This is a genomic window from Spirosoma montaniterrae (genome assembly GCF_001988955.1).
Classification (GTDB): Bacteria; Bacteroidota; Bacteroidia; order Cytophagales; family Spirosomataceae; genus Spirosoma; species Spirosoma montaniterrae.
On record NZ_CP014263.1, the window covers coordinates 1266086 to 1381428 of the forward strand.

Consider the following 115343-nt stretch of genomic DNA (forward strand, 5'->3'; position numbering starts at 1 on the left):
GGAACAGGCTGCCCATATCATGCCTATTCTGCGCGGCCTCTGCTCCAGCGAATCGGTGCGCCGAAGCGGCCCGATGGTGGGCCATTTCACCGACGACGAGCGGGTGCTGGAGTTCATCAACTCCAGGGACTTAGACCGGCTGGCTCCATTAGGAACGAGTTGCCCGGATCACTTTCTGCGGACCAAAATCAGTCCGCTGGTTCTCAATATTCCATCAGACCTTGATGTTAATCATCCTGAAAATCGGGAAATTCTGGCGTCATTGAACCCGCAGTTTGAAGAGTACCGAACCATGTATCAGGCGTATTACAATGCCTGTAAACACCCCAACAGCCCCGCCATGCGCGACCCCAATCCGGTGGTGATTCTGTGGCCGGGAGTGGGCATGTTTACCTTCGCCAAAGACAAAACCACAGCCCGGCTGGCATCGGAATATTACATCAATGCCGTAAACGTGATGAAGGGGGCCGAAGCCGTCTCGGAATATACGGCACTACCGCGTCAGGAAGCGTTTAATATCGAATACTGGCTGCTCGAAGAAGCCAAATTGCAGCGGATGCCGAAACCCAAAGCGTTGTCGGGCCGGGTAGCGTTGATAACGGGCAGCGCGGGCGGCATCGGCAAGGCTATCGCCAGAAAGTTTGCCGAAGAAGGAGCCGTTGTCGTACTCAACGACATCAACGAAGAGCGGCTGGCCGACGCGAAAGACGAATTCGTGAAAAAATTTGGCCGCGATGCCGTTGCCACCACTTCGCTCAATGTAACTGATGCCGAGAGTATTAAGCAGGCGTTTGATGCAGCGTGTCTGGCTTTTGGCGGAGTCGATATCGTGGTCAACAATGCCGGTATCAGCATCTCCAAACCCATTGAAGAACACACGCTGGCCGACTGGGATAAGCTGTACGATATTCTGGTAAAAGGCCAGTTCGTGGTCACGCAGGCGGCTGTTTCGGTGATGCGTAAGCAGGGCTTCGGGGGCGACGTTATCAACATCGTCAGTAAGAACGCGCTGGTGTCGGGGCCGAACAATGCGGGCTACGGCTCAGCCAAAGCCGCGCAGTTGCATCTGAGCCGCCTGAATGCCGCCGAACTCGGTGCCGACAAAATTCGCGTCAACGTAGTCAATCCCGACGCCGTCATTGCCGACTCCAACATCTGGGCTGGTGGCTGGGCCGAAGGGCGCGCCAAAGCCTACGGTATCACGGTCGAAGAGCTACCCGCTTATTACGCCAAACGGACGCTGCTGGGCGAGTCGATCCTGCCCGACGATATTGCCAACGCCTGTTTCGCCTTCGTGGGTGGTCTGCTCAAAAAATCTACCGGCAACGTCCTCAACGTTGATGGTGGCGTAGCAATGGCCTTTGTACGGTGATGTTGAGTGATTGAATGATTGAGTGATTGAATGGTTGACTGATTGAATGGAAGAGTCAGGTAGTGGCTCCATTCAACCACTCAACCATTCAATCACTCAACCATTCAATCACTCAATCATTCAATCATTCAACCACTCAACCACGTATGCCGACACCGGTAATTGCCATTTTCGATATTGGGAAGACCAATAAAAAACTGTTTCTGTTCGATCAGCACTATCGGATTGTGTGGGAGCGGAGTGTGCAATTGCCTGAGACTGTTGATGAAGATGGCGATCCCTGCGAAGACATACAGGGGTTGACAAACTGGGTGCTTGAAACCACTGAAATTGCGCTGGCGTTGCCCCAGTTTACGGTACTGGCCCTGAATTTCACGACCTACGGGGCCAGTTTTGTGTACGTAGATGCCAGGGGACAACAGGTTGGGCCGTTGTACAACTACCTGAAACCATTCCCGGACGCCATTCGGGAACGGTTTCTTCAGCAGTACGGCCCCGCCAATGCGCTGTCGTTGCAAACGGCGTCGCCCTGGTTAGATAGCCTGAACTCGGGGCTGATGCTCTACCGAATCAAGTACGACAAACCGGAGCTTTTCCAGCGCATCCGCTACGCCCTCCACCTGCCTCAGTATGTGAGTTATCTCATTACCGGGCAGATTGCATCTGACCTGACCAGCATCGGTTGTCATACCATGTTGTGGGATTTCGGGGCCGGTCGGTATCACGATTGGGTAGTTTCTGAAGGGTTGGATCGACTGCTGGGGCCGCTGTTTCCTGCCGATGAAGGCATGGATGCAACGCAACCCAAACCGGAGGATGCAGAACCGAATACAGCCCGTTCGTTGCGTGTGGGTGTCGGGCTACACGATTCATCGGCGGCTTTGATTCCCTACCTGGCGTCTTTCCATGAACCGTTTATCCTGATCTCGACCGGCACCTGGTGCATCAGCATGAACCCGTTTATCGAGACGGAGGGAACTGGCCCGGCCCTCACCGCCGACGAACTGCAGCACGATTGTCTGTGTTACATGCACTACCGGGGGAAATCCGTAAAAGCCAGCCGACTGTTTTCGGGCTACGAACACGAGCAGCAAACCAAACGACTGGCCGCCCATTTCGGCGTTGACGTTGACCACTACAAGCAAGTGCGCTACAACGCCAGCATCATAAATCAACTACAGGAGGCCGCTCAGCCGGTTCATAGTGAATCGGGCAGTATAACCGGGCCGGCGAAAATGATGTCGTTGAAAGAGTCGCCGTTTGGGCAGCGCGACCTGAGCCGGTTTGCCAACTACGAAACAGCCTACCACCAGTTAATGCTCGACCTAATGGCCGGTCAGGTACTTTCGACTGCGCTGGTGCTGCCCCATAACGAAGTCGAACAGCCCGCCGTAACGCGTATTTTCGTGGATGGTGGCTTTAGTCAGAATCCACTGTATATGAATTTGTTAGCGAAGGCGTTTCCACAGGTGGAAGTCTGGGCTGCATCGGTAGCACAGGCCACGGCGTTGGGTGCCGCGCTGGCCTTTCACGACCAGTGGAACCCCCAACCCGTGCCGCCCAATCTGATTACGCTGACGCATTACCAACGGCTACACCGTTAAGGTACCCTCGATAGAATCGTCTAAGGTCTTACCCAGCATGGCCCCAACAGCCATTTTGGCGAAGGCCACCGCGTTGCCGTTTTTGTTGTCCCAGTAGTAGCCCTGTTCGGTTTTTACGTGGATGACCGTAATGCGGGGGTCGTCTACACCTTCCGTGAACCACGTCCGCAACAGCGGTTCCCAAAGCTCCTCAATCAGTTGTTTGTTTTTCGAGATGGTAGCCACGCCGTAGACGCTCAGGAAGTCGGAGTGTTCTGATCCCTGGAACAAAAGCTGAACATATTTATCGTCCTGAATTTCAGCGTTTTTGTGGCTGTCGTCGGCACTCAGGAACCAGAAATTGCCCAGCGTGTCTACTTTCTGTACCGACATTGGGCGCGTTCTGAGTGGTTCGCCGGTTGTTAGTTTTGTGCAGAAGTAGCACGTAGTGTTCTTGTCGACTAATTCTTTGATTTTCTTTCCGGCTTCACTGCCAATGAGGTCTTTGTGGTTTTCCTCGATCTGCTGCTCATTGATGCTATCCATAACGTTTCGTTGATTGATGGTTGTTTTACCTATCAACGAAAAACGCGGTCAACCTTCTTTTGAAATTATTGACAGGCGGCTTTTATATGGCACCTGATGAGGATTCTCAAGAGTATGAAGGGGGCTATTTCAGCTTCTCCATCGCTTGCTTCATACCCGCAAACTGCCGTTTCTTTTGCAGTACCACGGGTGCGGCTACGCGTTCGCGGCAGTCGAAAATGCCGCAGCGTTCGCAGGCTTCGTTGACTACCCGAAACGGAACGTCGTTGGTCGGGTTGTTCAGAAACGCCATCTTACTACGCAGGGCATCGTTCACGGCAAAGCACATCGACACGCTCATATTCTGTTGATTGGCACTCTGAAACGGATGCGCCACCGACACAATCAGATACTGTTGTTTGCTGTCGACGTATTCCGATAGCTGCGCCCGGCACAGCGCACCATCGAAATTTTTGTGCTGCTGCAAAAAAGAAAGCTCCTGCAAAATCGTCAGCGCAATCCACCGGCGGCAGTAGTGTTCGTCGACCATGCCGCGCGGCCCCTGCTGTCGCGACAGGTGCATTTCTTTCGTGAGCTGGTAGGTCGTTTGCCCAGCCGTGTGGTTGAAGCGGTAGAAAAATAGCTGGTCGATGCCAAACGCGCTCGGCAGCACGTTGCTGAGCCGGTAAAAAAACCGCTCGGGCGTAGCACCAAAATCGTGTATCAGTTGCAGGAAATCATCGTTGCTCCACGTTTCACGGGCAAACAACGTAGTTAATCGGGCCACCAGCGCGTCGCGCCGGATCAGAATAGCCCCCGCAAAATACGACGCTTTATAATTATTCAGAATCTGCTCGAACGATTCGGCCTCAACCCACGAGTAGGTATAAGGCCGCGCTTTCAGACCCAGAAACTGAAAACCCACTTCACGCGCCATAATAAACGCCCGCTGCTCGTCCGACAGCCCCGCGTTGAGGTGCAGTGTCCGTTTCTCGGGCCGATACACTGACCGTAGCGACACCAGTTCGGGGTTTGTCAGCGGATCGAACGACTCGATACGAACGTCGTAGCGGGTTTTGAGCAGGTTGGTCAGCAGCGATACCGTTACAACCTGCCCCGACGGAGCAAACTCGGCCAGAAACCGTTCGGCGTCGGCTTCGATGTCGGGGAAATAATTATCGTGCATCTCCTGATACGACCGTAACATGCTCATATACAGCCGCTCTACGCTCATGTTATAACTCAGCGCAATGTCCATAAACGTGCGGATCATGGCACTGACTTTGGCCGGAGCTTCGGCCAGCAGTTCGAGCAGGTCGGAGGGGTCGATGCCGAACAGTTCGAGCGGAATTTCGGTCAGGAATTTCGAGCGGAGCAGGTCGGAGATTGGCTCTAATTTTTTGCTCAGTTTGAGCGAAACCAGCGTGTCGTAATCGACCTGCATGGCATTGGCGAGGGCCGAAATTTTATCGGCTTTGGGGTATTTGCGGCCCTTCTCGATTTCGGTGATATACGAAACCGACAGGCCCGACTGCTGCGCCAGATCACTGGCCGACAGGTTTCTATCGAGCCGAAGCTGGCGAAGTTTCAGACCAAACAACAGGCGAATATGATCGGCAGGGAGGTTCAACAGGAGGCAGACGTGAAAGTTGAAAAACAAGGCAATCTATAAATCTTCCCGATTGATGCCAGTTTGTTTGAGTATTTTGTAAAATAATCCCTTACCTAAATCACGGTTGCCGTGAACAGGAATTGGCACCGTGCGACCTGTTTCGGAATGTTTAAAAATATGATGACTACTTTTAATGCGATCAAGCTCCCAGCCGTTTTCTTCCAATACTTTCATCAGCCGTTTGGGCGAATAATCCATAATTAAGCACTTAAACGAGTTTGGATGGGAGTAAAGTGAATTGGTAAAACAGTATGCAAAGCTGACCGCTTACTTTCCTGCACTAACTCCTCGGTGTCGTCCTCAATTATATAGCCATTGGCTTCCCGGCTCTCCAGCACACCTTCGATGGCTTCTTTCGCCATCTCCAAGGCTTCTTCCAACGTCTCTCCCCACGTAAGACAGGGTGCCAATGTCGGAACTTCGGCGATAAAGCGGCCATCGTCTGGGTCGCGGCTGATAACAATCTTGTACAGGCGTTCTGTCATAAACAACAAAATCCTGCTGAGTGGCAGGATTTTGCAGAGAGAGAGGGATTCGAACCCCCGGACCTGTTACAGTCTTCGGTTTTCAAGACCGACGCAATCGACCACTCTGCCATCTCTCTGTATGGGTGCAAAGATAAAGCAGAAAGCGGTAGTTTGTCAAATAAACTGCTTTAAAATCCGAACGGATATTTTTTTGTTATTTGTGTACGTTCCGCTTTTAGGTTCAACGCTCATGAAAGAAATAGTTGCCATAGTCAACGCTTACGATGCCCTCGACCATGCCACTACACGGGCCGCGCTGGCAACGGTGGTGCGGGTAGAAGGCTCGTCGTACCGCCGAACGGGTGCCCGAATGCTCATTGCCGACAATGGCCGGTGGGTGGGCGGCATCAGCGGGGGGTGTCTCGAAGGCGACGCGCTCAAACGCGCCCGGCTCGCCATTGCCCAGACCAAACCCACTTTAGTCACCTACGATACTACCGACGATGATGCGTATCAGATTGGGGTGGGGCTGGGTTGCAATGGCATCATCGACGTGCTGATTACCCCGCTCGACCCGAACACCACCAACCCGGTACATATCCTGAAAAGCTGCGTCGAAGACTCCCGTCAGACACACGTGCTGCTGACCGTTACAAACGCACCCGGTGTCTTGCCACAGGGCGAAATTATACGCTACGAAGGTCGCGATAGCCTGAACGGGCTGGGCGACGAGGCAGCCGCTAACCAACTCGCCCAAACCGTTGAAGAGCATCTGGCGCAGCAAAAATCGGCACCTGCGTCGGTAACGATGGCAAATGGGCAAACGCTGGAGGTGTTTGTGGAGGTGATGCTGCCCGTGCCGCAGTTAGTGCTGATGGGGCAGCAGTACGATGTGTATCCGCTGGTACGGCTCATCAACGAATTAGGCTGGCAGGCGGTGGTGGTCGCCAATCCGCAGAAAGTGTCGCAGGCCATGTTTGCCGAAGCTACGTCCATCGTGCAGCCGGATGCATTCCAGACTATTGCATTCGACGCGCAGACGGCTATCGTTTTAATGGCGCACGATTACAAAACCGATAAATATAACCTGCCGAAAGCGTTGGCAACAGTGGCCCCGTTTATCGGTATCCTCGGCCCGCGCAAACGCACCGACAAGATTTTTGCTGAGTTAACTGCCGAAGGGTTATTTACTGGAGAAACCGACCGTATCCACGCGCCGGTGGGTCTGGATATTGGAGCCGCATCGCCCGAAGAAATCGCGCTGTCGATAGTGGCCGAGGTGCGGGCCGTGCTGTCGGGGCGCGAGGGAATGTCGCTGCGGCTGCGGAACGCGCCTATCCACGATCACCCATGAACTACCCCGCCTACTTCGACTACAACGCTACCACGCCGGTCGATCCACGTGTGCTGGAAACGATGCTGCCGTATTTCAACACGCATTTCGGCAACGCGGCTTCGCGCACGCACGTCTATGGCCTGAAAGCCGAAGCCGCCGTCGATGAAGCGCGGGGGCAACTGGCGCGGCTGCTCGGTGCTGATCGCAAAGAGATTGTATTCACCAGCGGAGCCACCGAGTCGATTAATCTGGCTGTAAAGGGCGTATTTGAAGCGCGACAGCACGGCAACCACATCGTAACGGTCATGACCGAACACAAGGCCGTGCTGGACACCTGTGTCCACCTCGAAAAACTGGGGGCAGACGTTACGTATCTTCAACCCGATACCGACGGACTTATCACCCCCGAACAGTTCCGCGATGCGCTGAGGCCCAACACCCTGCTGGCATCGGTGATGTGGGCTAACAACGAAACGGGCGTTATTCAGCCCATTGCCGAACTGGCAACCATTGCCCACGAGCGGGGCGTTTTATTCCACACCGATGCCACGCAGGCCGTAGGGAAACTGTCTATAAACCTGCACGAACTGCCCGTTGATCTGCTCAGTTTATCGGGCCACAAACTGTACGCGCCAAAAGGCATTGGCGCGTTGGTGGTACGCCACAAAACCAGCCTGATTGCCCAGCAGGACGGCGGTCGGCACGAACGTGGTCGGCGGTCGGGAACCCTCAACGTACCGGGTATCGTGGCACTGGGCAAAGCGGCTGAATTAGCCCTCGTAGAGACGCAACCCTTTGCGTCTCACTCGCGTCAGCCATTGCCATCCGGAAAGGAGACGCAACCCTTTCTGCAAGAATTGTATGGTCAACCAAACCATCCGGTTCCTGAGACGCAACATCTTGCGTCTCTACAAGGGTTACGCGACCGATTGGAAACGGGTATTCTGAAGGCAGTGCCGGATGCGTTCGTGAATGGAAGCCGGGTGCATCGGTTGCCTACTACAACCAACATTGCCTTTGCAGGGGTCGATGGGGAAATGCTGCTTGGTAGCCTGAATCAGATTGCCGTCTCAAATGGTTCGGCCTGCACGGCGGCTTCAACCGACCCCTCGCACGTGCTGAAAGCAATGGGTCTTTCCGATGACCTGGCTTATGCATCGGTGCGGTTCAGTTTAGGCCGATTTACAACCGAAGCGGAGGTCGATCTGGCAATTCAGCACGTGTCGGAAGTCGTCGGACAACTGCGTCATGCGTTGGCAAACTGAATCGGTTATCGTTCGCGTCAATAAATTAGAGTATAGCATACCATAGAAAAATAAATTGTTGATACATTGAAAAAATATCATTAAATAGTGCTGCAATTATACTTTTTAATAGTACGGTCGACCACATCACGCTGACCGATTCTCGATTCCCTATGCAACTTACTGGTTCTCACGTACTCAACGCGCCGGTGGCACGGGTTTGGTCTATGTTGATGGACCCCGATACACTGGCCCAGATTGTTCCGGCGGTATCGCGACTCGAAAAAGTGGGCGAAAATGAGTTCAACGCTATCGCCGAAATTAAACTGGGGCCGGTGAACGGGGCCTTTTCGGGCGGCCTGTCGTTGTCCGACATCCGCGAAAACGAAGGCTACAATCTGCACGTCAAACAAACCAGCAAAATTGGCAACGCCGACGCACTCATCAGCATCAACCTGAAGCCGGTGAGTGATTCAGAAACCGAGCTAACATTCGACGGTAACGCCAGGCTTTCGGGTTTGCTGGCCCGCACCGGGCAGCGCGTCATATCGGGCGTTGCCAACACCCTGACCAAGCAGTTCTTTACCAATTTCGAAGAAGCTCTGGCTGCTTCGTAGCCCACTGGTCAGACCTCCACGCCGGTAGCCCGACAAATCAATAAACAACATCAACACAATAACCCCCGAACCATTATGCAGATTCAAGTAACCGTGAACGGCAAAAGCCGCAAGTCGGAGGTAGAAGACCGCACGTTGCTGGTCGATTATCTCCGCGATCATCTGCGGCTGACCGGAACGCACGTCGGCTGCGATACGTCGTCGTGCGGAGCCTGCACCGTCCATGTCGATGGTATGGCTGTGAAGTCGTGTACGCTGCTGGCGGCTCAGGCCGACGGTTGTACCGTAACGACCATCGAAGGCATGGCAAACGCCGATGGGAACGGTCCGACGTCTCGGCTGCACCCGTTGCAGGAAGGGTTCAAAGAGTGTCATGGGCTGCAATGCGGCTTCTGTACCCCCGGCATGATTATGACCGCTGCCGACCTGCTCACGAAAAATCCGAACCCATCGGAACGCGACATCCGCGAGGCTCTCGAAGGCAATATCTGCCGCTGCACAGGCTATCATAACATCGTGAAAGCCATTCAGTGGGCCGCCGAACACAATAGCAGCACCCTGCTGGCCGACCCGCACCTCTGGACAAACGACGTTGCCACCAAAGAAGTAGTAGAAACGCATTAAGCCTAATACCCCACCCCAACCCCTCCCCATTAGGGAGGGGCTAAACCATCTGGCTTGCAAAGCCCCTCCCTAACGGGGAGGGGTTGGGGTGGGGTAAAACCGATAATGACTATGAGCAATAAATTCATTGGACAATCGATAAAGCGCGTTGAAGACAAGCGGTTTATCACGGGCAAAGGCCGCTATACCGACGATATTGTGCTGCCGGGAATGCTCCACGCTCATTTTGTGCGTAGCCCCTATGCCCATGCCCGCGTACTGAACATCGACCTGACCGAGGCCAAAGCGATGGAGGGCGTAGTTGCTATTTTTACCGGCGACGACGTGAAAGCCCTGAACGGAGTGCCCTGCGGCTGGCAGGTCAACTTCCGCAACGGCGAGACCATGCGTGAACCGAAACACCCCATGCTTATCGCCACCGGCGACACGGCCAAACACGTGGGCGACCCCGTGGCCGTAATCATCGCCGAGTCGAAATCCATCGCTACCGACGCTGCCGAATCGGTGGTAGTAGAGTGGGAAGAACTGCCCGCCGTTGCCAACCCCGCCGAGGCCCTCAAATCCGACGCGCCCAAAGTGCATGAGCAGTTTCCCGACAATAAGGTGTTCGACTGGTCGCTGGGCAACCCGATTGAGGAAGTCGACGCAGCCATTGCGGCTTCGGCGCACGTTACCACGCTGGAGTTCGTCAATCAGCGCGTGGTGCCGAACGCAATGGAGCCGCGTGCCTACATCGGCCATTACGACGAGGTTTCGGACAAATACACGCTCTACACCTCTACCCAGAATCCGCACCTGATTCGGCTGCTGATGTGCGCTTTCGTACTGGGTATTCCTGAACATAAAGTGCGCGTGGTGGGGCCGGACGTCGGCGGTGGCTTTGGCTCCAAAATCTACCACTATACCGAAGAAGCTCTCGTAACCTGGGCGTCGAAACAGATTGGACAACCCGTAAAATGGACCTCTGACCGGTCGGAAGCGTTTTTGCTCGATGCCCACGGACGCGACCACGTTACGAAGGCCGAAATGGGGTTTGATGCCGACGGCAACATCACCGGTCTTCGGATTAAAACCGTTGCCAACCTCGGTGCCTATCTCTCAACATTTGCCCCCGCCGTACCGACCTATCTGCACGGAACACTGTTGCAGGGGCTATACACGACACCCAAAATCAACGTCGACATGACGTGCGTGTTCACGCATACCGTCGCTGTTGATGCCTACCGGGGAGCAGGTCGGCCCGAAGCGACCTACCTCCTCGAACGAATCATTGACCTGGCCGCGCTGGAAATGGGCCGCGACCCGGCGCAACTGCGGTTGCAAAACTTTATTCCGCCCTTCGATGGGGTCGAACAGCCTGGTTATCAGACGCAGGTAGCTCTCCAGTACGATTCGGGCAACTACGCGCCGGTGTTGCAGCGCGGGCTTGAAATACTCGGCTACGATGCTTTCCGACAGGCGCAAAAAGAAGCCGCCCAGTCGAATAAACTGCTGGGCGTAGGCATTTCGACCTACATCGAAGCCTGTGGCATTGCACCCTCGGCGGTGGTGGGCGCGTTGGGTGCCCGCGCCGGTCTGTACGAGTCGGCGCAGGTGCGGGTGCAGCCTACGGGTAAGGTGAGCGTGTTCACGGGTTCGCACTCGCATGGGCAGGGCCACGAAACGACGTTTGTGCAGGTAGTAGCCGATAAACTCGGCATCCCGATGGAAGACGTCGACCTTGTGCATGGCGACTCCGATGCGCTGGCATTCGGGATGGGCACCTACGGCTCGCGGTCGCTGGCAGTGGGTGGCTCGGCCATCATGAAAAGCATCGACAAAATTCTGGAAAAGGGAGCCAAAATAGCCGCCCATAAACTCGAATGCGCTGAGGGCGACCTCGAATATGGCGAAGGAAAATGGACCGTAAAAGGCACTGATAAATCCATCGGCTTCGGCGACGTGGCCCTGACGGCCTATGTGCCGCACGTTTATCCGGCGGGTCTCGAACCCGGCCTCGACTTTTCCAGCTTCTACGACCCAACCAACTTCACGTATCCGTTCGGGTGCCATATTGCGGTGGTAGAAGTGGATAAAGAAACCGGCAAAGTTGACCTGAAACGTATGATTGCGGTCGATGACGTGGGCAATGTAATCAACCCGATGATTGTCGATGGGCAGATTCACGGCGGGCTGGCACAGGGCATTGGTCAGGCACTGTTTGAAGGTACAGTTTACGATGAGAACGCGCAACTTACCAACGGCTCGTACATGGACTATTGCATGCCCCGCGCCGACGACCTGCCGATGTTCGAGACCGACCGCCAAACAACGCCCTGCCCACATAATCCGCTGGGCGTGAAAGGCGCGGGTGAGGCCGGGGCTATCGGCTCAACACCTGCTGTGGTCAATGCCGTGATCGACGCTCTCTGGAGTGGCGGGCACCAAGTCAAAGACATTCTGATGCCGCTAACCTCCGAACGCGTTTGGCGGGCGATGAACTAATTGATGACTCAAAATGACCTTATCATGACAACATACCCGTTTCAATATAAACGCGCTGCCAGCCTTTCTGAGGCTGTGGCGATGCTGGCGGAAGGTGGCAAAGCCCTGTCGGGTGGGCACAGCCTGATTCCGGCCATGAAACTCCGCCTGAATGCTCCCGACGTACTCGTTGACGTGGGCCGCGTACCCGAACTGAAGGGCATCCGGCTCGATGGTAACGAACTCGTCATTGGTGCCGGTGCTACTCATGGAGAAATCGCGTCGTCGGCGTTGGTGAAACAGCACCTGCCTATGTTTGCCGAAGGAGCCTCCCACATCGGCGACCCGTCGGTGCGGAACCGGGGCACCATCGGCGGCTCAATCGCCCATGCCGATCCTTCTGCCGACTGGCCCGCGATGGTGCTGGCGGCAGATGCTACTATCGTGATGGAGAGTAGCAACGGAAGCCGCTCGATCAAGGCCAGTGAGTTTTTTACGGGCCTGTTTGCTACCGCCCTGGCCGATGATGAACTGATTACCGAAATTCGGGTGCCGGTCGAAGCAGGCGCGAAGATGACGTACCAGAAGTTTTCGCAGCCAGCCTCGCGTTATGCTATTGTTGGCTGCGCCGTTGTAAAGGCAGCCGATGGCAAGATACGCGTGGCGTTTTCGGGCGTGGGCGATACGCCGTTTCGCGATACAGCCGCCGAGAGCCAGCTTAACAATGGCGCATCTGACGTGCAGGCCGCTACGGGTCAGTCGATTATGTCCGATCATTTCGCATCGGAAGAGTACCGGCGCCACGTAGCGAACGTGTATCTTAAACGCGCCTTAGCCGCCGTTGGCTGAACTTATTTTTTGACACAGAGATGCACGGAGGAGACACAGAGATACACAGAGTGAATCAGTAAACTCCGTGTATCTCTGTGCGTCTTGGTGCATCTCTGTGTCCCAACCAATTATGCCAAATCACACCCGCGAATCCATTCAGACGCTGCTCGAAAATCAGGGCTACCAGACCGACCCGCAGGTGGTGATGTCGGTATTTCTGGCAATGCAGTTGCGCAAGCCCCTGCTGATCGAAGGTCCGGCGGGCGTAGGCAAAACCGAAATCGCGAAGGTGATGGCGCAGGCCCTCGACACCGACCTGATTCGGCTGCAATGCTACGAAGGCTTAGACGCCAGTCAGGCTCTGTACGAGTGGAATTACCAGCGGCAACTGCTGCACCTGAAACTGCTCGAAGTATCGGCCCGGCAACCCGCCACCAACGGTGCCGTGAATGTGTTGCAGGCGCAGGAAGAAACACTGTTCTCGGATAAATTTCTGCTGAAACGACCACTCTTACAGGCTATTACGCATCATAAAGCACCCGTGCTGCTGATCGATGAAGTAGACCGGGCCGACGAAGAATTTGAAAGTTTCTTGCTCGAAGTGCTGTCCGACTGGCAGATTACGATTCCTGAAATAGGCACCATTCGGGCCACGCACATTCCACACGTGGTTGTGACAGGTAATCGCGTCCGTGAACTCTCCGAAGCCCTGCGTCGGCGGTGTCTCTACCTCTGGATCGACTACCCCGACTACGACAAAGAACTCGCCATTGTGCTGGGTAAAGTGCCGGACATCGACGCTCGTTTAGCCCAGCAAATCTGCACGTTTATGCAGGCACTGCGGCAACTCCGGCTCCAGAAGACGCCCGGCATTGCCGAAACCATCGACTGGGCCACTGCGCTCGCGGCCCTCCACATCGACCATTTAGACAAAACGCTGGTTGAACAAACCCTCGGCGTGATTCTCAAAGACTGGAAAGACGTGCGCCATGTACAGCTATCACTCAGCGAGTTATACGAAAAAACCGGCATGACCTCCAAGTGGGAGAGCCTGTAGACATGTCTCAAACCTGCATCCTCCAAACCGACCGCCTGACCATCCGGCAACTCACAACCGACGATACGGCTTTCATCATTGAGTTGGTGAACTCGCCCGGCTGGCTTCAGTTTATCGGCGACCGCCACATTCACACGCCCGAACAGGCCCGCTACTACCTCGAAAACGGCCCTATTGTTAGTTACGCCCAACGCGGATATGGTCTGTACGGTGTTGGGATAAAGCCCGGCAGCACGCTTATCGGCATGTGTGGCCTGATAAAACGCGACACGTTGCCGCAGCCCGACATTGGCTTTGCTTTCCTGCCCGACTACATTGGAAAAGGATTCGCCTTTGAAGCTGCCCGCGCTGTGCGAACGTATGCGCATGAACAACTCGGCTTATCGGTTTTATACGCCATTGTGTTGCCCCAAAACAAGTCATCTATCCGGCTTTTAGAAAGAATCGGCCTGGCATATATCGAGCCGTTTCAACAGGGTGACACTGAATTGCTGCTGTACGGCAGCGAGCAGAAAAACTGATCTTTAACCTGCCTTATCGAAAAACCTTGCGGGGGTAGAATCTGCTATCCCATAAAGTAGGTAACTATACTTTTTAGCTTTAAGATGTATAGACAAGCTATTTGCTGCCAGCCATATGTCTAACAAGTCGACCGTGTTTCATGAAAAAGCCTGTCATTTTTTTGTCATTGCTGTTTCTGGTCATCGGGGGCCTGCTTAGTCTCGGGCTTCGGTCGGTTCATAGCCCAACCGACGAACTGTCGCCTGTCCGCAGTCCGCAGGAGGAACTGAGTACGTTTCAGCTTGAGCCGGATCTTACCATTCAACTGGTTGCGTCGGAACCAATGGTGCAGGATCCGGTAGCTATCAGCTTTGATGCCGCCGGGCGGCTGTGGGTAGTGGAAATGCGTGGCTATATGGCAACGCTCGACGCCGACGGCGAGCAGCAGCCTTCGGGCCGCGTGTCGGTGCTGGAAGATACCAACGGCGATGGGCAGATGGACCGCAGCCATGTTTTTTTAGATAGCTTGGTGATGCCCCGCGCGATGGCCCTTGTAGCCGGAGGGATTCTGATTGCCGAGAACGGGGCCTTGTGGCTGGCCGAAGACCGTAACAACGACCTTCGGGCTGATAGCAAACTACTCATCGATAAAACATACGCTGCCGGGGGACTGCCCGAACACGCACCGAACGGTCTCTGGCGTGGTCTCGACAACTGGCTTTACAGTGCCAAAGGACGCGTCCGTTATCGGCTGGTAAACAAACGCTGGCAACGCGACAGCACCGAAATGCGGGGGCAGTGGGGCATGAGCCACGACGATGCCGGGCGGCTGGTTTATAACTACAACTGGTCGCAGCTTCACGCCGATCTGGTGCCGCCTAACTACCTTTCGCGCAACAAAAATCACACGCCCACCACCGGCATCGACCACGGCCTGACCCTTGACAGGCGCATCTATCCCATCCGCTCGAACCGGGCCGTAAACCGGGGCTACATTCCCGGCACCCTCGACAAACAGGGCCGGTTGCTGGAGTTTACGTCGGCCTGTTCGCCGTTTGTGTATCGGGGTACGCTGCTGCCCGAAGCTTACCGGGGCAATGTGTTCGTCTGCGAAAACGCGGGTAATCTCATCAAACGCAATGTTGTAACGCAGCGGGGTGTTCTGCTCACCGCCCACGACCCGCATCCGGGCCGGGAGTTTATGGCCTCGACCGACGAGCGGTTCCGGCCTGTGGCTCTGGCGAGCGGTCCCGATGGTGCCCTGTACGTGGCCGATATGTACCGGGGCATTGTGCAGCATGGGGCTTACATGACGCCCTATCTGCGCGAACAGACCCTGGCCCGTAAGCTGGAGCAACCCGCCCACTTAGGCCGTATCTGGCGCATCGTTCCGAAAGAAAAGACACAGGTAACTGCCAGAAAATTAGCCGATGCATCGGCAACGGAGTTAGTAGCGGCCCTGTCGTCGGCAGATGGCTGGCAGCGCGATATGGCACAGCGGCTGCTCATTGAGCGAAACGACAACCGCGCTGGTCTGGCGTTGGTCGAACTGGTTCGGCAGGGGCGCGAACCGCTGGGCCGGATGCACGCCCTCTGGACCCTCGACGCGTTGCCCCAGACCAGCGCATCGGCGGGGACGCGGCCTTCCGACCGGCCCGCCCTGCTATTCGACGCCCTGACCGATCCAGATCTGCTGGTGAGCAATGCGGCACTGCGGCTGCTGGAGCCACTGGCCCGGCAGGATAAAACAATTCGGGAAAAACTGGGCGACTACCTGCTGGCAACCTGGTCGAATGCTCCGATTGAGCGAGTGCTACAGATTGCCTTATCGGCCTCGGTGCTCGATGCACCCCGGAAGCTGCCCCTGCTGGCAGGTATTGTGACCCGATACGACACACTGGCCCTGATTCGTGATGCCACGCTGAGCAGCCTGCCCGGTCAGGAGTTCGATCTTCTGCAACGGCTCTGGGCTTCATCTGACTGGCAAACCCGACAGCCCGCTAAGGAAATTTTTCTGGAAATGCTGGCAACGGCTGTTATCCGAAACCGCAACCCGGCCCAGCTCAATGCACTGCTGGCTACTCTCCAGACAACCCCGGCCAATGGAAACTGGCGCGAGAAAGCCGTTCTGACGGGCCTGAGCATCGGCGGTAATCCGGCCAAACCTGTTCGGTTGGCAACCGCTCCTCCGATACTGACCAAATCAGCCTCGCCCAATACGACGTTAGCAACCGTAGCGACCCTGTTTACGTGGCCGGGCCACGAAAGGCCGGGCCGCGACAGGCTGGACCAGGCAAGCAGGGTTGCTAAACCGCTGTTGGCTGCCGACGACCAGAAGCAGTTTGCGATGGGGCGACAGTTGTATCTGAGTACGTGTTCGGGATGCCACGGCACCGACGGAGCCGGAATGCCGCGTTTTGGTCCCCCACTGGCCGGGTCCGACTGGGTAACGGGCGACGAAAAACGGCTGGCTCTGATTCTGCTGCACGGTATGGAAGGGCCGGTGAAAGTAGGGAAACGGGTTTATGATGTGCCGGAGATTCTGCCCGTTATGCCTGCCCACTCCACAATGGACGATGGATCACTGACGGCCATTCTAACCTACATTCGTAACGAGTGGGGCAATCAGGCCGGGCCGATGGGCAAACGCACAGTGGGCATGACGCGCGTAACGGCGCAGGGCCGACTGACCCCCTGGACAGCTAAGGAACTGGAAGCACTGCCTGCCACGGCTGCTTCGGCTCCTCAATCACCCAACCGATAAGCCGCCCTTTTTACCTGCTTTCGCACTATGGTGAAAACAGGATTCAACCTCATCGAACCAGTGGATTATGAACGTAATGGGAAAACAACAGGCCAATCAAACTGGATCTACAAACCGCTACGACGCCATCGTAGTGGGGTCGGGTATTAGCGGAGGCTGGGCTGCTAAAGAATTGACGCAGAAAGGCTTGCGGGTGCTGATGCTTGAGCGGGGCCGCAACCTCGAACACGTTACGGGCTACGAAACGGCCCTGAAAAACCCCTGGGATTTCCCGCACCGGGGCCGCCCGGTGCTGTCGCCCGAACAACCGGACGTCACAAAACCTCAATATCGCATTCACGCCCAGAACGAGCAGGCAGGCCGCTACTGGTTCGATGACCGCGACGCGCCCTACAAAGAGGTACACCCCTTCGACTGGCACCGGCCCGATATTCTGGGTGGCAAGTCTGTTATGTGGGGGCGACAAAGCTACCGCTGGAGTGACCTCGATTTTGAGGCCAACGCCCGCGACGGACACGGTATCGACTGGCCCATTCGCTACAAAGACCTGGCCCCCTGGTACAGCTACGTCGAAAAATTCGCCGGGATTTCGGGGCGCAAAGAAGGCTTGCCGCAACTGCCCGACAGTGAGTTTCTGCCCCCGATGGACATGAACTGCTTAGAGCAGCACATCGCCACGCAATTGAAGGCAAAGATGAACCGGGTTATGACCATCGGGCGGTCGGCCAATCTAAGTCAGGCCACGCCGGAGCAGATGGCATTGGGGCGGGCCTCGTGTCAGTACCGCAATCTGTGTGCACGGGGTTGTCCCTACGGTGCCTATTTCAGCACACTCTCGGCCACGCTGCCAGCCGCCCGCCAAACCAACCGGCTCACCGTCCGGACGGGCAGCATTGTCTCGGAAATTCTGTTCGATGAAAACAAAACCGGGCCAACGTTCGGTCGGGCTACGGGCGTGCGGGTCATCGACGCAGTGACGAAGCAAACCGTTGACTATTATGCCCGTGTAATTTTCCTGAATGCCTCGGCTATGGCAACCAACGCCATCCTGCTCAACTCGGTCTCCAGCCGTTTCCCCAACGGTTTCGGCAACGACAGTGGCACGCTGGGTAAATACATCATGGACCACCATTTCCAGATCGGAGCGAGTGGCCGGGCCGAAGGGCTGGGGTTCGACAACGAATACTACTACGGTCGCCGGGCCAACGGTATCTATATTCCGCGTTACCGCAACATCGGGGCCGACAAACGGGAGTATCTGCGCGGTTTTGGTTATCAGGGCGGAGCTTCGCGCTCGGGCTGGCAGCGGCTCGTGGCCGAGGTGAGCGGCTTCGGGGCCGACCTCAAAGAGCGGGCTACGCAGCCCGGTCCCTGGAACATGGGCTTAGTGGCGTTTGGCGAATGCCTGCCTTATGAAGACAATACCATCACTCTCGACCGCAGCCGCACCGACAAATGGGGGCTACCCATGCCCGTTTTCAACGTAACGTTCCGGGAGAACGAGAAACTGATGCGGAAGGATATGGCCAACGATGCCGCCGAAATGCTCGAAGCTGCCGGGCTGACCAACGTAACTACTTACGACAACAAATCGATACCGGGGCTGGCTATTCACGAGGTGGGGGGCGTTCGGATGGGCCGCGACCCCAAAACCAGTATGCTCAACGCTCATAGTCAGCTTTGGGCTGCCAAAAACGTGTTCGTAACAGATGGTGCGTCGTTTACGTCGGTGGCCTGCCAAAATCCGTCGCTTACGTTTATGGCACTCACGGCACGAGCTGCCGATTTTGCCGTGAGCGAATTGAAAAAGAAAAATCTGTAACGATCCATTCGCTACCGATGAAACACGCGCTTGCGTTCCTGCTGTTCTGGATGAGCAGCCCTTTGCTGGCTCAAACCCAGCCGCCCAACATTGTACTGATTGTGGCCGACGACCTCGGCTATACCGACCTGAGTTGTTACGGACACCAACGCCACCGAACGCCACACATCGATTCGCTGGCCCGGCGCGGTATCCGGTTCACGCAGGCTTACGCGGCCAGTCCGGTGTGTTCGCCGAGCCGGGCGGCCCTGATGACGGGCAAGCACCCGGCCCGGCTTCAGTTGACCAATTTTCTGGTTGGCACCCGAACCGATTCGCTCTCGCCGGTTGACCCGGCCCCCTGGCGACCCTACCTGCCCGCTTCGGAGATTACCCTGGCCGAGCGACTGCGGACGTTGGGCTACCAGACCGGAATAGTGGGCAAGTGGCACCTCGGCGGGGTCGATTCGCTGGCACCGTGGGGGCAGGGATTTGCGTTTACCCGGATGATTGGCCGCAATGGGCTGGATTATTACAACTACGGCATCTATGAGGATAGCTACAAAAAAGAGTTTCGCGATAAAGGACAGACCTATCTAACGGATAAACTGACCGACTATGCCGTAGAATTTATCGGGCAGGCCGACCAGAAAAAACCGTTTTTTCTGTATGTGCCGTATTCAGCCCCGCACATACTGATTACGCCCCGCGCCGACAAACTGAACAAATACCTGTTTAACTACAATAAGTGGGGCGAAGACTACAACCCCTACTACGCAGCCATGCTCGAAAGCCTCGACGATGGCGTAGGGCGCATTGTTGCCAGACTCAGCGAACTGGGCCTGACCGAAAATACGCTCGTTATTTTCACCTCCGACAATGGGGGTGTGGGCCTGCCCGAACTTGGCCCCACACCCACCAATTTAGCACCACTCCGCAAGTGGAAAGGACACGTCTATGAAGGCGGCATCAAAGTTCCGCTTATTATGAGCTGGCCGGGCAAAATGCCCCAAAACCAAACCTGCACCAACTACCTGATCAACACCGATTTTACGCCGACCCTGCTCGAATTGCTGGGCCAACCCACGCCGAACCTGCCCGATGCCAAAAGTTTTTGGCCCCTGCTGACCAACCCGGCCACTTCGCTCGACCGGGGAGCCATTTTCTGGCATTATCCCCATTTCAGCAATCAGATGGGCCGACCCGCCGGGGCCGTGCGGCTGGGCGACTGGAAATTGGTCGAGAATTACGAAACCGGGCAACGCGAACTATTCAACTTAGCCCGCGACATTGGCGAAACCCGTGATCTGAGCCGGAGTAACCGAACTAAAGCCAACGAGTTAAGCACCTTACTGACCAACTGGCGGCAGGAAGTTGGCGCGTCGATGCCTGTTCGGAAGAAACCCAAATCCTGAACCTTTCTCCTGACTTTCGCTCCGGCAAATGAAAAAACTACTATGGTCTGGCATCTGGCTGTTCTGGCTTCTGACAAGCCCGGTACTGGCCCAAACACCACAGCCCAATTTTGTGCTGATCGTGGGCGACGACCACGACCGCTCGGCCATTGGCTGCTACGGCAACCGGCAGGTTAAAACCCCCCACCTCGACCAACTGGCGCGCGAAGGAGTCCGGTTTACGCGGGCCTATGCCACAACTTCGTCGTGCAGTCCGAGCCGGTCTACGCTGCTGTCGGGGCGGCACAACCACAATAACGGGCAGTATGGACTGGCCCATGCCACCCACCACTTCCGTTCGCACGAAGACCTGAAAAGCCTGCCCGCTCTGCTTCACAACGCGGGCTACACTACCGCCCGCATCGGCAAATACCACCTTGAACCCGCGAGTGCCTACCCGTTCGATAAGGTACTCAGCGACAATGGTAGTAACCCGGTGCTGATGGCGAACCAATGCGCAGATTTTCTGCGGGCCGCGCTCGGCGAATCGAACCGTAGCGACGGAACGAAACAGAAACCTTTTTTCCTGTATTTCTGCCCCACCGATCCGCACCGGGCGGGCAACGGCGACAAACTGCCTTACAAGGCTAATCCGCACGGCAACAAACCCGACGGACACGAGGGCGTTCGTGAAACGATGTATGGCCCCGATTCGCTGACCGTACCGTTTTTTCTGCCCAACACGCCCGAAGCCCGCACCGAACTGGCGCAGTATTATCAGGCCGTTTCGCGCATGGATCAGGGCATTGGACGGCTGTTTGCGCTGCTGAAAGAGAAGGGTTTGTGGGATAACACCATCGTGATCTACCTCTCCGACAACGGGATGCCGGTGCCGGGAGCCAAGACAACGCACTACGAACCGGGTGTACTGCTGCCGCTGATTGTCCGAAATCCGTTCGGTCGGCGTTCCGGCGGTCGGCAAAACCCGCAGGTCTGTGACGAACTGGTTTCGTGGGTAGACGTGGCTCCGACGCTGCTCGATTTTGCGGGATTGAATCCGCCCGTTCTGGCATCGGCCAGTCGCCCAACCGGGGGTGGGTCGTTTGGCGAACGGCTGGTCACGCCATTTTTTCACGGCAAATCCTGGAAACCCCTGCTCGATGGTTCCGGGACATTTCGGGGCGATACGCTGCTGCTCTCGCACACCTTCCACGAGGTTACGATGTATTACCCCATGCGAACTATCGTAACCAAACGCTACAAACTCATCCATAATCTGGCGCATCCGCTGCCGTTTCCGTTTGCGGCTGATCTGTGGTCGTCGGCTACGTGGCAGGGTTTTGTACAATCGGGCCAATCGCAGTATGGCCCACGTACCCGGCAAGCCTATGAGCAACGGCCTGAATATGAGCTGTATGATCTGGAACGCGACCCGCAGGAACGTACCAATCTGGCTAAAACCAGGACGCACAAAGCCGTTTTCGAGACGTTGCTGGCGTCACTCAAAAACGCGCAGGAAATGACTAATGACCCCTGGCGGGTGAAATGGCGGCATGAATAAATCAATACGATGCATAGATTCTTATTCGTAGCATTTTCCGGCGTGGGTATTGGGCTGTTGCTGGTAGCCGCCCGTCTGCAACCCGCTGGCCTCGGCCTGGCAACTCAGGTGCCGGTGTCGAGACCCAATATTCTCTGGCTCTCGTGCGAAGATATGTCGCCCCACCTCGGCTGCTACGGCGACACTACGGTGCCAACGCCCAACATTGACCGGCTGGCGCGGGAAGGTATTCGGTTCAGCAACGCGTTTTGCACGGCGGGCGTATGTGCGCCCAGCCGCAACGCCATCATCACGGGCATGTACCAGACCAGCACCGGAGGACACAACATGCGCACGCTCAACAATGCCTATCCCGAAAAAACGGGTCTGCCCAAAGCGTACTCCATCGTGCCAGCTTCCGACGTGCGCGCCTTCCCCGAATATTTGCGGAGAGCAGGCTATTATACCACCAACAACAGCAAAACCGACTACCAGTTCGAGGAGCCGCCTACCGTCTGGAACGAGGTCAGTAACAAAGCCCACTGGCGAAACCGACAACCCGGCCAACCGTTTTTCGCGGTGTTTAACAATACCGTCACCCACGAGTCGCAGGTGTGGGCGCGGAAAAGCTTGCCGCTGCGCGTCGATCCGGCTCGGATCAGCGTGCCACCTTATTACCCCGATACGAAGACCGTAAGGCAGGACATGGCCCGGTTTTTCAGTAACATCCGCGACATGGACGACTGGGTGGGCCAACTGCTGAAACAACTTGACGACGACGGGCTGTTGCAGCATACGATCATCTTTTTCTGGTCGGATCACGGCGACGGACTGCCCTTTGTGAAGCGCGAAATATACGACCGGGGTATCCGGGTGCCGTTGGTTGTGCGGTTTCCCGACGGGCAGGGGGCAGGTTCGGTACGCACAGACCTGATGTCGATGATTGACCTGGCCCCAACGGTGCTGTCTCTGGCTGGTTTGCCCAGTCCGAAACACATGCAGGGGCGGGCATTGCTGGGAAAATACGCCGTGAAGAAACCCCGCCAGTATGTGTTTGCCGCCCGCGACCGGCTCGATGAACGCTACGACCGGGTGCGCTCGGTGCACGATGGCCGGTATCAGTACGTCCGTAATTTCTACCCCGACCGGCCCCTATACATGGACGTAACGTATCGCAAACAACAGCCGATGATGGCCGAGATGCTCCGGCTGCGCGATGAAGGCAAGCTAAATCCCGTGCAAATGAACTGGTTCCGAACAACCAAACCCGTTGAGGAACTTTATGACATTCAGGCAGATCCGTATCAATTGACCAACCTCGCCGACCAACCCGCTGAGGCCAATAACCTGAAACGACTCCGCAAGGAACTGGACCGCTGGTTAGTGGAGACAAAAGACCTCGGCGGCATTCCCGAAAAAGAGCTTATCCGGCAATGGTGGGAGGGAGCCGACAAACCACCCATCACGGCAACGCCAACCGGGCAACAGCAGGGCAATCGGCTAAGTATTCGTTGCGCTACGCCGGGCGCGTCTATCGCTTATAAGACCGCTGAACAAACCGGCAGCGACTGGCAGGTGTATACCCAACCCCTGCGGCTCGCCAAACCCGGCTCGGTAACGGCAGTAGCCCGTCGCATCGGATACGGGCTAAGTGCCGAAACGGTTTTTTGACCGAACGTGGTCAAGCTGCCTCCGTTTGTAGGGCGGGTTCTGTCTCGAATTTTCGATAACCATCTAAGGCGTAGAACGAGTAGACGAGGGTGTAGCGGTCGCCATGTATAATCGGGCTGACGGCGTGGTGCGAATAGGGCGAAATCTCAAACCCGACCGCGCTTTGGTTAGCAGGCAGGTAATAGCGGTTAATGCCTTCTGTTTCGTCGGGATTTTCGCGGTCGAAGAGCATGAGAATACCACCCTGCGCCGTCGACCAATGGCGATTTACCTGAATAACGAGCCGGTGCGTTTGCCCAACGGGGCCATAGTCGCTGTGTACCCGAATTACCTGCCCCACCTGCAATTTGTGTCCCATTACGTCGGTTTGCTCCGTTAGTCGGGTTCCGAAAATCGCTTCCATGTACAGCCGTAGCTGATTGGTGGTATCAGTGCTGATTAACGTAGTAAGAGACGCGGGCAGTTCGGCCCGGCGCAGGTCCAGATCATACGTATCGTAGAAGCCATCTTCAACATGGCGTCGCCAGGCGGGCGTTGTTTCGAACCAGCTCAGGAGTTCGTCAGCCGTGCCGACGGACAAAAAATGCCGAATGGCAACGTGTGGAAACGGCGCATCGAGCCGTTCGGGTGGAGTCAGGTTAAATAAAGCAGCCATTGGTTGGGAGGTTGTTCTTGATTTCGGAGGAATACTGTAAGGTTTCGGGTGGCATTTGCCTGATGCCAGCGTATTCTACGTTTTTCTGGGCTGTTGCTGCGTACTGCGGATGCGAAGCCTGCCAGGCTCTGAAATGCGCCATCAGCGTAGCGAAGGCAAGCGATTGGCTAAACAGACCGCCGGGGTCCAGCTCGTTCAGGCGTTGCTGCATGGCAGTCAGCAGGTCCCGACAGATTGGGTGCAGCAACGTTGCGGGCACCTGCGCCATCCCGATGCGTAATCGCCAATAGACCTGCTCCCGGCGTTGGTGCAGGTAGGCTCGCTCGTTGGGTAGCAGCGTAGCCGCGTCAATTTGTTCAAACCACTCATAAATCTTGAAAAAGACGTAAACGGCGTGAAACAGGCCCGTGAGCGGACGAGCGTCGGGACGCCAGGGCGAGTAATAAACGGCGTCGGGAGTACCGTAGTGAATAGGGGAGAACGCCGTAATCCGATCCAGTTCGGTATGAGCAAACTCATGAACGATGGTTTCGGCCAACAGCAGCACATTATCTGATTCCGACAGAAAAATAACGCCCGGATACGCACTTGTTGTGAACGAATGGTGCTGTCGGGCCTGCTGCGGATGCACCGGCACGTAGTAGCGGATCAGTGCCCGGATTTGCCCGGCCAGGGCTGCGTCATATTGCCTGATCAGCGTCAGGCCGGCCATCACCTGCCGGGCGCACGAATGCAACGCAGACTCATTGATTTTAGGTGCAATATCCGGGTAGAACAGTTCCGGTACGGCCAGTACGTTCCCGTAGCCACTCGCCAGCATCACCGTGCCCCGCATAAACGGGCAATCGGCCCCGTCTGCAATCAACTGCAACGATCCGGCACTACCGTGCAGTTCAGCCGGGGTGGTAAGCTTTCTCATCAACCGGCGTTTCGGCAGTATCACTACGTGGGTAGCCGCTGTTTCTATGGCGGTATCGAGCGGAATCTGTACTGAAAAGGGCGTGTCGACAACATCGGAGAACGAATCGATCAGGTGGAGCAAAAACTGTTGATCATCGGCCCACTGCGGGTCATCGTCAGTGCTAAGGAGCCGGCAAACGGTCTCCCAGAAAAAGGGCGTACCCTGAGCCACCACCGTATGCACTGGCAGCGTCATCACAGTATCCAGCAGATCGGCAGTACCAGCGTATTGGCGCAGGCGGCTCTGCATCGGCTCGTTGAGCAGCAGGTTTTTCCAGAGCAGCCCCAGATAGGCATCACCCTGCCGGGCGAGGGCTTCAAATTGTGGCCGTGGCGAGGTCGGTTTCATGCGAATAGTCGTGGTTTAGCTGGCTGCTCAGACGCTGATGCATGTGCCGGATCATTTTTTCCAGATCGCGGCAGTAAATACTCGGGTTGTTGAATCCGTTCCGGGCCGAATACCGGTTAGGCACGTAGCCGCCCCCGCAATAGTCTACGACCGGGCAGCGTCGGCATTGGTCGCAAAGTGCGTCGGCACCGATCTGACGAGCCTGTACGTTGACGTGATCCAGCACCTCATCGAACGAATGCTCGAAAATGGAGTAGCCGAGTTCGGTAGCCCCGTTGAAACTTGCTTTGAGCGAATCGACGGCTTCGATTTCGCCGTTGGTTTCAATCACAATCAGGTCGACCGGGCTTAGTCCAATCGATTCGAGCGTTGAGGTGCCGCCCAGCAACACGCGCATGTAGCTGTGAAACATCTTGATATGGCGCGGGCGGTCCAGCTCAAACCAGTAGTCGAACAGCCGGATCAGCCAGTCGCCATACACGGTGCTGTCGGCGTTTTCTTTACCCAGTGGCCGACGGTCCCAGTTGTCGTAGGGCAGCAGAAAATCCATACCGTATGGGTTAAACTGCGCCAGATAGTCGTAAGTGGCGATAGGGTCGGTATCGGGATTGATCACCGCCAGAAACCCGCTGAAAATGGCGTTGTAAGGCCGCTCGGCCAGCAAACGCAGCCGGGTTTCCAACTCGCGCGAGGTGCCTTTGCCGTTGAAATGTTTCCGAAACTGATCGTTTACCTCCGGCGGACCATCGAGACTAATGCCGAGATTGATTTGTTTTTCGAGCAGAAAATCGCCGATTTGTTCGGTAAACAGCAGGCCGTTCGACTGAATTGCCAGTTTGCAGCGAATGTCTGTTTCGGCGAATGCCTGCTCCACCACGCTCACAATCTGACGCAGGTGTTTCAGGCCACCCAGCAGCGGCTCGCCCCCATGCAGAATAAACTGCACGTCTGTTTTGCCGAACGTGGTGCAGTGTTCGATCATGCGTCGGCACAACTGCGCTACTGTCTCGTTGCTTATCAGCCTCGGCTGTCGTTGCCAGCGCGTATCGTCGTGATTGTAGATGAAACAGTAGGTGCAATTGATGTTGCACCTACTGGCCACCTTCACGATGTAGGAGTGAAAGGGGGTCTGTTCCATACACAGGACACTCACCACACGTTACTGTGCGAATTGTGATTGCGGTGCATTAATTCGCCCGTGCCAATCGGCCCTTTCTCCCGGATAATCGATTTTAACGCCGTTTTGAGCGCATCGTGGCTCAGGTTCTCTACATCGTCGAGCGCAAGCTTGGCTGGCACGGGCGGTAGTTTGGGTTCCTCTTCCATATGTTTTGCAGGGCGTGTGTTTAGTTAAACGCCGATACAAAACTATGACTGCCCTTAACCCACAGAAATAGTATTTTAGTACTAATTGTTGATAATCAGCCTATTCGATGAAGGTTCGGGCGAAAGCCCTTAGCAACACTTACTAAGCGGTTCAGCAGTTGAGTTTGCACCATGAAACTGGCCGGACGCGCGGCCCGTGTCGGCTACTACGCTGCTACAGGTGCGGTAAGAATAAGCATTGTTACTTCTCACTTAATTTGCCCCCCTTGTAATGATGATGATGCCAGACCGATTGCATATACTCAACCTGGGCTTTTAGAAACCGGTTTTCTTCGATGAGATTTCGGTTTAGTTCCATCTGATGCGCCAGCCGCTCTTCAAGGGTTTCGCTGGGTACATCGGCTTCGCTGGTGTAACGGTGGTACTGACGCAGGTCTTCGGGTGTGGTATTGAGGGCTTTGGCTATCTCAGGCAGGTAGCGGGTGCAAAGCGTCTCGCTGCTTTCAATTCGAGAATAGCTCGCCTGTGTCATGTGCAGCTCTTCGGCTATATTCTCTTGTGAAAACCGTTTATCCTGACGAAAGCGTTTAACGTTCTTGTGAAGGAGCATAGTTTATGTAGTAAGAATAGAGAATTCGATAGACTAAATATAGTGGGGCGTAAATGTTATCTCCAAATCAGAATTTTGCTGTGAATACGATCATTTCATTGTAATAAGGTCAAACGTCGACTTTCTATACACGAAATAGCAGTTTCTACATACGAACAGAAAAGATTAAATTTATGGAACGGTCGAATTGAATAATCACTGTATATTATTGCATAATATGGCATAACAATTTAAGACCAATACACACCACCTTTGACATAACAAAACCGCTGGTTATGCCACTGCTATATACTGTACCTATCGACAACCCCACGGCAACGCTGTATGCCCTGCTTCGGAGTTTGCGGGTGCGGGTAACGCAGCAAACGGTGCAGAATGCCCTCCAGAGCCACCCCGACTACCCCAGTATGCTGGCCCTGAGCGAATGCCTGACCGACTGGCAAGTCGATAACGCGGCCCTGCAACTGAACACCACCGAGCAACTGCGCGAATTGCCCCTACCGTTTGTGGCGCACCAACGTAAGCAGGGTGGAGAATACGCGTTGGTAACGGCTTTGACCGGCAATCAGATTAGTTACACTGACAGCGAACACGGGCGAGTAAGCCAATCACTGACTGAGTTTGAAAAACACTGGTCAGGCGTGGTGTTGCTCGCCGAAGCTACCGACCAATCGGGCGAAGCGGATTATGTAGAAAACCGCAAACGCGAACGGCTGAATAACCTGCGTGGTCCCGCTGTGCTTACGGGCGCGTTGCTCGTGCTTTTGTTTGTCATGCTCAGCGTAGCGAAGCAGCTTACCGCTACCGACTGGTTGCTGTTGCTGACCAAAGCCACCGGCCTGTTTGTCAGTATCTTACTAATTACCAAGCTACTCGGCGGCAAAAACGCCCTGACCGAGCGGCTTTGCCAGCTAAACGCCAAAACCAACTGCGACGATGTGTTGAACTCGCCCGGAGCCAAACTCTGGGGCTGGCTCAGTTGGGCCGACGTGGGGTTGGTTTACTTCGCCGGGGGCCTGTTAGCGGTGCTGCTGACTGGCTACCTGCCCGCACTTCGCCCGTTATTGCTGGGGTTATCTTTGCTGGCCTTGCCCTACACCATCTATTCAATTTACTATCAGGCCCGTGTGGTACGGCAGTGGTGTACGCTTTGTTTGCTGGTGCAGGTGGTGCTGTTCATAGAAGGCGGGTTGGCAATAGGCCAACAACCCGCGCCACCCGGTAACTGGCAGGCTTATGCGTTGTTGTTCATTGCCTTTGCGCTGCCTGCGCTGGGCTGGCTCGTGCTAAAACCACTACTCGACAATGCCCGTCAAACGCAGCGCGAACACAATGAACTGCTACGCCTGAAGCGTGACCCCGCACTGTTCCAGGCCCTGCTGATGCAACAGCCCCAAATGCCGCCTTTGCCTCCTGATCTGCATCCCATTGTGCTGGGCAACCCCAACGCCGAACACACCATTACAATGGTAACAAACCCGTTTTGTGGGCCGTGTGCGAAAGCGCACGAGGAGTTGGAGTGGTTGCTGGCTGCGAATGCTTCGGTTAAGCTGAATATCCTGTTTGCCTGTGGGCAGGATGACAGCCCGGCACGAAGGGTATCGAAAAGCCTGCTGGCGTTAAGCCAAAACACATCGTCTGGTACTCATGTGACAGACTGGTATCAGAATGGGCGGAAAGACGCCGGTGCGTGGCTGAAGGCAAACTCGCATCAGACCGCTAACGCCTGGCTTAGTGAACAGGCCGATCACCATTATATCTGGTGTGAACATGCCAACATTGATCAAACCCCTACCCTGTATGTGGATGGCTACCAATTGCCCGATGCATACTATATCAAAGACCTGCGGTGGCTGATTAATTGCCTGCCTGCTACTGCCCCAACGACGGATTTGGCCGAATCGCAATAAATCAATGTTTCACTCAAAACAATTTTTCAAGAATGAAAAAGGTAATTGGAAGTTTTGCAGGACAAGTTCTCTCCAAGCAGCAAATGAAGAGCGTTAAGGGAGGAGAACTCTGTCGCGTTTGTTCAGGTGGTGGTCCCAGTGAGGATAGCGGTTCGTGCGGCAGTTACTCACTTTCAGCGCAACAAGCGGCTAGTATAACCTGTGAGATGCTAGATCAATGTGATGGTTATTACTATACATATGATTGTGTGTAGTCAGTAAATGATGCTTTCCAGCACAATGTGAGCATCTACATCCTTCTGTAAACTTACGAGTTCTACTTTGCACAATTTTCGTGCAAGTTGAAATCGTAAGTTTGCTTGAACTTAAAACTGACAAATATATGAAAGCTTTGAGCGTAGTTACTAAGAACGGTCAGCAACTCCGTATCATAAAGATGAAAATTGACTCAAAGTTTTTAACGTATTTTTTTATATGGTTTAATTGCATAATCAGTGCAGCAAAAGGTGGAGAAAATACACTGATTGATAGTACAACAAGTGTACATTTTTACAAAGGCTCATGGAGAAATTTATTGGTGGATGCGAAGCGGCTTAATAAACCTATTTTTATTGATATCTACACGACTTGGTGCGGTCCCTGTAAATTAATGGATAAACAAGTATTCAACAACCGCAGTGTTAGTACTGTTCTCAATAGAGATTTTATATCATTTAAACTTGATGCTGAAAAGGGGGAAGGTATTGAATTTGTAAAGCAGTTTAAAGTTGATGCTTTTCCAACTTCCCTTTATTTTTCTTCGAATGGCAAGATAATTCACAGGGTAGAGGGATACACAAATACAGAAAACTTTCTTAAAGAAACAAAGAAGGCGTATATGCTTTATAAAGATTCATTAGGATCGTCCAATTTGGAAAAAGAGTTTGATGCAGGTAGGCGGGATACTTATTTTCTAATCAAATTCCTATCAAGCACGGGTGTAAATAAAAAACCAAATAATAACGCATTGGATATATACTTAAAATCAATCCCTCAAGATCAATGGAGCACTGAAGAGAACTTACAACTTATTCTTTCCAATATGACCTCTCTTAAAAGCACAGCATTCAATTTCATGTTGCGACAAGTTCCCTTATTGATAAAGAGCGACTCAAAGTCACTTCGTGATATAGGTATTGCCGCGAGAATGCAGCAATTTCATATAGTTAATCAGACTTTAGAAAAAGCAATCTCCTCTAAAGACGAAACGCTTTTAGGAGATTGCATTAACTATGAGTTGAGAATATACAAAACTATGTCCAATCAAAGAAGCGTAGATTCTCTACAACTCTCAAATGAAAAGCGGTTATATTTTTATGAGAAAACTAAGCAGTTTTTTAAGTATAAACCCTTGGCTTTAACAGAAGCTAACCGTCTTCTTTCATTGAAAGTCGACTCCATAAAATTAATGGACTCTCGCTTCTATAAGCAATTCTTAGCTAATATATCAGTTGTTGCTGATTCAACTAAACAGACACGAGCATTCAAGAATCGAGCTGAAAAAATGCAGCATATTGAATCCGATATAATAGCAGCAAAACTTAATGACTTAGCTAAAACTTTTTATGAGCATGTATTTGAGTCGAAAGATTTAAGCTTTGCGCTTTTATTGTCTAAGAAATCGTTGCAGTATAATAGGACTGCCAAATACTTAGAGACAGCATCTAAAATATTAAACAAACTTGGGAACAAAGAGGAAGCTACTGTATTGCTGAATGAGGCTATTTCAATTGAAAAAGAGCAAGGTCGAGATGCAAAGCATTTCGTTGAATTACTAAATGACTTAGAACTTTCTCAAAAATAGCGCTGACCACCGTGTGTGCGGAGGGCATTATCTATATTGTCCTTAATTAGAGTTTTTACCATACAATGTATATAAACATGCCCTTCCCCCACTACACCCAACTCGACCGAATGGACTGCGGGCCTACCTGCCTGCGGATGGTGGCGAAGCATTATGGCCGCTCGTTTACGGCGCAGTCGCTGCGGGAGCGGGCGCAGATTGGCAAAGAGGGTGTCTCGCTGCTGGGTATTGCCGAAGCCGCCGAGAATATTGGTTTTCGCACGGTGGGCATAAAAGTGCCGTTCTCGAAATTAGCTGCCGAGGCCCCGCTGCCCTGCATCGTGCATTGGAATCAGAATCATTTCGTGGTGGTCTACGCCATCAAAGGTGCGTCGGGTAGCTGGATGAGCCGCATCCGGGGCGGGCGCAAAACGCCGGAGCGTATAGAGCCAACCGTTCGGCCTGGCGGGCTTCCGCACGGTCTGACGCTGGAAGAGGGCCAACTCATCATTCCGCCCGCGTCGGCAGCAATTACGCCGGGCGTGGATTCGCTCGACACTGCGCCACGCGGTACGGTCTACGTGGCTGATCCGGCGCGGGGGCTGCTGACCTACACCGCCGGGGAGTTTTGCCAGTATTGGTTGTCGGCGCAGGGGCCACACGCTGCCGAGGGCGTTGCGCTGCTGCTCGAACCTACGCCTACTTTTCAGGAACAGGACGACGAATTCCAACAGGGAGCGGGGGCTTACGGCTTTGGGCGGGTGCTGGGCTATTTGTGGCAGTACAAAGCCTTGCTGGGGCAGTTGGCACTGGGGCTGGCCGTAGGTAGCGGGTTGCAATTGCTGTTTCCGTTTCTAACGCAGTCGGTGGTCGACGTGGGCATCAATACGCAGAACCTGCCATTTGTTTATTTAGTGCTGGGGGCGCAGTTGATGCTCATGGCCGGGCGGCTATCGGTCGAGTTTATTCGCTCGTGGATATTGTTGCACATCAGCACCCGCGTCAACCTGAGCATCCTGTCTGATTTTCTGATTAAGCTGATGCGATTGCCCGTGTCGTTTTTCGACAGCAAGCAATTCGGTGATCTGATGCAGCGCATCGGCGATCACCACCGCATCGAACAGTTTCTAACCGGCCAAACGCTCAATACACTGTTTTCGCTGCTCAACCTCGTGGTGCTGAGTGTGGTACTGGCTATGTTCAGCCTGCCCATTTTCGGCGTGTTCGTCGTGGCGAGTTTGCTGTATGTGGGCTGGGTGGCCCTGTTTCTGCGGCAACGGCGTAAATTAGATTACAAACGCTTCGATGTGTCGGCCAAGAATCAGAGCAGTTTAGTGCAGTTGATTCAGGGGATGCAGGAGATCAAGCTGGCCGGAGCCGAGCGACCCATGCGCTGGGCGTGGGAGCGGTTGCAGGCGCGGCTCTTTCGGCTGCAAATGAAGGGGCTGGCTCTGAGTCAGTACCAACAGGCCGGGGCGTTCAGCATCAACGAGGGCAAAAACATCTTCATTACCTTTCTGGCCGCGCAGGCGGTTATTAACGGGCAGTTGTCGCTGGGGGCGATGCTGGCGATGCAGCAGATTGTGGGGCAGTTGAATGGCCCCATCGAACAACTCATCGGGTTTGTGCAGGGGTTGCAGGACGCCACCATCAGCTTAGAGCGGCTCAACGAAATCCATACGCTGGCCGATGAAGAAGCAACGGAAACGCTTAGGCTCGATCAACTGCCCGTAAGCAAAAGCATATGCCTGAAAAACGTATCGTTCACCTACGTCGGTGCGGGCAATGAGCCGGTGTTAGATCAGGTCGATCTGCATATTCCAGCGGGTAAAACCACGGCTATTGTGGGCATGAGCGGCAGCGGCAAAACCACTATCCTCAAACTGCTGTTGCGCTTCTACAACCCAACGCGGGGCGAGATTCGGCTCGGTGAAGACCCCACCCCTAGCCCCTCCCCGTTAGGGAGGGGAGCGCGACCCGGATGGTTTTCTCCCCTCCCTAACGGGGAGGGGCTGGGGGTGGGGTTACACAACCTGAGCCACAGCGGCTGGCGGCAGCAGTGTGGCGTGGTAATGCAGGACGGGTTTATTTTCTCCGACACCATTGCCCGCAATATCGCCGTGGGCGTTGAACGCATCGACGTCTGGCGGCTCGATGAAGCCGTGCGCGTTGCCAACCTGCGCGAGTTTATCGAGTCACTGCCGTCGGGCCTGAATACCAAAATCGGGACGGAGGGCAACGGCATTAGTCAGGGGCAGCGGCAACGGATTCTGATTGCGCGGGCCGTTTACAAAGACCCGCAATACCTGTTTTTCGACGAAGCCACCAACGCGTTAGACACCACCAACGAAGCCGTTATTATGCACAATCTGACCGAGTTTTTCGCAGGCAATTCGGGAAACAGGCGTACCGTCGTGATTGTTGCTCACCGGCTCAGTACCGTTTGCGGGGCCGATCAGATTGTGGTCCTGCATCGGGGTCGGGTTGCCGAAATCGGCACACACGCCGAATTAATAGCCCAACGCGGTCAATATTGGCAACTGGTGCGTAATCAACTGGAATTAGGGGTGTGAACTGATTTGTCGGATAACGCTGATTTCTCATAACAATCCAATCATGGCAAATCTTGTTAATTCTGGTCAATCCTGGTTGAGATCGGAAGAGGTCGAAGAGATTCTGACCCGGCCCCCGGCCTGGCTGTTACAGTGGGGCATTACGGTCGTGCTGGCGGTGCTGGGGCTGGTACTGACCGGTTCGTGGCTGATTCACTACCCCGATCTGGTGCGGGCGTCGTTTCGGCTTACGTCGGCCAACGCACCCAAAGCGGTATTGGCTCGTTCGGGGGGCAAACTTGTTCGGCTGTTGGTGCGGGAGGGGCAGGTTGTGGTGGCTGGTGCACCGTTGGCGTATTTGGAAAGCACGGCCCGGCATGAGGATGTGTTGCGCCTGTCGCGGCAATTGGCGCGGGCGTGGCTGCTGGCAAGCCGGGAGAAACTCGAAGCGTTGGAAACACTACATCTGTCGAATTATAGTCAGTTGGGCGAACTGCAACCGGCTTATCAAACTTTCGAGCAGGCACGGATTCGGTTGCGGGCGTACTTAGCCAACGGTTTTGCCAGTCAGAAAAAAGCCATGCTCCGGCAGGAAATTCTTGACCTGCAAACACTGGCCGACAACCTGCGCGAACAGCAGCAGCTACAAGCCCGCGACCGAACCTTAGCCAATGAAGAATACACCGTACAACGGCACTTAGCCGAGCAAAAGGTGATTGCACCCCTCGAACTGAAACGGGAAGAAAGCAAAGCCATTGCCCGCCAGCTACCGTATCAGCAAACGGCCTCGGCCCTGATTAATAATCTGACAGCCCAACGGGCCAAACAGAAAGAAATGCTGGAACTCGACCGGCAGGTGGCCGAGGAACGCGATCAGTTTTTGCAGGCTCTGAACACGCTGCAAAGTGCGGTCGAAGCCTGGAAACAGAAATATGTGCTGTTGGCTCCGGTAAATGGGCAGGTTTATTGGCCCGGTTTGTTGCAGGAGAACCAGACCGTTTCGCTCAATCAGGAATTGTTTTACGTGGCCCCACCCAGCACCGATTACTTTGGCGAGTTGCGCGTGCCACAAACCAACGCCGGTAAGGTGCGGGTCGGGCAAGACGTGCTGATTAAGTTTGCGGGCTATCCGTATCAGGAATACGGAGCCGTGCGGGGACAGATTGCCTCAGTCGCCAATGTGTCGCTGCACGACAGCGTCTTTCTGGCAAAAGTGGTATTACCGGCAGGGCTGCGAACTACGTATAATCAGTCGCTGACGTATCGCACGGGCATGAGCGCGTCGGCAGATATTGTTACGACCGACAGCCGACTGCTGGAAAAACTGTTTTATCAACTTCGGAAGCTGACCAACGGACGCTGAGAATTCTGTATCTTTGGTACAATACAACCATGGCTATGTCAGAACTGCTGTTTCAAATTTTAGATACGCCACAGGCTCCGCTTATTTTACAACGGGCACAGGCCATTTTGCACGACGAACAGCGGAAACGGCAAACCTTTTATGAATGGCTCGACGAAGACAAAAAAGCTGAGTTCATCAACGGTGAAATCGTAGTGCATTCACCCGCCCTCGACCGGCACAACGCAGCCATGCTTTTATTAGCGCGACTGTTGAGCATTTATGTGGATGACCGTCAGTTAGGCATGGTGCGGGCCGAAAAAGCGTTGATTGAACTGACGCGCAACAGCTACGAACCCGACGTGTGTTTCTTCGGACCCTCAAAAGCTGCCCATATTACCGACGAGCAATTGTACTATCCGGCACCCGATTTTATCGCCGAAGTGCTCTCGAAGGGTACCGAGAAAAACGACCGAGAAACCAAGTTTGCCGACTATGCAGCGCATGGTGTCGCCGAATACTGGATCATTGACCCGCTCCGCCGAACCATTGAGCAATACGGCATCGACGCCGATACTGAAGAGTATGCACTGGACGGAACCTTTGGCATTAAAGATACCATTACCAGCCACGCTATTGTTGACTTCGCTATTCCGGTTCGGGCCATCTTCGACGCTGCCGCCAATATGCTGGCGTTACGGACGCTCTTGGTTAAGTAAACTTTTCTTTCGATTTTTGTGCGCTGGTTTGCCACGGCAAGTTTGTCGTTAAAAGCAGCCGTTAGCTCACGTTTACACCTATCGAACAAATGCGCTTCATCCGTCTTTTATTGGTTTTGATAATGTTTGGCTTAATGTCAAGTAGTTGCCGTGAAGTGGTTTTGACCGATCAACCTTTTCAGCGAGTGCTAATCAACGATCTTTCTCAACCAACACGAAGCCTGGCTCCGACCCGTAAAACTGACGCAGTAAGCCTAACGTTGAGTGTGAGTGGAACGATCAGCAGGCCTGTTGCGCTGGCCGTTGACCAACTTGCGGCTGACCAAAAGCGGTATCCTGTTCGGCGCGATACGCTGATGGCTGGTACGTATACCAACAAAATTTTTAGCGGTGATTATTACGGCAAAGACCCAACTGAGTTGATTGTAACGCCCACACCCGGCACAACCGGCTCACTTACAATTGAGAGGTATTGAACTTCCAACGTTATGCATCGTTATCTTTTTTTACTCGGCGGTTTGCTGCTGTCGAGTTCATTGGCTGCCCAAACGCCAATCAGGAAAGCATCGGTTCGGCTGGGCGTCGATCTAACATCTTTAGAAGCTCCTGATGCTGTTGGGCCGCGCTATGTAGGGCGGCTGGCTCTACACCTTAAACAGGACCGTTTCGTAATTGCCGCCGAAGGAGGGTATATGCACCTCATACGGGCAAACGAATTATTCAATGATGTCGATCCTGGCCCTGACCGTCGTGAACGGTACACCGCCGACCTTACGCTGCTATACGACCTGCTGCCGCAGCCGCGCCATGCGCTGCGGTTAGGTGCGGGGGTATCGGTCTGGGCGCAGCGCGACGATACATACCGGGCAGCGCGGGCCTTATTTTCGCCGACGGGTTTGCAGGGTATTGCCATCGACCGCCAGCAACGGTTGGCTCTTAATTCAGGTCTGCACGCTGCGGCTGAGTACGAATGGCTGTTTACCCCGCGCTGGGGTGCCGATTTTCGACTGCGCGTTGTTGAGCTGAACGGAGCCGGTGCGACGAGTATGATGGCAGGCGCGGGTATCAGTCACCGCTTTTGAGCGAGTCGGAAGGGGTGGGCGTCAGCGGCACAAAGTGCTTTTGGTTGAGGGGCAGATTCCCGGCAGTCCAGTCTACGTCGCGGACGAAAGCGAAGGCCCGCACTGGGCAGTCGGCTACGCGGCAGTAGTGGCAGCATTCTTTCATGCAGGGGTCGGTATGCACGAATATTTCGACTTCGTTGCTGAATCCTTCTTTCAGTGTATCTTCAAAATGATGGACCTCGTCGTGTACCTGCGTCAGTTCCCAGTAATAGGGTAGGGTCAGGTGGCAGTCGATGTGCAGATCGGCCCCGTATTTCTGAATACGGAGGTTGTGAACATCGATCCAGTTGCGGTCTTTATGCACGTTCAGCAGCGACACCACCCGGTCGAGCGTAGGGGCGTCGGTTTCGTCCATGAGCCGGGCTACCGATTGCCGAACCAGCCGAATACCGTTGTAAATAATCACCAGCGAAAGGCCCAGCGACAGAACCGAGTCGATCCAGCGTTGGCCGGTCAGGGCCACAATACCAATGCCCGCCATAACGATACCGCTGCTGAAGGTGTCGAGCAGCAGGTGGTGGCCGTCGGCGGTAAGGGCGAGTGAATCGGTTTTCTGGCCGATACGAATCAGCCGCCAGCCTACGAAAGCGTTGGCCGCAGCGGTCAGGCCAATCAGCACCACGCCCCAGTCGAGGTTGGTGAGTTCGTGAGGTTCAAAAAAGCTTAGAATAGACTGCCACAGAATGACAATGCCCGCCGACAAAATCATAGCTCCCTCGAAACCCGACGACAGAAATTCAACCTTTCCGTGGCCGTAGGGATGGTTTTGGTCGCGCGGTTGTCCGGCTAAGTAAATGCTGTAAAAAGCGAACCCGCTGGCAATGACGTTAACGATGGATTCGATGGCGTCGGTCAGAATGGCCGCCGAGCCGGTAAGGAAATAGGCTGTAAACTTGATGAGTAACAGTACTACGCTCAAGCCCAACGAAATGCCCATCCAGCGGTATTTAATGCGTTGTGTGAGCATTCGTAAAGATGGTAGCGTTGCTGTTGATGTGTTTGACAAAGATAACGATTCCTTGCCGGATAGTCTGTATTTTTGCCCGCATGAACGAAACCGAAAATCCCTGGCAGACGCTCAACTCGTCGGTCAAATATGATAATCCGTGGTTAGCTATCCGGCACGAAGAAGTGCTTACCCCCGCCGGTACGCCCGGTATTTATGGCGTGGTTAGTTTCAAAAATAAAGCTATTGGTATTGTACCTATCGATGCCGACGGTAACACCTATTTGGTTGGACAATACCGATATCCGCTCAACGAATACTCGTGGGAAATACCCGAAGGTGGCTGCCCCATCGGCACCGACCCGCTCGACTCGGCCCGGCGCGAACTGCGCGAAGAAACCGGCCTCGAAGCCAAAACGTGGACCAAAATAGCCCGCATCCACACGTCTAATTCGGCTACTGATGAAGAAGGGTTTTTGTACATAGCCGAAGATTTGGTGCAGGGCAACCACGAACCCGAAGAAACTGAAGATCTTAAAATCTGGAAGCTGCCCTTATCTGAAGCTGTTGAGATGGCAATGACCAGCCGCATCACCGATGCACTCAGCGTCAGTGGCTTATTGATGGTTGCAAGATTGCGGGGCCTCTAAACGTCATCACTGTGTTTCTACCCATACTTTATGGTTTTCTGCTTGGTACGGCCCTGTGCCTGACGTTCGGAACCGTCTTTTTTGCGCTGATTCAGAATAGTGTGGATAATGGATTTCGCTCTGGGCTGAAAATTATTTTCGGCGTTATCGTGGGCGATGCACTCTTTGTGCTGGCGGCTCTGCTCGGCACGTCGTTTATTCCGAAAGTGCAGGGTTTTGAACACCTGATGGCCGTAGTAGGCGTACTGTTCCTGACGGCAATGGGCTTAGTCAATATTTTGAGCGGAACGCCCCGGCTGGCTTATCCGCAAACCCGCTTCGGTAACTTTGTGTATTATTTCTCCACCGGCTTTTTCCTGAACGCGCTGAACCCGGTCAACTTCATCTCGTGGGTAACGATTGTGGCCTACATCCGGTCGCATCTGCACTACGCGCCGGGGCAACAATACGGCTTCATGATAGCCGCGCTGATCGGCGTTTTCGTGACCGAATCGGCATTGGCGTACTATGCTAACCGACTCAAACGGCTTTTTACGCCCCGCGTTGTTACCCTGTTCAACCGCACAACAGGCTTCGTTTTTCTGGCCGTAGCCGCCCAGATTGCCTATACGCGCTTGTATCAACCGATCACACAGATGATGAATTGGTAATTTCAGTGAACAGTTAACAACCAACAGTCAACAGTGGCCGGTACACAAACACTGTTGACTGTTGGTTGTTAACTGTTCACTGAAAGGAACGCTTCCCATTCATTAATCAATCCTTTTTTCAAGACGCGCGGAAATTTGTGCTGACCGCCCAGCTTTCCTTTCGATTCCATCCATCGGTAAAAGGTAGCTGCGGGTAATACGTTTACCGTGATTTCTTTCAACGCGTGTCGGCGTTCAACGGCGTAATCGTCGTTAAGTTCTTTCAGTTTCTGGTCGATGCGATTGCGGAGGTCGGCGGGGTCTACGGCATCGTCGGTGCCTATGTACCAGTTGTGCGCGAACAGCGTATCGTGCGTTACGCCTGCCACCGTGAACTCGCGTACTGAAATGCCCAACTCATCAGAAACCATCTCGATGGCTTTGTTCATATTGTCGACCGAGAGGTGTTCACCACACAGGCTCAGGAAATGCTTGGTGCGGCCCGTAATCACGATTTCGGCCCGGCGTTTGTTCACGAACTTAATTGTGTCGCCGATTAGATACCGCCACGCGCCCGAGCAGGTCGATAGCAGCAGTGCGTATTCTTTGCCTTCTTCCACCTCGTCAATCATCAGCGTTTCGGGATTGGCAACCAAGTCGCCATCCGACGAAAAATTCTGCTCCGTAAACGGGATAAATTCAAAAAACAGCCCGTTGTTCAGCACCAGTTCCATGCCTTCGGCGTTGGGATGAGTCTGGTAGGCAATGAAACCCTCGGAGGCCAGATACGTTTCGATATAGGTGATGGGGTGAGCCAGAAGCTTCTCGAAACCAGCCCGATATGGTTCGAACGATACACCCCCGTGGCAGAAAACCATCAGGTTCGGCCAGATGTCGTGAATGGTTTTAACCTGATAACGGGCAATGATTTTTTCCATCAGCAACTGAATCCAGGCTGGCACGCCCACCACGTAGCCAATGTCCCAATCGGCAGCCTGCTCGGTAATTTCGTCAAGCTTCAATGCCCAGTCTCGCTCCTGTGCAATTTCTTTGCCGGGCTTATAAAACCGCTCGAACCAGAACGGAATTTTGCTGGCCGTAATGCCGCTCAGGTCGCCTTCATAATGCCCTTCCCGAACGTTCAGATCAGTGCTGCCGCCCAGCATGAGGTAGCCTTTTTCATAGAGCGTAGAAGGCAGGTTCTGATACCGACCCAGGGTAAGAATTTGCCGGACGCCGGTTCGTTGAATGGCTTTTTGCATGGCCTTCGTGACCGGAATATATTTGGAAGCGGCTTCCGACGTTCCTGAACTGAGCGCGAAATACTTAACCCGGCCCGGCCATGTCACGTCGCGTTCACCGCCAAGCGCACGTTTCCACCAGCCATCGAACATCCTGTTGTAGTCGTGGATTGGAACGTGCTGCTTGAATTTTTCGTAGAATTCGCGGTCAGTGCCAAACTCAGCCGCGCCAAGGAGTTCGTCGAAGTGGTAGGTTTTGCCAAAATCCGTGTAGCGGGCTTTGCCGATGAGTTTGCGAAATGCTTTGCGCTGTTGCTTGTAAGCATTTTGTTTGCGTAGTTGAACGGCATTCGTCAGGCGAATGCCATTCTTCAACATGCTGCCGAGAAGTGTCATGTTTCATAGTGATGAGCGTTTTTTAGTGATGAGTGATAAACGATGAGTGATAAGTGGGCTGACGCACAACATTCATCACTCATCGTTCATCGTTCATCACTAAAAACTCATCGTTTACAGGTTCCAGTTTCTCAATTCGTTCATCATGCTATACGAGGTTAGGTCGTACTGACACGGCACAACTGAGGTATAATTTTGTGAGAGCGCGTATTCGTCGGTATCTTCGGCGTGCGCGTCGAAATTTACGAAATCGCCTGCCAACCAGAAGTACCGCCGACCATGCGGGTCGCGCCGTTCGTCAAATACTTCCTGCCATTTGGCATTGGCCTGCCGACAGATGCGGATGCCTTTCAACGGTTCGGCGGTGCGGCCCGGAAAGTTGACGTTCAGGGCAGTGCCAGGCTGCACACCCCGCTCCAGCACACTGCGGGCAATCGTCAGAATGTGTTCGTGCGTATGCGAAAAATCTGGCTGGCGGGTAAAATCACCGAGCGAGAAACCAATGGCCGGAATACCTTCGATAGCCGCTTCGATAGCCGCCGACATGGTGCCTGAATACAGAATGCTGATGGAGGAGTTGCCGCCGTGATTGATGCCACTCACTACCAAATCAGGAGCGCGATCTTTCAAAACGTGGTGCTTGGCTAATTTTACACAGTCGGCAGGAGTGCCCGAACACTCGTAAGCGGGTACATCACCAAAAATGTCGGACGGATACAGGCGTATGGGGTTGGCAATGGTAATAGCGTGTCCCATGCCCGACTGTGGGCTATTGGGAGCCACAACCACTACATTACCAAGTTGTTTCATTAGTTCGACCAGCGTGCGGATACCGTGTGCGGTAATGCCGTCGTCGTTAGAAATCAGAATCAGGGGCTTCTTATCGGCCATGCACGTGATTTTGTTGGGCGTATCTGTGCCGCAAAAATACGCAAATACGCCCGAACTGAGACCGAAAGTTTGGCCGTAACCGATGGGTAGGTTAGTCGGCTTCTATTGTTTCAATACTACCTAATAAACATCTTACTGGCATGGAAACAATGACCCCGACCATGACGCCCTCAATGGTGCCGAATAATGCCCACAAAGACATTCCTGGCAACCCCTCAACGGCTACCAGCAGCAAACAATCGCTGAACGACCGCTCTTCTGGCAAACCCCTGCGCGTGCTGTCGGAAGATGACTGGCAATTCTGGAAACACAACGGCTATATTGTTGTCAAACAAGCTGTTCCCCGCCAACAGGCCGAACGGCTCGCCAATTTTCTGTGGGAGTTTGAAGAAAAAGACCCCGGCAATTCCGATACCTGGTACGCGCCACCCCGCGCCGAAATGAAAATGAAAGAACTGACAAACAGCGGCATGGTCGAACTTTACAATCATCAATATGAGTGGGATAACCGACAGACGCAACGCGTGTACGACGCTTTCGTCGATATATGGGGTACCGAAAAACTCTGGGTCACAATCGACCGCGCCAACCTGAATTTTCCGATGCGGCCCGGCCATGAGTTCAACGGGTTTATTCACTGGGATTATGACCCGGAAACCCGCCCGCAAAACGTACAGGGCGTACTGGCTCTGGCCGACCAAACCGATGAAAACATGGGCGGGTTTCAGTGCATTCCCGAACTCTACCGAACGTATGACACCTGGAAGCTCACGCAACCCGCCAACCGCGACCGCTTCAAACCCGATACCACCGGTTTCGAGTTTACCAAAGTGAAGATGGAAACGGGCGACCTGCTGATTTTCAACAGCACCCAGCCGCACGGTATCCGCCCTAATTTATCCAACGATAAAGTCCGTATAGCTCAGTATATTTCAATGATGCCTGCCGAAGAAGATAATGAATCCCTGCGGCAGTGGCGCATTACCTCCTGGCGCGACCGCATCGCCCCCGAAGGCTACGCATTCCCCGGCGACCCCCGCAACTGGGAACGCAACCGCGAAAAAACCGCCGAACTCAGCCCGCTTGGCCGCAAACTGCTGGGAATTGACCGGTGGGAGGGATAAGTTAAAAATGAAAAGTGCATAATGAAAAATGGGCTGGCGCAGCGATAAGCCGCTTCTGCATTTTTCATTATGCACTTTTCATTTTTAACTACGCCAGTGCTTCTTCTACTTTCGCCTTCCCGTTGTGATATGCGCCGAGTACGGAATCGGCAACGGACGATAGGGCGTTGTTAGCTGAATTGCCCAGTGATTTGGCTTTGTACCGATACCGCATTTTATCGACCGGGCCTAAATTGTTGTAGGCTGATACCAGCGCGTAACCAGCCACGGCAGCCGCCACCACGCCTAAGCCAATAGCCCAGTTAGGTGTTTTGTCGTCGCTACGGTCTGATTCGTGCTTGGGTGTTAATAACCAGCGCATCATACCGGCCAAGGCTTCCTGGGGCGACAGGTAGGCCATAACCTCCTGCGCTTTGTTGGCTAAACCGCCCGGCACCACTTTGGCCTCGCCTTTCATCAGGGCTTTGTAGCCATCGCGGGCCACCATCGCCGGGTCGTCCAGCATACCTTCTACGTTCAGTTTGGGTGCGTCGGCTTCGCGGAAAAAGTTGGTGGCCGTAGCGTTCGGCATCAGAGCCGTAACCGTTACGTTGGTATCTTTCAACTCGTTGCGAAGTGACTGTGTCAGGCTCCAGACGTAGGCTTTTGTGGCGGCATACACGGCCATGAGCGGGAAGGGCGTAATCGACACCATCGATGCCAATTGCAGAATCCGACCTTCGTTGCGGGCTACCATGTCGTTCAGAAACAGCTTGGTCAGCAGCGTAGTTGTCAGCACGTTCAGGTGAACTACCTCTTTTTCGCGCTCCCAGTTGGTTTCGGTGGCAAACTTGCCATACGTGCTGATACCGGCGTTGTTTACTAAGATATTGACCGTGATTCCTTTGGCCTTCACTTCTTCATACAGTTCAATGGCTACGTCTTCGCGGGCCAGGTCTTTGTTAATGACCGTAACTGTTTCTGTGCCGTAATTGCTTTCAAACACTTCGGCCAGGCGGTGTAGCGGCTCTTCGTTATGGTCGACCAGCACCAGATTAAAGCCGTCCTGTGCAAAAAGTTTGGCTAATTCCTGCCCGATACCACTACCAGCTCCCGTAACGAGTGCCGTTTTCCCAGTTCCCTGTTTCATAATCATTGGGTGTTTTGTTGAGTCTATGTTTTCTTATTCAACCCCGGCCTGCTAAAGTTGTTTTGAAAACATGCCAGCGTCAATTACGTTTGCGGCTGTATGACGGGCCTGTCAGCCATCACACATACCATTAAAAATAGAATTGATTATGAAACGAGTTCTTGTAATTGCTGTACTGCTGCCTGTTTTGGTAGCTGCCTGTTCGCCGTATCGCATCACCCGCAATCAGGCTGATCGGTCGGCTGCGTGGTCGGCCTATCGGACGTTTGCTTTTGTTGATACAAGCCGGATTAGTCCGGTGCCGGGCGAAGCCTATCGAACCGCCATGGAGCAGATCAAGCAAGCGGTCAGTGCCGAACTGCGCAACCGGGGCTACCAACCTACCCGCGACAATCCGGATTTGTTAGTGAATCTGGGGGCTGTTGTAAAAGAGAAAACGCAAACCCGGCAAACCACCATTCAGGAAGCTCCACGCTATATCGGACAGCGTCGGTATTCATGGCAGAGTCAGGAGGTGCCAGTTGGCACGTATAACGAAGGAACCGTAAACCTCCACGTGGTCGACGCTCAGCGAAACGCGCTTGTGTGGGATGTAGCTGTATCGAGCGTTCTTTCTCCGAAGGGCGTTAATCAAAAACAAATCAACCAGGCCGTTGCGAAGGTATTCGAGAAATTTCCCGGAAAAAATTAGTTAAAAGTGAAAAATGTAAAGTGAAAAATGAAGCTAACACAAATCGACAGCCTCATTTTTCACTTTACATTTTTCACTTTTAACTACACCAGTGCTTTCTCCACGTTGGCTTTGCTGTTGTGGTAGGCGCTGGCTACGGTGTCAACTACCGAGTCGAGCGCATTTTGAGCTGACTTTTTGGTTCGATACGCTTTATAGCGATACCGGGCGCGGTCGTAAGGGCTGGCGTTACGGTATGTTGCGAGTACAATACCGGCAACGGCGAGGGCTGCTATACCAATGCCAAGTACCAGAGCCGATGAGCTTTTTTCCTGTTCGGCTTCAGCTTTTGTTTTCATCTGGGCACGGGCAGCGTTGCTCACCACCGAATCGGGCAACACGCGGAAAGCTGCGGCCTGAAGTTTGGTCTGGAAACCGGCAATGGCCTTGTCTTTGCCTTTCATCAGTGCGTCGTAGCCTTCTTTTGCTACGTCGGCGGGGTCCATCTGGCGGGCGGTTTCCTGCGCTACAGTGTTCATCGCTCCGGCTTTGTTGAAGAAATCTGTGTCGGTAGCAGGTGGCATCAACACCGTGATGTTCACGTCGGTGTCTTTCACCTCATTTCGCAGTGCTTCGGAAAACGAATAAATGAATGACTTGGTAGCCCCGTAAACGGCCATCATGGGGTTTGGCATAATCGATGCAATCGAACCGAGCATCAGAATTTTGCCCTCGTTGCGCGTCACCATGTCTTTCAGAAATAACTTGGTCAGATGTACCAGTGCAGTCAGGTTCACCTGAATCACGCTCAGTTCTTTCTGTAAATCGGTTTCAGTGGCAAACTTGCCGTATTCACCAAAACCGGCGTTGTTCACCAGCACATTGACCGTGATATTCTGACCCGTCACCTCGTCGTATATTTCCTGCGGGGCCGATGGGTTGGCGAGGTCTTTTTCGATGACCGTTACCTGCGAGATACCGAACTGCTGTCTGTATTTATCGGCCAATTGCTGAAGTTTGTCTTCGCTGCGGGCAACCAGCACAAGGTTATAGCCATCTTTGGCAAAAAGCGTAGCGAGTTCGCGGCCAATACCGCTCGACGCGCCTGTAATAAGCGCGGTTTTTCCTGCTTCCGTTGTCATAACAGTTGAGTAAAGTAAACAAATTTGGTTTGCTTTACTCAACCAGACAAAAGGGAAGATGTTTGAAAAAGGAAGTAACGCGGCTGGAAAGCCGCAGGTGGATCTATCATTACCTGTAGCTTTCCAGCCGCGTTACTGATTTATTTGGCAACAACCTTCATATCGATCTTACGCAGGGTTGGTTTGGCAACGCCCGACGTGTCTCTTTTGCTAACGCCGGAGCCGCGCCCGATGGCATCGATACGTACAAAATCAATGCCCGACGCCATCAGTTGCTGTTTTATTTGATTGACGCGTTTGAACGACAGGCTTTTGTTGGTTAGCGCACCCGACGCATCATTGGCATAGCCGATAAGCTGAATCTGCAAAGCTGGATTTGCTTTGAGCAAGGTTGCCAGTTCATTGATCGTTGCCTGCGAACCCGCCGTCAGGCTAAGCGAACCGGGCTGAAAGGCCACGCCCGTCAGCGGAAAAATGCGACCTTTAGGCAGTGCTGGATTGCTCACATAAGGCGTAAGTTGCTGCGTTAGACTGCCACCCGCCGAAGAAGCTGTAGCAGTTGGGGTAGCGGGCGTAACCACCGCCGAAGCCGATTTGGGAGCTGTGCGGGCCGCTGAGTCGGCTGGTACAGCCAATGACCGGGCCACCGTGTCGGACTGAACCGTATTGCTCGTCACCGGCGAAACGTCGGTAGTAGGTTCGTTGTCGTTATTGTGCTTCTGCGTATTCTGATATACGTAGTAGCCGACTGCCATCAGCGCAACGACCAGTAGACCGCCAATGCCCCATTTCGCCAGTGAACCCGCGTCGTTGTCAGAATCATCAGCCGATTCATAGCTAATGGGTTGCCGCACGGGTTCGCTATACGACCGCGAACTGTTGGCAGCCGATTCCACCACCGACCGCCGGGCCGGGGCTGCTACGCCCGCCATTACCTGCTGAAGCCCCACCTTCTCAACCAACCGGGGCATAAACTCTTCGGGAACGGCGTTCACCAGCGCGTCGCGTTCGGCAAACAGCGACGATGCCAGCGTATCGGCGTCTAACTTCTGGTCTTTTACCCGCCGACCCAGCATATGCAATACAATGGTTGTGGTTAGCCCCAGCAGCGAAATGGCCGACGAATTGCGGATACCCGCATAGGTCGAAATCATGCTGCCGATGGAGCTTTTCATAGCGGGCAACAGGTGGCTGATTACGTCGTTGCCCTGCGTAATCAGCGTATTGGTCTGTGCCGGTTCGCGTAGAACCGTGGTCAGATTATCGAGTAGTGAGCCGTCGTAACGGCCTTTCTGAATATGATTAAAGAGTTGATTGACACCAATTTCGGTAGTGGTACGTTTCATCAGCCCACCCGTAATGGTGTAAACAAGGCCATTGACAGCTTTGCGTGTTTTATCAACCGGTTCATCGATGTAATCGGCAATGCGCGTTACAACGTCCGGGTTAAGTACATCAGTTAACGAGTCAAATAAAGTCATAAATAGATAATCACAATCAGAGCAATTCCGATATAAAATTAGGCAACGATTAGCTACTGTGCATCGTGTTGTAGCTAAAATACACGTTTATCGCTTGCCCATACGCTCAATAATCTGCTGATATTCTGTTTCAACCGCCCGTAACCGCGTTTGGCAGAATGTAATCAGTTCAGTAGCCCGGCGTATTTTCTCAGGCAGTTCGTCGAGCGGCACCCGCTCGTTCTCAATGTCGTCAACAATCGTTGTCAATTGTTCGTAAGCATCCTGGTATGTCATTTTTGAGTTGCAGGGTTGTATAGTTGTATAGTAATGTTGTGGAGAACGGCAGTCAACTTTATAACGCTATAACCCTACAACTCTATAACTTTCGTAAAAATCGTTCCGTCGTGCATCTGCACCGTCAGCGTTTCGTTGGGCTGAATGTCAACGGCCTGCGTCAGAATTCGGCCATCGCGCAGCAGCAGGGCATAACCGCGCCGAAGTACGTTGGCCGGATCGAGGTGTCGAATCGTAACGGTTTTTTCAGTTAAGTCGGTGTGGCGGTCGCGGAGGTAGTTCTGCGATACAAACCGGAGCCGCTCGGTTTCAATGTCAATCTGTTGCCGGGCTATTTGCAACGACTCGCGGGCCACCTCGGCCAGCCGGTCGCGCAGGTGCAGGCAGGCTTCTTCGAACTGACGGTTATGATCGATCAGAAATGCAGCCGCTTTAGTGGGTGTTTTTACGCTTTCATGGCAGAGCAGGTCGGTAATACTGACATTCCGCTCGTGGCCGATGCCAGCCAGAATCGGCAGTGCAAATCCCGCCACGGCGTGGCCCAGCGCATACGTATCGAACGAGCCAAAATCTAATTGTGAGCCGCCCCCGCGCACCATCACCACGGCGTCGTAAGGGATTTCACTGACCCGAATGCGTTCTAACTGAGCACAGATCGCTCGCTCGGCCCCCTGACCCTGTACCTGCGTCAGGTATTCATCGACCAAGAAGTCATAACCAAAAGAATTCTGAGCCAGTTCGTGCCGGAAATCGCGCCAGCCATCGGAGTTTGGTGCTGTAATCAGCGCGATTCGTTGCATCACCGCCGGGCGTGGCAGCAATTGGTTGGCGGTGATATACTGCCCGGCTTCGAGCCACACCCGCTCCGGACAGTCGCGCAGGAGGGCATCGAGTACGGCCTGCCGTTCGCGCTCGAGGTTGCCGAGCGTGTAGGATGGATCGATGGTAAGAATCTCGACGCGCAGTCCATACACCGGATTGAAGCTGACCGCTACCTGCAACAGCAGCCGGATGTTCCGGGCAAAAGTTATCCCGGTAGCTGCTTCAAAATCGCGAATGGTGTGGTAGTTCCGACGCCAGATACAGGCTTCGAGTTTGGCGAGCGTATCGGTGCCTTCGCGCTCCACGAGCGTTAGAAAGCAGTAGTTCCGGTCGGGGTAATTCTTGATGTCGCTCGTTTCGGCAATCACCCAAAACGGTTTCTGCCCGAACGCATCATCAACAACGGCCTCAATCGTAAATGCAAGGTCAGAAAGGCGAATGGGAGTCATAGTAATTGAGTGATTGAATGATTGAGTAACTGAATGGACCGGCTGACCACTCAACCATTCAATCACTCGATCATTCAACCGGTTAAAGTCCTTCAAACTGCCGCAGAAAGCGGACATCGTTTTCGGTGTACAGGCGCAGGTCGTTGACCACGTACTTAAGTTGCGTGATGCGTTCGATACCCATGCCAAAGGCAAAGCCGGTGTATTCTTCAGGGTCGATGCCGCAATTGGCAATCACCTGCGGATCAACCATGCCCGAACCGGCAATCTCGACCCAGCCACTGTGTTTGCAGATAGTACAGCCCTTGCCGCCACAAATCTGACATGAGATGTCGATTTCTGCACTTGGCTCCGTAAACGGAAAATAGGAGGGTCGAAAACGTATACGGGTGCCCGGTTCAAACATCTCCTTGACGAAATGATACAGGGTGTCTTTCAGGTCTTTGAAGCCCACATTGCGGTCAATGTAAAGCCCTTCCACCTGATGAAACAGGCAGTGTGCCCGCGCCGAGATGGTTTCATTTCGGTACACGCGCCCCGGCATAATCGACCGAATTGGCTTGAACGCCGTACCCGGCTTTTGTCGCTCCATCAGCCGAATCTGGACATTGGACGTATGCGTCCGTAGCAGCATATCCTGCGCCGGATCGCCGTTGGGCGATTTGGCGACAAAGAACGTATCCTGCATGTCGCGGGCCGGGTGATTGTCGGGGAAGTTGAGGGCACCGAAATTATACCAGTCCGATTCTATTTCGGGGCCATCGGCGACGTTGAAGCCGATGCGTTCAAAAATCTGGATGATGCGTTGCCGAACCAGATTGAGCGGATGCCGGGTGCCCGTCAGATTAGGCAGCACGGGCAGCGTCAGATCGATGGGCGGAGCACTGTTGGCCGATGCATGCTGTTCGTCAATAAATTGACTGAACTGGTCAAAACGTTCCTGTGCGCGATTTTTCAGGCCATTGAGTTCTTGCCCCACGGCCCGGCGGTCTTCGGCAGGAACGCTCTTTAGCCCCTCAAATAATTCAGTGATTACGCCTTTTCGGCTGATAAAGCGCAGCCGAAACTGTTCTAACTGCTCTTTCGACCGAACGTCGTATTGATCGATTTCCAGATGTATGTCTCGTACTTTTTCCAGCATTTGGCAACCAGGTTTTCGCCATTCGTAGGCACAAAGGTAGGCAAAAGCAACCAGCCAATTGAGCCTCACTTGCAACGGCATTCGGCGCGATTCCACACATTGGCGGAGAAACTACCCAATGTGTAGAAACAGAACGACAGAAAAATAATTTCAAAAATGTTGAGTAAACGGTAAAATAGAATGAAATTTAGGCAGTTATACGTAGTAGAGGAACTAAATGTATCTGAAAATATGAAGTAGGTCTGATTCTTGCGCAAAGAGTAGGTAGAGGCTGCATAGGAATTGGGAATTCTACACAACGTTTTTGGAAAGTAAGTTTCTGAATGTCAACCTCAAACTTCCAACAATCAAATAACACTCAAGACAATTATGAAAGCATTCGCGAACGACTCCCTCTTTGACTCGATGTCTATGCCATTCCACAAAAATGTGGAAAATATTGCCGATTCAACCTGTCTCCAAAAACTCCTCATCCCATTCTATGACCGCAAGCGTACTGTTTCTGTCGACGAGATAGTTCGTCTGGAAGGCTCAGGTAACTACACCAACTTTTTCCTCAAAGACGGAACCAAGATGCTGGTTTCGCGTACTCTGAAAGAATACGAAACGTTGCTTGATGGGCAAGCCTTCGTTCGGGTTCACAAATCGTGCATTGTCAATCTGGGTTTCGTTCGCAAATTCTTTGTTAAGAAAGAAGGCGAGCTTGAACTGACCGATGGGCAGCAGGTGAAGATTTCAAGACGGCGTGCCCAGATGTTTATCGACCGCATCCGCGACTTTCGGCCAATTGCAGTAAGCTAAACCGTAAGTTTACCCCGCCATCATACAACCGTATATACCCATCGTCTGTTACGTAGAAATACGTAATAGCGGGGGTACATTCACTCAATTACTTACACTTGTATTTATATTAACGGTTTGATTTTCAGCGGATTATCGTATAAATTGATACCGTATGATAATCAAACCGCTTTTTTTGAGCCAACACTGTGAGGTAGCTTTGTCATATTAAAAACGGTCTAAGACCAACCTGACATAAACCTGACATGGAAGCTAACCTCTTCGCTACGCTGCAACCTCTTGCGACTCCTCAGTATCCGGCAACCTACCAGCGTGGTACACAGCGCATCGCGTTGCCTTACCTTAATCGTACCATCTTCATCGCTGTAGATGACGTACTGTGCCTACAGGGAGAGGGAAATTATACGTTTCTCTACACCCGCGACCGTAAGCGGTATTTGGTGTCAAAAACGCTCAAAGAATTTGAGAAAACGCTCAGCGGAGACATGTTCCTGCGCATTCACAAGTCATACATCGTAAATCTGGCGTATGTGCAGCGCAGCGTTTTCAATAAGGAACGCACCGTTCGTCTGGCCGACGGTCGGGAAGTGGCGATCTCACGCCGACGGATGAAAGACATTTCGCAGCAGCTTGTGCAATACTGGCAGCGGCTGCTGAACTAAACAAAACAGCTAAACGGTCAGGCAATTTGGTTTGCCTCTCTCTACGCTATTTAGTGGGTTAATTAAGCGGACAACCGTTGCTGCAAACTTCCTGCCCGGAAGCGGACAGCAACGGTTTGTTTTTAAAAAATCTTGTAAGCCAGCGTTACCTGCCACGACTTCATGCGCTGGTTAAATTTGCCACTCGCGTCGTTGATCTGGGCAATGTCGGAAAGGTTGCCTTCATAGCGCACGTCGAGACCCAGCGAGCCAATATCCAGACCGCCCCCTACCTGGTAGCCGTAGTAGGCTTGCGACCAGGCGTCGTTCAGTGTGCCGTTGGTATACTGCCGAATAGCTTCGCCCAACCGCTGATTATCGCCAACCCGAAATGATACAACCGGCCCGGCCATTACCCGAATTGGGCCACCTTTGATGCCAAGCAGCACCGGTACGTCGAAACTCGTAGTTTTGACGGTCACGGTTTCGGTTTGACCATTTCGTACAATATCAAATGAACCGGCGCGGGTAGAATACAGCACTTCGGGTTGCAGAAACAGGTTTTTTCCGAACCGGGCGTAAATCCCGAACGAGGTGCCCATACGGCTGTCGTAACTATCGCTGATGCTGTTACGGAACGTTTGTCCGTCTACGTTTACATTGGGCGAACCGTTTGGATTAGTACTCGTGGAAACGAAGTTGCCGAACGAGAGTTTCGTGAGGTTGACGCCCCCTTTGACGCCCAACTGAAATCCGCCCTGCGCGAATGAAAGGCAAGGCAGGAGGGCAAGAGCCAGTACAAAAATTGATTTTTTACGCATAACTATCAGGTTGTTATTGGTTAAACGATTCGTCGGAAACGGCGGTATCCGAGGCCAACTAATTTCGAGCAAACGGCGTTGTTAACAGTGAGCAGTCACCAGTTATCAACCAACAGTTTTGACCATTTGGTGGGTTAGAGCATACATAGTAGGGAAGGGTTTAAGCGCACTACATCTTTTGTTGTTGGTATCTGCATTGTTGGCTGTTGGTTGCTCACTGTTTATTGTAGAAGATGGCTAAACTGAAAACGTCGTATTTCTGTCAGAGTTGTGGGCAGCAAACCGCCAAATGGATGGGTCGCTGCCCAACCTGTGGCGAATGGAACACCATTGTTGAAGAACTCGTTACCAAAGATGAACCCGAAAAAGGCGGCTGGCGTAGCCCCTCTGCCGGGCCGGGCGGGCTGAAAGTAGCCGCCAAACCCAAAGCCATCCACGCCATCAACTACGAAGAGCAGCCGCGCATCAGCACAACCGATGGCGAACTGAACCGCGTACTGGGTGGCGGCATCGTACCCGGTTCGCTGGTGCTGATTGGGGGCGAACCAGGCATTGGCAAATCAACGCTGCTATTACAAATTGCGCTGAGCCTGAACGGAATGCGCGTGTTGTACGTGTCGGGTGAAGAAAGCGAACAGCAGATAAAAATGCGGGCCGAACGCTTAGACGCGCCCACGTCCGACTGCCATGTGATGACCGAAACGTCTACCCAGAACATCTTTCGCACGGTGGAACATTTCGAGCCGGAAATCCTGATTATCGACTCGATTCAAACCATGCAGTCGTCGCTGGTGGAGTCGGGGGCGGGCAGCGTCTCGCAGGTGCGCGAATGCACCACCGAGTTCATGAAATACGCCAAAGAGTCGGGCGTACCGGTGTTTATGATTGGGCATATTACCAAAGAAGGCTCACTGGCCGGGCCGAAAGTGCTCGAACACATGGTCGATACGGTACTGACTTTTGAAGGCGACCGGCACACGACCTATCGGATTCTCCGCACCACCAAAAACCGCTTCGGTAGCACCGACGAATTAGGCATTTACGAAATGCTCGGCAGCGGACTTCGGCAGGTAACGAATCCGTCTGAAATCCTGATTTCGCAGCGCGACGAGGCTCTGAGTGGCGTCACGATTGGTTCGATGCTGGAAGGCAATCGCCCGCTCATGATCGAAACGCAGGCGTTGGTAAGCGTGGCAACTTACGGCACACCGCAGCGCAGCAGCACGGGCTTCGACGCCAAGCGGTTGAATATGTTGCTGGCCGTGCTGGAGAAACGGGGCGGCTTCCGGCTGGGACAGCAGGACGTATTCCTGAACATCGCGGGCGGTTTGCGCGTTGAAGACCCGGCCATTGATCTGGCCGTGTGTGCGGCTGTGGTGTCGAGCTACGAAGACATCGCCATTTCGCCATCGGTGGCATTTGCGGCAGAGATTGGCCTGGGGGGCGAGGTGCGGGCCGTGAGCCGGATCGAATCGCGCATTGCTGAAGCCGAGAAATTAGGTTTCAAACAGATATTCATCTCGAAATACAATCTGAAAGGGTTAGATGCCAAAGATTTCAAGATCAGCATCCGGCCCGTTTCGCGCTTAGACGAAGTGTTTCAGGGCGTTTTGATGTAAAGTTTTGTAAGTTTGAGGAAAATAATGAAGACAACTATGCGATTGGTTATTGATGTTGACCGGCAGTATAAGAAGCTGTTTATGGAAGTTGCCAAGGTAGCTAAAGCGAAGGTGCAGGTTGAGGAGCACTACTTGACGGAAGACGAAGAGGACAAAGCATTGTTCCACTTGATGGAAGAAGGGAAGAAGGAAGGGAAATTGAGTGACGCTGAACAGACCAATTTAAGAAACTGGTTGTTTGTAGAGCGGCACAAAAAAAATGGAGCGTAGAATAAGGCCAGACCTATATCTAAAGTAAATCTTTCTTTGGCAAGGGGGTTGCCAAAGAAAGATTCAACAAACGCCGTAGCTTACCCACATGAAAATACAATCACATGGCTCATTCGAGCGGGATTTGAAGAAGTTACCTGATGCTGTGCTTGATGAAATTGAGAAGATATACGTAGCAATCGAAGAAGCCCAATCATTAAACGACTTGACCTATTCTGTCAGGAAGATGGAAGGAAACAAGAAGCTAAAAGCCTTTCGGCTGCGGCTGGGTGAAAATAGCGATTATCGAATTGGGTTTTATCTGGAAGGTGACACCGTCGTTCTATCACGAATATTGAATCGAAAAGATATCTACAAAAAATTTCCTCCCAAGAAGTAGCCGAAACTATTCCCACATCCAAAATAAACAATTCCCTAAATCTGCCCAAAACCATTACGCGTAGCTACAGTTAATTCATAGATTAATTAGATCAATGAATTAACCAACATTCTCGTTATGAGCTACATCAAAGCGGGCACCGATGCCCAGGGCAACGACGTTAAACTGTTTTACACCGATCACGGAACGGGCAACCCCGTTGTACTGATTCACGGATGGCCGCTGAGCCACGAAATGTGGGATTATCAATTAGCCGAACTGCCCAAACACAACATGCGCGTGGTGGCCTACGACCGCCGGGGCTTCGGCAAATCGACCCAAACCTGGGATGGTTACGATTACGATACGTTTGCCGCTGATTTGAAAGCCGTCCTGGATGAGCTTGACCTACACAATGTTACGCTCGTTGGCTTCTCGATGGGTGGGGGCGAAATAGCCCGTTACATGGCCCGTTACGGCGGTGCCCGCGTGGCCCGCGTGGCGTTTGTAGGTTCGGTGACACCCTATCTGCTCAAAACCAACGATAATCCTGATGGCGTTGACAAGGGCACGTTCGATACAATGGTCGAGAACATTAATAAAGACCGGGCCGACTTCCTGCAAACGTTCAGTAAGCAGTTCTACGGCGTTAATTTAATTAGCCACCCGGTTAGTCAGGCGCATTTAAATGGCGATTTTGCGCGGGCCTACGTGGCTTCGCACAAGGCAACCGTCGATTGTGTACGGGCGTTTTCAGAGACCGACTTCCGGCACGACCTGACGCAAATTCACGTGCCAACGCTGATTATTCATGGCGATTCGGACAAAACCGTACCCATCGAATCGTCGGGCGAACTGACAGCCAATGCCATTCCAAACGCACATTACATTGTGTACGACGGTGCGCCACACGGCTTGTTTTACACGGAAAAAGATCGGCTCAATCAGGATATCATTGCCTTCGTACAGGAAGGTATTTCAACAGGCCGAACAGTAGGAGCCACTACGTATTGATAACCTCAAACAAATTCTACATTGCCCGGTAGGTTCGCCTATAGCCCGATGGTGTTTGGCGGGTTATATGGCGAAACTGCCGGTTGAAATTCGAAAGCGTTCGGAAACCACTTTCGTAGCTCACCTGCGTCACACTCAAATCGCCTTTCATCAATAGCTTGCAGGCATGACCTATCCGCACCTCTGATACGAAATCGGAAAACGTTTTATTCGCGCGGGATTTGAAATACCGGCAAAAAGCCGACGCTGTCATTCCCGCCAGATCGGCAACGGTCTCTAAGCTGATTTCATCGGCGAAGTGTCCCAGCACATAATCGTGAACTACCTGCATTCGGTCGGTTTCGCCGGGCTTTGCGGAATTGCTATAACCGGCACTCGACAAAAAACGGTAGTCAGGAGCATGGGCCAACTCATCAAGAAGAGCCAGTAAGTGTAGTACCCGCGTAAAGCCAACAGGTTGTTCCCGGAGTTGCTGCAAGGCTGTTTCGGCCCGGTGTCGGGTCTTGCCGGTCCATTCCAGCCCCTGCCGGGCGTATGCCAATAGTTGGCGGAGCGGAGCCATTTCAGGTTTGTTCAGAAACTCACTCCCTAAAAAATCGCTCATGAAATAAACCACGATACCCTTGGTTATCAGGCCACTATTACGGTCGAAATAAGGCTGATCGCTGCGCCAGAGGTGGGGCAGGTTTGGGCCAAGAAATACCAGATCGCCGGGGCCGAACGGCTGAATCGAATCGCCGATAAAGCGCGTTCCGGTGCCTTCTTCAACCAGAAACAACTGGTAGTGCGGGTGAAAATGCCAGTTTGGATCGAAGTGCGGCTCTACCAACTCCTTCACAATGAATGAAGCCGCCACCGGCTCCAGGTCTTTACGAAGCGGTTTTTTCATTGACTAACTATTCATTTGCAGACAACAACCATTTTTTGTTAAAAACTGGTATAAATACAGTCAGTTTTTGCCAAGAAAAGCCGAGAACAGGGTGATTATACCGCCTATATTTGTTCACTTTTCGGAGAACAGATATGAATAAGCTGGGAATGAATTTGTTTGTCTGGACAATGACAATGGACGAAGACTTGTCTGATACATTGGCGTTTCTAAAAACAAGCGGATTCGACTTTGTAGAAATGCCCGTCAACAATCCCGACGATCTGGCTAAATGGCAGCGCATTGGTCAGCAATGCACTGATTTGGGCTTAGGGGTTCAGACCTGTACTATCTGCGGCCCCGAACACAGCCTGATTAGCCCCGACGAAACCGTGCGCCGGGCCGGAATTGATTACCTGAAGGGCGTAGTCGATTGCTCGGCAGCGTCTGGTTCCAGAATCCTGATGGGGCCACTCTTTGCGGGTTTCAAAACCTTTACTGGTCGCCCGGCTACGGCGCAGGAATGGGCCTGGTCGGTGGCGGGTATGCGTGAGGTGGCCGAACGCGCTCAAACGCAGGGCGTTACGCTGGCTATTGAATCGTTGAACAGGTTCGAGATTTACCTGCTCACCTGTGCCGACGACGTGCGCCGGTACGTTGAAGCCGTAGATCATCCCAATTGCCGGGCCGCGTTCGATACCTTTCATGCTAACATGGAAGAAAAGAAAATAGCCGATGCTATTCGGACACTGGCTCCGTATTTGGTTCATGTGCAGATTTCCGAGAACGACCGCTCCACACCGGGGCAGGGCCATATCAATTTCGATGAGGTATTTGCTACGCTGGATGAGGTGGGCTACACTGGCCCCATCGCCATCGAAGCTTTCGGTCCAAACCCGCCCGAACTCGCAGCCGCCACGCATATTTTCAGGCCCATGTTTTTCTCACCGGAACAGTTAGCAGTGGAGGGGTTGAGGTTTATCAAAGACAAAATAATTGAATGACAGAATGATTGACTGGTGGAATGGGTTCATCAGGCCGGTTTTAACCACTTAATCATTCTACCATTCTGTCATTCAATTATTTAATCATTCAACACATTATGATTAACATCGCTATTGTGGGTCTCGGCTTTGGGGCCGAATTTATCCCAATTTATCAGCGGCACCCGAATGCCAACATGTACGCCATTTGCCAGCGCAATGTCGATAAGCTGAACAGGATTGGTGATACGTTTGGCATCGACAAACGCTACAGCAGCTACGACGAACTGCTCGAGGACCCCGCTGTTGACGCTGTACACATCAACTCGCCCATACCGAACCACGCCGAGCAGAGCCTGAAAGCGTTGCGGGCCGGCAAGCACGTAGCCTGCACCGTGCCAATGGCGACGACCGTTGAGGAGTGCGCCGAGATTGTGCGGGCCACCCGCGAGACGGGCAAAAAGTACATGATGATGGAGACGGTGGTCTATAGCCGCGAATTTCTGTTTGTAAAGGAATTGTACGAAACCGGGCAACTTGGTAAAGTGCAGTTTCTGAAGGCCAGCCACCAACAGGACATGGACGGATGGCCCGATTACTGGCCCGGTTTGCCCCCCATGCACTACGCCACGCACTGCGTTGGGCCGGTGGCGGGGCTACTGCGCCTACAGGCTGATTACGTGTCGTGCTTCGGTTCGGGTACGATTCGCGACGAACTGGCCCGGATTCACAACTCGCCGTTTGCGGTCGAGTCGGCGCATATTAAGTTTAAAGACAGCGATTTATCGGCTTACGTGTATCGGTCGCTGTTTGATGTAGCGCGGCAATATCGCGAGAGTTTCGAGGTGTACGGCGACAAAAAATCGTTCGAGTGGCAGTTGATCGAGGAGGAGCAGCCGGTGATTCATACGGCCAAAAAACCAGAACCGGAAATCCCCGAAAAAGTGACTGTACCCGATTACGCGCATTTGCTTCCTGCCGAAATTCAACGCTTTACAACCAAAGGCGTGTATGACGCCGACGAGAGCCAACACCTATCGTTTACCCAGGGGGGCGGGCATGGTGGTTCGCACCCGCACATGGTTCACGAGTTTCTGTCGGCCATTGTGGAAGACCGCGATCCGTTCCCCAACGCGGCCCAATCAGCCAACTGGACCAGCGTCGGTATTCTGGCGCACGAATCGGCCCTGCGCGGTGGGGAGATTATGAAACTACCGGCGTTTTAAAGTTAAACGCAGAGGTAACGGAGGTTACACGGAGTACGCAAAGAAACTCTGTGGTCTCTGCTAAACCTCTGCTTCTCTGCGTTAAAAAATGAGAAAGCTCTTTTTCTACCTTACTGCATTCCTGCTCACGCAATGCGCCCGTCAGCAAACTACGCAGACGAGCCAGCAGGCTACGAGACCTGGCAACGGCCAACCGCGCCGGACAGAAATCCTGTTTCTGGGCGATAACGGCCACCACCAACCCCGCGAACGGGTGCCGCAACTGATGGCCGCGCTGGGCAATCGGGGTATCAACATCACCTATACCGACCGGCTCGAAGACCTGAACGCCGATAACTTAAATCAATATGATGGGCTGTTAATTTATGCCAACTGGGATAGTATCCCGAAGCCTCAGGAACGCGCCCTGCTCGACTATGTGGCGTCGGGGCATGGGCTGATTCCGGTGCATTGCGCGTCGTATTGTTTTCGCAACTCGGCGGAATATGTCGATAAGGTCGTGGGCGGACAGTTCTGGCGACATAAAATGGACACCATTCAAACCCGCTTTACGCAGCCAAATAGCCCGATTACAGCGGGGTTGCCGTCATTCAAAGCATATGATGAAACATATCTGCACAGCCACTTACAGCCCGACAATAACGTGCTGGCCGTGCGCGACATTAAAGCCGATCAGGCGTCTGATAAGCCCGGCGTAGCTGAAGAGCCTTATACCTGGACGCGCACGTATGGCAAAGGCCGCATTTTTTACACCGCTTACGGCCACGACGAACGTACCTGGAGTCAGCCGGGTTTTCACGCCCTGCTCGAACGGGGCATATTGTGGGCCGTTGGCGATGAAGTGAAAAAGCTGTATGATGCGCTGAACCCACAGCCGTTTGCGTATGATGAAGCTAAATTGCCGAACTATGAAAAGCGACCCGGTCCGCAGCTTCGGCAGAAGCCGCTGTCGCCCGAAGAGTCGATGAAGCACATTCAGGTGCCGGTCGGTTTTGTGCTCGATTTATTCGCGCATGAGCCGAACGTGATGCACCCTATCGCGCTGGCGTGGGACGAACGCGGGCGGTTGTTCGCGCTGATTACCAAAGACTACCCGAACGAACGCAAGCCGGAAGGCACCGGCTCCGATTACATTGTTATCTGCGAAGACACCAATGCCGATGGCAAAGCCGACAAGTTCACCAACTTCGCCGAAGGGCTGAACATTCCCACCGGCATGACCTTCGCCAATGGTGGGCTGTATGTGGCGCAGGCTCCGCACATGCTGTTTTTGCAGGATACCAACGGCGACGACAAGGCCGACGTGAAAAAGATTGTTTTTACCGGCTTCGGTACGTTCGACACCCACGCCGGGCCGAGCAACCTGCGTTACGGCTTCGACAACTGGATCTGGGGCAGCATCGGCTATTCAGGTTTTAAAGGCAAGTTCGGACCATCCAGTCCGGGAGCCGACAGCGTGAAATTCGGGCAGGGGTTTTTCCGGTTTAAGACAGACGGCTCGAAACTCGAATACATCACCAGCACCTCGAACAACACCTGGGGGCTGGCCTTCAACGAGTCGGGCGACGTGTTTGGCAGCACGGCCAACAACGCTCACGGCTGGTATGCGCCTATCCCGAACCGCTACTTTTCGGGTGGGCCACACCTGCGCGAGAATGGCAGCCGCCCCACCGACACGCATAAAGACATGAAACCGATTACGCCCCGTGTGCGGCAGGTCGATGTGTTTGGCGGGTTTACGGCGGCAGCGGGGCATAATTTTTACACCGCCCGCGCTTTCCCAAAAGAGTACTGGAACCGGGTGGCGTTTGTCTGCGAACCAACGGGCCACATTGTACACCAGAACGTGATGCAGAAAACAGGCACCGACTATGAAGACACCGAAGCGGCTGGCGTTGGGTTCAACCTGATGGCCGGGGCCGACGAGTGGTTCGCGCCCGTTTTCGCCGAAACCGGCCCCGACGGAGCCGTGTGGGTGGTTGACTGGTATAGTTTTATCATCCAGCATAACCCGACGCCACAGGGATTTGAAAACGGCAAAGGCAACGCCTACGAAACCAACCTGCGCGATTTTACGCACGGGCGCATCTACCGCGTTGGCTACAAAAACGCGAAGCCGTATGCGCCGATTTCGCTGAGCAAAGACCGCCCCACCGAATTGCTGGCCGCGCTGAAAAACGACAATCTGTTCTGGCGCATGACCGCCCAGCGGCTGCTCATCGAGCGCGGCCAGAAAGACGTAGTGCCGCAGTTACTGGACGTGTTAAAAGACACCTCGGTGGATGAATTCGGCAACAACCCGGCAGTTATCCACGCGCTCTGGACGCTTGACGGGTTGGGCGAATTGCCTGAAAATCAACTGGAAATGCTGCTGAAGCATCCGGCGTCGAATGTTCGGAAAACGGCGGTGCAGGTATTGCCCCGCACAAAACAATCGGTTGATGCCCTGTTGCGGGCTGATAAGCTCAACGATACTGAGCCGCTGGTTGTACTGAACGCGTTACTTGCCTTATCAGAATCGCCCCGTGATGCAGTAGTCAACGACGCCCTGTTGAGTCGATTAACTAAAGCTACCGAAATGAACGACCGCTGGTTGCCCGATGCATTTGCGCTGGCGTTGAGCGGGAACGGTGGTCAGTTGCTGAAAGCGTATCTGAAGCAAACGGCACAGAATGTTCCCGCGCAACCGGCTACAGCACCCGCCGACCATCAACACCACGACCATGTAGCTCCCAAACAGGGTAGTGGCCCCAACCCGCCAGCAGTCAATCAATCTGTCATTCCATCAGTTAATAAGCCCGATCTTGTTGTCTCGGTCATTCGCACTACGCCCGAATCGCCCGAGGTGCGGCAGGGCGCGAAAGTCGAGGTTTACGTGACCAACATGGGCGATAGAGAAATACCAGCCGGTACGCCTGTGCCGCTCAATCTGCGTATCGAAGGACCGGCAAAATCGACCGACCCGGCCAAAATTGATTACGTTAGCGTGGCGCATACAACCGGCCTTAAACCCGGCGAAACCGTTACCATCAGCAAGGGAAACAACGGCCCCTGGAGTACTGAATTCTGGGTCAGCTTCGAGCGGGCGGGGCAGTACACCATCACAGCCACACTCGACCGCGACAACCAGATTACCGAAGGCAATGAGCGAAATAACACCGCCACGCATACGCTCGTCTACCGCGCTCCCAAAGACATGACGGCCTATGTGCTTGAGCGCGCCAGCCGCAGTTACGCGTCGGTGCAACCCGTCGATTCGGTCGTTGCGCTGCTTCGCACGGTGCAGAAACTCGGCCCGGCGCAGGGAGCCGCTTTGGTGAAAGGTGTGACGGAAGGTTGGAATCTGAAGCAAAAAGCCACCGTCCGCGATGCCGACAAGCCGTTCTTAGCCAGTTTGAGCAGCACTGTATCGCCCGAAAACAAAGAACGGCTAACGCGCCTGTACGAAGCGTGGGGCCTTGCTTCCGCCGAACCCACCGACCCAAACGTGCAGGTTGTTCGACTGAAAACCGTGCGTGAAGAGATGCGTTTCGATCAGAAAACATTCGCTGTGCAGGCTGGTAAACCAGTTGAAATTATACTGGAAAACCCCGACGCCATGCAGCATAATCTCGTGATCGGCAAACCGAAAAGCATGGACATTATTGGCGCAGCAGCCGACAAACTCATCACGGCCAAAGACGGAGCCGAGCGGGCTTACGTGCCCAGCATCCCGCAGGTGATTGTTGCCACGCCGTTAGTGAATCCTGACCAAACGTATCGGCTGAAATTTACGGCACCCGCGCAACCCGGCGACTATCCGTTTATCTGTACGTTTCCCGGCCATTGGCGGCTCATGAATGGCATAATGAAAGTGAGCAGCGCACCGCCAACCGTGAGTAATGTCAGGTAAACAGATTTTTAGTCAGAAGTGGTGAAACTTACGGATGAACAACCTACTTCGACCTACTTACGGACGATTTATCGACTTCGGGGAGAAGGGCCGTTTGCGGAATGCGAATAGTGAATTCACTGCCTTTGCCAAGTTCACTTTGTACGTCGATGGTCCAATTGTGAGCCAGCACGATACGATGCACATAACTTAACCCCAGTCCAAAACCTTTCACGCTGGGCTGATTGCGGTCATGTACGCGAAAGAAGGGCTGAAAAATCTGACCGATAAACTGGGCCGGAATTCCTACGCCCTGGTCACGAACGGCAATAAGCAACCCCCCAGCCGTTTCCTCGGCTCGTAGGGTAATAATGGGTTCAGTGGGACTGTATTTAACGGCATTATCCAGCAAGTTATGGAGTACATTGGTTAAATGCAGCCGGTCGGCCAGAAAATGCGCGTTGGTAGCAGGCAGGCAAAGCTGTAAATAATCAGCGTGGCGTTCGGCTACGGATGATAGCAATTGATAAACTGAAACGGGTTCATTGTTCAGGATCAGGGTATTGCGCTCCGCACGGGCCAGCGTCAGCATGGTTTCTACCTGATGTTGCAGGCGTTCTGACTCTTCGCGGATAATGCGAATGTATTTATCCGAACGTTCGGGCTGATTACGGGCAATGGGCGAGTCAAGAATGTCGGCAGCCATACGTATGGCTGCAATGGGCGTCTGAAATTCATGCACTAACGAGTGCAGTACTTCAGTATGTATAACGGCGGAGCGTGGCTGTAGCAGAATGCGCCAGATGAGAAAACCCAGGGTAATTTGCGAGGCTATGGTAAGTAATACCAGTGCCCACGAACGGGTAGTTGGTGAAATACCCAGGGTAGTACCGGACAGAGGAGACCAGTCGATAAAAAGCAACACGGCGGATGCAATTGTCAGCAGCAATGCAGCGACAATAAACGGCAATGCAGTAGTGCGGTTAGCCATAAAAGTGGCAATTTCATGGGGTCAGGAAGAGAAACGGTTGCGTACTTATCCAAAGTAATTCAGTAAGGACGGACCGTTGGTGTGAAAGTCACATGAAATTACGGCAATTTTTTAGTTACACAAAAAAAGCCTACTATTCAGTAGGCTTTTTTTGTGTAAGGTATTGCAAATACCTTTATGCTTTCTCGGCTGGCGTTTCGCTAACGGGGGGTGTGCTGGCCGGTGATGCTGGTTTGGGGGTAGCTGGCTTGGCGGGTGCTGCTTTAGGGCCGGAAGCTGGTTTAGCTGGCGAAGGTTTGGGGCTGGAAACGGTTGGGCTGGTCTTGGTTTCAGGCGTTGCTTCGGTGGCAACAGGTGCTACGACAACCGGCTTTTGTGTTTTCTTGTTAACGGCGCGTTTTGCGTTTTTCTCAGCCTTGGCTGCGTTCTTTTTCGCTTTGGTAGCCTCTTTTTGGGCTTTCTTTTGCGTATCTTTTGCCGGTTTGGCCTTCTTCTTTTCGTCTTTAGCCATCAATTTAGATAGCTTCTTCGCCAGTTTCTCTGCCGACTTCTCGATGGATTTTTTCATCTTCTTGGTTGCTTCGCCTGCTTCACCAAGTTTGGTTTCTATCGAGCTGATAATGTCTGACGTCAGCGACTGCTGTTTGCTTTTGTTGATTTTGGTTGCCATAGTTTATATAAGAAAAAAATTTACAAAGAAATAGCTTTTTTAAATGAGAAAAGCAAGTTCAATGTTAAATTTATATTATCTTTTTTGGAGGTAATCCCAGCAAATAATCCCTGCTGTAACGGCAATATTGAGCGAATGTTTCGTGCCAAACTGAGGAATTTCCAGCACGGTATCGGCCTGCTGTATTACGTCATTTCGTACACCAGTCACTTCATTGCCCAATACAAACGCGTACTTTCGGTTCGGTTCCGGCTGGAAGTCGGTCAGCGACGTGCTGCCTTCCGCCTGTTCGACGGCCACTATCAGCCAGCCGCTCTGTTGTAATTGTTTGGTCAAAACCAGTATATCGGGAGCGTATGTCCAGCTAACGGATTCAGTAGCGCCGAGAGCGGTTTTGGTAATGTCGCGGTGGGGTGGCTGACCAGTAATGCCGCATAGATACAGTTGCTCAGCCCGGAAAGCGTCGGCTGTTCGGAACACCGAACCTACGTTGTTGAGGCTGCGAACATCATCTAAAATCAGGCAGTAAGGAAATTTTTCGGCGGTTTTAAATTCATCGACCGAGAGCCGGTTCAGTTCATCGAGAGCGAGTTTACGGGGAGACATAATAGTGTATCGTGGAATTATTAGGCAAAGAAACGTCAGAAGAGGAGAAATAGTTAGTTTTGGGGATGCAATCACCGATTCGGGAAGTTGTTAGTTATAAGCACTATTTCAAGGAATTTAATGACCGCCAAACCTCAACCGTACAACGAAAGATTGAGTATGTGCTTGACTTGATTCGCTACGTTCAGCGCGTTCCCGAGAAGTTTTTGAAACACGTAGAAGGGAGCAAAGGTATTTATGAAATACGCGTCGAGGTCAGTAGCAATATCTACCGAATTTTTTGTTTCTTCGATGAAGGCCAGTTAGTTATTCTAATGAATGGCTTCCAAAAGAAATCCCAGAAGACACCAAAGAACGAAATCGAATTGGCCGAGCGTTTAAAAGAGGAGTACTTTGTAGAAAAGTTAACGGAGCTATGATTATCGCAACAGACCACCCCAACGTAACAACGTTTGAGCAGCATTTAGAAGAGAAATACGGTAAGCGGGGAACGATGGCCCGTGATTCGTATGAAGCAGAAGCGCGTGCATTCAGAATTGCCGAGATGCTGAAGGAAGAACGCCGACTGGCTAAACTAACACAGGAAGAACTGGCTCAAAAAACAGGCACTCAGAAAAGCTTGATTGCCCGATTGGAGCGGGGAAAAATTGAACTGTCAACGGCGATGCTGAATGTACTGTTCGAAGCTGGTTTTGGAAAGGCGTTTCAGTTGCAGAAATGAAAAGTTTGTTTCGCTTCGTAAATAAAGTCCTCCCATTGCATAAAGAGCTGCACATAACAAGGTAGTAAATCAAAACAACATGTATACGTAGAATAATGCCTTAAATCCTTTGTCGATTTTATAACTTTTATAGTTATTATTTTTGTTTATTAAGTGTATTTGCGAATGGCTCACTATAAGACGTCAGTTTCTTCTTTTCACTAAATTGGTTAAATTTGTTAGAAAAAGAAAGGTAAAAAACAGTGAAGACAGCCGCTGCCGCAAGTCCGCAAAAAAAGAAGAACGAAACGCCCCTAAACCGTCAATACAACCAGATTAAAGCCAAATACCCCGGTGCGCTGCTGCTCTTTCGCGTCGGTGATTTTTACGAAACCTTCGGCGATGATGCAGTAAAAGCCAGTAAAATTCTGGGTATTACGCTTACCAAACGTAACAACGGCGGAGCCAACGAAGAACTCGCCGGATTTCCTCATCACTCGCTCGATACGCATCTGCCCAAACTGGTTCGGGCAGGCGAACGCGTTGCCATATGCGATCAGCTCGAAGACCCGGCGCAGGCTAAAGGCATAGTCAGGCGGGGCGTTACCGAACTCGTTACGCCGGGCGTGTCGTTCAACGACAACGTTCTGGACATGCGCCGGAACAACTACCTCGCGGCTGTGCATTTTGGTAAAACAGACGATCAGTTCGGTGTCTCGTTCCTCGACGTATCGACGGGGGAGTTTCTGGCATCGCAGGGTAATTCGGCCTATGTCGATAAATTGTTGCAGAGTTTCAATCCCTCGGAGGTGCTATACTGCAAGCGCAACCGGCAGGAGTTCGGCACGTTGTTCGGCGACAAGTTTCATACTTATACGCTCGAAGACTGGGCTTTTACGTATGACTTTGGCTATAACTACCTCAAACAGCATTTTCAGACTACTTCGCTGAAGGGTTTTGGTATTGAGGGACTCCCCGATGGTATCATCGCAGCCGGCGTAATTCTGCACTACCTTAATGAGACCGAACATAAAGACCTTCAGCACATTACCCGCGTTACGCGGCTCGAAGAAGACCGTTATGTATGGCTCGACCGGTTTACTATCCGTAACCTCGAACTAACAGCCGCACAGCAGGAGGGGGGCGTGCCGCTGATTCATATTCTCGATCAGACCGTTACGCCGATGGGGGCGCGGCTGCTTCGTAAGTGGCTCAATCTCCCACTCAAAGAAAAGGCCCTGATCGATGAGCGGCTGAATATGGTTGAACTGCTCGTGAACGACATCGAGCTGGCCGACGTGATGGTGAATCATCTTCGGCAGATCGGTGATTTGGAGCGGTTAGTCTCCAAAGTAGCGGTTCGGCGCATCAACCCCCGCGAGTTGGTACAACTAAAGCGGTCGCTGCAACACGTGTTGCCGATCAAAGAGATGCTGATTACGGCACTCAGCCAGAATGAGTCGCTCTCGCTGAAAAAATACGCCGATCAGCTTAATCCAGTGGCGTTTTTGATTGATCGTATCGACGCTGAATTGCGCGACGACCCGCCTGCACTCTCGAACCAGGGCAATATGATAAAGCCTGATATCAACGCCGAATTAGACGCTCTGACCGCTATTGCTTATTCGGGTAAAGATTACCTGTTGCAGTTGCAGGAGCGTGAGATTCAGCGCACGGGTATTGGCTCACTTAAAATATCGTACAATAAAGTATTCGGTTATTATCTGGAAGTAACGCACGCCCACAAAAATCGCGTACCCGACGACTGGATCAGAAAGCAAACGCTCGTCAATGCCGAACGCTACGTAACGCCTGAACTGAAAGAATACGAGGAGAAAATCCTGAATGCTGAAGAGCAGATTTTTCAGATCGAAGCCCGCATGTTCAACGAACTGGTGGTGGCTGCTGGCGAATATGTCGGTGCTATTCAGCAAAATGCACGCGTACTGTCGGTACTCGACGTGCTGTCGTCGTTTGCGCGTGTAGCCGTTCGGAATAAATACGTGCGTCCGCAGATTAATGAAAGCAAAGTGCTGACTATCAAAGACGGACGGCACCCGGTTATTGAGCAGCAACTGCCGCCCGGCGAACCCTATATTCCCAACGATATTTATTTAGACGACGAAACGCAGCAGATTATCATCATTACGGGGCCAAACATGGCCGGTAAATCGGCTCTGTTACGGCAAACGGCTCTGATTGTGCTGATGGCGCAGTCGGGTAGTTTCGTACCGGCGTCGATGGCCGAGATTGGCTTGGTCGATAAAATTTTTACGCGCGTGGGAGCCAGCGATAACCTCTCGCGGGGCGAAAGCACGTTCATGGTCGAGATGACCGAAACGGCCAGCATTCTTAATAACCTGAGCGAACGCAGTTTGGTGTTGATGGACGAAATCGGGCGTGGCACCAGCACGTATGACGGTGTCTCGATTGCCTGGGCCATTACCGAATACCTGCACAACCAAACCGACTGCCGACCCAAAACGCTGTTCGCCACCCACTACCACGAACTCAACGATCTGGCCGCCGACAACCCGCGCATCCGAAACTTCAATGTGGCCGTGAAGGAAATGGGTAACAAAGTGATTTTTCTACGAAAACTGAAAGAAGGCGGCTCGGAACACAGTTTCGGTATTCACGTGGCGCAGATGGCTGGTATGCCGTCGCAGGTCGTGAACCGGGCCGGGCAAATTCTGAAGCAGTTGGAAGCGTCGCACGTTCGCGAGAATAACAAAGAGCGCATTCGCGAAGCCGCCCCTGCCGAGCGGGAATTAGCCCTGCGTATCATTGAAGCAGGCGACCCCAAATCGGAAGCTATCAAAGAAAAACTCCGCACCATCGACGTGAACCGCCTGACGCCCATTGAGGCTCTCCTGAAACTAAACGAGTTGCTGAAGATGCTGGAGTAGGCTGATTTATGTGATTTGATAAGTTAAATTTGAAATAATTAACACATATAAAGGCCATTAAGAAAGTGGAGTCATATCACTCACTTTGTAGGAATGGGTTTTCAATGTCGCAAATTATTGCAAAATTTGCGACATTAATTGGAACGCACGAGCCATCGCGAGAGTGTTCGAGGCTGTGCAGAACGTAAAAAACAACCCCGATATTGACGGGCTGATTGTGCAGTTATCGCTCCCCAAACACATCAACCCCGACCGTGTGATGGAGACCATCGACCTGACCAAAGACCTCAAGGGCTTTCACCCCATCAACATTGGCCGCATGGCGAGGGGCTGCCTGCCTACGTATCGGCCACTCGCGTGGGCCTGATGACCATCTGTTCGCTGATGCAGAATACGCTGAAAGCCGCACGGGGCGAGCTGTACAGGTAGGTTCATTCTATTAAATTCACGCAGCCGTGTATAGTTTTATCGTTAGTTTAAGACCGAAATCCTACAATAGTTGGGGAAAGTTGCCTGAGCCAAAGAAAAGTGCTTACAAAGAATCCCTGCGGAGTGCTTTTAATGCGAATCATGGGGGGCATATACCAGTTGGGGGAGAGTTATACGGGTTGGTTTACCATTTTTATCGAGAGGATAATGGTATTGATGCCGACAACTTAAGCAAACCAATATGGGATTGTTTAAAAGGTGTACTTTTTGAAGACGACAGGCAAGTAAAACTGCGTATTGCTGGTAGTTTTGACTTAACTAAAAACGACTTTGCTAAAATTGATAGCACAGGTTTGCCAGGATTAATAGTAACACAGTTTCTGGACGCTTTGAATAATGAAACCGAAAATCACATTCTGTATGTTGAGTGTGGTGTGTTTAATGCTGACATGGTTAAATTGAACATGAACAGATATGGAAATTAGACAACAATACCTGCAGCGTTATCTGCACGATATAGCCATTGACCAGCTTGTTGCTGATTACCAGACTAAAGGTTATTTAGTTGCCAAAGAAGAGAAAATTGGGAACCATAAAGCTGATTTAGTTGCCCGAAAAGGTGATGAGGTTATTGTTGTTGAAGTCAAGACAGGTAGAATGACGCCCAAAAAGCGAGAACAGATAGTCGCATTGGGAGACTACGTGCGTAGTCATGATAACTACAAATTTATGGTGGTAGTGGCTTTGCCGCCCAAGCGGAAAAAAATAGACGTTCCGAACATAGATCATTTGTTGTTCGATTATCTGGTTCATCGTGCAAGTATGCCTGATGAACTTAACAGACTGTCCTCAAACACTCGAATTACCGGAGTAGAGGAAGCTACTATCGACGAATTGACAGTCTCGGAAGAGAATAGTATAATGGCGAAAGGAAGCGGTGTGGTAGAAGTAGAACTTCAGCATGGTTCGGGAAACGATAAAACTACTATAACTGACGCTTTTCCTCTCACCTTTGACGTTGTGCTCAAATACAATGAACACCAGGAGTTATTTCTTGCGAATGCAAAATCTATTGAGATAGATACCGCGTCTTTTTACGAGTAGTTATTGTTGAAAGCCAGCCTTAACAAACTTTAACAGCCCCGCCCAACCCGGTGGGGCGTCTTTTTTGCGTATTTTTGGACCGGTCTGAATGAATATGGTCGGGATAATCCCGGTCTGAGAAATTATTCTTTACACAAAAGTAGTTCCGTTAATTCTTCACTTGTATGCAATCATTTAAACGCCTGAACACCCTCATTGGCTGGGTTTTGTTTGCGGTGGCGTTGTTTACCTACGCCAGCACCGTTGAACGGACAGCCAGTTTCTGGGATTGTGGCGAATTCATTGCGTGTTCGTTTAAACTCCAGGTGCCGCACCCACCCGGTGCACCGTTTTTCCTGCTGTTGGGTCGCATTTTCTCCATGCTCTCGTTTGGCGATGTGCTGAGCGTGGCGTACTGGGTCAACATGGCGTCGGTGCTGGCAAGCGCGTTTACCATCCTGTTTCTGTTCTGGACCATCACCATGCTGGCCCAGAAACTGCTGGGCCGGGCCGAGAGCGACTATAGCACCGCCGATACGCTGCTGGTGATTGGCACCGGAGCGGTGGGCGCATTAGTCTACACGTTCTCTGACACATTCTGGTTTTCGGCAGTTGAGGCTGAAGTGTACGGAATGTCGTCATTTTTTACGGCCATTGTGGTGTGGGCCGCTTTCCGCTGGGAACGTATCGACGATTCTGCTGCGGCCAATCGCTGGCTGATTTTCATTGCTTATCTCACCGGCCTGTCTATCGGCGTTCACTTGCTGAACCTCGTGACGCTGCCCGCGCTGGCATTGATTTATTACTTTAAGAAAAAGGCTAAACCCACTTTCTGGGGTGGGGTTATGGCGGCTGGTATTGGTTTGCTGGTACTGATGATCATCAATGCGGGTATTATTCCGGGCCTGCCAGGGATGGCTTTCTTCGTAGAACGTATCTTCGTTAATTCGCTGGGGCTGCCTTTTAACTCTGGGGTTATTTTCTTCACGGTAGTCTTTCTGGGGACTATTGTTTACGGGATCATCTGGTCGGCACGCACAGGGCGGACAATCTGGAATACTTCGCTGCTGTCGCTGGCGTTTGTGCTGATTGGTTATGCTTCATACATGCAGGTGCTGGTGCGGGCCGATTTCAATCCACCCATCAACGAGAACGACCCCAGCGATGCGCTGAACTTTCTGTCGTATCTGCGTCGCGAGCAGTATGGTAGCCGCTCGCTGCTATACGGACCTGTGTTTACCTCGCGGCCTATCGACCAGAAGCGCGGTGCACCGATGTGGAAGAAAGAAGGTAATAAATATGTGATCTTCGACTATCAGCCGGAGTACATCTATCAGCCTGGCGACGAAATGCTGTTTCCCCGCGTGTACAGTTCGCAGCAGAATCACCCGCAGTTGTACCGGCAAATGCTGGGGCTGGCCGAAGGGCAAAAACCCACAATGGGCGATAATTTAGCGTTTCTGTTCAGCCACCAACTGGGGCATATGTGGTGGCGGTATCTGATGTGGAACTTCGCCGGTCGCGAATCCGACGAAGAAGGTGCCGGGTATCTGCTACCGTGGTCGTCGGACGAAAACGCACCGGATCTGCTCAGGAATAACAAAGCCCGCGATAATTTTTATATGCTGCCGTTTCTGCTTGGGCTGTTCGGCATTGTGTTCCAGTATTTCCGGCGTCGGCGCGATTTCCTGATTGTAGCCTTGCTGTTTCTGTTTACTGGAATCGCGCTGCAAATCTTCCTGAACTCGCCCCCGTCGGAACCCCGCGAACGTGATTATATCTACGTCGGATCGTTCTATTTCTTCGCCATCTGGATTGGTTTGGGCGTAATGTCTATTGCCGAAGGGTTGCGGCAGTACCTGAAAGCCGATACGATGCGTAACGGATTGATTGTCGGGCTAAGTTTGCTCGTGCCGGTGATGATGGGCGCGAAAAGCTGGGATAATCACAACCGCAACAACCGCTACCAATCGGTCGATTTTGCCAAGAATCTGCTGAATTCCTGCGCGCCAAACGCTATTCTGTTCACGGGGGGCGACAACGACACGTTCCCGCTCTGGTATGTGCAGGAGGTTGAGGGATTCCGGCGCGACGTGCGGGTGTGCAACCTGAGCCTACTGGGTACGGAATGGTACATCCAGCAGATGAAGCGCAAAACCTACGAATCCGACGCACTGCCGATTTCGCTGGAGTTCGACAATTTCAACAAAGGTAAAAACGACATTGTGCCCTTCTATGAAGTGCCGGGCGTGAAAAGCGGTATCGACCTGAAGCAATACATCAGTCTGATCAAGAGCAACAGCCCGGCCATTCAGGTGCCGCTGACCAACGGCGACATGACGAGCGTGCTGCCTTCGTCGGTACTGTTTATGCCTATCGACAAGGCGGCTGTTGATAAGGCTAATTTCGTACCGGCATCGCTGCGGCCTTTGGTGAAAGATACCTTGCAGTGGACTATCGGTAAGAAAGACCTCTACAAGCCCGACCTGATTATGCTCGACATCATTGCAACCAATAACTGGCAGCGGCCCGTTTATTTCTCGAGCACATTAGGGGGCGAAAATTACCTGAGTCTGAAGCCATACATGCAGTTGGAAGGCTACGCGTATCGGCTGATGCCTGTGGCCGTGCCGGGCGCGTCGGATGGTTATGTCAACACCGACATCATGTATAACAACATGCTGAAGAAGACCTTCTGGCGCGAGTTTGATAACCCGGACGTGTATTATGACGAAACGTATAAAGGCCCGCCGGTGATTTCGGCCCGTATCGCGTTCTTCCGACTGGCCGATCAGTTGATTCGCGAAGGCAAAAACGACAAAGCCCGCGAAGTGCTGAACTACTCGATGAAGGTCATTCCCGATAAAAGCATTCCGTATGACCAGATTTCATCGAACTACGTGCGGTTCCTGTTTGCGGTGGGCGACAGCAAAAAAGCCCTCGAAGTGGCTGATACTATGGCAATTCGGGCCGACCAGAACCTGACATACAACAAAACTGGCAATGGTAACCGCTTCGGCAACCCCGACGCTGATTTGTACATTCTGCAAACTATTGTCGAAGCCTGCAAGGAAGCCAAACAAACCGCAGCCGCCAGCAAATACGACGCCATCTTCCAGAAGCACATCAACGCGTTCGGTTGATAGCAGGGAAACAGTAATAAAAACGGCCCGGAGCGCATTGCTCCGGGCCGTTTTTATTACTGACAACACGAATATGTCTACCGGTATTTCCCTACAAACATACCCGCCGTAACGCTGAACATCCGATTGCTTAAGCTCTTACTTCGTAAACCTGCGTTGTAGTTCAGGCCAAGTTGCCAGCGTTGGCGAATATCGAAACCTACCGCTAAACTACCACCCAAATCAAACTGGCTGAACAGTGCGTTGCGGCCAAATTTAGCGTCCAAACCCGAACTGCCGAATATCGCTGGCGCGTCGTTCAGCAGCCTGCCTCCAATACCAACCGCCATGTATGTTCCTGCGCCGACGTAAGCCCGCAACGACTTGCTGACGTCAAATTTATGGACTACCAGAACAGGCATTTCTACATAAAGCGGACGCAGGCTGTAATTGATTGGCCGCACAACTTCACCCGTATTCCCGTTGATTAACAATGCTTTCGAGTTGAAGCCCCTGCTGGTGAGCAACAACGCTGGTTGCAGATAGAATGATTTCCCAACGGGCATATCGCCAAACAGCCCCGCCTGCCAGCCTATTCGATACGAGTCCTGAGCACCGAACGATGAGCGGGCTACCCCACTAAACGTAGGGCCAGCTTTCAGGCCGATTGCTACCTGCGCAACTGTCGGCGAGGTGGCTATGACAAATAATGCCAGAGTTATTTGGTAAGCATTTTTCATAAATGAGTATAAGTGGTACGCATAGCGGCAATTCAATCTACAACCCACTAAGAACCCCTTGCGGGTTAAACTGCTCCAGATAATCGGCCACGCGCCGAACAAACTGCCCGCCCAATGAACCATCGACTACACGGTGGTCGTAGGAGTGAGAAAGAAACATCAACTGCCGGATACCGATAAAATCGCCCTGCGGGGTTTCGATAACGGCGGGTTTTTTTACAATGGCCCCGAACGCCATGATGGCTACCTGGGGCTGCAAAATAATAGGCGTTCCCATCAGATTTCCGAAGGTGCCGATGTTCGAGATGGTGTACGTGCCACCGGCCAGATCGTCGGCGGTAAGTTTGTTTTCGCGGGCGCGTTTGGTCAGATCGTTCACGCGCTTCGTCAGGCCCACAAGGTTATACTGGTCCGCATTGTGAATAACCGGCACAATCAGGTTGCCGTTGGGAAGGGCAACAGCCATGCCGATATTCACGGCCTTTTTCACGATAATCGAATCACCATCGACCGAAACGTTAATCATCGGGAAATCTTTGATGGCCTTGACAACGGCTTCGACCAGAATGGGCGTGTAGGTCAGGTTTTCGCCGGTTTGTTGCTTAAACTGATCTTTCACACGGGTGCGCCACTGTACAACCGGCGTCATATCGGCTTCAACGAACGAACTGACGTGGGGCGAAATCTGCTTCGATTCTACCATTCGCTGCGCAATCATCTTCCGCATCCGGTCCATCTGCACAATGTCGGCCTGACCGTTCAGCGAACGAGGTGCGGGGGACGAAGGAGTAGGGGGTAATGTGGGGGTAACAGGGGGTTGGATGGTTTCCGGTTGCCTTACTTCCTGTATATCTTGCTCCTTATTCCTTTCCAGATAAGCCAGAATGTCTTTCTTCGTTACCCGGTTATCGGCACCGGAACCGGGAATTTGGTCGAGTTCGTCGCGGTTTATGCCCTCTTCTTTGGCAATCTTTAGCACCAACGGCGAATAAAAGCGGTCAGTGAAGGCAACAGACGAATCGGCTACCGTTTCAACAGAATCGGCAACGGCTGTTTCGGGCGTGGGGGCCGCCCGGCTGCTCATAGCCGCAATACTGGTTTCTAACTCCCGTACCGACTCCGATACTTCATGCAGGTCGGGTTGATCTTTGCCTGTGTTGGCAACGTCGCCAATGCCAACGGGCAACTGCTCCGTATCATTAGTAGGGGTGGGCGAGGAGGTATCACCCGCAGCAGCGACGTCGGTTTCGATGCGGGCAATGGGAGCACCGACAGCTACTACGTCGCCGTTATTTACTAAAATTTCTTTCAGAATGCCCGATTCCAACGCCGGCACTTCAGTGTCAACCTTATCGGTTGCCACTTCCAGTATCGACTCATCGGCTTCGATTCGGTCGCCGGGCTGTTTGAGCCAGGCAATGACCGTACATTCCATTATACTTTCGCCCATTTTGGGCATAACCATGTTGATGAGTGCCATAGTTTTTGGTATTCTTCATTTTTCCGCAAGGGGGCGAATTAATTCGCCCCCTTGCAGAAGACCGGAGCGTTTTTACTTTTTCGCCTTTTTCGGCTTTTCCTCTTTCTCGGCTTCTTTCTTCGGCTTCTCAGTCTTCGGAGCTTTTTCGGCTTTCGCTTCTTTTTCTTCCTTTGCCGGTTTTTCAGCCTTTGGAGCTTTCGCCGGAGCGTCGGGTACAATACTGGTGCCCATCACGGAACCGCGTACAAACGTGCCCCATGTGAGGTTGTCTTTGCCTTTCTGCACGCGTTTGGCTCGCTCGATTGCCATGTTGGCAGCCGCTTCAACCACCCAGTCGAAATTGGCTTGCCCAACCGAATGCACGTCGGCGTCGGGGGCGGGGTTGCAGAAATCGATGGCAACGGGGATACCGTCGCGCACGGCAAACTCAACCGTGTTGAAGTCATAACCGAGGGCGTGGTTCAGCTTCAGCACGTAGTCGGTCATGGTTTCGAGGAGTTTTTTGCCCGCGTCGCCCGTTGTTTTCATCTCGGCGGCATAGCGCAGGTGGTGCGGGTTACGCGGCTCGTAAGGCATAATGCGAACGTCTTTGCCGCCAATGCAGTAACACCGGAAATAATCTTCAAAATCAATGGCTTCCTGATACAGCATCACCAACTGCCCGGTTTCGTCGTACGACCGGAACATCTGCTCCGGGTTATCGACTTTATACACGCTTTTCCAGCCACCACCCGCGTGGGGTTTCATGAACGCCGGGAAACCGATGTGGTTGAAAATGGCATCCCAATCCATGTGCCGCAGGTTGCGAAACGAATTGTGGTTAGTGTCGTCGGGGCGTTCTTTGGAGGGCAGCAGAATGGTTTTGGGCACCGGCACGCCAATCTGAACGGCCAGCGCATTGTTGAAAAACTTCTCGTCGGCGGCCCACCAGAAGGGGTTATTCACCACGGCGGTGCCGGTGAGGGCTGCGTTTTTCAGGAACGCTTTATAGAAGGGCACGTCCTGCGAAATCCGGTCGATAATTACGGCGTACTCGGTAGCAACGCCCTGTTCAACGCGGTCGATGCTGACAAATTCAGCCGGAAATTCGCTTTGTTTTTCATTTACGCGGTCAATGAAGGCTTGTGGGAACGTATTTTCCTGACCGAAAAGGATGCCTATTTTTTTCATAAAAGTAGCGCGGGTGGAAACCCGCTTTGATGTGTTGATAAACAGACGGGCGGCTTTCCAGCCGCATTACTAAATCATACTCAGATACCTCGGAAATTGTTCTTTCCAGACGGGCCAGTCATGGTCTCCCCACGGCACCACGTCGAGGTGATGCCGGATGCCTTTGCGGTTCAGAATATCCGACATGTGGTAATTGTCGGGTTTACAGAAATCGTAGGCCGACGTACCCAGCACGATGTTCATGTGGTAGAACTCCGGATTCTGTGCGTTCGGCATATAATCGGGCGGGTTGTTGAAATATACATTGTCGTCGTAGTAGCCACCCAGAAACGACCGAATATCGTAGGCCGCGCCCATCGTAAGCAGGTGCCCCACCTGATCGGGATGCCGAAAGGCAAAGTTCAGCGCGTGGTAGCCGCCGAACGACGCGCCCGATACGCCGATTTTGCGAACGTTGCATTCGCGTTGAATACCTGGCACAAGTTCTTCGCTCAGAAAACGATCATACAACATGTGGTTCCAGATGCGCGTGCCGGGGTGCAGGTGTTTGGCATACCAGCTATCGCGGTCGATGCTGTCGATGCAGTAGAGTTTTACCTTGCCCGACTCCACGAACCCGCGAACCGTTTCGATCAGACCAAAGTCCTTATACTCGTAATAATGGCCCATAGACGTTGGGAACAGCAGCACCGGGTAGCCCCAGTTGCCATATACCAGCATCTCCATGTCGCGGCCTAAGTGGTGCGAGTACCACCGTCGATAGTCTTGTTGCACAGGCTGAGAAGATTGCGTGTTGCGATAAAATTTGGGTTGAAATTAGACCAAAGCCGTAGAAACCACAACCTTCGATACCGAACGAGCCGAAAAAAATACCTATTTTGCACCTTGTGATCACCGTACTTCTGTTACTTGGTTTGTTTATGAACGACCCTCTACCGGGCCATGATGTATTTCTTTTGCCTGCCGTAACGACGCGGCACGACGATTCGTTGGTGTCTGTACCGCTTAAACGCACGGTTCATTTAGACATTATTTTGCCAACTGGCTACCAATCGCTCGATAGTAAGCCAGCGCAGCAACGCCTGCCCGTGCTCTACCTCAATGACGGTCAGGACCTGCCCCGGCTCCATATGACTCGCCTGCTCGATTCGCTCTATCAGCAGCAGGCTATTCAGCCTTTCGTGCTGATTGCCATTCATGCCGGCGACCGTATTCAGGAGTATGGCACTGCGGCCCAGGCCGATTATATGAAGCGGGGCAGCAAAGCCAATCTGTACGCCGATTTTGTGTTGACCGAACTGCTGCCCTACGTGAAAAAGCACTATCCTGTCAGCCAGAAACCCGACGACAGCGTATTTGCCGGGTTTTCGCTGGGCGGTTTGTCGGCCTTTGATTTGGTGTTTCATCACCCCGACCGTTTCTCAAAAGTGGGCGTTTTTTCGGGGTCATTCTGGTGGCGCAGCAAGAAGTTCGACAGTGCATACCAGGAAGATCGAGACCGGATTATGCATAACCTCATCCGGCAAGGTACGTACAAGCCAAACCTGACGTTCTGGCTGCAAACCGGCACCGACGATGAAACCAGCGACCGAAACAACAACGGCGTGATCGACTCCATTGACGACACGCTCGACATCATCAATGAACTCGAAGCCAAAGGCTACGACCGCAATACCGATATTCGTTATGTAGAGGTAGAAGGCGGTCAGCACAATCAGGAAACCTGGAGTCAGATTATGCCTGATTTCCTGAGGTGGGCGTTTGGTTATTGAGTGGTTGAATGGTTGAATGATTGAATGATTGAATGATTGAATGGGGTACTGCACATCATTCAACCATCCAATCATTCAACCACTCTATTTATGCACAAAATTATGAAACCTATGCTTTTCCTCTTCATCGTTCTCCTGTTCGTTGCCTGCAAAGGGCCGCAGGCTACGCCCGCCGTACCGGTGCAGCCGCCCGTGACGGTAACACCACCGACCAGCGTAACTACAGCTCCGGTGGTGCGAAAATTAGTTTGGTCCGATGAGTTCGATACGCCCGGTCTGCCCGATACCACCAAATGGGGCTACGATGTGGGTGGCAACGGCTTCGGCAACAACGAACTCCAGTTTTACACCCGCCGACGTGCCGAAAACGCCCGTATTGAAGCCGGTAAACTGATTATCGAAGCCCGTAAAGAAAATTACCAGGGCAGTGCCTACACCTCGGCCCGGCTCCTGACCCGCGACAAAATCACCTGGACCTACGGGCGTATTGAAGCCTACGCCAAACTCCCCAAAGGACGAGGCACGTGGCCCGCCGTATGGATGCTCGGTAAAAACATTTCAACCGCTGGCTGGCCCCGCTGTGGCGAAATCGACATCATGGAACACGTCGGCTTCGATGAGGGCGTGGTTCACGCATCGATTCATTCCGAGACGTACAACCACGTAAAAGGCACGCAAAAAACCAGCAAAACGATTGTTCCAGATGCGGTGAGCGCGTTTCACCTGTACGCCGTGGAGTGGACCGCCGATCAGATGGAGTTTTACGTGGACGACAAACTGTATTATACCGTGCAGCGGTCAACGCTGGGCAGCACGGATGCCCAATGGCCGTTCACCCAACCGTTTTTCCTGATTCTGAACGTGGCCGTAGGCGGCAACTGGGGCGGGCAGAAGGGCGTTGATGAAACCATCTGGCCGCAGCGCATGGAGGTTGACTATGTGCGGGTGTATCAGTAGGAAGGGACAAGGGTGTAGGGTATGAGGGGCAGGGGATGTTCGGCAGAGGGCTGGGCATCCCCCTTTTATGGGATGGTTGGTTGAAGCTGTGGATTATACTTTTGTACAGATAAATGCCAAAACGCTATGACTACGATTAAGCAGGGAAACTATGTACTATTCGAAGATATCGAATCTGTCAAAGAATTATACCGCGCTGGCGAAGCAAGTGCCTACAATAAGGCTCAATTGGGCCAATTGTTAGGCGAAGAACCTGTTGCTGCTACAAGTACTGCCTATATGCATTGGGCATTTGAAGACCGGGCTGTAGAAATAGAAAAGTTGGATCAGGAAGATAGGTACTACTTCCTTCGATTATTTTATTTGAAAGAAGATAAAACCGCACGTATCTATCAACTTGTCAATGAGCAAAGTATGCGCATTAGGTACGGTTTATCTGGAAACGGTAGGAATGGCTGGATGATACGTTGGGAGCGGCTTAAACCCGATTTGCTTCAATTTAGACGGGAACGATTCCAAATTGAACGAGATCAAATAAGTCACGTTCATCCCCGCCCCTTGCTTTCTCAAATTCATCTGCAAGAGATGCTGAGACCGATTGCGATAAAACCCGAAGTTCAGCAACTTGTGCACCTTACAAGCACTTCAGGGTTTGATCTTGAAGATGAGTCAAATCAGTCGGCTGATGCGGCATTTCGTCTTTTAGACAATTTACGAGAAGACCATGTAAGTGAACACGGGCGAGATGCAATGCAAGTAGCGCGTTGGACCATGAATCTTGATTCGCAGGTTCAATGCCACTTTTGTAGTACACAATATCCGAGGTATGAAGAAATGGTAGATAGAGATCCATTTGGAATAAAGACCAGATTTAATTATGCTTTCAGTAGCCAGAGAGTATTGAACCTAACCGAAGGGGATGTGCTGTTTATAACAACATCATTTAAGCAAGGCAATACGTATTGTACAGCATTGTTCGATCTGGCAGTGTTTCATATTACGCGATGGCTGGAAGAGAAAGGCGTCATTGTTTTATTCTCGGCTGGGGGAGGTAGATCAGGAGAGGGATTTGTATCTTATGAAGAGCTATTTCAGGAACTGACGGTCGCTTATAATGCAACAAATTGGCCGGGTATTGTTGTGGGTGGTATCAATCCAAACGCCCTGTGTATTGAGAGTAATTATGCATCGATAGTGACATGTTATGCTCCACCCCACGAAAAAAAACCGGATTTTGATGAATCATCGGGAGCTACCTCAGTTATAGCCGGTCTGGTAGTGCGAGCGCAACAGTACGCTCAAACAACGGGCCGTCAGTATTTGAAACCTGCCGAAATAAAAAATCTGCTTAAGACCTGTGGGCGCAGGCTAACTGTTCAACCCGTGGGCGACATTTGTCTGCCCGATTGGGAGTCAATCAAAGCGGGCATTGCGGAATTATTGCCCTAACACAATTCATTACAATTTTTCAACCACACAATTATGCGACAAAGCGAAGCTGCATCTCTTCGGGAAGCCTTTAGTTTCTTTACGAACTACGAGGGTCATCCAAATCAGGACGTCTCTTACGCCGACAAAATGAAGAACCTGGCAACAGGGCCTAACCGCTTGTACGACTTCTTTGCGTTTCTGCGCTACTTCGTGCGCCGATCTCGGAAAGAACTGGCAATCACCGATTGTGAACACCTTCCCAAGGTGCTCACATTAACGGTTAGCAAAGGGAATGTCTTGCAAACGCTTGCTTATTTCGACAATGCTAAATGCCTGAATATAAAAATCTGCTTCGGGATGGATGAATGTCTGATACCGCAATTGGTGGTGTCGGGTTCGTTCTGCTGCGATGACCAGGGACCTTCGGTGGACTTAGTGGATCAACCCTACCGCAAGCAAACTGAAGATGGGCAGGCTGGACATTATGTACTGAATTTCGGCGACGAAATAAGTGTTGACGAAGCTCGTACATTGCTAAATCGATTTGAGGAGATTGTAACACGCGATTTGTCTGACCCTGTTGATCTACGGGGATATGCACTCGACATAAAAACGTTTCGCCATTTGCTTAGTGACGATGTGTATTTAGGGCAGGCCGAAGAGATACGTATTCGCATGGGCATGAATAACGACGGCTTTGACGACTCCATTCCTAACTCAGGTAGTGTTCGTATCATGATGCTTGAGTTCTCTGATGTGAATGAAGACGTGGGTACGCCGTTTTATATGTGCAGCGGACGCGTGAAGGACGATTCTGACCCAACGGAGTGCCCACCGCGCCAACCGTGCAACGCCACCATCAGCTAACGAATAAGACTGTGTCAATATATGACATTCTTGATTGGCTTTGGTATGGATTTACAGCGGTGGTTCTGGTGCCAATCGTAGCAGGACTCTTACACTGGCGTTTGTTAAACAAGTCAGAAAGAAGCCTTGTCTGGTTTCTGATAGCTATGTTAATGCTTGAAGTAGTTGCTACTACTTTACGCTTCAATGCAATCAGAAACCATTTTATACATTATTTCCAGACATCATCTGTGCTATGGATTGGCACCCACTTTTATACAGAACGAATTGGCTGGGGAAATTGGCCGATGATAATAGCGGTTGTTGTTGCGATTACTATACCAGTAGAAGTTTTCGGCTGGGTAGGTTTTAATCATATTAACACTGCTACTGAAACAGTAGCCTGGCTGCTGATTGCGCTATATGCATTCGTCAGTCTTGTACATGTACTAGAACAACCGCTTGATCGTTCTATTCGCCGTGATGGGATGGTGTACCATCATGCTGGCTTTTTATTGATAGGTTTCTTCAAAGCAGGAAGAGCCTGTTTTTTAAACTACTTCATTGAGACGTCTGTTGATTTATACTTTTTCATAGACACGTTGGTCGTTATAATTGGCGCAGTAGTGTATGGGCTGTTCACAATAGGGTTTACGCTTAAAGAACGATAAACCTACGGATATGACACGCTGGGTATTTTGGCTAACTGGACTAATTTTTACCTGTGAGCAGCCTTACGTTCAGGCGCAAATCATCTTGATTACTAAGGTTGAAACAATCCAGCGGCCTTACACAGAGCAATTGCCATTTCGCTTTCATCAGGGAGATTCGATAATACATGTGAGTTACCGGAATAATAATGTACTTGTTCATTTTGATTCATCAATCCCCAATACTGCGTTCAAATACAACATAAAGGCATTATTGCCACGCTCTGTCATCACCCGTGATACGTTTATTGTACTGCCTGACTTGCCGAATGGTGAACTGGTGCTTGAAATCTCTGACGCTCAACGCACTTACGTCAAACCTGCCCGCCTAAAGATCGTAGTTGAATCACCGCTCTGGCTACGCTGGTGGTTTCTTCCGATGATGTTTCTGTACGGACTTGTTTTCGTAAGTGCCTGTCTGTATCTGCTCTACCGCTACCGTATCCGCCAGTTCTTGCGTCTGCAACACACCCGCGACCGGATTGCCCGCGATTTGCACGACGATATGGGCAGCTACCTTAGCAGCATCAGCATTCTGAGCCAGACGGCCCAGCGGTCGGCCCTGAAAGACCCCGCCAAAACCCAGGCCACCCTCGAACGCATCGGCCAAACGGCCCGGCAGGTCATGGACTCGATGGGCGATATTGTCTGGAGCATCAACCCCACTCACGACAGCATGACCAATGTAGCCGCCCGCATGACCGACGTGGCTGCCAGCCTGTTCACCGACCAGCCTGTTGACTGGCACGTGGTTGTCGATGATGACGTAAAACGGCTTAGTTTGTCGGCGGAACACCGGCGCGATTTTTTTCTGATTTACAAAGAAGCCATTACCAACGTGGCCCGCTACGCCGAAGCGCATCAGGTGACGGTGCGGCTGCAACGGCAGACAGGCGATCTGGTACTGACCGTGCAGGACGACGGACGGGGCTTCAACACCGAACAGCCAGTCAAACGCAATTCAACTGGCGGCAATGGCTTGCGAAACATGCAAAACCGGGCTGTGCTGCTGGGGGGTACGCTGACGGTAGAATCGGTAGAGAGAAAAGGTACATTAATCAGATTACAGTTTCCGATCTGATTAATACGTCAATCTGAAAACAAATATCCCCCTTTTATGGGATAGATGGTAACACGCCGTACTGCTTACCTTTGCTTATAGGCCGAAGGCTTTGTTCAATTCCAACTTTATCGATCCGAAGTTATGGCCGTTCGCGTTCTGCTTTACGAAGACAATGCCCCGTTGCGCGAGGCTCTCAGCACCCTTATAGCTGATACCGAAGGCTTCTCGCTGGTGGGTGCCTTCGGCGATTGCCTGCGGGCCAACGACCAGACCTACCAACTCCAGCCCGACGTGGTGCTGATGGACATTGACCTACCCGGTCGGGATGGCATTCAGGCCGTGCAGGCGTTACATCGCGAGTTCCCGTCGGTCGATGTGCTGATGCTCACTGTTTTTGACGACGACGACCGCGTGTTTCGGGCACTTTGCGCAGGAGCATCGGGCTACCTGCTCAAACAAATCCCGCCCGATCAGTTGATAGACGCTATTCAGTCAGTTTATGCGGGGGGCGCGCCTATGTCGCCCAGCATTGCCCGCAAGGTTATCCGCACGTTTCCGGCTCAGGCGGGGCAGTCGGCCAATCTCGACCAGCTTACGGGCCGCGAAAGTCAGGTGCTGCATTACCTGGCGCAGGGCATGAGTTATAAGCTCGTAGCCGCCGAACTCGGTATCGGCATCGAAACCGTCCGAACGCATATCAAGCGGATTTACGAAAAACTGCACGTGCATTCGGTGACGGAGGCTATCGCCAAGTATCGGCCATAAAACCCGAACCAAACATGGGGCAGAGGCATAGCAGGGTCAGATTCGCACGAATCTGACCCTATTGTTTTTAGCGGAAATCTGCCAGACCGTTACAGTGTCCCATGATTATGGGAGAGCGTAGCATTCGGGCCGTGGCGAACTTTGACGAGTCAGTCAGGCTAATCACCTACGCAAACCCAATACCAAACAATTTCTTGCTACCATTTATGAAAACGCTTCTGCTTTTAGTGAGCCTGCTTACAGGCTACGTGCTTAACACCCACACCGCCGACTATTCCGGCAACTGGTACAGCCGCTCCAACGGCATAACCATGCAGTTGCAACAGCACGGCACCGTTCTGTCGTGCCACTTCCGCACCGCAGACTATACCCATGAGGCCGAAGGGCCGGTTTGGGTCAACGCCAGTGGTCGGCAAGTTGGCCGATGGCTTGTCAAACGCACCGCTCCCGATGGCTGTATCACCTTTATCGATTGTCGGATCACGTTTCTGAGCGATACGCAAATGCAGATTTCGGCCTCGGCTGTCGATACGAATTGTGACTTGCCAGCCACCTGGCGCGAAACTATTATTTATGAGCGGCAATAAATCTTTTTCAACGCATACCAAATGAAACCGTTTATGGCACCTTGCTGACGCTATAAACGATTTCATTTGGTATGCGTTGAACAACACTATACGACAACTGCAATCGGCGGGGCTTTGGAAGGGTGTACAGATTGGTTCACGGGCAGATTTGCACCTACACAAGCCGCCCAAACTACCTCAACATACGTGCCCTGGCCGGGTTCTGATTCGATGTGCAGCGTGGCACCCAGCCGCTCGGCCCGAAGGCGCAAATTGCTCAGACCCAAGCCGCTGCTCGGGCGGTCAGAGTCGAAACCGCGTCCGTTGTCCTGAATGCGGAGTACCAGGCCGGTGGGTTCGCGTTTCAGGCTAATCCAGACGGTTTGGGCGTTGGCGTGGCGCAGGATATTGGTCAGGCATTCTTTGGCAATCAAAAACAACTCGCGTCGATGCCGGTGGCTGAGATTGAGCGGCTGCTCGTCGGCGGTAAGGCTGACGTGCAGCCGCACGGGGCTATCCTCGAAGAGGATGGTGGCTGTTTCGCGGATGCGCTGGCCCACGTCCTGCAACGAATCGCTGGCCGAGTTGAGGCTCCAGACAATCTCGCGCATCGAATCCATCACCTGCCGGGCCGTTTGCCCAATAATAACCAGCCGGTGGCGGGCGCGTTCGTCGTCAACATAGCGGGTGGTAGTCTGGCTCAGAATGCTGATGCTGCTCAGTTGCGATCCCATCTCGTCGTGCAGGTCGCGGGCAATTTCGTCGCGCAGGTTGTTGAGCCGGGCTTGCTTGGCTTCGTTCTCGCGCAGTTGCTCAATCAGTTGGGCCTGATACTGAATTTTCTCGCGCTCGGTTTGGCGGTTCAGAAATGAGATGGCTATGGTAAACAGGAGCGACTCGATAATGATGCCCAACTGCATGACAGTCAGTGGATAACTAAACGGTTGTTCGGGGATACGCGCTGCAAAGCCAAACAGATTCAGCGTAACGGCCAGAATGGAACCGCCCACAAAAAAGGCGGTTCCGGCAATAAAAAACGACGAAACCACATCGCGCAGCCGCAGCATACGGGGCACAATCATAAACGTTAACCCCGCCATGACGTAGCGATTCAGGTCGGTCAGTAGACTACGCCATTCGGTGACTACTGCCGATGAACCCAGCCACAAGCCCCCCGAGTCGATGAGTTGCCCGGTGGCCAGCACGAAGAGCATGTAATTGGTGAGCCGGAAACTGAACGGGTCGCGTCGGCGCAGGTTGAGCAGCGTACGGGCAAAGTGAATATAAAAGATGAAGGCAACGGTTTGTATCGAAACCTCCAGCCACTGCGCCAGTGCTACTGCCGATTCTGGCGCGTGCTGATCCTGTAGTTGATGGGCTTTATCGTTGAAATACAGGTTGGCAATCATGCCCAGCAGGTAGAGGCCGTACCAGGCGTAGAGTAGCTTGTGGTGCCAGATGAACGTAGCAAAAGCGTACAGGGTCATCATCAGCAGCATACCATCGAGAAACAGCCGCAGCGTGGGGTAAGTGATATGGAGCAGCATAATTGAGTGGGGATAGTTTGCTATTAGTCGAAAGGTAGTACCACAAGGCAAACACGAATTATACAAATGTGACATTCGGTTATCCCCCTTTTATGGGATTTCGGCGCAGATAGCCGTTCCCGAAGTTTGTAGCAACCAATCCGGCTTTCGGCTTCTATCTCTACCATGAAAACGTTATTGCAGACAATCTGCCTTGTTGTTGCGACGCTAACAATCTCGCTGGCGCAACGACTCAATCAGCCCTACCTGCTGATTCAGCTTACCACCGGGGGCGACGACCTGCGGGGCGGTCAATCGGTAAAAGCCAGTGTTTATTTTCACAATCGGGCCAGTATGGCTGGCCTTGATCTGAACGAAGGCGAAGGCTGGGCCAATAATACGACCCATACCTATCAGATTGAAGCCTATGACTTCAAACCCAGCGATTTGCGGGCTATTACCCTATTTCACGATGGGCATCCGACGCAGACGTTTCAGAGTTACGACAACTGGAATCTCGACCGGATACGGGTCACATTCGTCAGCCCCGGCAAGCAGCCCCGCAACACGATATTGCTGAACCGGTCGGGACAACCCCTGATGCGCTTCACGGGCAACGAAGATGCACAAAGCTGGACATTTGATGCGGTAACAGATCCCGTTAGTCCCGGCCAGGCAGACGCGGGTGCCAGTAGCGGGTATCCGGCTGGCAGAACCGAACGGGTGCGAGTTGTGCGCTGGATTTCGCCCGCTACGAAAGATTTTGAGTCGATGCCCGAAGGTCGCCACACTGACCAGCAACTGCAAAGCTGGGGTTATACCGATAAGCTCTACCAGTATTCGGCCTACCGCAACCGTCCCAGCGGCCCCAATGCTGTTGCCGTCTATCGCTGGACGATGCCCAATTGCGCGGGCAGTATCCTGTTTGGTGAACACGAACTGACGGATGCCCAACTGCAAAGCTGGGGGTACAAAGACAAAGAATTTCAGTTCTGGGCCTTCCGGCAACCGCCCAGCGACGGACGCCGGTACGTAGCCGTGTATCGCTGGATTAACGCCCACCCCCAGGGCGACCCCTGCCGCGATTTCACGCTCACCGTTGCCGAAACCGAGCTGACCGATGCCCAACTTACCAGTTGGGGCTATACCGAAAAACGGCTACAGTTTTACGCGCTGCCGTGACGGGGGAAGCGCGCGCGAGGTGCATCGTGTATAACCATTTAAAAGAAGTGTTTTGCCGAGTTAGTAGTGCTAAACAGTATTCACACCAAAAACTTACCAAAACAATGGCTGTTGCAAAAACCAATGAGTGGGAAGTGTTAATGATTGGCTGTCAGGCTGCCGGGGCCGCACCTGCTGCTGCTTTGGCGCGGTATATGCCCCTTCTGGAGAAGGCAAGGGATGCCTTAAATCTGCATGAACTACTTATGCCAGGCCCGGCTGTCGATTTTCAGCTCTGTAACTTTCGGCGCAGAGATGAAGGCTATCGTGGTATTTCACGAATGTTTGTTTTTGCCGGCGTAGGCATTGGCATTGGTATGGGGGCTAATGGTTCGGCCAACTATACCGATCTCAGACCTTTCATACAGCGTCCATTTAATTCCGACGATTTAAACTACTCCATGGGAGCGATGGCAAATGCTGGTATTGGGTATGTGGCTGGAGGAAGTTTATCCTCTATATGGGCTTGGAATACCGGAGGAAACTTATTTGGTACAGGTCTTAACAGGCAACAGGCAACGGGAGCCAATGGCGACGTAATAGTAGGGGCACAGGCAACAGCAACCATTGGTATCTGGATAAAAGTATCCTGATTTCCAAACCGTTTTCGCACTTTCCGCTGTGCACCCCCCATGCCCGCCTACACAACGCCCCTGCCGCAAACTGTACTCTGGCGCGACCTCGACACGCTGGCCGACGAGCAGGCCGTGCTGGCCCTCTTCCGCGAGCCGCAACACCGCTATGCCGTAGAAACCAACCCGCCTGCGTTTCAGATTCAAAAGGCAAGGCCGCTCAAGTTCGAGACTATTTACTGGACTGTAGCAACGGGCCGCATCCGAAGCGAAGCCGGGCAAACGCAGGTCGAACTGCGTGTGGGCTTCACCAGCGAAGCCCACACGCGGAATTGGGTGGGAGCGGTGTTTCTGCTGGTGTGGCCCCCGCTCTGGGCTATGTTCCTGATGCCCAACGCCTGGGTGTGTGCGTTGCCCGTCACAGTGGTTCTTGGCAGTATCGTAGCCGCAACCATCTACTGGCCCGTTTGGCGATTTCGTCAGTTTTTGCGGGAGCGGTGGCAATTAACGCTTACGAAATAACAGCGATAACTACATCGCGTACTCATTCATCCAATAAATTCTATGAATTTATACAGACCTTCCCGCCAGTTACTGCCCGTCGATAACGCTGTTGCTCAGCAGATTAATACCCTGATAGCCGATGCGAGTCGGGGGTATGGGGGCCGGGTTGCCCGTCTCGAAGTACTGCGTACAGCCTGGTCTGTAGCCGTGCAATACCGGGAGCGAACAGGAGCTAACGACGTGGTCTCGGTCTGCACGGAGCATTATTTATATGCCCGCTATAGAAGTGCCGAGGGGGCGTATGGTGAGTTTGAGCAATCTGTGCTGATTTTTGTTTACCCGTTTTATAAAACGGCTATGCCCGTATATGCGGGCCAGCGTCCTCCCTCGCTCTATGATTTTTTACATAGTTACTGGGAGTTAAAGGGCGTTCGGGCCGGACACGACGACCGAGCGCATTCGCTGGAGCCAATAGCCCGGATCACACCCTGAAAACCTATCCTACCGCCTGAGGGCAATTAATCATAGCCCATCTCAACGGCCAGGCCCGGATTGTTATCTAAAAATCGGGCGATGCGCCGGGCCAGTTCTTCGCGGTCGATGTGAATCGTGTTGGCTCCGCCACGAGAGCCTCGTTGCCGAAGTTGCCGCTGAATGTCGGCGTCGTGGCGGAAATAGTTGTGAATAATATGGGTCCGTAAGTCGCGCCCTTCGTGGTCAATAACCGACCGCATCCGGTCGGCGGCATTGATACCAGCAATGTAGCGATTACGGTCGCGTTCTTCCATCAGGGAAGCGGATTGCCTGACGTCCATGAACAGCGACTGAACGTATCCCCGCGCAAACCAGAGGTTGCCGTATTCGGGCAGCGGGTCGGTAATTACTTTCCAGATGCCAATCATACCCGTTACGCCGGTGGTAAACGAAACGCCGGAATCGAACGAACCCGTCGCAAAAAACCACCGGTTTAATTGAAAGGCACAAACACCGTCGCCACTGACCGACGCGCCCACGCCGGCTTCTATTTTGCCGAACCCCCCCTGTGCCATGTTCAAATCGCGGGCACTAAACGCCTGATGACAGGTTAGGCGGGTGCCTCCGCCCGGAGTGAGGGCCGACGTGGCATCAGAAAATCGGGATGCGTCGCCGGTGCGCTGTTCAATCCGTCTACCAAGTCGTTCGGCAGCGTGGGAAAGTTGCGACCGCTGCCGGTTGGCTGCTTCCAGTGCACTACCTTTTAACCCAAAGGCCCGGCCCTGTGCGCTCGCCGAGAATATACCGGCTGAAACCCCAATGCCTACTCCAATGAAAAGAGCTGTGAGCGGACTTTCGCCTGTGAAACCAGCCCCGTTGCTTGTAAAATCAAACTGATATACACCAGCCTGAACAAACTCGCCAAGCTGCAACGACCTTCCCTTGCTAATCTTCCAATCGGTACAAGGTTGCCAAAACGCGCCCATAGTAAGCAGGATAAACCACGTATCGCGGCAGTACAAATGTTTGGTTCTTCTCTTCCCGGTTTTGCCAAACAGTCGCAAACGACCGAAGAGGTTAGGCAAAGTAATACACAATTCCCCCCGAAGACTATCCCATAAAAAGGGGATAGGGTATCACCCGTTCATGGGATTTCAGGCTGCACCGCAGCCGCCGACTTTTGAGCCAGCTAAACCACCTTAATCATGAAAACTTCTGGCTTACTTCTCGCTTTTGTACTGTTCTTCACTACGACCCAGGCGCAGGAACTGCCCCACCGGATGCGCGTGGGCCTGTCACTGGATTTGGTCGGCAATACGCTCGGCATCGGTACGCAATTGCACGGCTCCTTCCGCTTTTCCGACGATTACCGGGCTTTCGACGACGTGCATCATTACGTCAATGCCGGCATAGGCGTTGGAGCCTCTTTTTCGAGTGGGGTTTCAATAGGAGCCACCGTACCGCATTATTTGACGGTTGGCATTGGGCGTGGGCGAGCTATGTGGGAGTTTGGGCTGGCAGGTGTCAGACGCGAACATATGATTTTCGATTCGTATACCGACCCGCAAACCGGGCAACGACTGCGCGACCGGCGCACCGAATGGCGGTATTTGCTGCTGCCTTTAGTGGGCTACCGCTACACGGCCTACAGCGGGTTTATGTTCCGCATCAACGGGCCGGTGCCGGGTATCGCCTTCGGCTGGATGTTTTGATCGGCAATTGGCCCGACCCGTTTGAGCGAACGGTCAACGCTGTCACCCTTTTATGGGATTTCGGCCCGTGTGCCGCGTGGCGACCTTTGAGCCAGTCAAACAAGTCGAACGCGACCCCGGCCGCTTTCCGCTTTTATCGCACACAGTCATGAAACGCATCCTTCTTCTCTCGCTCTGGTTGGGCCTGTTGCTAACCTTCGGGCTGGGTCTGCAAAACTGCAAAAAAGACCCCGACCCTACGCCCACCAAACCACCCGTTACGACCACGCCCGGCAGCACTACTACGTCGCCTGGCACCAGCACCACCGCTACAACCAGCACCGCCCCCGGCATCAGCACCGCTACAGCTCCTACGGCAACGGGCGTTACGTCGGCCTCGGCGCGGGTGTCGGCGGTGATTGAGGGCAACGGGGGCGCGGCCATCAGCCAGCACGGTTTTGTGTACAGCAAAACCAGTCAAACGCCCACGCTCAACGACAGCAAAACCGAGTTGGGAGCCACCAGCGGGCCGTTTCCGCTCACCATCAGTAGCAACCTGACGGGTCTCGAAGGCAATGCCAGGTACTACGTGCGGGCTTATGCAACGAACGCAACCGGGACGAGTTACGGGGGAGGAGGAGCGTTCACTACCTTACCCGCTGGTACTTCTTTTAGTAGAGTATCGTGGGAGGTGCATTCGAGTGCTTTCCCCAAAGTGGGGCTTATCAATCCGATTGTAGTTTCTCACAATAATAAGCTATATACAGTCGGTGGCTCTTTTCCTGCGGCCAACCAGGCAAACGCTGGAAACTTCACCTACAATAATGAATTTTGGGAATACGATATCGCGTCGAAAAAATGGACTCAATTAGTCAACGCGCCAGGACAGGTGTTTGCAAACACAGGATTTGCTTCCCGATTTATCTACAACAACAATCTTTGGGTAGCCGATTTCACTCAATTCTACGAATATGATTTCACAAAAAAGGTGTGGTCCGTGAAGTTTAATCTTCCCAAAATCAACGGGAGTCGAACTCAGGCCCTTGTAGGCGATAAGCTCTATCTGATTTCAATCTTTGCGAGTCAGCCAACACAAGTGGTTGATTTGAAGAACGGTACACTCGCTGAAATCCCGGCGCTACGAACCGAAGCAGGAAACTGGTTCCCCAGCAATGCGACGTTTGTGAAAGATAAACGCATCTACTTCTGGGCCACTACAAACACCAATAACGTGCCTGATGTCAAGATGTACACGTACTATCTCGACACCGAGACCAACACGTACACTAATCTGGGTATGCCCAACAACCTGGCCCCTGTCACAGCCCGGCAGTTAAGCCCAAATACGCTCTACGAAAAAGACGGCATTCTATACATCATGGCGAATGTGGGGGGCGTTGCGAATTATTTCTCCTACAATCCTGCCACTAACATGTATGCCCCCCTGTCCTTTAACAACAGTCCTATTGTGGCTGATACAAGAAATGTATATGCTGGTAATGGAGTGATGTATAGCGTGTTAGGGCAAGACAAAAATTCAGGTTCAGGTACCGCGCCCAACAATCCAGCCCGTTACGATAAGAATATCTACCAGGTTCGATTTGAGTAACCCCTTTAACCATCACCATCATGAAAACAACCAAATCACCCAGCCCCTTTGTAGGCTGCTGGGAAACCAAATGGAGCGTTTGCAACGGCGGCTGGGCCGGGGCGTGGCTGGCCCTGAAAGCAGACGTAGTAAACCCCACTCAACTCACCGGCGCGTGGGGCGGCCACACCGATGCCAACGGCTACGAACACAGCGGCTTCCTCGTCGGCAAACTCGACAAAGCGGGGAAAGTGCTGGCCGGTACGTGGTACGAGATTATCTACGAGGATAACCTCGCTTGCCCTACCCTGAGCTATTCAGGTACGTTCCGGTTCACGCTCACGGGGCCGGATGCTTTCGCGGGCGAATGGACCGATGCCGATGGGCCAAACAAAGGCTGCACGAACAAGATGCAGTGGAACGGAACGCGGGTTTAAACAGGAACATTCTGCTAATTCATATCTATCCACAGCATCATCATGAAACGTATTACGTTCTTCGCGCTTTGGCTGAGCCTGTTGCTCGCCTGTACGCTGGGTCTGCAAAACTGCAAGAAAGCCCCCGACCCTGCGCCCACCAAACCGCCTGTTGCCACCACGCCCGGCACCAGCACGACCGCTACAGCCACTACTATTCCCAGCCTCACCGCCGTTACGGTGACGGGTATTAGCAGCACCTCGGCGCGGGTGTCGGCAGTGATTAACGGCAATGGGGGCGCAGAAATCACTTACCACGGATTTGCCTACTACGTCGATAATATCGCCAATGCAAAACAGGTTGAACTCGGTGCCACCAGTGGCCCGTTTCCACTGACGTTTACGGCCCCGCTGACGAACCTACTGCCCAACACAACCTATACGGTAGTAGGCCGGGCCGATAACGCAAAAGGCAGCCAACAAACCATAGTCAAATTTACAACGACAGCAGCCGTCGTGTCGGCAGTAGCTGACTGGAAATCGGTATTCACGATAGCTGACGGATTCAATCAATTAGACGTTTCTATTGACACAGATGGCAATGGGAACGTTTATGTTGTCGGTTCTTACGAGGGGGCTGGCAAAATGGGATCAGCTACGCTCACTGCGCAGCGTGGCAGAGATGGTTTTCTGGCAAAAATTGACCCGCTCGGTAAACCTATCTGGGTTACTGAATTGAAAAGCATCGGTCCGGATTATGTCTCCATAGTTGATATAGATGCTGCCGGGAACATCTATACTAACGTATTTGCCGGTAACACCGGAGGTAAATTTGGGACTATGAGTTTGTCCAGATCTGGCAGCAGTTTTGCCAAAGTTACGCCCGATGGCAGTGTAGAATGGATACGCACTCCTGGCCGAAATGAAGATGCGGTCACAAGTATTGATGGGCAGGGTAGTATTTATGTTTCAGGTGCATTACGCGGCAATCAGAGTGTCACACTGGGGAGTGTCACGTTGAGATCAACGGATACAAACCCTGTTGATAACACATTCGATTCGTTTATAGCAAAATTCGACCGCGATGGGACTTTTCAATGGGCGCGTCAGTTCTCGGGTCCTGGTCAGCAATCTATTTTGTATGATGTTGACGAAAATGGAGCCGTTTATTTGGCGGTCGCGTCTGGAGCAGGTGCCGCTACCGTTGGCACTACCACCCTGTCATCGGCGGGCGAGTATTTGCTCAAACTGTCGGCTTCGGGCGAAATGGAGTGGAATAAATTTGTAGGAAATGTACCCAGTAATGGGGGTGTTGGGAATTTAATGGTCATACGCTGTACGGCCCCAAATGAGTTTGTCGCTCAAGCTCGGGCACCGGCTGGCACCAGCGGTTTTTCATTTGGAGGTGCCACCACTACAGGAGCTAACTCAGCTATAGTAGCCGTTTTTGGGCAGGACGGGACACCCAAATGGGCCTTAGCCACGCGCCCATCATCTGTTTTCGACCTTGATAAAGCTGGAAATCTGTACATGGCTGCCATGGGTAGTAGAGGAAGCCCCTTTACTATTGGCGATATCACACTGCCAGCTCAATCGCCGGAAAATAAGGAATATTGGGGCGTAGCCAAGTACAGTACAACACAGCGCAGATGGCTGTGGGCGGTTCGAAACCGTAGCGTATCGACACTCTATCTCCCTGATAGACCGGCGCTAACTATTTCAGCTACTGGTGTTCCTACTATGGGGTTTGTCTGTTCAAAAGGCAGTACGCAATTCGGGCAAACTACGGTTGATATTACTGGTACCTATGGTTTGGTTTTGGCAACCATCGAGCAGAAATAACCTTGTCTTTCCACATAACCAATTTCAATACTATGAAAACCTACGCCCGTTTTCTGTTTGCCGCCTTCACCGCAGCCGCGCTGCTGGGTGGAGTTACGTCCTGTAAGAAGGACGAAGCCGCGCCGGGCCTGTCGGCCAAAATTCAAAACATTGTGCCACAAGCCGCCTTAGACGACATGAAGGCGAAGGGGCTGGTTATCAACGAGGGGAATACACCGCCCAACATCGAAGGTGTTTTTGAAGTCTCACCATTTACCTTATTGGCTCCTTATAGCTCAGAAGACACGTATTCTAAAGGCCGCGTTGTTTCCAACTATCGCTACCGGTTCACAGCTCAGAACGGAGACGAAGTGAAAATGGAAGAGAAGCAGGTAGGTGGCAGCAACACCGGAACCGGCACGGCTTCGTTTCTGTCGGGGTCGGGTAACAAGTTTACCCTTTTCGGGCAGGTCGTCGGGACATCGAGCGGTATTGCTAACAAATACCTGACCGTTATTACCGGTGAGATGACAGCGACGGGCATCAAGGATTTTCAGTATGCTACGCTAATCACTGAGAAAACCGGCGATGTAGACAACCTCAGACTGATTCCAGTCAATAAATCTCGCGTCTGGATTGATGGTAACCAGTTAGCCAGCAAAACCAATGCGTTCCGTTTAGCGGCTCCAGACCCCCAGCTTATCGACGGTGGGTCGGGCGCATTGAGCCGGTAAATACTTGTCAATGACGCCACTTACTCAATTCCTGACACAAAAAGTATCCGGTTGCGCTTAGTTTACGACCAATTGCAGTAAACTAAGCGCAACTGGATATTTGTAACCTTCCTCACCCATGACAAGCCGACGATACGCTTATTTCAAAGTGCTGGCCGTGCTGAGCTTCGCGGTCTGGTTCACGCTGCTCACGATTGGTATTACCATTAACTCGGCCAATTATTTAGAGGCTATAGGCGATGAACGGGGGACACTCTACGATTTCCTGATGGTCATGCTGTCATATACGCCTACCAACGTGGCTCTGATGGCCGTGTGGGCGGGGTTGTCGGGTGGGCTAACCAGTAATCTGGCCGCCGAAAATTATTTCAGGCACGTAGACCGGCAGAAACTCGACCCAGCCTCACCCGATTTTCAGCGGCTGATTTATATGACCGAAAGCCCGATTGTATCGGCGTTGCGCGGGTTTATGGTCTACATGATTTTTATTGTCGGGGCTAATTTATCGCTGACCTCAAACAATGATTCGGTGACGAACATCTTCAACATGGCGAGCAAAGTGGCCGAGAAAAAGGAACGAGCCGAAGCGCAGCAGGCCACTGCCGGAACAGACAAAACGGCACTGCCGGAGAACAAAAAAGAACAAGTCGAAAACACAGCCCCGCCCCTGTATTACCGCTTTGCACTGACTATCTCATTGCTGGCGTTTCTGGTTGGTTTCGACCCGTCGCGGCTTGGTGGCTGGATCAACTCGGTGCCACTTGTTGGCAGTAGACCGGGCGGCTCCGGGGGGACACCGTAACGATGCCGTATAGCAGCAATTGGTTTTTTGCGTAGTTTGAGGGCGCAACCAATCCTACAACTTTCATGAACCGATTGCTACTCTGTTTTGCTGCCTGGGTTTTTTATGCACAGGCGTGTGCCCAAACCACGTTTTCCGTTTCATTTCCTGCCGCCCAAAGTACCGCCCCGCTCGACGGGCGCGTGCTGCTGATGCTGGCTAAAACTGCCAGCCCGGAGCCACGCAATCAGGTGAGCGATGCCGTTGAAACGGCGCAATTGTTTGGGATTGATGTCAACGGGCTGAAACCCGGTCAGGCGGCTGTGGTCGATGCCAGTGTGTTCGGCTACCCAAAACGCAGCCTGCGCGATTTGCCGCCCGGCGATTATTATGTGCAGGCGGTGTTGCACAAGTACGAAACGTTTCAGGTGAAAAACGGCCCGAATGGTACGCGCCGGACGGTGAAGCTGCCAATGGATAGGGGCGAAGGACAGAACTGGCGCACAGCCCCCGGCAACCTGTTCAGCAAGCCGCAGAAGATTACGCTCAAAGCTGGTGGCAAACAAGCCTTTGCGGTCGTGATGGACCAGGTGAACCCGCCCATTCAGGAGCCGAAAGACACGAAATTCATCAAACACATCAAAATTCAGAGTCAGAAACTAACCGAGTTCTGGGGCCGACCGATGTACCTCGGCGCTCACGTACTGTTGCCCGCCGGGTTTGATGAGCACCCCAACGCCCGCTATCCGATCTGCATCAATCACGGCCACTTTCCCGCCGACTTCGACGGATTCAGCGAAACGCCCCCGCCCGCCAACATGGACACGACCGACTATATTGCCCGGTTCAATCTGCGCGGCTATAACAAGATTGTGGCGCAGGAAGCCTACGATTTTTACAAGAAGTGGACCGGCCCCAACTTCCCGCGTATGCTGATTGTGGAAATTCAGCACGCCAACCCCTATTACGATGATTCGTATGCCGTGAACTCCGAAAACCTTGGTCCTTATGGCGACGCCATCATGTATGAACTGCTACCCGAAATCGAGAAGCAGTTTAGAGGTATTGGGCAGGGCTGGGCGCGGTTTACCTACGGCGGCAGCACAGGCGGCTGGGAAGCTCTGGCTGTGCAGGTGCTCTACCCCGACGAGTTTAACGGCTGTTTTGCCGCCTGCCCCGACCCCATCAGCTTCGACGCCTACACGGTGTTTAATCTGTATAAAGACAAGAACGCGTACTACAGCGAAGGGCCGTTGCGTCGAACTCCCCGCCCCAGTCAGCGCAACTATCTCGGTCAGGTAAAAGTAACGATGGAGGAAACCAACCACCGCGAACTGGCCTTAGGCACCAACAGCCGCTCCGGCGATCAGTTCGATATCTGGGAGGCTGTGTACTCACCCGCCGGACCGGATGGCTATCCCAAACGCATCTGGAACAAACTAACCGGCGAAATAGACGCAACCGTAGCGGCTTACTGGCGCGAACACTACGACCTGCTGCACATCCTGAAACGCGACTGGAAAACCCTCGGCCCTAAAGTAACCGGCAAAATCCACCTCTACTGTGGCGACATGGACAACTATTACCTCAACAACGCCGTGTACCTGATGGAAGATTTTCTGAAGAAGGTTGAAAATCCGGCAGCACGCGCCGAGGTGGCCTACGGCGACCGCTTTGAGCACTGCTGGAACGGCGACCCCAACGTGCCGAACTACATTAGTCGACTGCGTTATAATACGATGTACGTCGACAAAATCCTGAAGCGCATCGAAGCCAACCACCCACAAGGTGCCGATTTGACAAGCTGGCGGTATTAACGTAGAGACGCAAGATGTTGCGTCTCATTTCCCGGATGGCTTCTGGCTGACGCACGAGGAGACGCAATGGCTGACGCACGAGGAGACGCAACATCTTGCGTCTCTACAAATTTCCCAGGAACGCCATCGTATCCACGCCGTCGGCGTAATCTGTAAGCGCGGGTTGCTGGGTTTGGCCGAATGCTACGCCGGGCAGACTAATACTGTTGGCAAGCCAGTTCTGGGCCGACGCTACAACCTGAATCTGTTCGGCGCGGTCGGTTAACCACTGTTTGGCTTCATCGAGCGTTGCGTAAGTCTGGTAATAAACGGCTGAAATAGGGGAAACTAAGCCTTCATTTTCAGTGACAAGCAGGTAGCCGTTGTCGTAATGCGGCACTGCGTTGATCAGATAAATCGATTTGTTATAATCGTAATTGTTCTGGTACTTGTGGTTGTCTAAAAACAACTTCGCCTGCGGTTCGAGCGTTCGGAGCAGGGGTATGAAGTCGTAGTTTTCCGGCACGAGCAGCGTTGAAACGTTGCGGCAACCGAGTCCATAATAGTCCGAAATATCGTGACCAAGTTTCAGTAGCTCGTCGTCGGCTTCTTCGCCCATGAGCAGCCCAACGGATGTACGGTTTCGGCGGATGATGCTGGGTTTCCGACCAAAATAATACTCGAAATACCGGGCGGTATTGTTGCTGCCCGTAGCAATGTAGGCGTCAGCCGCATTTAGCCGCTCTACTTCGTCGATATAATCGACGAAGCCCGGATTAATCTCCTTTAATTTTTGTATTAAATAATGAATAAGTACAAAATCTTGACTGCTGAGTTTTGCGAGCAGTTTATGACCACTCATCAATACACATAATAAATCATGAAACCCGACCGCCGGAATATTGCCTGCCATTACTACGCCAACAGCGCGTGGCGAACCACTCGGTTCGGGCTGATACCGACTGGCCCAAACCCTCAGCTTATCGGCGTCGAGAAACTGTTTGGCAATAGAATGTAAGGCTTTCAGCGAGTTATCGGGCGTAAACCAATTATTTTTATGGTAAGCGCGTTGGGCGATTTCGTCAAGTTCTGGCTGGGCATCGGCTGAACGCAGGAAGTTACCGAGGGCCACGAACGTTTGCAGGCGTTCTGCTTGTAACATGAAAGGAATAAACGAATGGAATACTCCATCAACTAAAGGAAATTAAATTTAGTTTGCGGTCAACCTTTAAATAATTATATTTGTTGTTTAAATCAAGAATCTTAATCGTTTACAGTTTATAAATTTGTACTGCCCATGGCAATCATGATCACTGACGAGTGCATCAACTGTGGTGCCTGCGAACCCGAATGCCCCAATACGGCCATTTACGAAGGTGGTGTTGAGTGGACCTGGGGAGGAGGGACTGAACTTACCGAAGTTGATTTCGGCGATGGCACGGTAATTAGCGGCAAAGCACCTCAGGCACCCGTCTCCAACGAATTTTATTACATCGTCAGTGACAAATGCACCGAGTGTATGGGCTTTCATGAAGAGCCACAATGTGCGGCTGTTTGCCCTGTCGATTGCTGTGTGCCTGACCCCGATCAGGTAGAAGATGAAGAAACGTTACTGGCCAAAAAAGCCTGGTTGCACGCTGAAGCCTGACATACCTATAATTCCGTTACCTAAAAAAAGCCCTGACAAATGTTTGTCAGGGCTTTTTTTAGGTAACGGCTAATCAAAAACGAATAATTTTCAATCAAAATAATATTCTGCGATAAAATCAATTTGCAAAATTTCTTGTAATAAGGAAATATTTTAGAAAATAGGGATTTTACGTTTAAAAACTATAAAATTTTAAATAAATTTGAGGTAAAACCAGAAAAAATGCATTTTGTTTTGATGTTGCACTTGCTTTATTACAATTGAGTGGTAAAATTTGCTTCAGAATTTATACCACAGACAAACATCGCTCCACAAAACAAACCACATGAAAAAAACAATTTTACTTCTAAGTTCTTTGCTTATTGGTTATGGTGTTCAGGCACAGGACTCGACTACTGCCGCGCCAGGAAAATTCACGTTTGCGGGCTACCTCGACACCTACTACTTTGCCAATTTCAACAACCCGCAAGACCGCATGAACACGGGCGTTTTTGGAGCTGCCCGAGCATTCGATCAGCGGGCGGGGCAATTTCAGTTAGGCATTGTGCAGGCACGAGCCAACTATACGTCCGACAAAGTTGACGCCGTGATGGACCTCGCCTTCGGTAACAACGCTGACCTCGGTAACTACGGCAACACCGTATCGCTCAATTCGGGGGCTGCCACCTCTACTGCATTGGTTATCAAGCAGGCGTACCTGACCATGAAGGCAAGCCCGAAGCTCTCGTTCACGGCGGGGCAATTTGGTACACACATTGGCTACGAAGTCATCGATGCGCCAGTCAACTACAACTACTCGCTCTCGAACCTCTTCAACAATGGGCCGTTCTATCACCTCGGTCTGAAAGCGCAGTATACGTTCAGCGATAGGGTATATTTGATGGCCGGGCTGGTAAACAACGTTGACCGTAACTTCGATAACAACCGCGCCAAAGGATTTATCGCCCAATTGTTCATTAGCCCCGTAAGCGGCTGGAACGTATACCTGAACACGGCTATCTCGAACGAAGCTAATGTGAAAACGGTGAATGGCACGGCTGGCAAAGACTCGACCGGTAACTACTCGGTTTTCGACCTGACAACGACCTATCAGGTTACGCCGAAGTTCTTCCTCGGCCTGAACGCAGCTTACGGTTCGCAAAAGGGCGGTTATCAGCAGGGAAACCCCTATGCTACCGGCACGTTTGTCGACAAAGCCACCACCTGGGGCGGGGTAGCCGTGTACAGCAACTATGCCTTCACCGATAAATTTGGCATGGGCATTCGCTACGAAACCTTCGACAACAAAGGGGGCGCACGTGCCCTGACAGCCGCCGATGGGTCGGGTGTGAGCGTGAACTCGATTACTGTTACGGGTAATATTGTTATTGCCGACGGCCACGTGCTGCTCAAACCTGAACTGCGGATGGACAATTACAGCAAAGACAAGTTCATCAATGGCGACGGTGAATTGGTAAAAGGCCAGACCACGCTGGGCATGGCCGCCATCTTTAAGTTTTAATCAACCGGTTTCCTGTACAACAAAAACCTATTCAGTTCCATGCAAAAACCTAACTACATTCCCCTCGCTATTTTGCTCGTTGTCAGCTTTGTAGCTGTTATGATGCCCGCCGTGCCGACGCAGATTGTTACGGAAGGAATTAACTCGGGCGACACGGCCTGGATGCTCGTGGCTACGGCCCTTGTGCTGCTCATGACGCCTGGTCTGGCGTATTTCTACGGCGGTATGGTGAACAATAAAAACGTGATTTCGACCATGTTGCAAAGTTTTATTGCGATGGGCGCAATCAGCGTATTGTGGGTAGTGGTTGGCTACAGCCTTGCCTTCGGCAGCACAATAGGCGGTTTCATCGGCAATCCATTCGATCACTTCATGTTCAAAGGCGTACTCGATGGCAAGCCCTGGTCGCTGGCGGCTTCGATTCCGCTGGTGGTGTTCGCGTTCTTCCAGTTGAAGTTTGCCGTCATCACGCCCGCTCTCGTAACGGGTTCGATGGCCGAGCGTATTAACTTCCGGTCGTATGTGCTGTTTATGATTCTGTTCAGCCTGTTCGTATACAGCCCGCTGGCACACATGACCTGGCATCCAGATGGTTATCTCTTCAAATTGGGCGTTCTTGACTTTGCCGGTGGTACGGTTGTACACATGTCGGCGGGTTGGGCTGCTCTGGCGGGTGCGCTCTACCTGAAGCGTCGTAAGTCGCACCTCGAAGCCAGTGCGTTCCCACCGGCCAATATCCCGTTTGTGCTGTTGGGTACGGGTCTGCTGTGGTTTGGCTGGTTTGGTTTCAACGCTGGTTCGGCAGTAGGTGCATCGCCACTGGCTGCTTCAGCGTTCGCTACAACCAATACGGCGGCTGCGGCTGCGGGTCTGGCATGGGTGCTGTTCGATGCCGCTAAAGGCAAAAAAGTATCGGCACTGGGCTTCTGTATTGGTGCGGTGGTTGGTCTGGTTGCCATTACCCCGGCGGCAGGCTTCGTAACGGTTCCAACGGCTATCTTTATCGGAACGGTTGGCGCAATGGTATCGAACTATGTGGCTCACCTGCGCTCGAAATCAACCCTCGACGATACGCTCGACGTATTCCCCTGTCACGGCGTAGGCGGTATGGTTGGTATGATTATGACGGGCATTTTTGCCAGCAAAGGCATCAACTCAGCCGTTACAGTAGAGGGGTTGGCATTCGGCGAAACCGGCTTGTTCATCACGCACATGATTGCGCTGGTTGCGGTATCGGCGTTTGCCTTCGGGATGTCGTTTCTGCTGCTGAAAGTCACTGACCTGATTCTGCCACTGCGGGTGTCGGTAGACGACGAGAAACAAGGTCTCGACGTTAGCCAGCACGACGAATTCCTCATCGAAGCATAATTCAGTGAAGAGTTAAAAGTGAAAAATGAAAAGTTATCTATTCTGCCAACATATTTTTCATTTTCAACTCTTCACTTTTCACTAAAAAAGGCAGAGCCACAGGCACCCTGTCTGGCCGTGATGTCTGACAGCTTTACTGTGGTTTTGTTGTACTCGTGGAGCCACTCCCGCTTGGGGGTGGTTTCCTGTTTTTGGTCTATTTTTGTCTATTGTCTGATGGTTCGGTATATTTTTTGATACTAAACAATCTATTGATATACAACGCATAATGCCTGCTTTAGACAACTACACCGTGCCATTAACGGCTAAGACAGCCGCTCACTTACTCAGGCGGGCTACGTTCGGTCCGACACAGGCCGAGATTACGGCATTTACGGGGTTGACGGCTACGCAGGCCGTACAACAATTGATTGCCAATGCCCGATATACTGTGTTGCCACCCATCGACCTCGATAGCACGAAGCCTACTGCTGGGCAAACGTATATTGATAAACCGTTCGATCATAGCCGTAACTTTTACCTGGGTCATTACCTCAGGCACTGGTGGCTGGGTCTGATGACAACCCAGGCTGCTCCGCCCAGCCTGCTCGATAAACTGGCCCTGTTCTGGCAAAATCACTTCGTTACAACCCGCAACACGGTCGAAGATTATCGGTTTGTATACCAGTACCTTGTGCTATTGCGGAATAACGCGCTTGGCAACTTTCGAACGTTTGTGACGAAAATGACCAAAGAACCAGCCATGCTGCGTTACCTGAACGGTAACGAAAATGAGGTTGGCAAACCCAATGAAAACTACGCCCGCGAATTGCAGGAACTCTTTACGGTAGGCGCTGTCGACTTCGCCGGTAATAAAAACTATACTGAAGACGACGTAAAAGCAGCCGCCAAAGTGCTGACTGGCTGGCAGTATACCAACCATAATGTTACCGGATCGGTCTCGTTTAAAACCACCTTTACCGATAGCCGGCATGATGCCAGCAACAAAACCTTTTCGGCACATTATGCCAACACGGTTATTACCGGGCGGGCCGTTTCGGAGCCGGGTACTACCTCGGCAGGTGATGCCGAGCTAAACGATCTGGTAGACATGTTGCTGCGGCACCCGCAAACGCCCCGCTATATCTGCCGCAAACTATACCGCTGGTACGTGAATCCAACGGTTACGCAGGCAATTGAAGATACGGTTATCGGGCCGTTGGCCGAGTTTTTTGCCAGCCCCGCCAATAACTACGCCATTCAGCCGGTGGTATCGAAACTGCTGACCAGCCAGGTCTTTTTTGACCCGGTCAACATCGGGTCGATGATAAAATCGCCCCTTGAGTTAACGGTTGGTGCGTTACGGTTTTTCAACCAGCCCGTACCCGAACTACCCGCCGATTATGCCGCTTTTGGCACCTATTTCGACTTTGTGACCTGGCGCGTTGGTCAGATGCAGATGGACCTGATCGATCAGGCAACCGTCTTTGGCTACGATGCGTATTATCAGACGGGCTTTTCAAAACTCTGGATCAATACATCAACGGTGGGCTTGCGGGGCGACCTGACCGATACGTTTATCTGGCGATGGCTTCAGATTAAGCCGGGTTATATGATGGGCATCGACTTGCTGGCGTGGGTGACGTCGATGCAACCCAACTTCAGCGATGTGGCCGGAACCCCCGCCATTTCGTGCAGCGAGGTACTGACGGGGCTGACGAAAAATCTGTTTGTGGTAGACCTGTTTCCGGCGCAGCAGGATTTTTTGATCGATACAATTATGATGCAGGGTATTCCGCGCACGTCGTGGCAGTTTGAGTGGAACCGCTACCGCCGAAATCCTACCAATAGCGGAGATGGCTTCGCCGTACTGTGGCGGCTCCAGAACCTGATGAAATACATGCTTCGTATGGCCGAATACCAGGTGTTTTGATATGAACCGAAGAGACTTTTTAGCGACCGCATCGGCAGCCGTATCGCCCGTTGTACTCGATGGCTTCGGGCTGAAAGCCATTGGCCGACAGGCTATGCTCGTACAGTCATTGCTCGAAACGTCGGCTCTGAACACCGACCGCGTGTTGGTAATCGTGTACCTCAACGGCGGCAACGACGGCCTGAATACCGTGATTCCGCTCGACCAGTTGTCGCAGTACAACAACCTGCGCAGTAATATTGCTATTCCGCAAAACCGGATTTTGTCCCTCAACGGCAATCCGGACACAGGGCTTCATCCGGCCATGACGGGGCTGCGAAATCTCTACAACGATGGTAAACTAACCATTGTCCAGTCGGTGTCGTATCCCGATCCCGACCAGTCGCACGTGCGCTCGACAGATATTTGGATGACGGGCGTCGATGCCAGTCAACTTGGCACAACGGGCTGGGCCGGGCGGTATCTCGACAACAGGTTCCCCGATTATCCCAGTAGCTACCCTAATCCGCAGATGGATCATCCGCTGGCGATTCAGATCGGGTACTTAACCTCAACGGCTCTGCTCGGTCCGCAACAGTCGATGGCAATTGCGCTGAACGACCCCGAAAGTTTTTACGCCTTAGTTGGTTCGGGTGATCCACCGTCGCCCGGCGGGACGCACAGCCATGAGGTAGGCCAACTGATTACTTACGTTCGTAAACAGCAACTGCTGGCAGTGGGCTATGCCAACGAGATCAAGCAAGCTGCTGACGCAGGCCGGAATCTGGCGACATACCCCGAAGGCTACGAAAAAAACTACCTCGCCGATCAGTTGAAGATTGTGGCCCGGCTAATTCATGGCGGGCTAAAAACCAAAATCTACTTTGTCTCCCTTTCGGGCTTCGATACGCATTCTGGTCAGGTCGATAGTGTCGATACAACCCAGGGCGAACACGCCACGCTGCTTGGCAAGCTGTCGATAGCCATCGATACGTTTCAGCGGGATTTACAGCTACAAGGCACACACGAACGGGTGATTGGCATGACGTTCTCGGAGTTTGGTCGCCGGGCCGATTCCAACAATTCCAAAGGTACTGACCACGGCGTTGCGGCCCCGTTATTTGTTTTCGGCACGGGCGTGAAGCACCAGACCATCGGCCAGAATCCCGACCTGACAAACCTGATCGACCGCTGGGGCAGTAAAGACATTCCGATGCAGATCGACTTCCGGCGCGTTTATACCGACGTACTGAACGGCTGGTTTGGCACCGCCCCAGCCACCACCGACACTGTATTGTACCGCAATTTTCCGACGATTTCGCTGTTTTCCAACGTGGTCGAAACGGTGGCGTCGGGCCACTGGCGCGATAGCAGTCGCTGGACCGTTGGGCGGGTGCCGTTTGCCAGCGAATACGTGAAAATCAACGCCGGGCATACCATGACCGTTGACCGTAATATCACCGTGCGCAACATCCAGCTTAACGGAAAACTGACTTACATCGGGCCATATTCTATTCGGATAACCGGATAATGCTAAAATCCGTTACCTTTACGCCAGTCGTATGCAAGCATACTATCGGTAATGGAACAGACCTATCAATCCTTATCTTTACACCAGACCGACGGCGTAATGACCGTCACGCTGCTGGGTCCCGGCAAGGGCAACGCCATGGGGCCGGAGTTCTGGGATGAGCTGCCCCGCGCAATGGACGCTATCAACCAAATGCCCGACGTCCGGTGCATTGTGTTTCGCGGCAGTGGCGATCATTTCAGTTATGGCCTGAATGTGGGGCAGATGATGCCCCGGCTGGCCGCTATGACTACCGGCACCGTGCTGGCTGCCAAACGTGCCGAACTGATGGCGCAGATTCGGTTTATGCAATCGGGTTTTCAGAAAATGCACATTTCCCCGAAGCCCGTTATTGCCGCCGTGCATGGCTGGTGCATTGGCGGGGGCGTTAACATGATTGCCGCTGCCGACATCCGCCTTTGCTCGCGGGATGCCAAATTCAGCCTGCGCGAAGCCAAACTCGCCATCACCCCCGACATTGGTGGCTTACAGTGGCTCCCTACCATTATCGGGCAGGGTCTTACCCGCGAAATGGCCTTTACCGGTGCCGACTATGACGCGGCCTTTGCCGAACGCACTGGCCTGGTAAACCACGTGTACGACACGCCCGACGCTCTATTTGCCGCTGCCGACACGCTGGCCCGCCAAATTGCCAACAATCCGGCTTCAGCGGTGCAGGGTGCCAAACAGGTACTGAACTACAGCCTGAACAAATCCATCGAAGACGGGCTACAATACGTAGCGGTCTGGAATTCCAGCCAGATGCAATCCGACGATTTCAGCGAAGCCATGCATGCCACGCTCGAACGCCGACAAGCAGAGTTTAACAAAAAATCAGAGAGAGGGTATTAGTTTAGTGATGAGTGATGAACGATAAGAGATGAGTAGCTGACGCGAAAGTCTGTCACCCCTCTGCTCCGGTGTACCAGTTCATCACTCATCGTTCATCACTTATCACTATGAATGCAGGAATGCTGCGCAACGATGCGCTGAAAGGGAAAACCATTATTGTAACGGGCGGAGGCACGGGCCTCGGCAAATCCATTAGCCGCTATCTGCTTCAGTTGGGAGCCAACGTTACTATCTGTAGTCGTCGGCAGGCCGTGATTGACGAAACAGCCAAAGAACTGATGGCCGAGACTGGCGGGCAGGTACTGGCCGTTGCCTGCGACGTTCGCAACCCCGAACAGATTGAGCATGTCATGGCCGAAACCATTGCCAAATTTGGCCGGATTGACGGGTTGCTGAACAATTCGGCGGGTAATTTCATTAGCCCGACCGAGCGGCTGTCGTATAAAGCCTTCGATACGATTGTCGATATTGTGCTGCGCGGCACGTATTATTTTACGCTGGCCGTGGGCAAGTACTGGATTGAGAATCAGATTAAAGGCACGGTGCTGAACATCAGCACTACCTACGCCACCACAGGGTCTGGCTATGTGGTGCCGAGTGCCGTAGCTAAAGGCGGTGCGCTGATTATGACAAAATCATTGGCTGCTGAATGGGGCAAATACGGCATCCGGCTCAACGCCATCGCGCCCGGCCCTTTCCCCACCAAAGGCGCGTGGGACCGGCTCTTCCCCGAACCGCTGGCAAGTCTGATGGACCCCACGAGCCGCATCCCGCTCAAGCGTGTGGGCGAACATCAGGAATTAGCCAACTTAGCCGCCTACCTGCTCTCTGATTTTTCGGGCTACATGACCGGCGAGTGCGTTACCCTCGACGGGGGCGAAGTATTGTCGAACGGTGAGTTCAACCACCTCGAAAAAGTTACGCCTGAGATGTGGGACATGATCGGCGAAACCATCAAACAAGCCAACCGGGCCAGTAAGAAAGAAGGGCAAGGCTAACGCCAACCTGTAGAGACGCAACCCTTTGCGTCTCCTTCGCGTCAGCAATAAACCATCCGGTCAGGAGACGTTGGCTGGCACGAAGGAGCTGGCTGGTGCGTCCGGTCCGGATACGCTGGCTGGTGCGAAGGAACTGGCTGACGCGAAGCAGACGCAAAGGGTTGCGTCTCTACTTGAGCATTTCCACTATTAGTGCCAGTTCTTCGACCGTGGCTTCGGGGCTGCCGTTGTAGCCGACGGAACGATACCGAACGCGTCCGTTTGGGCCGATAACGACTTTGGTTGGAATGCCCTTCACTTTGTAAGCGTTGGCAACGCGCTGCTGTGTATCGAGTGGCACCACAAACGGGTAGGGGTTGCGTTCCATGAAGTTGTGAACCCGTGAGAGCGGCCCACCCTCGCGGGTATTTACGAACAGAAACCGTACGTTCGGGTCGCTCTGAAAGCGAGCCTGCGCCTGTTGCATGGCCGGGAACGATGCCACACACGGCCCGCACCACGTTGCCCAGAAATCGAGCACGATTACTTTGCCCTTGAAAGCCGTTGATGAAATGGTGCGTCCCAGCAAATCGGTCAGCGCGAAGGCAGGAGCGGGTTCATCGATGAGTTTTTCGCGGAGTTCGTCGCGCTTATCGGCCATGAGATCGGCTTCGAGGTCGGCAATGTAGGCGTCGGCTTTAGCGGGGGTTTGGCCGGGTTGCCGGGCATACCACTCACGCAGAGCGGCTTTTAGGCGGGTAGTCGCGCGGCCCGTGCTAATAGCGGCTTCGGCCATTGGGCGGGCGTCGGCGGCATGGTTCGTGCGGAGGGCGCACAGAAAATACCGCTCGTTGGTGCGTGGGTCGCTGTTTTCGGCTTCGTCGAGGTTTATGACCGATTGATAAGCAGTGTAGGCATCGGCAAATTTACCCTGCTGTTCGAGCGTTCGGGCCAGCGTATTCATCAACTGCCGCTGCCGGGTTTGCTGCTCAGTAGCCCAGGCAGTTGGGGTTAAGTTACCGGGTTTAGACTGAAGTTGCTGCACAGCAATAGCCCGGCGGATGATGCGCTCGGCGTCGGGCAGGGCGCGTTGCTCATCGGCCATTTTAAAGGCTATCGTGCTCAGCATCAACACGTCGATTTGTGTGGGCGGTAGTTTTTCCACAAACGCCACCAAGCCGTTTATGTCGTTGTTTTTGTAATAGCTATCGGCCATCAGAATACTCAGCGCGGGTAGCTGCGACGAGGTTGGAAACTCGCGGGCATATGCCTGATAAGCCGCTTTCTTCTTCGTCCAGTCGGGTTCGTTCCGCACAGCCATTGCCCGGTCTTTCTGCACTAACGAGCCGCCAGGGTCGGCGGTTTTTTGTCGTTCGCGCAGTTGTTTGGCCTTGGGAAAATCGCCCATGCTTTCGTAGAGTTGCGCAGCCGTCATGAACTCAGCAGGCGTAGGCGGCTGACGCGACGATAGATACGACTCGATACCCGCTTTCACCGTTGGCCCGTAGCCCGGTTTTTTCTGTTTAATCAAGGCCGCGTAATAGTCCGACCAGTAGAGCGGGCGCAGGTCGGGGTGTTGTTTTAACTCCTGCTCATACAGGGCTACCACCCAGTTCGGGTCGGGCCGGCTGCCTGCTTCGTACAAAAATCCTGTTCGCATAAACACCGACGCCTGACCGCCCGTAGCATGGGGCAGGGATTGACCGTTTTCATCGCAGACGGGCACAACGTAAAGTTTGCCTTTATTGAGGTCAACGCGTTGCGGCTGCTGCGGGTTACGGAACAGGAATGCCAATCCGGCTACGTCGGCTTTCGGTGCGCGCACCTCGCCCACGAAATCATTGCCCTGCCGCACCAGCGTAACCGAAGTCGGGCGGCTCAGATGCATGGTCGAGGGCGCACCATACCGCACATGGCGACCTTCGATAAGACTATCGGCGGCTAAGGGCGTACCCTGTGGCGAATACGTGAACGAAACCGTTTGGCCTACCTGCGGAGTTGCCGGAGAATAGCGGAACTGCGCCCGTGAGGGAGATCCCAAAAAAACGAAGATGAGCAAAAGATAGTTTTTCATAACGAATAACAGAATCAAATCATACCGCCACCGGTTCCTCGCGTTTCACCGACCGTGATACCGCCCACAGGCCCAGCAACGTGAGCAGGCCGTTGAGCAGCAGCCGCTCGAAACCAAACTGATACCCATTGAGCCACGCCACCGAATTTTTGTCGATGATGTACGTCAGCACCGGAGACGCTAAACAAATCAGCGGCACCCATTGATCGCGGACGGGGCGATTGTTGAACATGCCAAACGTATACAGGCCCAGCAGTGGCCCGTAGGTGTAGCCCGCAATATCGAATACCGCCGTGATAACCTCCTTGTTGTTCAGTTGCTTGAACAGCAGAATCACCACGTAAAACAGCAGTGAAAAGCCGATGTGAACAATATGTTTGATGCGCGCCCGCTCGGCTTCGGGGCGTTTTTCGACGTTCATAAAATCGACGCAGAACGAAGTGGTCAGGGCCGTCAGAGCTGAGTCGGCACTGGCGTAGGTGGCGGCTGTGATGCCCAGCAGAAACGTAATGCCCACTACTAAGCCGAGGTGATTGAGAGCCAGCATCGGGTACAAATCGTCGGTGCGTTCGGGAATGGCGATACCTTCTTTTTGGGCGTAGGCATAGAGCAGCACGCCCAGACTCAGAAACATAAAGTTGACAAACACCAGCGTTACCGTAAACCAGAACATATTTTTCTGCGCTTCACCGATGTTTTTGCAGGTCAGGTTTTTCTGCATCAAATCCTGATCCAAGCCGGTCATGACAATGGCAATGAAAGCCCCGGCAATGAACTGCTTGAAAAAGTTTTTTGGATCGTTGGCATCCCAGTAAAAAATCTGCGACATGGGGCTGTTGTTCACCGTTTGCACCAACTCGCCGAAGGAAAAGTTCAACTCGTTGGAAATCAAGTATATAGTGAAAATGACCGCCATAATCAGAAATACGGTTTGCAGCGTATCGGTGACGATAATAGTTTTAACGCCCCCTTTGAAGGTGTAAATCCAGATCAGCCCGATGGTAATCAGCACCGACACCTCGAACGGCACACCGAGCGCATTGAAAAGGGCCAGTTGCAACACGCCAGCCGCCACATAGAGCCGCACCGCCGAGCCAACCGTGCGGGCCAGCAAAAAGAAACCCGCGCCCGTTTTGTACGACCAGAAACCGAATCGTTTTTCGAGGTAGCCGTAAATCGAAATCAGGTTCATCCGGTAATACAGCGGCATCAGTACCGTACCAATAACGAGATAGCCGACGATGTAGCCCAGCACAACCTGAAAGTACGAAAACCCGATTTTCCCGACCGCTCCCGGCACCGAAATAAACGTAACCCCCGACAAGGAGGTGCCAATCATGCCGAACGCCACCAGCCACCAGGGCGATTGCCGGTTGGCCGTAAAAAAGGTATTGGTGTCGGCTCCGCGAGCGGTGTAGAACGAAACGGCAATCAACATGCCAAAGTAAGCAATCAAAATAACTAACGCGACGGTGGTGTTCATGGGGGCAATTTACAGATGATAATGGATGATTTACAAGTACTGACTGGGTGGGCAACAACCATTCCAAGGCAACTTTTTGGTCTCGAAAACGGTTCTTTTACTACGGGCAATCAACTTTCAAAACTGCTGATTTTGCCGTAATTTTGCTAAATAATCACGATTTTATCTCGCATGCAACCTTTTGAAGAAACATACACGGACGTACTCGACGACGTAGTCGAAACAGACGTTCATAATCTTGTTGTCTTCAACGATGACGTTAATACGTTCGATCATGTGATTGACACGCTTATCGACGTCTGTGACCACACGCCCGAGCAGGCCGAGCAATGTACGCTGCTCATTCATTACAAAGGCAAATGCACCGTCAAAAATGGCTCCTGGGAAGAACTTGTGCCGATGCGTAACGAAATCTGCCGACGCGGCATCAGCGCAGAAGTGGTTAATTAGTTAAAAATGAAGAGTGAAAGGTGAAGAATGCCCTTAGATTGGTTTTTCACTCATAACTTATAACTTTTCACTGTCTTGGAGTACCCCTCAAAGCTTATAGAAGACGCGGTGAATGAGGTGGCAAAACTGCCGGGGATTGGAAAAAAAACCGCCCTGCGCTTGGTGCTGCACCTGCTAAAACGCGACGAAGAACAAACGGAAACGCTGGCTCAGAGCTTAGTGGCAATGCGTATGAAAGTAAAGCATTGCCAGAAATGCCATAACCTCTCCGACCACGACCTGTGTAGCATCTGTGCCAGTACCAAACGAGACCAATCGCTGATTTGCATAGTTGAAGACACCCGCGACGTGCTGGCAATTGAAAACACGGCGCAGTATAAAGGACTGTACCACGTTCTGGGTGGGATTATCTCCCCGGTTGAAGGCATTGGGCCAAGCGACCTCCAAATCGACTCGCTGATGGACCGGCTGCGCGGCCCCGAACGTGAACAGGTGCGCGAGATTATTCTGGCAATCAGTCCCACGATGGAAGGCGACACTACCGCCTTTTACCTGCAAAAGAAACTGAAGCCGTTCAGCCTTAAAATCTCGACTATTGCGCGCGGCATTCCCATTGGGGGCGACCTCGAATACGCCGATGAGGTAACGCTGGGCCGCAGCATCCTGAGCCGCATTGCCTACGAATGACGTACTTACCCCACCCCAACCCCTCCCCGTTAGGGAGGGGCCAAAACCATCTGGCGGCAAAGCCCCTCCCTAACGGGGAGGGGTTGGGGTGGGGTAAGTACGTTGGAGTAAAATCAATTCCCTGTAAATCCTGTCAAAACAACTTTCTTTGCGCTTGCTCAAACATCTGGCCTGCTGGCCCGTTCGTTCAGTAAGCGCATTTTTTGTTTCCCTGTAAAACTAACATCTGCATGAATCGCTCCGAGTTTTTAAAGCTGGCTTTTGGCGCATCGGCGGGCCTGATCGCCACCCGTTCATTTGGCGGCTTTGAGCCAACCCAGGCCGAAGGACCGTTTACGCTGGCACCGCTTCCCTACGACGCCGGTGCGCTCGAACCACACATCGACAAACGGACGATGGAAATTCACCACGGCAAACACCACAAGGCTTATGTCGATAACCTCAATAAAGCCGTAGCAATGCCCGAAAACGCGGCTATGGCAAAGATGAGCATCGACGCGCTGGTGAAAGGCATCGACGCTAAAACCCCGGCGGCTGTGCGCAACAATGCGGGCGGGCACTGGAATCACACGTTCTTCTGGAACATAATGGGGCCAAACGCGGGCGGAACGCCCAAAGGTGCGCTGGCCGATGCCATCAACAAAAAATTTGGGTCGTTCGATAACTTCAAAACGGAATGGGGCAAGGCTGCTACGGCTCGCTTTGGTTCGGGCTGGGTGTGGCTCATTAAAACCAGCGATGGCGTAGACATCACCACAACGCCAAATCAGGACAATCCGCTGATGGGCGTAGCCGAGAAAAAAGGCACCCCGATTATGGGTCTCGACGTGTGGGAACATGCTTACTATCTTAACTACCAGAACCGCCGTCCCGACTACGTAGCAGCCGCCTGGAACGTGTTCGACTGGAATAAGATCGGAAAGAATTTTGGGTAAACCGTAGAGACGCGACCCCTCGCGTCTCAGCCACCGGATGGTTTTTTGCTAACCGCATGGCAATGGCCGATGCGAAGTAGACGCGGAAATGGCTGACGCGAAGGAGACGCGATGGGTTGCGTCTCTACATTTCGTATTTTTGCGAAAACGATTAGTCTATGCAACCACAGGAGTTATACGACGAAATTCCGTCCTTAGATCTGGCCGATTTCACGTCGGGTACACCCGAACAAAAAGCAAAATTTGTACAGGATTTAGGACGGGCCTTCAACCAGATTGGCTTCGTTGCCATCAAAAATCATGGCCTGACCGACGCGCTCACCAAACGGCTTTACGATTCGGCCCAGGCATTTTTCCAGTCGCCCGACGAACTCAAACAGAAGTATGAGCATCCCGACCTGAACGGGCAGCGCGGCTATATCGGCAAAGGCAAAGAAACCGCCAAAGGGTTTAAAGTGGCCGATTTGAAAGAGTTCTACCATATTGGCCAGCCCAATCCAGTAGGCGATATGCCCGCCAATGTATTCCCCGAAGAACATCCCGACTTTAAAGACGCTACGCTCGAAGCGTATCAGACGCTCGAAAATGCCGGTAAACAACTGCTCCGGGCCATTGCGCTCTATTTAGAACTGCCTGAAAACTACTTCGACGATAAGGTAAGCAACGGCGACAGCATTCTGCGGGCACTGCACTACTTTCCCCTCGACCCCAACACCACGCCCGATGGGGCCGTTCGGGCCGCTGCACACGGCGATATTAATTTGATTACGCTATTGATGGGAGCTTCTGCCGACGGGCTGGAAGTACTCCGGCGCGATGGTAAATGGATTGGCATTACGGCCCTGCCCGATCAGGTCATCGTGAACGTAGGCGACATGCTCGACCGGCTGACCAACCACAAGCTGAAATCAACGATTCACCAGGTAGTGAACCCGCCCCGTGAGAAGATGAATCAGTCGCGCTATTCGATTCCGTTTTTTATGCACCCCCGCGCCGACATGGACCTAACGAGTCTTAACAGTTGTATTGATGCCGAACATCCCAAACTGTACGTCGACATGACGGCGGGCGAATTTTTAGACGAACGCCTGCGCGAACTGGGACTGAAGAAATAGTGATGAGTGATGAACGATGAGTGATGAACATTGCTATCAAGTCAGTCACTCATCGTTCATCACTCATCGTTCATCACTAAAAAAGATGCTCCCTAACCTCTCTACGATCAGGCCCGTTCGGAAAATTCGGTACATCATCTTTTTAAAAGATGTGCTGATTCTGGCGTTGACTACGTTTGGAGGGCCGCAGGTGCATCTGGCTATGTTTTACGACCGTTTTGTACGGTTACGCGGCTACCTGACCGAAGCCGAACTGATGGAGCTGAACGCGCTCTGTCAGGTGCTGCCGGGACCCACGTCGACCCAAACCATTACGGCCCTCGGCTTCAAAATTGGCGGTCCCAATCTGGCTTACCTGACCCTGCTCATCTGGGTGCTGCCCGCCGTGTCGATCATGACGGCGGCTGGTATGGGGGTGTATTATTTAGAACAAAATTACCTCTCGCTGCGCTTCGCCCGGTATATTCAGCCAATGGCCGTAGGCTTTCTGGTGGTGTCGGGCTATCGTATTGGTAAAATGGTGATACAGAGTCAGATAAGTCTGACTTTAGCCATTATGGCGGCTGTTGCTGCGTATATCTTTCGGTCGCCGGTGATGACGCCCATTGTGATTGTGGTAGGTGGTCTGACTACGGCACTGACCTACCAGAAACAGGAGCGTATGACGAAAGAGCCGCTACAAGTGCAGTGGGCTAACTTTTTTTTATGGCTCGGTGTGTTGCTGGCCGCTGCCGGGCTGGGGGCCGTTACGCAACTGCTGCCGGTGCGGCTGTTCGAGAACTTTTACCGTAACGGTAGTCTCGTTTTTGGGGGCGGGCAGGTATTGACGCCCATGCTTTATAACGAGTTCGTAGCGTTCAAACATTACCTGACCCGCGAGGAGTTTCTGTCGGGGCTGGGGTTAGTGCAGGCATTGCCGGGACCTGTATTTTCCTTCGCGTCGTATATTGGTGCGTTATCGATGCGCGATGCCGGTATGAATGGGCAGTTCTGGGGGAGTTTCGTTTCGACTGCCGGAATTTTTCTGCCTGGTACGTTTCTCATCTTCTTCGTCTATCGGTTCTGGGCGCAACTCAAACGTTACCGGGTGGTGCGGGCCTCACTCGATGGCATTAACGCAGCCAGTACGGGCCTGACAGCCGCAGCCGCCGTGGCTCTGTTCGAACCGATGGCCCCGCATTGGCCGTCGGTTGTGGTGGTACTGCTGACGATGGCCGCGCTGCTCTATACCCGCATTCCGCCCTTTGTGCTTATTCTGGCGGGTTTGCTGGCCGGGGTGTTTTTGTAATACCTCACCCCAACCCCTCTCGTTAAAACAAGGAGAGGGGTTGGGTGAGGTGCTAAAGTGGGGTAAAATCAGCCGCTTGC

At 52.7% G+C, this 115343-nt stretch carries 105 protein-coding genes and 1 tRNA gene (1 of these 106 cut by a window edge); 73 read left to right on the forward strand and 33 right to left on the reverse strand.

Annotation, left to right across the window (positions count from 1 at the left end):
• Positions 1-1372 carry the 3' portion of a bifunctional aldolase/short-chain dehydrogenase gene (locus AWR27_RS05450; RefSeq protein WP_077130253.1) on the forward strand. 803 nt of this gene lie to the left of the window's left edge, so the window shows 1372 of its 2175 coding nt (coding positions 804-2175); the start codon falls outside the window, past its left edge; it ends in the stop codon at positions 1370-1372.
• Between the two features lie 146 nt (positions 1373-1518).
• Complete coding sequence (locus tag AWR27_RS05455; protein WP_077130254.1) at positions 1519-2976, forward strand: FGGY-family carbohydrate kinase; 1458 nt, start codon at positions 1519-1521, stop codon at positions 2974-2976.
• On the opposite strand, the gene AWR27_RS05460 is transcribed toward AWR27_RS05455, so the two are convergent.
• The 5 genes from AWR27_RS05460 to AWR27_RS05480 all read right to left on the reverse strand — a co-directional run bounded on the left by AWR27_RS05460 (position 2965) and on the right by AWR27_RS05480 (position 5756).
• The gene (locus tag AWR27_RS05460) at positions 2965-3501 is read right to left on the reverse strand and encodes a pyridoxamine 5'-phosphate oxidase family protein (protein ID WP_077130255.1); all 537 of its coding nucleotides are present in this window, start codon (positions 3499-3501) and stop codon (positions 2965-2967) included. The two genes, AWR27_RS05455 and AWR27_RS05460, sit on opposite strands and share 12 nt — an antisense overlap.
• A gap of 124 nt (positions 3502-3625) precedes the next feature.
• Positions 3626-5110 (reverse strand): helix-turn-helix domain-containing protein, encoded by a 1485-nt coding sequence (locus tag AWR27_RS05465; RefSeq protein WP_077133825.1) that lies wholly within the window; start codon positions 5108-5110, stop codon positions 3626-3628.
• 36 nt (positions 5111-5146) lie between these two features.
• Complete coding sequence (locus AWR27_RS05470) at positions 5147-5350, reverse strand: type II toxin-antitoxin system HicA family toxin (protein WP_077130256.1); 204 nt, start codon at positions 5348-5350, stop codon at positions 5147-5149.
• A gap of 2 nt (positions 5351-5352) precedes the next feature.
• Complete coding sequence (locus AWR27_RS05475) at positions 5353-5637, reverse strand: type II toxin-antitoxin system HicB family antitoxin (protein ID WP_077130257.1); 285 nt, start codon at positions 5635-5637, stop codon at positions 5353-5355.
• Between the two features lie 34 nt (positions 5638-5671).
• Positions 5672-5756 (reverse strand) — tRNA-Ser (locus tag AWR27_RS05480).
• Between the two features lie 113 nt (positions 5757-5869).
• Between AWR27_RS05480 and AWR27_RS05485 the strand changes: the two genes are divergently transcribed.
• The 13 genes from AWR27_RS05485 (at position 5870) to AWR27_RS05545 (ending at position 23462) form a co-directional block, all read left to right on the forward strand.
• On the forward strand, positions 5870-6973 hold the full coding sequence (locus AWR27_RS05485; protein WP_077133826.1) for an XdhC family protein: 1104 nt from the start codon (positions 5870-5872) through the stop codon (positions 6971-6973).
• Entirely contained in the window at positions 6970-8220 is a 1251-nt protein-coding gene (locus AWR27_RS25695; protein WP_077130258.1) for a cysteine desulfurase family protein, read from the forward strand. The genes AWR27_RS05485 and AWR27_RS25695 overlap by 4 nt, the downstream gene beginning before the upstream one ends.
• A gap of 152 nt (positions 8221-8372) precedes the next feature.
• Positions 8373-8816 (forward strand): CoxG family protein, encoded by a 444-nt coding sequence (locus AWR27_RS05495; RefSeq protein WP_077130259.1) that lies wholly within the window; start codon positions 8373-8375, stop codon positions 8814-8816.
• Between the two features lie 75 nt (positions 8817-8891).
• Complete coding sequence (locus tag AWR27_RS05500; protein WP_077130260.1) at positions 8892-9440, forward strand: (2Fe-2S)-binding protein; 549 nt, start codon at positions 8892-8894, stop codon at positions 9438-9440.
• A 111-nt stretch (positions 9441-9551) separates the two neighbouring features.
• Positions 9552-11924, forward strand: coding sequence for a xanthine dehydrogenase family protein molybdopterin-binding subunit (locus AWR27_RS05505; protein WP_077130261.1), 2373 nt, complete (start codon positions 9552-9554; stop codon positions 11922-11924).
• Positions 11925-11948: 24 nt separating this feature from the next.
• Complete coding sequence (locus AWR27_RS05510) at positions 11949-12752, forward strand: FAD binding domain-containing protein (RefSeq protein WP_077130262.1); 804 nt, start codon at positions 11949-11951, stop codon at positions 12750-12752.
• A gap of 112 nt (positions 12753-12864) precedes the next feature.
• Positions 12865-13791, forward strand: coding sequence for an AAA family ATPase (locus AWR27_RS05515; RefSeq protein ID WP_077130263.1), 927 nt, complete (start codon positions 12865-12867; stop codon positions 13789-13791).
• A 2-nt stretch (positions 13792-13793) separates the two neighbouring features.
• Entirely contained in the window at positions 13794-14312 is a 519-nt protein-coding gene (locus tag AWR27_RS05520; protein WP_077130264.1) for a GNAT family N-acetyltransferase, read from the forward strand.
• Between the two features lie 140 nt (positions 14313-14452).
• On the forward strand, positions 14453-17056 hold the full coding sequence (locus tag AWR27_RS05525; RefSeq protein ID WP_077130265.1) for a DUF7133 domain-containing protein: 2604 nt from the start codon (positions 14453-14455) through the stop codon (positions 17054-17056).
• Positions 17057-17123: 67 nt separating this feature from the next.
• The gene (locus AWR27_RS05530) at positions 17124-18878 is read left to right on the forward strand and encodes a GMC oxidoreductase (RefSeq protein WP_077130266.1); all 1755 of its coding nucleotides are present in this window, start codon (positions 17124-17126) and stop codon (positions 18876-18878) included.
• Between the two features lie 17 nt (positions 18879-18895).
• The gene (locus tag AWR27_RS05535; protein ID WP_077130267.1) at positions 18896-20272 is read left to right on the forward strand and encodes a sulfatase; all 1377 of its coding nucleotides are present in this window, start codon (positions 18896-18898) and stop codon (positions 20270-20272) included.
• Between the two features lie 28 nt (positions 20273-20300).
• Positions 20301-21812, forward strand: coding sequence for a sulfatase family protein (locus AWR27_RS05540; protein ID WP_077130268.1), 1512 nt, complete (start codon positions 20301-20303; stop codon positions 21810-21812).
• 9 nt (positions 21813-21821) lie between these two features.
• Entirely contained in the window at positions 21822-23462 is a 1641-nt protein-coding gene (locus AWR27_RS05545; protein ID WP_077130269.1) for a sulfatase-like hydrolase/transferase, read from the forward strand.
• Between the two features lie 10 nt (positions 23463-23472).
• Here AWR27_RS05545 and yhhC read toward each other — a convergent pair whose 3' ends face one another.
• The 5 genes from yhhC to AWR27_RS05565 form a co-directional block, all read right to left on the reverse strand.
• The gene (yhhC, locus tag AWR27_RS05550; RefSeq protein ID WP_077130270.1) at positions 23473-24117 is read right to left on the reverse strand and encodes a cyclophane-containing peptide 2OG-Fe(II) oxygenase YhhC; all 645 of its coding nucleotides are present in this window, start codon (positions 24115-24117) and stop codon (positions 23473-23475) included.
• The gene (locus AWR27_RS05555) at positions 24101-25426 is read right to left on the reverse strand and encodes an aKG-HExxH-type peptide beta-hydroxylase (protein WP_077130271.1); all 1326 of its coding nucleotides are present in this window, start codon (positions 25424-25426) and stop codon (positions 24101-24103) included. The genes yhhC and AWR27_RS05555 overlap by 17 nt, the downstream gene beginning before the upstream one ends.
• The gene (locus tag AWR27_RS05560) at positions 25395-26564 is read right to left on the reverse strand and encodes an FxsB family cyclophane-forming radical SAM/SPASM peptide maturase (RefSeq protein WP_077130272.1); all 1170 of its coding nucleotides are present in this window, start codon (positions 26562-26564) and stop codon (positions 25395-25397) included. The genes AWR27_RS05555 and AWR27_RS05560 overlap by 32 nt, the downstream gene beginning before the upstream one ends.
• A gap of 11 nt (positions 26565-26575) precedes the next feature.
• Complete coding sequence (locus AWR27_RS25210) at positions 26576-26752, reverse strand: hypothetical protein (protein ID WP_157579152.1); 177 nt, start codon at positions 26750-26752, stop codon at positions 26576-26578.
• Positions 26753-26993: 241 nt separating this feature from the next.
• Positions 26994-27362 carry a helix-turn-helix domain-containing protein gene (locus AWR27_RS05565; protein WP_077130273.1) on the reverse strand — a complete coding sequence of 123 codons (369 nt, stop codon included), beginning with the start codon at positions 27360-27362 and terminating at the stop codon, positions 26994-26996.
• Positions 27363-27637: 275 nt separating this feature from the next.
• On the opposite strand from AWR27_RS05565, the gene AWR27_RS05570 reads away from it, so the two are divergent.
• From AWR27_RS05570 to AWR27_RS05600, 7 genes are all read left to right on the forward strand, one after another.
• Positions 27638-29272, forward strand: a complete 1635-nt coding sequence (locus AWR27_RS05570) for a vitamin K epoxide reductase family protein (RefSeq protein WP_077130274.1) — start codon at positions 27638-27640, stop codon at positions 29270-29272.
• A 382-nt stretch (positions 29273-29654) separates the two neighbouring features.
• On the forward strand, positions 29655-31115 hold the full coding sequence (locus AWR27_RS05575) for a thioredoxin family protein (protein WP_077130275.1): 1461 nt from the start codon (positions 29655-29657) through the stop codon (positions 31113-31115).
• A 77-nt stretch (positions 31116-31192) separates the two neighbouring features.
• On the forward strand, positions 31193-33667 hold the full coding sequence (locus AWR27_RS05580) for a peptidase domain-containing ABC transporter (RefSeq protein WP_077130276.1): 2475 nt from the start codon (positions 31193-31195) through the stop codon (positions 33665-33667).
• Between the two features lie 43 nt (positions 33668-33710).
• On the forward strand, positions 33711-35009 hold the full coding sequence (locus AWR27_RS05585) for a beta-barrel domain-containing protein (protein WP_077130277.1): 1299 nt from the start codon (positions 33711-33713) through the stop codon (positions 35007-35009).
• Positions 35010-35038: 29 nt separating this feature from the next.
• Positions 35039-35707 (forward strand): Uma2 family endonuclease, encoded by a 669-nt coding sequence (locus AWR27_RS05590; RefSeq protein ID WP_232325984.1) that lies wholly within the window; start codon positions 35039-35041, stop codon positions 35705-35707.
• A gap of 266 nt (positions 35708-35973) precedes the next feature.
• Entirely contained in the window at positions 35974-36183 is a 210-nt protein-coding gene (locus AWR27_RS05595; protein ID WP_077130278.1) for a hypothetical protein, read from the forward strand.
• 12 nt (positions 36184-36195) lie between these two features.
• Entirely contained in the window at positions 36196-36789 is a 594-nt protein-coding gene (locus AWR27_RS05600) for a hypothetical protein (protein ID WP_077130279.1), read from the forward strand.
• Here AWR27_RS05600 and AWR27_RS05605 read toward each other — a convergent pair.
• Positions 36773-37798 (reverse strand): cation diffusion facilitator family transporter, encoded by a 1026-nt coding sequence (locus AWR27_RS05605; RefSeq protein ID WP_077130280.1) that lies wholly within the window; start codon positions 37796-37798, stop codon positions 36773-36775. The two genes, AWR27_RS05600 and AWR27_RS05605, sit on opposite strands and share 17 nt — an antisense overlap.
• Before the next feature lie 80 nt (positions 37799-37878).
• Between AWR27_RS05605 and AWR27_RS05610 the strand changes: the two genes are divergently transcribed.
• Both AWR27_RS05610 and AWR27_RS05615 read left to right on the forward strand, forming a co-directional pair.
• The gene (locus AWR27_RS05610; protein ID WP_077130281.1) at positions 37879-38427 is read left to right on the forward strand and encodes an NUDIX domain-containing protein; all 549 of its coding nucleotides are present in this window, start codon (positions 37879-37881) and stop codon (positions 38425-38427) included.
• Positions 38428-38438: 11 nt separating this feature from the next.
• Positions 38439-39077 (forward strand): LysE family translocator, encoded by a 639-nt coding sequence (locus AWR27_RS05615; RefSeq protein WP_077130282.1) that lies wholly within the window; start codon positions 38439-38441, stop codon positions 39075-39077.
• A gap of 68 nt (positions 39078-39145) precedes the next feature.
• On the opposite strand, the gene AWR27_RS05620 is transcribed toward AWR27_RS05615, so the two are convergent.
• Together AWR27_RS05620 and surE are read right to left on the reverse strand one after the other, a co-directional pair.
• On the reverse strand, positions 39146-40693 hold the full coding sequence (locus tag AWR27_RS05620; protein WP_077130283.1) for a GH3 family acyl-acid amido synthetase: 1548 nt from the start codon (positions 40691-40693) through the stop codon (positions 39146-39148).
• 114 nt (positions 40694-40807) lie between these two features.
• Complete coding sequence (surE, locus tag AWR27_RS05625; protein WP_077130284.1) at positions 40808-41584, reverse strand: 5'/3'-nucleotidase SurE; 777 nt, start codon at positions 41582-41584, stop codon at positions 40808-40810.
• A gap of 140 nt (positions 41585-41724) precedes the next feature.
• Here surE and AWR27_RS05630 point away from each other — a divergent pair, with 140 nt between their 5' ends.
• Positions 41725-42708 (forward strand): phytanoyl-CoA dioxygenase family protein, encoded by a 984-nt coding sequence (locus AWR27_RS05630; RefSeq protein ID WP_077130285.1) that lies wholly within the window; start codon positions 41725-41727, stop codon positions 42706-42708.
• A gap of 88 nt (positions 42709-42796) precedes the next feature.
• Here the strand turns inward: AWR27_RS05630 and AWR27_RS05635 are convergent, their stop codons facing one another.
• Positions 42797-43837, reverse strand: coding sequence for an SDR family NAD(P)-dependent oxidoreductase (locus AWR27_RS05635; RefSeq protein WP_077133828.1), 1041 nt, complete (start codon positions 43835-43837; stop codon positions 42797-42799).
• 148 nt (positions 43838-43985) lie between these two features.
• Between AWR27_RS05635 and AWR27_RS05640 the strand changes: the two genes are divergently transcribed.
• Positions 43986-44528 carry a DUF4136 domain-containing protein gene (locus AWR27_RS05640; RefSeq protein WP_077130286.1) on the forward strand — a complete coding sequence of 181 codons (543 nt, stop codon included), beginning with the start codon at positions 43986-43988 and terminating at the stop codon, positions 44526-44528.
• Between the two features lie 83 nt (positions 44529-44611).
• Here AWR27_RS05640 and AWR27_RS05645 read toward each other — a convergent pair whose 3' ends face one another.
• From AWR27_RS05645 to pheS, 5 genes are all read right to left on the reverse strand, one after another.
• A complete protein-coding gene (locus tag AWR27_RS05645) occupies positions 44612-45649 on the reverse strand; it encodes an SDR family NAD(P)-dependent oxidoreductase (RefSeq protein ID WP_077130287.1) in 1038 nt (345 codons plus the stop codon).
• A 140-nt stretch (positions 45650-45789) separates the two neighbouring features.
• Positions 45790-47130 (reverse strand): OmpA family protein, encoded by a 1341-nt coding sequence (locus AWR27_RS05650; protein ID WP_077130288.1) that lies wholly within the window; start codon positions 47128-47130, stop codon positions 45790-45792.
• 87 nt (positions 47131-47217) lie between these two features.
• Positions 47218-47406, reverse strand: coding sequence for an exodeoxyribonuclease VII small subunit (gene xseB / locus AWR27_RS05655; RefSeq protein WP_077130289.1), 189 nt, complete (start codon positions 47404-47406; stop codon positions 47218-47220).
• A 74-nt stretch (positions 47407-47480) separates the two neighbouring features.
• Positions 47481-48677: an exodeoxyribonuclease VII large subunit gene (locus tag AWR27_RS05660; protein WP_077130290.1), complete on the reverse strand. Its 1197-nt coding sequence runs from the start codon at positions 48675-48677 to the stop codon at positions 47481-47483.
• A gap of 82 nt (positions 48678-48759) precedes the next feature.
• Positions 48760-49818 carry a phenylalanine--tRNA ligase subunit alpha gene (gene pheS / locus AWR27_RS05665; protein WP_077130291.1) on the reverse strand — a complete coding sequence of 353 codons (1059 nt, stop codon included), beginning with the start codon at positions 49816-49818 and terminating at the stop codon, positions 48760-48762.
• A gap of 369 nt (positions 49819-50187) precedes the next feature.
• Here pheS and AWR27_RS05670 point away from each other — a divergent pair, with 369 nt between their 5' ends.
• Positions 50188-50619 (forward strand): LytR/AlgR family response regulator transcription factor, encoded by a 432-nt coding sequence (locus AWR27_RS05670; RefSeq protein WP_077130292.1) that lies wholly within the window; start codon positions 50188-50190, stop codon positions 50617-50619.
• 245 nt (positions 50620-50864) lie between these two features.
• The gene (locus AWR27_RS05675) at positions 50865-51281 is read left to right on the forward strand and encodes a LytR/AlgR family response regulator transcription factor (protein WP_077130293.1); all 417 of its coding nucleotides are present in this window, start codon (positions 50865-50867) and stop codon (positions 51279-51281) included.
• 122 nt (positions 51282-51403) lie between these two features.
• Here AWR27_RS05675 and AWR27_RS05680 read toward each other — a convergent pair whose 3' ends face one another.
• Positions 51404-52081 (reverse strand): porin family protein, encoded by a 678-nt coding sequence (locus AWR27_RS05680; RefSeq protein ID WP_077130294.1) that lies wholly within the window; start codon positions 52079-52081, stop codon positions 51404-51406.
• Positions 52082-52314: 233 nt separating this feature from the next.
• Here AWR27_RS05680 and radA point away from each other — a divergent pair, with 233 nt between their 5' ends.
• The 4 genes from radA to AWR27_RS05700 all read left to right on the forward strand — a co-directional run bounded on the left by radA (position 52315) and on the right by AWR27_RS05700 (position 55342).
• Positions 52315-53700 (forward strand): DNA repair protein RadA, encoded by a 1386-nt coding sequence (gene radA, locus AWR27_RS05685; RefSeq protein ID WP_077130295.1) that lies wholly within the window; start codon positions 52315-52317, stop codon positions 53698-53700.
• Positions 53701-53736: 36 nt separating this feature from the next.
• Positions 53737-53970: a hypothetical protein gene (locus AWR27_RS05690; protein WP_232325985.1), complete on the forward strand. Its 234-nt coding sequence runs from the start codon at positions 53737-53739 to the stop codon at positions 53968-53970.
• Between the two features lie 88 nt (positions 53971-54058).
• Positions 54059-54349 carry a type II toxin-antitoxin system RelE family toxin gene (locus AWR27_RS05695; protein WP_077130297.1) on the forward strand — a complete coding sequence of 97 codons (291 nt, stop codon included), beginning with the start codon at positions 54059-54061 and terminating at the stop codon, positions 54347-54349.
• A gap of 117 nt (positions 54350-54466) precedes the next feature.
• The gene (locus AWR27_RS05700; RefSeq protein ID WP_077130298.1) at positions 54467-55342 is read left to right on the forward strand and encodes an alpha/beta fold hydrolase; all 876 of its coding nucleotides are present in this window, start codon (positions 54467-54469) and stop codon (positions 55340-55342) included.
• Between the two features lie 16 nt (positions 55343-55358).
• On the opposite strand, the gene AWR27_RS05705 is transcribed toward AWR27_RS05700, so the two are convergent.
• On the reverse strand, positions 55359-56231 hold the full coding sequence (locus AWR27_RS05705; RefSeq protein ID WP_077130299.1) for an AraC family transcriptional regulator: 873 nt from the start codon (positions 56229-56231) through the stop codon (positions 55359-55361).
• 134 nt (positions 56232-56365) lie between these two features.
• Here AWR27_RS05705 and AWR27_RS05710 point away from each other — a divergent pair, with 134 nt between their 5' ends.
• The 3 genes from AWR27_RS05710 to AWR27_RS05720 all read left to right on the forward strand — a co-directional run bounded on the left by AWR27_RS05710 (position 56366) and on the right by AWR27_RS05720 (position 62311).
• Positions 56366-57214 (forward strand): sugar phosphate isomerase/epimerase family protein, encoded by an 849-nt coding sequence (locus AWR27_RS05710; protein WP_077130300.1) that lies wholly within the window; start codon positions 56366-56368, stop codon positions 57212-57214.
• Between the two features lie 98 nt (positions 57215-57312).
• On the forward strand, positions 57313-58419 hold the full coding sequence (locus AWR27_RS05715; protein ID WP_077130301.1) for a Gfo/Idh/MocA family protein: 1107 nt from the start codon (positions 57313-57315) through the stop codon (positions 58417-58419).
• A gap of 88 nt (positions 58420-58507) precedes the next feature.
• On the forward strand, positions 58508-62311 hold the full coding sequence (locus AWR27_RS05720; RefSeq protein WP_077130302.1) for a PVC-type heme-binding CxxCH protein: 3804 nt from the start codon (positions 58508-58510) through the stop codon (positions 62309-62311).
• 43 nt (positions 62312-62354) lie between these two features.
• On the opposite strand, the gene AWR27_RS05725 is transcribed toward AWR27_RS05720, so the two are convergent.
• The 3 genes from AWR27_RS05725 to AWR27_RS05735 all read right to left on the reverse strand — a co-directional run bounded on the left by AWR27_RS05725 (position 62355) and on the right by AWR27_RS05735 (position 64557).
• Positions 62355-63281 carry a sensor histidine kinase gene (locus tag AWR27_RS05725; RefSeq protein WP_077130303.1) on the reverse strand — a complete coding sequence of 309 codons (927 nt, stop codon included), beginning with the start codon at positions 63279-63281 and terminating at the stop codon, positions 62355-62357.
• A 175-nt stretch (positions 63282-63456) separates the two neighbouring features.
• Positions 63457-63951, reverse strand: coding sequence for a hypothetical protein (locus tag AWR27_RS05730; protein ID WP_077130304.1), 495 nt, complete (start codon positions 63949-63951; stop codon positions 63457-63459).
• 75 nt (positions 63952-64026) lie between these two features.
• A complete protein-coding gene (locus AWR27_RS05735) occupies positions 64027-64557 on the reverse strand; it encodes an RNA methyltransferase (protein WP_077130305.1) in 531 nt (176 codons plus the stop codon).
• 65 nt (positions 64558-64622) lie between these two features.
• Here AWR27_RS05735 and AWR27_RS05740 point away from each other — a divergent pair, with 65 nt between their 5' ends.
• The 7 genes from AWR27_RS05740 to AWR27_RS05770 all read left to right on the forward strand — a co-directional run bounded on the left by AWR27_RS05740 (position 64623) and on the right by AWR27_RS05770 (position 72821).
• Positions 64623-64976 carry a type II toxin-antitoxin system RelE/ParE family toxin gene (locus AWR27_RS05740; RefSeq protein WP_077130306.1) on the forward strand — a complete coding sequence of 118 codons (354 nt, stop codon included), beginning with the start codon at positions 64623-64625 and terminating at the stop codon, positions 64974-64976.
• Positions 64973-65278 (forward strand): helix-turn-helix domain-containing protein, encoded by a 306-nt coding sequence (locus tag AWR27_RS05745; protein WP_077130307.1) that lies wholly within the window; start codon positions 64973-64975, stop codon positions 65276-65278. Before AWR27_RS05740 ends, AWR27_RS05745 begins: the two co-directional genes overlap by 4 nt.
• A gap of 242 nt (positions 65279-65520) precedes the next feature.
• Complete coding sequence (gene mutS, locus AWR27_RS05750) at positions 65521-68166, forward strand: DNA mismatch repair protein MutS (RefSeq protein WP_077130308.1); 2646 nt, start codon at positions 65521-65523, stop codon at positions 68164-68166.
• Positions 68167-68341: 175 nt separating this feature from the next.
• A complete protein-coding gene (locus AWR27_RS25700) occupies positions 68342-68533 on the forward strand; it encodes a hypothetical protein (protein ID WP_232325986.1) in 192 nt (63 codons plus the stop codon).
• An 88-nt stretch (positions 68534-68621) separates the two neighbouring features.
• Positions 68622-69080, forward strand: coding sequence for a RusA family crossover junction endodeoxyribonuclease (locus AWR27_RS05760; RefSeq protein WP_198045096.1), 459 nt, complete (start codon positions 68622-68624; stop codon positions 69078-69080).
• Positions 69070-69699 (forward strand): pPIWI-associating nuclease domain-containing protein, encoded by a 630-nt coding sequence (locus AWR27_RS05765; RefSeq protein WP_077130311.1) that lies wholly within the window; start codon positions 69070-69072, stop codon positions 69697-69699. Before AWR27_RS05760 ends, AWR27_RS05765 begins: the two co-directional genes overlap by 11 nt.
• A 164-nt stretch (positions 69700-69863) precedes the next feature.
• On the forward strand, positions 69864-72821 hold the full coding sequence (locus AWR27_RS05770) for a glycosyltransferase family 117 protein (protein ID WP_077130312.1): 2958 nt from the start codon (positions 69864-69866) through the stop codon (positions 72819-72821).
• 77 nt (positions 72822-72898) lie between these two features.
• Here AWR27_RS05770 and AWR27_RS05775 read toward each other — a convergent pair whose 3' ends face one another.
• From AWR27_RS05775 to AWR27_RS05790, 4 genes are all read right to left on the reverse strand, one after another.
• Positions 72899-73540, reverse strand: coding sequence for a porin family protein (locus tag AWR27_RS05775; RefSeq protein ID WP_077130313.1), 642 nt, complete (start codon positions 73538-73540; stop codon positions 72899-72901).
• 37 nt (positions 73541-73577) lie between these two features.
• On the reverse strand, positions 73578-75020 hold the full coding sequence (locus tag AWR27_RS05780; protein ID WP_077130314.1) for a dihydrolipoamide acetyltransferase family protein: 1443 nt from the start codon (positions 75018-75020) through the stop codon (positions 73578-73580).
• Between the two features lie 72 nt (positions 75021-75092).
• Positions 75093-76190, reverse strand: coding sequence for an ATP-grasp domain-containing protein (locus AWR27_RS05785; protein WP_077130315.1), 1098 nt, complete (start codon positions 76188-76190; stop codon positions 75093-75095).
• 69 nt (positions 76191-76259) lie between these two features.
• Positions 76260-76964, reverse strand: a complete 705-nt coding sequence (locus AWR27_RS05790) for an esterase family protein (protein WP_077130316.1) — start codon at positions 76962-76964, stop codon at positions 76260-76262.
• 146 nt (positions 76965-77110) lie between these two features.
• Here AWR27_RS05790 and AWR27_RS05795 point away from each other — a divergent pair, with 146 nt between their 5' ends.
• From AWR27_RS05795 to AWR27_RS05830, 8 genes are all read left to right on the forward strand, one after another.
• The gene (locus AWR27_RS05795; RefSeq protein WP_077133829.1) at positions 77111-77962 is read left to right on the forward strand and encodes an alpha/beta hydrolase; all 852 of its coding nucleotides are present in this window, start codon (positions 77111-77113) and stop codon (positions 77960-77962) included.
• 102 nt (positions 77963-78064) lie between these two features.
• A complete protein-coding gene (locus AWR27_RS05800) occupies positions 78065-78919 on the forward strand; it encodes a glycoside hydrolase family 16 protein (RefSeq protein ID WP_077133830.1) in 855 nt (284 codons plus the stop codon).
• A gap of 126 nt (positions 78920-79045) precedes the next feature.
• Positions 79046-80368 carry a S8/S53 family peptidase gene (locus AWR27_RS05805; RefSeq protein ID WP_077130317.1) on the forward strand — a complete coding sequence of 441 codons (1323 nt, stop codon included), beginning with the start codon at positions 79046-79048 and terminating at the stop codon, positions 80366-80368.
• Positions 80369-80401: 33 nt separating this feature from the next.
• Positions 80402-81217: a hypothetical protein gene (locus AWR27_RS05810; protein WP_077130318.1), complete on the forward strand. Its 816-nt coding sequence runs from the start codon at positions 80402-80404 to the stop codon at positions 81215-81217.
• Positions 81196-81867, forward strand: coding sequence for a hypothetical protein (locus AWR27_RS05815; RefSeq protein ID WP_077130319.1), 672 nt, complete (start codon positions 81196-81198; stop codon positions 81865-81867). The genes AWR27_RS05810 and AWR27_RS05815 overlap by 22 nt, the downstream gene beginning before the upstream one ends.
• Before the next feature lie 253 nt (positions 81868-82120).
• Entirely contained in the window at positions 82121-82987 is an 867-nt protein-coding gene (locus AWR27_RS05820) for a sensor histidine kinase (protein ID WP_232325987.1), read from the forward strand.
• A gap of 123 nt (positions 82988-83110) precedes the next feature.
• Complete coding sequence (locus AWR27_RS05825; protein ID WP_077130321.1) at positions 83111-83734, forward strand: response regulator; 624 nt, start codon at positions 83111-83113, stop codon at positions 83732-83734.
• A gap of 206 nt (positions 83735-83940) precedes the next feature.
• Complete coding sequence (locus AWR27_RS05830; RefSeq protein WP_077130322.1) at positions 83941-84321, forward strand: hypothetical protein; 381 nt, start codon at positions 83941-83943, stop codon at positions 84319-84321.
• A gap of 86 nt (positions 84322-84407) precedes the next feature.
• Here AWR27_RS05830 and AWR27_RS05835 read toward each other — a convergent pair whose 3' ends face one another.
• Positions 84408-85847, reverse strand: coding sequence for a sensor histidine kinase (locus AWR27_RS05835; protein ID WP_077130323.1), 1440 nt, complete (start codon positions 85845-85847; stop codon positions 84408-84410).
• A gap of 165 nt (positions 85848-86012) precedes the next feature.
• On the opposite strand from AWR27_RS05835, the gene AWR27_RS05840 reads away from it, so the two are divergent.
• From AWR27_RS05840 to AWR27_RS05855, 4 genes are all read left to right on the forward strand, one after another.
• A complete protein-coding gene (locus AWR27_RS05840) occupies positions 86013-87008 on the forward strand; it encodes a hypothetical protein (protein ID WP_077130324.1) in 996 nt (331 codons plus the stop codon).
• A gap of 104 nt (positions 87009-87112) precedes the next feature.
• Positions 87113-87640 (forward strand): hypothetical protein, encoded by a 528-nt coding sequence (locus tag AWR27_RS05845; RefSeq protein WP_077130325.1) that lies wholly within the window; start codon positions 87113-87115, stop codon positions 87638-87640.
• A gap of 39 nt (positions 87641-87679) precedes the next feature.
• On the forward strand, positions 87680-88141 hold the full coding sequence (locus AWR27_RS05850) for a hypothetical protein (RefSeq protein ID WP_077130326.1): 462 nt from the start codon (positions 87680-87682) through the stop codon (positions 88139-88141).
• Between the two features lie 42 nt (positions 88142-88183).
• Complete coding sequence (locus AWR27_RS05855) at positions 88184-88615, forward strand: hypothetical protein (protein ID WP_077130327.1); 432 nt, start codon at positions 88184-88186, stop codon at positions 88613-88615.
• A gap of 26 nt (positions 88616-88641) precedes the next feature.
• On the opposite strand, the gene AWR27_RS05860 is transcribed toward AWR27_RS05855, so the two are convergent.
• On the reverse strand, positions 88642-89682 hold the full coding sequence (locus AWR27_RS05860; protein WP_157579154.1) for a hypothetical protein: 1041 nt from the start codon (positions 89680-89682) through the stop codon (positions 88642-88644).
• Positions 89683-89802: 120 nt separating this feature from the next.
• Between AWR27_RS05860 and AWR27_RS05865 the strand changes: the two genes are divergently transcribed.
• The 7 genes from AWR27_RS05865 to AWR27_RS05895 all read left to right on the forward strand — a co-directional run bounded on the left by AWR27_RS05865 (position 89803) and on the right by AWR27_RS05895 (position 97445).
• Positions 89803-90309: a hypothetical protein gene (locus AWR27_RS05865; protein ID WP_077130329.1), complete on the forward strand. Its 507-nt coding sequence runs from the start codon at positions 89803-89805 to the stop codon at positions 90307-90309.
• Between the two features lie 148 nt (positions 90310-90457).
• Entirely contained in the window at positions 90458-91897 is a 1440-nt protein-coding gene (locus tag AWR27_RS05870; RefSeq protein ID WP_198045097.1) for a Kelch repeat-containing protein, read from the forward strand.
• Between the two features lie 20 nt (positions 91898-91917).
• Positions 91918-92313 carry a hypothetical protein gene (locus AWR27_RS05875; protein ID WP_077130331.1) on the forward strand — a complete coding sequence of 132 codons (396 nt, stop codon included), beginning with the start codon at positions 91918-91920 and terminating at the stop codon, positions 92311-92313.
• Between the two features lie 42 nt (positions 92314-92355).
• Positions 92356-94134, forward strand: a complete 1779-nt coding sequence (locus AWR27_RS05880) for a fibronectin type III domain-containing protein (protein WP_077130332.1) — start codon at positions 92356-92358, stop codon at positions 94132-94134.
• 32 nt (positions 94135-94166) lie between these two features.
• Positions 94167-94847, forward strand: a complete 681-nt coding sequence (locus tag AWR27_RS05885; RefSeq protein ID WP_077130333.1) for a hypothetical protein — start codon at positions 94167-94169, stop codon at positions 94845-94847.
• A gap of 118 nt (positions 94848-94965) precedes the next feature.
• A complete protein-coding gene (locus tag AWR27_RS05890; protein WP_077130334.1) occupies positions 94966-95649 on the forward strand; it encodes a hypothetical protein in 684 nt (227 codons plus the stop codon).
• Between the two features lie 65 nt (positions 95650-95714).
• Entirely contained in the window at positions 95715-97445 is a 1731-nt protein-coding gene (locus AWR27_RS05895; RefSeq protein WP_077130335.1) for an alpha/beta hydrolase, read from the forward strand.
• Positions 97446-97548: 103 nt separating this feature from the next.
• On the opposite strand, the gene AWR27_RS05900 is transcribed toward AWR27_RS05895, so the two are convergent.
• A complete protein-coding gene (locus tag AWR27_RS05900; RefSeq protein ID WP_077130336.1) occupies positions 97549-98586 on the reverse strand; it encodes an aldehyde dehydrogenase family protein in 1038 nt (345 codons plus the stop codon).
• A gap of 135 nt (positions 98587-98721) precedes the next feature.
• On the opposite strand from AWR27_RS05900, the gene AWR27_RS05905 reads away from it, so the two are divergent.
• The 7 genes from AWR27_RS05905 to AWR27_RS05935 all read left to right on the forward strand — a co-directional run bounded on the left by AWR27_RS05905 (position 98722) and on the right by AWR27_RS05935 (position 107252).
• Positions 98722-99072 (forward strand): 4Fe-4S dicluster domain-containing protein, encoded by a 351-nt coding sequence (locus AWR27_RS05905; RefSeq protein WP_077130337.1) that lies wholly within the window; start codon positions 98722-98724, stop codon positions 99070-99072.
• A gap of 325 nt (positions 99073-99397) precedes the next feature.
• Positions 99398-100573 (forward strand): porin, encoded by a 1176-nt coding sequence (locus tag AWR27_RS05910; RefSeq protein WP_077130338.1) that lies wholly within the window; start codon positions 99398-99400, stop codon positions 100571-100573.
• Positions 100574-100612: 39 nt separating this feature from the next.
• Positions 100613-101941, forward strand: a complete 1329-nt coding sequence (locus tag AWR27_RS05915; protein ID WP_077130339.1) for an ammonium transporter — start codon at positions 100613-100615, stop codon at positions 101939-101941.
• A 268-nt stretch (positions 101942-102209) separates the two neighbouring features.
• Positions 102210-103853, forward strand: a complete 1644-nt coding sequence (locus AWR27_RS05920) for a DUF1800 domain-containing protein (RefSeq protein ID WP_077130340.1) — start codon at positions 102210-102212, stop codon at positions 103851-103853.
• A 1-nt stretch (position 103854) separates the two neighbouring features.
• On the forward strand, positions 103855-105363 hold the full coding sequence (locus tag AWR27_RS05925; RefSeq protein WP_077130341.1) for a DUF1501 domain-containing protein: 1509 nt from the start codon (positions 103855-103857) through the stop codon (positions 105361-105363).
• A gap of 51 nt (positions 105364-105414) precedes the next feature.
• Positions 105415-106254, forward strand: a complete 840-nt coding sequence (locus tag AWR27_RS05930) for a crotonase/enoyl-CoA hydratase family protein (protein ID WP_077130342.1) — start codon at positions 105415-105417, stop codon at positions 106252-106254.
• A 107-nt stretch (positions 106255-106361) separates the two neighbouring features.
• The gene (locus AWR27_RS05935) at positions 106362-107252 is read left to right on the forward strand and encodes an SDR family oxidoreductase (protein WP_077130343.1); all 891 of its coding nucleotides are present in this window, start codon (positions 106362-106364) and stop codon (positions 107250-107252) included.
• A gap of 169 nt (positions 107253-107421) precedes the next feature.
• Here the strand turns inward: AWR27_RS05935 and AWR27_RS05940 are convergent, their stop codons facing one another.
• Positions 107422-109305, reverse strand: a complete 1884-nt coding sequence (locus AWR27_RS05940; RefSeq protein ID WP_077133831.1) for a TlpA disulfide reductase family protein — start codon at positions 109303-109305, stop codon at positions 107422-107424.
• A gap of 19 nt (positions 109306-109324) precedes the next feature.
• A complete protein-coding gene (locus AWR27_RS05945; protein ID WP_077130344.1) occupies positions 109325-110788 on the reverse strand; it encodes a sodium:solute symporter in 1464 nt (487 codons plus the stop codon).
• Positions 110789-110959: 171 nt separating this feature from the next.
• On the opposite strand from AWR27_RS05945, the gene AWR27_RS05950 reads away from it, so the two are divergent.
• From AWR27_RS05950 to chrA, 5 genes are all read left to right on the forward strand, one after another.
• A complete protein-coding gene (locus AWR27_RS05950) occupies positions 110960-111238 on the forward strand; it encodes an ATP-dependent Clp protease adaptor ClpS (protein WP_077130345.1) in 279 nt (92 codons plus the stop codon).
• Between the two features lie 75 nt (positions 111239-111313).
• Positions 111314-111925, forward strand: coding sequence for a recombination mediator RecR (gene recR, locus AWR27_RS05955; protein ID WP_077130346.1), 612 nt, complete (start codon positions 111314-111316; stop codon positions 111923-111925).
• A gap of 230 nt (positions 111926-112155) precedes the next feature.
• Positions 112156-112860, forward strand: coding sequence for a superoxide dismutase (locus AWR27_RS05960; protein ID WP_077130347.1), 705 nt, complete (start codon positions 112156-112158; stop codon positions 112858-112860).
• A 158-nt stretch (positions 112861-113018) separates the two neighbouring features.
• On the forward strand, positions 113019-113975 hold the full coding sequence (locus AWR27_RS05965; RefSeq protein WP_077130348.1) for an isopenicillin N synthase family dioxygenase: 957 nt from the start codon (positions 113019-113021) through the stop codon (positions 113973-113975).
• 85 nt (positions 113976-114060) lie between these two features.
• Entirely contained in the window at positions 114061-115263 is a 1203-nt protein-coding gene (chrA, locus tag AWR27_RS05970) for a chromate efflux transporter (RefSeq protein WP_077130349.1), read from the forward strand.
• Positions 115264-115343 lie beyond the last annotated feature (80 nt).

Bases quoted from the DNA above. Each gene is read 5' to 3' on its own strand.
- AWR27_RS05455 (WP_077130254.1), top strand. From the start codon at position 1,519: ATGCCGACACCGGTAATTGCCATTTTCGATATTGGGAAGACCAATAAA.
- AWR27_RS05460 (WP_077130255.1), bottom strand. From the start codon at position 3,501: ATGGATAGCATCAATGAGCAGCAGATCGAGGAAAACCACAAAGACCTC.
- AWR27_RS05470 (WP_077130256.1), bottom strand. From the start codon at position 5,350: ATGGATTATTCGCCCAAACGGCTGATGAAAGTATTGGAAGAAAACGGC.
- AWR27_RS05475 (WP_077130257.1), bottom strand. From the start codon at position 5,637: ATGACAGAACGCCTGTACAAGATTGTTATCAGCCGCGACCCAGACGAT.
- AWR27_RS05485 (WP_077133826.1), top strand. From the start codon at position 5,870: ATGAAAGAAATAGTTGCCATAGTCAACGCTTACGATGCCCTCGACCAT.
- AWR27_RS25695 (WP_077130258.1), top strand. From the start codon at position 6,970: ATGAACTACCCCGCCTACTTCGACTACAACGCTACCACGCCGGTCGAT.
- AWR27_RS05495 (WP_077130259.1), top strand. From the start codon at position 8,373: ATGCAACTTACTGGTTCTCACGTACTCAACGCGCCGGTGGCACGGGTT.
- AWR27_RS05500 (WP_077130260.1), top strand. From the start codon at position 8,892: ATGCAGATTCAAGTAACCGTGAACGGCAAAAGCCGCAAGTCGGAGGTA.
- AWR27_RS05505 (WP_077130261.1), top strand. From the start codon at position 9,552: ATGAGCAATAAATTCATTGGACAATCGATAAAGCGCGTTGAAGACAAG.
- AWR27_RS05510 (WP_077130262.1), top strand. From the start codon at position 11,949: ATGACAACATACCCGTTTCAATATAAACGCGCTGCCAGCCTTTCTGAG.
- AWR27_RS05515 (WP_077130263.1), top strand. From the start codon at position 12,865: ATGCCAAATCACACCCGCGAATCCATTCAGACGCTGCTCGAAAATCAG.
- AWR27_RS05520 (WP_077130264.1), top strand. From the start codon at position 13,794: ATGTCTCAAACCTGCATCCTCCAAACCGACCGCCTGACCATCCGGCAA.
- AWR27_RS05525 (WP_077130265.1), top strand. From the start codon at position 14,453: ATGAAAAAGCCTGTCATTTTTTTGTCATTGCTGTTTCTGGTCATCGGG.
- AWR27_RS05530 (WP_077130266.1), top strand. From the start codon at position 17,124: ATGAACGTAATGGGAAAACAACAGGCCAATCAAACTGGATCTACAAAC.
- AWR27_RS05535 (WP_077130267.1), top strand. From the start codon at position 18,896: ATGAAACACGCGCTTGCGTTCCTGCTGTTCTGGATGAGCAGCCCTTTG.
- AWR27_RS05540 (WP_077130268.1), top strand. From the start codon at position 20,301: ATGAAAAAACTACTATGGTCTGGCATCTGGCTGTTCTGGCTTCTGACA.
- AWR27_RS05545 (WP_077130269.1), top strand. From the start codon at position 21,822: ATGCATAGATTCTTATTCGTAGCATTTTCCGGCGTGGGTATTGGGCTG.
- yhhC (WP_077130270.1), bottom strand. From the start codon at position 24,117: ATGGCTGCTTTATTTAACCTGACTCCACCCGAACGGCTCGATGCGCCG.
- AWR27_RS05555 (WP_077130271.1), bottom strand. From the start codon at position 25,426: ATGAAACCGACCTCGCCACGGCCACAATTTGAAGCCCTCGCCCGGCAG.
- AWR27_RS05560 (WP_077130272.1), bottom strand. From the start codon at position 26,564: ATGGAACAGACCCCCTTTCACTCCTACATCGTGAAGGTGGCCAGTAGG.
- AWR27_RS25210 (WP_157579152.1), bottom strand. From the start codon at position 26,752: ATGGAAGAGGAACCCAAACTACCGCCCGTGCCAGCCAAGCTTGCGCTC.
- AWR27_RS05565 (WP_077130273.1), bottom strand. From the start codon at position 27,362: ATGCTCCTTCACAAGAACGTTAAACGCTTTCGTCAGGATAAACGGTTT.
- AWR27_RS05570 (WP_077130274.1), top strand. From the start codon at position 27,638: ATGCCACTGCTATATACTGTACCTATCGACAACCCCACGGCAACGCTG.
- AWR27_RS05575 (WP_077130275.1), top strand. From the start codon at position 29,655: ATGAAAGCTTTGAGCGTAGTTACTAAGAACGGTCAGCAACTCCGTATC.
- AWR27_RS05580 (WP_077130276.1), top strand. From the start codon at position 31,193: ATGCCCTTCCCCCACTACACCCAACTCGACCGAATGGACTGCGGGCCT.
- AWR27_RS05585 (WP_077130277.1), top strand. From the start codon at position 33,711: ATGGCAAATCTTGTTAATTCTGGTCAATCCTGGTTGAGATCGGAAGAG.
- AWR27_RS05590 (WP_232325984.1), top strand. From the start codon at position 35,039: ATGGCTATGTCAGAACTGCTGTTTCAAATTTTAGATACGCCACAGGCT.
- AWR27_RS05600 (WP_077130279.1), top strand. From the start codon at position 36,196: ATGCATCGTTATCTTTTTTTACTCGGCGGTTTGCTGCTGTCGAGTTCA.
- AWR27_RS05605 (WP_077130280.1), bottom strand. From the start codon at position 37,798: ATGCTCACACAACGCATTAAATACCGCTGGATGGGCATTTCGTTGGGC.
- AWR27_RS05610 (WP_077130281.1), top strand. From the start codon at position 37,879: ATGAACGAAACCGAAAATCCCTGGCAGACGCTCAACTCGTCGGTCAAA.
- AWR27_RS05620 (WP_077130283.1), bottom strand. From the start codon at position 40,693: ATGACACTTCTCGGCAGCATGTTGAAGAATGGCATTCGCCTGACGAAT.
- surE (WP_077130284.1), bottom strand. From the start codon at position 41,584: ATGGCCGATAAGAAGCCCCTGATTCTGATTTCTAACGACGACGGCATT.
- AWR27_RS05630 (WP_077130285.1), top strand. From the start codon at position 41,725: ATGGAAACAATGACCCCGACCATGACGCCCTCAATGGTGCCGAATAAT.
- AWR27_RS05635 (WP_077133828.1), bottom strand. From the start codon at position 43,837: ATGAAACAGGGAACTGGGAAAACGGCACTCGTTACGGGAGCTGGTAGT.
- AWR27_RS05640 (WP_077130286.1), top strand. From the start codon at position 43,986: ATGAAACGAGTTCTTGTAATTGCTGTACTGCTGCCTGTTTTGGTAGCT.
- AWR27_RS05645 (WP_077130287.1), bottom strand. From the start codon at position 45,649: ATGACAACGGAAGCAGGAAAAACCGCGCTTATTACAGGCGCGTCGAGC.
- AWR27_RS05650 (WP_077130288.1), bottom strand. From the start codon at position 47,130: ATGACTTTATTTGACTCGTTAACTGATGTACTTAACCCGGACGTTGTA.
- xseB (WP_077130289.1), bottom strand. From the start codon at position 47,406: ATGACATACCAGGATGCTTACGAACAATTGACAACGATTGTTGACGAC.
- AWR27_RS05660 (WP_077130290.1), bottom strand. From the start codon at position 48,677: ATGACTCCCATTCGCCTTTCTGACCTTGCATTTACGATTGAGGCCGTT.
- pheS (WP_077130291.1), bottom strand. From the start codon at position 49,818: ATGCTGGAAAAAGTACGAGACATACATCTGGAAATCGATCAATACGAC.
- AWR27_RS05670 (WP_077130292.1), top strand. From the start codon at position 50,188: ATGAAAGCATTCGCGAACGACTCCCTCTTTGACTCGATGTCTATGCCA.
- AWR27_RS05675 (WP_077130293.1), top strand. From the start codon at position 50,865: ATGGAAGCTAACCTCTTCGCTACGCTGCAACCTCTTGCGACTCCTCAG.
- AWR27_RS05680 (WP_077130294.1), bottom strand. From the start codon at position 52,081: ATGCGTAAAAAATCAATTTTTGTACTGGCTCTTGCCCTCCTGCCTTGC.
- radA (WP_077130295.1), top strand. From the start codon at position 52,315: ATGGCTAAACTGAAAACGTCGTATTTCTGTCAGAGTTGTGGGCAGCAA.
- AWR27_RS05690 (WP_232325985.1), top strand. From the start codon at position 53,737: ATGCGATTGGTTATTGATGTTGACCGGCAGTATAAGAAGCTGTTTATG.
- AWR27_RS05695 (WP_077130297.1), top strand. From the start codon at position 54,059: ATGAAAATACAATCACATGGCTCATTCGAGCGGGATTTGAAGAAGTTA.
- AWR27_RS05700 (WP_077130298.1), top strand. From the start codon at position 54,467: ATGAGCTACATCAAAGCGGGCACCGATGCCCAGGGCAACGACGTTAAA.
- AWR27_RS05705 (WP_077130299.1), bottom strand. From the start codon at position 56,231: ATGAAAAAACCGCTTCGTAAAGACCTGGAGCCGGTGGCGGCTTCATTC.
- AWR27_RS05710 (WP_077130300.1), top strand. From the start codon at position 56,366: ATGAATAAGCTGGGAATGAATTTGTTTGTCTGGACAATGACAATGGAC.
- AWR27_RS05715 (WP_077130301.1), top strand. From the start codon at position 57,313: ATGATTAACATCGCTATTGTGGGTCTCGGCTTTGGGGCCGAATTTATC.
- AWR27_RS05720 (WP_077130302.1), top strand. From the start codon at position 58,508: ATGAGAAAGCTCTTTTTCTACCTTACTGCATTCCTGCTCACGCAATGC.
- AWR27_RS05725 (WP_077130303.1), bottom strand. From the start codon at position 63,281: ATGGCTAACCGCACTACTGCATTGCCGTTTATTGTCGCTGCATTGCTG.
- AWR27_RS05730 (WP_077130304.1), bottom strand. From the start codon at position 63,951: ATGGCAACCAAAATCAACAAAAGCAAACAGCAGTCGCTGACGTCAGAC.
- AWR27_RS05735 (WP_077130305.1), bottom strand. From the start codon at position 64,557: ATGTCTCCCCGTAAACTCGCTCTCGATGAACTGAACCGGCTCTCGGTC.
- AWR27_RS05740 (WP_077130306.1), top strand. From the start codon at position 64,623: ATGCAATCACCGATTCGGGAAGTTGTTAGTTATAAGCACTATTTCAAG.
- AWR27_RS05745 (WP_077130307.1), top strand. From the start codon at position 64,973: ATGATTATCGCAACAGACCACCCCAACGTAACAACGTTTGAGCAGCAT.
- AWR27_RS05765 (WP_077130311.1), top strand. From the start codon at position 69,070: ATGGAAATTAGACAACAATACCTGCAGCGTTATCTGCACGATATAGCC.
- AWR27_RS05770 (WP_077130312.1), top strand. From the start codon at position 69,864: ATGCAATCATTTAAACGCCTGAACACCCTCATTGGCTGGGTTTTGTTT.
- AWR27_RS05775 (WP_077130313.1), bottom strand. From the start codon at position 73,540: ATGAAAAATGCTTACCAAATAACTCTGGCATTATTTGTCATAGCCACC.
- AWR27_RS05780 (WP_077130314.1), bottom strand. From the start codon at position 75,020: ATGGCACTCATCAACATGGTTATGCCCAAAATGGGCGAAAGTATAATG.
- AWR27_RS05785 (WP_077130315.1), bottom strand. From the start codon at position 76,190: ATGAAAAAAATAGGCATCCTTTTCGGTCAGGAAAATACGTTCCCACAA.
- AWR27_RS05795 (WP_077133829.1), top strand. From the start codon at position 77,111: ATGAACGACCCTCTACCGGGCCATGATGTATTTCTTTTGCCTGCCGTA.
- AWR27_RS05800 (WP_077133830.1), top strand. From the start codon at position 78,065: ATGAAACCTATGCTTTTCCTCTTCATCGTTCTCCTGTTCGTTGCCTGC.
- AWR27_RS05805 (WP_077130317.1), top strand. From the start codon at position 79,046: ATGACTACGATTAAGCAGGGAAACTATGTACTATTCGAAGATATCGAA.
- AWR27_RS05810 (WP_077130318.1), top strand. From the start codon at position 80,402: ATGCGACAAAGCGAAGCTGCATCTCTTCGGGAAGCCTTTAGTTTCTTT.
- AWR27_RS05825 (WP_077130321.1), top strand. From the start codon at position 83,111: ATGGCCGTTCGCGTTCTGCTTTACGAAGACAATGCCCCGTTGCGCGAG.
- AWR27_RS05830 (WP_077130322.1), top strand. From the start codon at position 83,941: ATGAAAACGCTTCTGCTTTTAGTGAGCCTGCTTACAGGCTACGTGCTT.
- AWR27_RS05835 (WP_077130323.1), bottom strand. From the start codon at position 85,847: ATGCTGCTCCATATCACTTACCCCACGCTGCGGCTGTTTCTCGATGGT.
- AWR27_RS05840 (WP_077130324.1), top strand. From the start codon at position 86,013: ATGAAAACGTTATTGCAGACAATCTGCCTTGTTGTTGCGACGCTAACA.
- AWR27_RS05845 (WP_077130325.1), top strand. From the start codon at position 87,113: ATGGCTGTTGCAAAAACCAATGAGTGGGAAGTGTTAATGATTGGCTGT.
- AWR27_RS05850 (WP_077130326.1), top strand. From the start codon at position 87,680: ATGCCCGCCTACACAACGCCCCTGCCGCAAACTGTACTCTGGCGCGAC.
- AWR27_RS05855 (WP_077130327.1), top strand. From the start codon at position 88,184: ATGAATTTATACAGACCTTCCCGCCAGTTACTGCCCGTCGATAACGCT.
- AWR27_RS05865 (WP_077130329.1), top strand. From the start codon at position 89,803: ATGAAAACTTCTGGCTTACTTCTCGCTTTTGTACTGTTCTTCACTACG.
- AWR27_RS05870 (WP_198045097.1), top strand. From the start codon at position 90,458: ATGAAACGCATCCTTCTTCTCTCGCTCTGGTTGGGCCTGTTGCTAACC.
- AWR27_RS05875 (WP_077130331.1), top strand. From the start codon at position 91,918: ATGAAAACAACCAAATCACCCAGCCCCTTTGTAGGCTGCTGGGAAACC.
- AWR27_RS05880 (WP_077130332.1), top strand. From the start codon at position 92,356: ATGAAACGTATTACGTTCTTCGCGCTTTGGCTGAGCCTGTTGCTCGCC.
- AWR27_RS05885 (WP_077130333.1), top strand. From the start codon at position 94,167: ATGAAAACCTACGCCCGTTTTCTGTTTGCCGCCTTCACCGCAGCCGCG.
- AWR27_RS05890 (WP_077130334.1), top strand. From the start codon at position 94,966: ATGACAAGCCGACGATACGCTTATTTCAAAGTGCTGGCCGTGCTGAGC.
- AWR27_RS05895 (WP_077130335.1), top strand. From the start codon at position 95,715: ATGAACCGATTGCTACTCTGTTTTGCTGCCTGGGTTTTTTATGCACAG.
- AWR27_RS05900 (WP_077130336.1), bottom strand. From the start codon at position 98,586: ATGTTACAAGCAGAACGCCTGCAAACGTTCGTGGCCCTCGGTAACTTC.
- AWR27_RS05905 (WP_077130337.1), top strand. From the start codon at position 98,722: ATGGCAATCATGATCACTGACGAGTGCATCAACTGTGGTGCCTGCGAA.
- AWR27_RS05910 (WP_077130338.1), top strand. From the start codon at position 99,398: ATGAAAAAAACAATTTTACTTCTAAGTTCTTTGCTTATTGGTTATGGT.
- AWR27_RS05915 (WP_077130339.1), top strand. From the start codon at position 100,613: ATGCAAAAACCTAACTACATTCCCCTCGCTATTTTGCTCGTTGTCAGC.
- AWR27_RS05920 (WP_077130340.1), top strand. From the start codon at position 102,210: ATGCCTGCTTTAGACAACTACACCGTGCCATTAACGGCTAAGACAGCC.
- AWR27_RS05925 (WP_077130341.1), top strand. From the start codon at position 103,855: ATGAACCGAAGAGACTTTTTAGCGACCGCATCGGCAGCCGTATCGCCC.
- AWR27_RS05930 (WP_077130342.1), top strand. From the start codon at position 105,415: ATGGAACAGACCTATCAATCCTTATCTTTACACCAGACCGACGGCGTA.
- AWR27_RS05935 (WP_077130343.1), top strand. From the start codon at position 106,362: ATGAATGCAGGAATGCTGCGCAACGATGCGCTGAAAGGGAAAACCATT.
- AWR27_RS05940 (WP_077133831.1), bottom strand. From the start codon at position 109,305: ATGAAAAACTATCTTTTGCTCATCTTCGTTTTTTTGGGATCTCCCTCA.
- AWR27_RS05945 (WP_077130344.1), bottom strand. From the start codon at position 110,788: ATGAACACCACCGTCGCGTTAGTTATTTTGATTGCTTACTTTGGCATG.
- AWR27_RS05950 (WP_077130345.1), top strand. From the start codon at position 110,960: ATGCAACCTTTTGAAGAAACATACACGGACGTACTCGACGACGTAGTC.
- AWR27_RS05960 (WP_077130347.1), top strand. From the start codon at position 112,156: ATGAATCGCTCCGAGTTTTTAAAGCTGGCTTTTGGCGCATCGGCGGGC.
- AWR27_RS05965 (WP_077130348.1), top strand. From the start codon at position 113,019: ATGCAACCACAGGAGTTATACGACGAAATTCCGTCCTTAGATCTGGCC.
- chrA (WP_077130349.1), top strand. From the start codon at position 114,061: ATGCTCCCTAACCTCTCTACGATCAGGCCCGTTCGGAAAATTCGGTAC.